Annotated in this window: 103 protein-coding genes and 1 riboswitch (2 of these 104 only partly in view); of the genes, 35 read left to right on the forward strand and 68 right to left on the reverse strand. The window is 38.3% G+C overall.

All coding sequences use genetic code 11. The annotated features are described in order from the left end of the window. The 3 genes from PLANO_RS11050 to PLANO_RS11060 form a co-directional block, all read right to left on the reverse strand. On the reverse strand, window positions 1–34 hold the beginning of the coding sequence (locus PLANO_RS11050; protein WP_197053086.1) for a Zn-dependent hydrolase. Its footprint begins 1,268 nt before the window's first position; only the first 34 of its 1,302 coding nucleotides appear in the window; its start codon is at window positions 32–34; its stop codon lies beyond the left edge, outside the window. A gap of 19 nt (window positions 35–53) precedes the next feature. After that, window positions 54–1,229, reverse strand: coding sequence for an amidohydrolase (locus tag PLANO_RS11055; RefSeq protein ID WP_038704503.1), 1,176 nt, complete (start codon window positions 1,227–1,229; stop codon window positions 54–56). 71 nt (window positions 1,230–1,300) lie between these two features. Beyond that, entirely contained in the window at window positions 1,301–2,497 is a 1,197-nt protein-coding gene (locus tag PLANO_RS11060; protein ID WP_038704504.1) for a hypothetical protein, read from the reverse strand. 334 nt (window positions 2,498–2,831) lie between these two features. On the opposite strand from PLANO_RS11060, the gene PLANO_RS11065 reads away from it, so the two are divergent. After that, window positions 2,832–4,256, forward strand: coding sequence for an NAD-dependent succinate-semialdehyde dehydrogenase (locus PLANO_RS11065; protein WP_038704505.1), 1,425 nt, complete (start codon window positions 2,832–2,834; stop codon window positions 4,254–4,256). A gap of 47 nt (window positions 4,257–4,303) precedes the next feature. Here PLANO_RS11065 and thrB read toward each other — a convergent pair whose 3' ends face one another. Genes thrB through PLANO_RS11080 form a run of 3 tightly spaced genes read right to left on the reverse strand, consistent with a single transcriptional unit; the run spans window position 4,304 to window position 7,556 of the window. Then, window positions 4,304–5,209: a homoserine kinase gene (gene thrB / locus PLANO_RS11070; protein ID WP_038704506.1), complete on the reverse strand. Its 906-nt coding sequence runs from the start codon at window positions 5,207–5,209 to the stop codon at window positions 4,304–4,306. Then, entirely contained in the window at window positions 5,206–6,267 is a 1,062-nt protein-coding gene (gene thrC / locus PLANO_RS11075; RefSeq protein WP_038704507.1) for a threonine synthase, read from the reverse strand. Before thrC ends, thrB begins: the two co-directional genes overlap by 4 nt. Continuing rightward, the gene (locus PLANO_RS11080; protein WP_038704508.1) at window positions 6,264–7,556 is read right to left on the reverse strand and encodes a homoserine dehydrogenase; all 1,293 of its coding nucleotides are present in this window, start codon (window positions 7,554–7,556) and stop codon (window positions 6,264–6,266) included. Before PLANO_RS11080 ends, thrC begins: the two co-directional genes overlap by 4 nt. A 127-nt stretch (window positions 7,557–7,683) precedes the next feature. Between PLANO_RS11080 and PLANO_RS11085 the strand changes: the two genes are divergently transcribed. Then, entirely contained in the window at window positions 7,684–9,048 is a 1,365-nt protein-coding gene (locus tag PLANO_RS11085; RefSeq protein ID WP_038704509.1) for an aspartate kinase, read from the forward strand. 134 nt (window positions 9,049–9,182) lie between these two features. Here PLANO_RS11085 and PLANO_RS11090 read toward each other — a convergent pair whose 3' ends face one another. The 5 genes from PLANO_RS11090 to PLANO_RS11110 form a co-directional block, all read right to left on the reverse strand. Further along, complete coding sequence (locus tag PLANO_RS11090) at window positions 9,183–10,340, reverse strand: aminotransferase class I/II-fold pyridoxal phosphate-dependent enzyme (protein ID WP_038704510.1); 1,158 nt, start codon at window positions 10,338–10,340, stop codon at window positions 9,183–9,185. 80 nt (window positions 10,341–10,420) lie between these two features. Continuing rightward, window positions 10,421–11,710, reverse strand: a complete 1,290-nt coding sequence (locus PLANO_RS11095; protein WP_038704511.1) for a TRAP transporter large permease — start codon at window positions 11,708–11,710, stop codon at window positions 10,421–10,423. Next, on the reverse strand, window positions 11,707–12,201 hold the full coding sequence (locus PLANO_RS11100; protein ID WP_038704512.1) for a TRAP transporter small permease: 495 nt from the start codon (window positions 12,199–12,201) through the stop codon (window positions 11,707–11,709). The genes PLANO_RS11095 and PLANO_RS11100 overlap by 4 nt, the downstream gene beginning before the upstream one ends. Window positions 12,202–12,261: 60 nt before the next feature. After that, the gene (locus PLANO_RS11105) at window positions 12,262–13,287 is read right to left on the reverse strand and encodes a TRAP transporter substrate-binding protein (RefSeq protein WP_038704513.1); all 1,026 of its coding nucleotides are present in this window, start codon (window positions 13,285–13,287) and stop codon (window positions 12,262–12,264) included. Further along, entirely contained in the window at window positions 13,284–13,949 is a 666-nt protein-coding gene (locus tag PLANO_RS11110; protein ID WP_038704514.1) for a GntR family transcriptional regulator, read from the reverse strand. Before PLANO_RS11110 ends, PLANO_RS11105 begins: the two co-directional genes overlap by 4 nt. Before the next feature lie 178 nt (window positions 13,950–14,127). On the opposite strand from PLANO_RS11110, the gene PLANO_RS11115 reads away from it, so the two are divergent. Further along, a complete protein-coding gene (locus PLANO_RS11115) occupies window positions 14,128–15,492 on the forward strand; it encodes an FAD-binding oxidoreductase (protein ID WP_038704515.1) in 1,365 nt (454 codons plus the stop codon). Window positions 15,493–15,538: 46 nt separating this feature from the next. Here PLANO_RS11115 and PLANO_RS11120 read toward each other — a convergent pair whose 3' ends face one another. Beyond that, entirely contained in the window at window positions 15,539–16,189 is a 651-nt protein-coding gene (locus PLANO_RS11120; protein WP_038704516.1) for a LytTR family DNA-binding domain-containing protein, read from the reverse strand. 188 nt (window positions 16,190–16,377) lie between these two features. Between PLANO_RS11120 and aceB the strand changes: the two genes are divergently transcribed. Together aceB and PLANO_RS16105 are read left to right on the forward strand one after the other, a co-directional pair. Continuing rightward, window positions 16,378–17,952 carry a malate synthase A gene (gene aceB, locus PLANO_RS11125; protein ID WP_231554787.1) on the forward strand — a complete coding sequence of 525 codons (1,575 nt, stop codon included), beginning with the start codon at window positions 16,378–16,380 and terminating at the stop codon, window positions 17,950–17,952. Window positions 17,953–17,971: 19 nt separating this feature from the next. Further along, entirely contained in the window at window positions 17,972–18,100 is a 129-nt protein-coding gene (locus tag PLANO_RS16105; RefSeq protein ID WP_197053087.1) for a YhfH family protein, read from the forward strand. A 47-nt stretch (window positions 18,101–18,147) separates the two neighbouring features. On the opposite strand, the gene PLANO_RS11130 is transcribed toward PLANO_RS16105, so the two are convergent. Together PLANO_RS11130 and PLANO_RS11135 are read right to left on the reverse strand one after the other, a co-directional pair. Beyond that, window positions 18,148–18,750, reverse strand: coding sequence for a hypothetical protein (locus tag PLANO_RS11130; protein WP_038704518.1), 603 nt, complete (start codon window positions 18,748–18,750; stop codon window positions 18,148–18,150). 173 nt (window positions 18,751–18,923) lie between these two features. Further along, window positions 18,924–19,217 carry a hypothetical protein gene (locus PLANO_RS11135; protein WP_038704519.1) on the reverse strand — a complete coding sequence of 98 codons (294 nt, stop codon included), beginning with the start codon at window positions 19,215–19,217 and terminating at the stop codon, window positions 18,924–18,926. Window positions 19,218–19,364: 147 nt separating this feature from the next. On the opposite strand from PLANO_RS11135, the gene PLANO_RS11140 reads away from it, so the two are divergent. Further along, on the forward strand, window positions 19,365–20,024 hold the full coding sequence (locus PLANO_RS11140; RefSeq protein ID WP_038704520.1) for an HAD-IB family hydrolase: 660 nt from the start codon (window positions 19,365–19,367) through the stop codon (window positions 20,022–20,024). Between the two features lie 38 nt (window positions 20,025–20,062). Here the strand turns inward: PLANO_RS11140 and pcp are convergent, their stop codons facing one another. Next, entirely contained in the window at window positions 20,063–20,671 is a 609-nt protein-coding gene (gene pcp, locus PLANO_RS11145; protein WP_038704521.1) for a pyroglutamyl-peptidase I, read from the reverse strand. Between the two features lie 185 nt (window positions 20,672–20,856). On the opposite strand from pcp, the gene PLANO_RS11150 reads away from it, so the two are divergent. The 5 genes from PLANO_RS11150 to PLANO_RS16110 all read left to right on the forward strand — a co-directional run bounded on the left by PLANO_RS11150 (window position 20,857) and on the right by PLANO_RS16110 (window position 24,400). Further along, window positions 20,857–21,636, forward strand: a complete 780-nt coding sequence (locus tag PLANO_RS11150; protein WP_038704522.1) for an ABC transporter substrate-binding protein — start codon at window positions 20,857–20,859, stop codon at window positions 21,634–21,636. A 28-nt stretch (window positions 21,637–21,664) separates the two neighbouring features. Next, complete coding sequence (locus PLANO_RS11155; protein ID WP_038704523.1) at window positions 21,665–22,324, forward strand: amino acid ABC transporter permease; 660 nt, start codon at window positions 21,665–21,667, stop codon at window positions 22,322–22,324. Next, window positions 22,317–23,039, forward strand: coding sequence for an amino acid ABC transporter ATP-binding protein (locus tag PLANO_RS11160; RefSeq protein WP_038704524.1), 723 nt, complete (start codon window positions 22,317–22,319; stop codon window positions 23,037–23,039). Before PLANO_RS11155 ends, PLANO_RS11160 begins: the two co-directional genes overlap by 8 nt. Window positions 23,040–23,203: 164 nt before the next feature. After that, the gene (locus tag PLANO_RS11165; RefSeq protein WP_231554717.1) at window positions 23,204–24,046 is read left to right on the forward strand and encodes a hypothetical protein; all 843 of its coding nucleotides are present in this window, start codon (window positions 23,204–23,206) and stop codon (window positions 24,044–24,046) included. Between the two features lie 183 nt (window positions 24,047–24,229). Then, complete coding sequence (locus PLANO_RS16110; RefSeq protein WP_197053088.1) at window positions 24,230–24,400, forward strand: hypothetical protein; 171 nt, start codon at window positions 24,230–24,232, stop codon at window positions 24,398–24,400. Window positions 24,401–24,482: 82 nt separating this feature from the next. Here PLANO_RS16110 and PLANO_RS11170 read toward each other — a convergent pair whose 3' ends face one another. Then, complete coding sequence (locus PLANO_RS11170) at window positions 24,483–25,490, reverse strand: LLM class flavin-dependent oxidoreductase (protein ID WP_038704526.1); 1,008 nt, start codon at window positions 25,488–25,490, stop codon at window positions 24,483–24,485. 222 nt (window positions 25,491–25,712) lie between these two features. Further along, window positions 25,713–25,817, forward strand: a riboswitch (SAM riboswitch). Between the two features lie 74 nt (window positions 25,818–25,891). Between PLANO_RS11170 and PLANO_RS11175 the strand changes: the two genes are divergently transcribed. The 5 genes from PLANO_RS11175 to PLANO_RS11195 all read left to right on the forward strand — a co-directional run bounded on the left by PLANO_RS11175 (window position 25,892) and on the right by PLANO_RS11195 (window position 31,906). Further along, complete coding sequence (locus PLANO_RS11175) at window positions 25,892–27,025, forward strand: methionine biosynthesis PLP-dependent protein (RefSeq protein WP_038704527.1); 1,134 nt, start codon at window positions 25,892–25,894, stop codon at window positions 27,023–27,025. Continuing rightward, a complete protein-coding gene (metC, locus tag PLANO_RS11180; RefSeq protein WP_038704528.1) occupies window positions 27,009–28,181 on the forward strand; it encodes a cystathionine beta-lyase in 1,173 nt (390 codons plus the stop codon). The genes PLANO_RS11175 and metC overlap by 17 nt, the downstream gene beginning before the upstream one ends. A 223-nt stretch (window positions 28,182–28,404) precedes the next feature. After that, window positions 28,405–29,454, forward strand: coding sequence for a Fe(3+) ABC transporter substrate-binding protein (locus PLANO_RS11185; protein ID WP_038704529.1), 1,050 nt, complete (start codon window positions 28,405–28,407; stop codon window positions 29,452–29,454). Between the two features lie 72 nt (window positions 29,455–29,526). Continuing rightward, entirely contained in the window at window positions 29,527–31,158 is a 1,632-nt protein-coding gene (locus tag PLANO_RS11190; protein WP_038704530.1) for an ABC transporter permease, read from the forward strand. Window position 31,159: 1 nt separating this feature from the next. Beyond that, the gene (locus tag PLANO_RS11195) at window positions 31,160–31,906 is read left to right on the forward strand and encodes an ABC transporter ATP-binding protein (RefSeq protein ID WP_038704531.1); all 747 of its coding nucleotides are present in this window, start codon (window positions 31,160–31,162) and stop codon (window positions 31,904–31,906) included. Between the two features lie 99 nt (window positions 31,907–32,005). Here PLANO_RS11195 and PLANO_RS11200 read toward each other — a convergent pair whose 3' ends face one another. The 16 genes from PLANO_RS11200 to PLANO_RS11275 form a co-directional block, all read right to left on the reverse strand. Continuing rightward, window positions 32,006–33,250 (reverse strand): NADP-dependent malic enzyme, encoded by a 1,245-nt coding sequence (locus PLANO_RS11200; protein WP_038704532.1) that lies wholly within the window; start codon window positions 33,248–33,250, stop codon window positions 32,006–32,008. A 128-nt stretch (window positions 33,251–33,378) separates the two neighbouring features. Next, on the reverse strand, window positions 33,379–34,143 hold the full coding sequence (locus tag PLANO_RS11205; RefSeq protein WP_038704533.1) for an SDR family NAD(P)-dependent oxidoreductase: 765 nt from the start codon (window positions 34,141–34,143) through the stop codon (window positions 33,379–33,381). Window positions 34,144–34,153: 10 nt separating this feature from the next. Further along, window positions 34,154–35,083: a 3-hydroxyacyl-CoA dehydrogenase family protein gene (locus PLANO_RS11210; protein ID WP_038704534.1), complete on the reverse strand. Its 930-nt coding sequence runs from the start codon at window positions 35,081–35,083 to the stop codon at window positions 34,154–34,156. An 82-nt stretch (window positions 35,084–35,165) separates the two neighbouring features. Further along, entirely contained in the window at window positions 35,166–36,482 is a 1,317-nt protein-coding gene (locus PLANO_RS11215; RefSeq protein ID WP_038704535.1) for a GntP family permease, read from the reverse strand. Window positions 36,483–36,513: 31 nt separating this feature from the next. Continuing rightward, entirely contained in the window at window positions 36,514–37,791 is a 1,278-nt protein-coding gene (gene hisD, locus PLANO_RS11220) for a histidinol dehydrogenase (protein ID WP_038704536.1), read from the reverse strand. Window positions 37,792–37,873: 82 nt separating this feature from the next. Then, a complete protein-coding gene (locus PLANO_RS11225) occupies window positions 37,874–38,860 on the reverse strand; it encodes a LacI family DNA-binding transcriptional regulator (RefSeq protein ID WP_052124313.1) in 987 nt (328 codons plus the stop codon). Between the two features lie 119 nt (window positions 38,861–38,979). Beyond that, window positions 38,980–39,660 (reverse strand): hypothetical protein, encoded by a 681-nt coding sequence (locus tag PLANO_RS11230; protein ID WP_038704538.1) that lies wholly within the window; start codon window positions 39,658–39,660, stop codon window positions 38,980–38,982. Window positions 39,661–39,732: 72 nt separating this feature from the next. Beyond that, window positions 39,733–40,062 (reverse strand): hypothetical protein, encoded by a 330-nt coding sequence (locus PLANO_RS11235; RefSeq protein WP_038704539.1) that lies wholly within the window; start codon window positions 40,060–40,062, stop codon window positions 39,733–39,735. 114 nt (window positions 40,063–40,176) lie between these two features. Beyond that, a complete protein-coding gene (locus PLANO_RS11240; RefSeq protein ID WP_038704540.1) occupies window positions 40,177–41,463 on the reverse strand; it encodes a nucleotide sugar dehydrogenase in 1,287 nt (428 codons plus the stop codon). Between the two features lie 138 nt (window positions 41,464–41,601). After that, window positions 41,602–42,105: a sugar-transfer associated ATP-grasp domain-containing protein gene (locus tag PLANO_RS11245; RefSeq protein WP_038704541.1), complete on the reverse strand. Its 504-nt coding sequence runs from the start codon at window positions 42,103–42,105 to the stop codon at window positions 41,602–41,604. Between the two features lie 18 nt (window positions 42,106–42,123). After that, complete coding sequence (locus tag PLANO_RS11250) at window positions 42,124–43,059, reverse strand: polysaccharide biosynthesis protein (RefSeq protein ID WP_038704542.1); 936 nt, start codon at window positions 43,057–43,059, stop codon at window positions 42,124–42,126. Window positions 43,060–43,092: 33 nt separating this feature from the next. Continuing rightward, window positions 43,093–43,788, reverse strand: coding sequence for a CpsD/CapB family tyrosine-protein kinase (locus PLANO_RS11255; RefSeq protein WP_038704543.1), 696 nt, complete (start codon window positions 43,786–43,788; stop codon window positions 43,093–43,095). Next, a complete protein-coding gene (locus PLANO_RS11260; protein ID WP_038704544.1) occupies window positions 43,730–44,518 on the reverse strand; it encodes a YveK family protein in 789 nt (262 codons plus the stop codon). Before PLANO_RS11260 ends, PLANO_RS11255 begins: the two co-directional genes overlap by 59 nt. 199 nt (window positions 44,519–44,717) lie before the next feature. Then, the gene (locus PLANO_RS11265; RefSeq protein WP_442956638.1) at window positions 44,718–45,410 is read right to left on the reverse strand and encodes a response regulator transcription factor; all 693 of its coding nucleotides are present in this window, start codon (window positions 45,408–45,410) and stop codon (window positions 44,718–44,720) included. Between the two features lie 18 nt (window positions 45,411–45,428). Further along, entirely contained in the window at window positions 45,429–48,719 is a 3,291-nt protein-coding gene (locus tag PLANO_RS11270; protein WP_038704546.1) for an ATP-binding protein, read from the reverse strand. Between the two features lie 292 nt (window positions 48,720–49,011). Continuing rightward, a complete protein-coding gene (locus PLANO_RS11275) occupies window positions 49,012–50,685 on the reverse strand; it encodes a sensor domain-containing diguanylate cyclase (RefSeq protein ID WP_038704547.1) in 1,674 nt (557 codons plus the stop codon). A gap of 273 nt (window positions 50,686–50,958) precedes the next feature. Between PLANO_RS11275 and PLANO_RS11280 the strand changes: the two genes are divergently transcribed. Further along, window positions 50,959–51,717, forward strand: coding sequence for an NRDE family protein (locus PLANO_RS11280; RefSeq protein WP_038704548.1), 759 nt, complete (start codon window positions 50,959–50,961; stop codon window positions 51,715–51,717). Between the two features lie 40 nt (window positions 51,718–51,757). Here PLANO_RS11280 and PLANO_RS11285 read toward each other — a convergent pair whose 3' ends face one another. After that, entirely contained in the window at window positions 51,758–52,177 is a 420-nt protein-coding gene (locus PLANO_RS11285; protein ID WP_038704549.1) for a GNAT family N-acetyltransferase, read from the reverse strand. A 140-nt stretch (window positions 52,178–52,317) separates the two neighbouring features. Here PLANO_RS11285 and uvsE point away from each other — a divergent pair, with 140 nt between their 5' ends. Then, window positions 52,318–53,190, forward strand: a complete 873-nt coding sequence (gene uvsE / locus PLANO_RS11290) for a UV DNA damage repair endonuclease UvsE (protein WP_038704550.1) — start codon at window positions 52,318–52,320, stop codon at window positions 53,188–53,190. Window positions 53,191–53,221: 31 nt separating this feature from the next. Here the strand turns inward: uvsE and PLANO_RS11295 are convergent, their stop codons facing one another. Then, window positions 53,222–54,553, reverse strand: coding sequence for a sensor histidine kinase (locus tag PLANO_RS11295; protein ID WP_231554718.1), 1,332 nt, complete (start codon window positions 54,551–54,553; stop codon window positions 53,222–53,224). Window positions 54,554–54,559: 6 nt separating this feature from the next. Continuing rightward, on the reverse strand, window positions 54,560–55,042 hold the full coding sequence (locus tag PLANO_RS11300; RefSeq protein ID WP_038704551.1) for a sigma-70 family RNA polymerase sigma factor: 483 nt from the start codon (window positions 55,040–55,042) through the stop codon (window positions 54,560–54,562). 238 nt (window positions 55,043–55,280) lie between these two features. Here PLANO_RS11300 and PLANO_RS11305 point away from each other — a divergent pair, with 238 nt between their 5' ends. Continuing rightward, window positions 55,281–55,751: a competence protein ComK gene (locus PLANO_RS11305; protein WP_038704552.1), complete on the forward strand. Its 471-nt coding sequence runs from the start codon at window positions 55,281–55,283 to the stop codon at window positions 55,749–55,751. A gap of 70 nt (window positions 55,752–55,821) precedes the next feature. Here PLANO_RS11305 and PLANO_RS11310 read toward each other — a convergent pair whose 3' ends face one another. Further along, complete coding sequence (locus tag PLANO_RS11310) at window positions 55,822–56,343, reverse strand: GyrI-like domain-containing protein (RefSeq protein WP_038704553.1); 522 nt, start codon at window positions 56,341–56,343, stop codon at window positions 55,822–55,824. Between the two features lie 240 nt (window positions 56,344–56,583). On the opposite strand from PLANO_RS11310, the gene PLANO_RS11315 reads away from it, so the two are divergent. Together PLANO_RS11315 and PLANO_RS11320 are read left to right on the forward strand one after the other, a co-directional pair. Further along, window positions 56,584–57,402 (forward strand): TetR/AcrR family transcriptional regulator, encoded by an 819-nt coding sequence (locus tag PLANO_RS11315; protein WP_038704554.1) that lies wholly within the window; start codon window positions 56,584–56,586, stop codon window positions 57,400–57,402. Between the two features lie 16 nt (window positions 57,403–57,418). Beyond that, entirely contained in the window at window positions 57,419–60,559 is a 3,141-nt protein-coding gene (locus PLANO_RS11320; protein ID WP_038704555.1) for an efflux RND transporter permease subunit, read from the forward strand. Window positions 60,560–60,927: 368 nt separating this feature from the next. Here PLANO_RS11320 and tagH read toward each other — a convergent pair whose 3' ends face one another. The 3 genes from tagH to PLANO_RS11335 are packed head-to-tail and all read right to left on the reverse strand — an operon-like array spanning window position 60,928 to window position 63,735. Continuing rightward, window positions 60,928–61,746 carry a teichoic acids export ABC transporter ATP-binding subunit TagH gene (tagH, locus tag PLANO_RS11325; RefSeq protein ID WP_038704556.1) on the reverse strand — a complete coding sequence of 273 codons (819 nt, stop codon included), beginning with the start codon at window positions 61,744–61,746 and terminating at the stop codon, window positions 60,928–60,930. A gap of 17 nt (window positions 61,747–61,763) precedes the next feature. Beyond that, complete coding sequence (locus PLANO_RS11330) at window positions 61,764–62,570, reverse strand: ABC transporter permease (RefSeq protein WP_038704557.1); 807 nt, start codon at window positions 62,568–62,570, stop codon at window positions 61,764–61,766. A 49-nt stretch (window positions 62,571–62,619) separates the two neighbouring features. Next, window positions 62,620–63,735, reverse strand: coding sequence for a CDP-glycerol glycerophosphotransferase family protein (locus tag PLANO_RS11335; RefSeq protein WP_081976692.1), 1,116 nt, complete (start codon window positions 63,733–63,735; stop codon window positions 62,620–62,622). Between the two features lie 330 nt (window positions 63,736–64,065). Between PLANO_RS11335 and tagD the strand changes: the two genes are divergently transcribed. From tagD to PLANO_RS11360, 5 genes are all read left to right on the forward strand, one after another. Then, on the forward strand, window positions 64,066–64,458 hold the full coding sequence (tagD, locus tag PLANO_RS11340; protein WP_038704558.1) for a glycerol-3-phosphate cytidylyltransferase: 393 nt from the start codon (window positions 64,066–64,068) through the stop codon (window positions 64,456–64,458). Then, the gene (locus PLANO_RS11345; RefSeq protein ID WP_038704559.1) at window positions 64,455–65,624 is read left to right on the forward strand and encodes a CDP-glycerol glycerophosphotransferase family protein; all 1,170 of its coding nucleotides are present in this window, start codon (window positions 64,455–64,457) and stop codon (window positions 65,622–65,624) included. The genes tagD and PLANO_RS11345 overlap by 4 nt, the downstream gene beginning before the upstream one ends. 248 nt (window positions 65,625–65,872) lie before the next feature. Next, on the forward strand, window positions 65,873–67,069 hold the full coding sequence (locus PLANO_RS11350) for a LysM peptidoglycan-binding domain-containing protein (RefSeq protein WP_038704560.1): 1,197 nt from the start codon (window positions 65,873–65,875) through the stop codon (window positions 67,067–67,069). Window positions 67,070–67,292: 223 nt separating this feature from the next. Continuing rightward, window positions 67,293–68,480, forward strand: coding sequence for a processed acidic surface protein (locus PLANO_RS11355; RefSeq protein WP_038704561.1), 1,188 nt, complete (start codon window positions 67,293–67,295; stop codon window positions 68,478–68,480). Next, window positions 68,480–69,133 (forward strand): class D sortase, encoded by a 654-nt coding sequence (locus tag PLANO_RS11360; protein ID WP_156108905.1) that lies wholly within the window; start codon window positions 68,480–68,482, stop codon window positions 69,131–69,133. The genes PLANO_RS11355 and PLANO_RS11360 overlap by 1 nt, the downstream gene beginning before the upstream one ends. Before the next feature lie 49 nt (window positions 69,134–69,182). Here the strand turns inward: PLANO_RS11360 and PLANO_RS11365 are convergent, their stop codons facing one another. Further along, window positions 69,183–71,849, reverse strand: coding sequence for a CDP-glycerol glycerophosphotransferase family protein (locus tag PLANO_RS11365; RefSeq protein WP_038704562.1), 2,667 nt, complete (start codon window positions 71,847–71,849; stop codon window positions 69,183–69,185). A gap of 205 nt (window positions 71,850–72,054) precedes the next feature. On the opposite strand from PLANO_RS11365, the gene PLANO_RS11370 reads away from it, so the two are divergent. Continuing rightward, complete coding sequence (locus tag PLANO_RS11370; RefSeq protein ID WP_038704563.1) at window positions 72,055–73,110, forward strand: acyltransferase family protein; 1,056 nt, start codon at window positions 72,055–72,057, stop codon at window positions 73,108–73,110. Between the two features lie 113 nt (window positions 73,111–73,223). Here the strand turns inward: PLANO_RS11370 and PLANO_RS11375 are convergent, their stop codons facing one another. Then, window positions 73,224–74,642 (reverse strand): trypsin-like peptidase domain-containing protein, encoded by a 1,419-nt coding sequence (locus tag PLANO_RS11375; protein WP_038704564.1) that lies wholly within the window; start codon window positions 74,640–74,642, stop codon window positions 73,224–73,226. A 269-nt stretch (window positions 74,643–74,911) separates the two neighbouring features. On the opposite strand from PLANO_RS11375, the gene PLANO_RS11380 reads away from it, so the two are divergent. Beyond that, the gene (locus PLANO_RS11380) at window positions 74,912–75,304 is read left to right on the forward strand and encodes a DUF805 domain-containing protein (RefSeq protein ID WP_038704565.1); all 393 of its coding nucleotides are present in this window, start codon (window positions 74,912–74,914) and stop codon (window positions 75,302–75,304) included. Window positions 75,305–75,351: 47 nt separating this feature from the next. On the opposite strand, the gene PLANO_RS11385 is transcribed toward PLANO_RS11380, so the two are convergent. Further along, window positions 75,352–75,720 carry a hypothetical protein gene (locus PLANO_RS11385; protein WP_038704566.1) on the reverse strand — a complete coding sequence of 123 codons (369 nt, stop codon included), beginning with the start codon at window positions 75,718–75,720 and terminating at the stop codon, window positions 75,352–75,354. Window positions 75,721–75,835: 115 nt separating this feature from the next. After that, window positions 75,836–76,966: an IscS subfamily cysteine desulfurase gene (locus tag PLANO_RS11390; RefSeq protein WP_038704567.1), complete on the reverse strand. Its 1,131-nt coding sequence runs from the start codon at window positions 76,964–76,966 to the stop codon at window positions 75,836–75,838. A gap of 100 nt (window positions 76,967–77,066) precedes the next feature. Here PLANO_RS11390 and nadB point away from each other — a divergent pair, with 100 nt between their 5' ends. From nadB to nadA, 3 genes are read left to right on the forward strand one after another with little or no spacing between them, the layout of a single operon-like run. Then, a complete protein-coding gene (gene nadB, locus PLANO_RS11395; RefSeq protein WP_038704568.1) occupies window positions 77,067–78,605 on the forward strand; it encodes an L-aspartate oxidase in 1,539 nt (512 codons plus the stop codon). Then, entirely contained in the window at window positions 78,602–79,456 is an 855-nt protein-coding gene (gene nadC, locus PLANO_RS11400) for a carboxylating nicotinate-nucleotide diphosphorylase (RefSeq protein ID WP_038704569.1), read from the forward strand. The genes nadB and nadC overlap by 4 nt, the downstream gene beginning before the upstream one ends. Beyond that, on the forward strand, window positions 79,453–80,547 hold the full coding sequence (nadA, locus tag PLANO_RS11405) for a quinolinate synthase NadA (protein ID WP_038704570.1): 1,095 nt from the start codon (window positions 79,453–79,455) through the stop codon (window positions 80,545–80,547). The genes nadC and nadA overlap by 4 nt, the downstream gene beginning before the upstream one ends. A 508-nt stretch (window positions 80,548–81,055) precedes the next feature. On the opposite strand, the gene PLANO_RS11415 is transcribed toward nadA, so the two are convergent. The 6 genes from PLANO_RS11415 to PLANO_RS11440 all read right to left on the reverse strand — a co-directional run bounded on the left by PLANO_RS11415 (window position 81,056) and on the right by PLANO_RS11440 (window position 87,962). After that, window positions 81,056–81,607: a divergent PAP2 family protein gene (locus PLANO_RS11415; RefSeq protein ID WP_038704572.1), complete on the reverse strand. Its 552-nt coding sequence runs from the start codon at window positions 81,605–81,607 to the stop codon at window positions 81,056–81,058. 115 nt (window positions 81,608–81,722) lie between these two features. Continuing rightward, window positions 81,723–82,811 carry a threonine aldolase family protein gene (locus tag PLANO_RS11420; protein ID WP_038704573.1) on the reverse strand — a complete coding sequence of 363 codons (1,089 nt, stop codon included), beginning with the start codon at window positions 82,809–82,811 and terminating at the stop codon, window positions 81,723–81,725. A gap of 140 nt (window positions 82,812–82,951) precedes the next feature. Beyond that, the gene (locus PLANO_RS11425; RefSeq protein WP_038704574.1) at window positions 82,952–84,628 is read right to left on the reverse strand and encodes a glycerol-3-phosphate dehydrogenase/oxidase; all 1,677 of its coding nucleotides are present in this window, start codon (window positions 84,626–84,628) and stop codon (window positions 82,952–82,954) included. Between the two features lie 252 nt (window positions 84,629–84,880). Next, window positions 84,881–86,383 (reverse strand): glycerol kinase GlpK, encoded by a 1,503-nt coding sequence (glpK, locus tag PLANO_RS11430; protein ID WP_038704575.1) that lies wholly within the window; start codon window positions 86,381–86,383, stop codon window positions 84,881–84,883. A gap of 20 nt (window positions 86,384–86,403) precedes the next feature. Then, complete coding sequence (locus tag PLANO_RS11435; protein WP_038704576.1) at window positions 86,404–87,234, reverse strand: MIP/aquaporin family protein; 831 nt, start codon at window positions 87,232–87,234, stop codon at window positions 86,404–86,406. Window positions 87,235–87,416: 182 nt separating this feature from the next. Beyond that, window positions 87,417–87,962, reverse strand: a complete 546-nt coding sequence (locus PLANO_RS11440) for a glycerol-3-phosphate responsive antiterminator (protein WP_038704577.1) — start codon at window positions 87,960–87,962, stop codon at window positions 87,417–87,419. 594 nt (window positions 87,963–88,556) lie between these two features. Between PLANO_RS11440 and PLANO_RS11445 the strand changes: the two genes are divergently transcribed. The 4 genes from PLANO_RS11445 to PLANO_RS11460 all read left to right on the forward strand — a co-directional run bounded on the left by PLANO_RS11445 (window position 88,557) and on the right by PLANO_RS11460 (window position 92,665). Next, the gene (locus PLANO_RS11445; RefSeq protein WP_038704578.1) at window positions 88,557–89,267 is read left to right on the forward strand and encodes an MBL fold metallo-hydrolase; all 711 of its coding nucleotides are present in this window, start codon (window positions 88,557–88,559) and stop codon (window positions 89,265–89,267) included. A gap of 122 nt (window positions 89,268–89,389) precedes the next feature. Beyond that, window positions 89,390–90,925, forward strand: a complete 1,536-nt coding sequence (locus tag PLANO_RS11450) for a glucosyltransferase domain-containing protein (protein WP_038704579.1) — start codon at window positions 89,390–89,392, stop codon at window positions 90,923–90,925. A gap of 121 nt (window positions 90,926–91,046) precedes the next feature. Next, entirely contained in the window at window positions 91,047–92,222 is a 1,176-nt protein-coding gene (locus tag PLANO_RS11455) for a DUF2157 domain-containing protein (protein ID WP_038704580.1), read from the forward strand. Further along, on the forward strand, window positions 92,219–92,665 hold the full coding sequence (locus tag PLANO_RS11460; protein ID WP_038704581.1) for a GDYXXLXY domain-containing protein: 447 nt from the start codon (window positions 92,219–92,221) through the stop codon (window positions 92,663–92,665). The genes PLANO_RS11455 and PLANO_RS11460 overlap by 4 nt, the downstream gene beginning before the upstream one ends. Window positions 92,666–92,729: 64 nt before the next feature. On the opposite strand, the gene PLANO_RS11465 is transcribed toward PLANO_RS11460, so the two are convergent. From PLANO_RS11465 to PLANO_RS11555, 19 genes are all read right to left on the reverse strand, one after another. Further along, a complete protein-coding gene (locus PLANO_RS11465; RefSeq protein WP_038704582.1) occupies window positions 92,730–93,440 on the reverse strand; it encodes a CpsD/CapB family tyrosine-protein kinase in 711 nt (236 codons plus the stop codon). Next, window positions 93,434–94,168 (reverse strand): YveK family protein, encoded by a 735-nt coding sequence (locus PLANO_RS11470; protein ID WP_038704583.1) that lies wholly within the window; start codon window positions 94,166–94,168, stop codon window positions 93,434–93,436. Before PLANO_RS11470 ends, PLANO_RS11465 begins: the two co-directional genes overlap by 7 nt. A 188-nt stretch (window positions 94,169–94,356) precedes the next feature. Then, complete coding sequence (locus tag PLANO_RS11475) at window positions 94,357–95,070, reverse strand: sugar transferase (protein ID WP_038704584.1); 714 nt, start codon at window positions 95,068–95,070, stop codon at window positions 94,357–94,359. A 19-nt stretch (window positions 95,071–95,089) separates the two neighbouring features. Beyond that, complete coding sequence (locus tag PLANO_RS11480) at window positions 95,090–96,415, reverse strand: UDP-glucose dehydrogenase family protein (RefSeq protein WP_038704585.1); 1,326 nt, start codon at window positions 96,413–96,415, stop codon at window positions 95,090–95,092. Window positions 96,416–96,430: 15 nt separating this feature from the next. Beyond that, window positions 96,431–97,318 (reverse strand): UTP--glucose-1-phosphate uridylyltransferase GalU, encoded by an 888-nt coding sequence (galU, locus tag PLANO_RS11485; protein ID WP_038704586.1) that lies wholly within the window; start codon window positions 97,316–97,318, stop codon window positions 96,431–96,433. 268 nt (window positions 97,319–97,586) lie between these two features. Further along, window positions 97,587–98,540, reverse strand: coding sequence for a mannose-6-phosphate isomerase, class I (gene manA, locus PLANO_RS11490; protein ID WP_038704587.1), 954 nt, complete (start codon window positions 98,538–98,540; stop codon window positions 97,587–97,589). Between the two features lie 58 nt (window positions 98,541–98,598). After that, the gene (locus tag PLANO_RS11495; RefSeq protein ID WP_038704588.1) at window positions 98,599–99,984 is read right to left on the reverse strand and encodes a sugar phosphate nucleotidyltransferase; all 1,386 of its coding nucleotides are present in this window, start codon (window positions 99,982–99,984) and stop codon (window positions 98,599–98,601) included. 431 nt (window positions 99,985–100,415) lie between these two features. Beyond that, window positions 100,416–101,726, reverse strand: a complete 1,311-nt coding sequence (locus PLANO_RS11500) for a glycosyltransferase family 4 protein (protein ID WP_038704589.1) — start codon at window positions 101,724–101,726, stop codon at window positions 100,416–100,418. A 46-nt stretch (window positions 101,727–101,772) separates the two neighbouring features. Beyond that, complete coding sequence (locus PLANO_RS11505) at window positions 101,773–102,882, reverse strand: glycosyltransferase family 4 protein (RefSeq protein WP_038704590.1); 1,110 nt, start codon at window positions 102,880–102,882, stop codon at window positions 101,773–101,775. Between the two features lie 49 nt (window positions 102,883–102,931). Further along, entirely contained in the window at window positions 102,932–104,308 is a 1,377-nt protein-coding gene (locus PLANO_RS11510; protein WP_038704591.1) for a hypothetical protein, read from the reverse strand. Between the two features lie 64 nt (window positions 104,309–104,372). After that, on the reverse strand, window positions 104,373–105,344 hold the full coding sequence (locus PLANO_RS11515) for a glycosyltransferase family 2 protein (RefSeq protein WP_038704592.1): 972 nt from the start codon (window positions 105,342–105,344) through the stop codon (window positions 104,373–104,375). A gap of 39 nt (window positions 105,345–105,383) precedes the next feature. After that, on the reverse strand, window positions 105,384–106,448 hold the full coding sequence (gene gmd, locus PLANO_RS11520; RefSeq protein WP_038704593.1) for a GDP-mannose 4,6-dehydratase: 1,065 nt from the start codon (window positions 106,446–106,448) through the stop codon (window positions 105,384–105,386). A 19-nt stretch (window positions 106,449–106,467) separates the two neighbouring features. After that, a complete protein-coding gene (fcl, locus tag PLANO_RS11525) occupies window positions 106,468–107,409 on the reverse strand; it encodes a GDP-L-fucose synthase (RefSeq protein WP_038704594.1) in 942 nt (313 codons plus the stop codon). A 251-nt stretch (window positions 107,410–107,660) separates the two neighbouring features. Continuing rightward, window positions 107,661–109,136: an MOP flippase family protein gene (locus PLANO_RS11530; protein ID WP_038704595.1), complete on the reverse strand. Its 1,476-nt coding sequence runs from the start codon at window positions 109,134–109,136 to the stop codon at window positions 107,661–107,663. A gap of 21 nt (window positions 109,137–109,157) precedes the next feature. Further along, complete coding sequence (locus PLANO_RS11535; RefSeq protein ID WP_038704596.1) at window positions 109,158–111,272, reverse strand: protein kinase family protein; 2,115 nt, start codon at window positions 111,270–111,272, stop codon at window positions 109,158–109,160. Between the two features lie 48 nt (window positions 111,273–111,320). Then, window positions 111,321–112,337 (reverse strand): dTDP-glucose 4,6-dehydratase, encoded by a 1,017-nt coding sequence (gene rfbB / locus PLANO_RS11540; protein ID WP_038704597.1) that lies wholly within the window; start codon window positions 112,335–112,337, stop codon window positions 111,321–111,323. 12 nt (window positions 112,338–112,349) lie between these two features. After that, window positions 112,350–113,240, reverse strand: coding sequence for a glucose-1-phosphate thymidylyltransferase RfbA (gene rfbA / locus PLANO_RS11545; protein ID WP_038704598.1), 891 nt, complete (start codon window positions 113,238–113,240; stop codon window positions 112,350–112,352). Continuing rightward, a complete protein-coding gene (locus PLANO_RS11550) occupies window positions 113,237–114,409 on the reverse strand; it encodes a DegT/DnrJ/EryC1/StrS family aminotransferase (protein ID WP_038704599.1) in 1,173 nt (390 codons plus the stop codon). The genes rfbA and PLANO_RS11550 overlap by 4 nt, the downstream gene beginning before the upstream one ends. Window positions 114,410–114,445: 36 nt before the next feature. Further along, window positions 114,446–115,343, reverse strand: the 3' portion of a protein-coding gene (locus PLANO_RS11555) for a lipopolysaccharide biosynthesis protein (RefSeq protein ID WP_038704600.1). The gene runs 581 nt beyond the window's last position; only the last 898 of its 1,479 coding nucleotides appear in the window; the start codon falls outside the window, past its right edge; its stop codon occupies window positions 114,446–114,448.

The following is a 115,343-nucleotide window of genomic DNA, read 5'->3' on the forward strand; positions in this document are numbered from 1 at the left end:
CCTCGTATAAAGGGTTGTCATTCATTTTTGGCATAATATCCTCCTTGTTTTTGTTATTTTGTTAAGAAAGACCATGCATATTGAGCGTAAAGTTCTGCACCTACTGTCATTGAATCTTCATCTACATTAAACTTCCCATGATGATGTGCCCATTGTGTATCTTTCTCAGTGTTACCACTTCCGACTAATGCAAAGCTTCCTGGAACTTCATCTAAATAGAAAGAAAAATCTTCTCCACCCATTGTTGGTTCTTCAACATAAAGAGCGTTTTCACCGAAGGCTTCAATAGCCACTTCTTGCACTAATTTCGCACTCTCTGTTCCATTAATAACGGCTTGTGTTCCGCGAATATATTCGACTTCTGCAGTACCACCATAAATTGCAGCTGTATGATTGGCATAAACTTGCAATTGCTTCTCAATATGATCACGAATCGCTGGATCAAAACATCTTACTGTCCCTTCGATCTCTGCATTTTCAGCAATAATGTTAAAGCGAGTCCCGACAACCATTTTGCCGATTGTCACAACTGCGGACTGCATGGGATCTACTGTTCGAGAGACGACTGATTGTACATTCATGACGAATGAAGATGCAATAATTGCGGCATCGATGCAAGCTTGGGGCATTGCGCCATGTCCGCCCCGCCCTTTAAAATGGACTTTAAAAATATCAGCAGAAGCAAATGCAGGTCCTGGACTACAAGCTACTGCACCCGTTGCAGCTTGAGACCATATATGAATGCCGAAAACATCGTCAACTCCTTCAACAGCACCTTGTTCTACCATTGCTTTAGCACCCGTCGCCACTTCTTCAGCAGGCTGGAAGATAAAACGAACAGTGCCTGGAATATCCTCTTTAACGCTGACCAATGCTTTAGCTGCTGATAATAGCATTGCCGTATGGACGTCGTGTCCACATGCATGCATTTTGCCATGTACTTTTGACTTATACGACAAGTCTGAATTTAGTTCTTCTACAGACAAAGCATCCATATCCGCACGTAGGGCAACCGTTTTTCCTTGTTGTCCACCTTTGAGCTCTCCGATAACTCCCGTTGGTTCTGTCTTGCGTACCTCGATTCCTAGCTTTGTTAAGTAATCATATACAAACTGTGAAGTTTCAAACTCTTCCCATGATAATTCAGGTTCACTATGAAGCTTGCGGCGGATTTGAATCATTTCTGCACTATTTTCTTTTATGGCATTTTTTATTGTTTGGTTGATCATGCTGTATTCACTCCGATTTCTATTAAATCTAACTTAACATTTCCACTAAATTGCTCAATTGTGATTTCTGTTTATAGGAACCCTACAAATATACCGGCTAAAATAACAGAAACAATCGTAACAGTAATAAAGCCTGCTACTAGCATCGGAGGCAACATATGACTTGTTAAAACTTCACGTTCTTCTTCATCTTTAGTTAAGGAATTGATGACTTCCACAGTAATAATATAGTCTGCCGGGAATCCATAAAGAGCGGTCAAAGATACTGCAAATGCCATTTCTTTACTAACTTTAAGAAGTTTTCCGACGATAAGTGAAAAAATATACATACCAGCCACACCGATTACAATACAGCCAATAAGTGGATACATTATTTCTAACATCATACTTGGTGTAGCATTTTTTAAACCATCAAAGATGAACAGTAATAAGCCCATAATCGCGAACCCAAAACCATTTGCTTTTTGTAATGGATGACGCTCAAGGAAACCGATACTACGCGCGATAACACCAAATAGCAGACACAAAACAAATGGGCTGATTCCTACTACTGGAGTCAAAAGAACAGATGTTAAATAAGCAAGATAACCTACCAATGCTAGACGGAAAAACTTAAAGAAATCAGTATTGTATTTATCTGGCATTCTTGCAAACATACGAGGTTCTTTTACTACTTTATCTGCCGTTTCTTGTTGTTCACCAGGCATTTGTTTAGCTGTCAATTCATTATTTCTGAATTTCTCTAGAAGATTTTTACCTTCCTTTTTCAACATAATCGATGTTAATGGATATCCTGCAAACCCTTGTACAACATAAATAACGATAGCAAAGACTGCTAATGTTGGAAGTCCTGCAGCAGCTGCTCCTTCTGACATGATCAAAGCTGATACCAATCCACCAACGAGAGGTGGAATAGCAACTACAACTGTTTCAAAATCGAACAGCAAAGTACCAATGCCGAATAACGCAGCTATGATTCCTAAAATTCCTGATATTGCAATTAGAATTGTCTTCCATTGGCTTTTAAGCTCTTGTAAAGACAGTAAAGTTCCCATGTTTGTAATTAGTAAATAAATAAGCATTACAGCTACAGCTGGCGGTACACCCGCAAGTGTAACAATTTCAGGAGGAAAGAACGTCCAAAATCCAAGTAAGAATAAAACCCCACTGACAAAAATTGAAGGAATCCATGCTTTTGTGCGAATTGAAACTGCTTCGCCGATAAATAATACTAAAATCAAAATAGCTAATGCCAGCATTTGAGACATATTTATTTCCCCCTTTTTTCTTTTTTCAGCAAATAAAAAGACATCCCTAAGGTTATAAGCTGAATTTTTTCTAATATCGAAATAATAGCACAATTTAATTCATAAATACATGGAATAAAAAGACTATTCCGAAATAATATTAAATTTATTTATATACATTTTATTGAAACCCTTCTATAACGATATATATTGCATATTACAATATAATTCTAGCCCCTCCTAATTGTGTACATTCTGTGAACACGATTATCCGTGATCCTGGACAAACGTTTACACAATAACAATAAGAGGTATTTATGAGGATAAGTGTAAATTAAAAGGAGGATTCCGAAAAATGAATGGTAGACATTATATTAATGGCGACTGGACGGATACAGGAGATGGACAGATTGACGTAATAAATCCCGCAACTGGTAAAGTCGTCGGTTCTGTACCTAACGGAGGCGAACAAGAAGCCACAGCCGCCATCGAAGCTGCAGCTGCAGCTTTTCCAGAATGGTCAAAAACAACAGCATACTACCGTGCAGATCTATTAATGAAATGGCATGATTTATTACTTGAACATAAAGAAGAAATTGGTGAGATTTTGACAAAAGAAATGGGCAAACCTCTCGCTGAAGCAATTGGTGAAGTAGAGTATTCCGCTTCATTCGTGTCATGGTTTGCTGAAGAAGGCAAGCGCATGTACGGTCGCACAATTCCAGCCACGAAGGAAGGCAAACGGATACAGATTAATAAACAGCCAGTTGGAGTTGTAGTATCCATCACACCTTGGAATTTCCCGGCTGCTATGATGGCGAGGAAAATGGCGCCTGCACTTGCTGCTGGATGCACATTCGTAGCGAAACCAGCGAAGATGACTCCTCTTACGGCAGTGAAGATGTATGAACTGGCAATAGAAGCCGGGTTCCCTAAAGGCGTCATCAATTTAGTAACTGGAAGTGCTAGTAAAATTGGAAAAGTATTTACTAGTCATCCTGATGTTCGTAAACTTACTTTTACCGGGTCTACTGAGATTGGTAAAGAGTTGATGAAACAAGCATCTGAAACCATGTTAAATTTGTCTCTTGAATTAGGTGGACACGCCCCAATTATCGTTTTAGAAGATGCAGATATCGAGTTGGCCATTGAAGGCGTCATTGCATCGAAATTCCGTAATGCTGGGCAAACATGTGTATGTGGTAACCGAATTTATGTCCAGCAAAGCATTGCAGAAGAGTTTTCTAGAAAACTTGGTGAAGCTGCAAGCAAGTTAAAAGTCGGCAATGGCTTAGAAGAAGGCGTAAAAATTGGTCCATTGGTCGATAAAGACGGCTATGACAAAGTAGAAAAACATGTTCAAGATGCTGTTGACAGAGGTGCCAAAGTAATCGTCGGTGGAGATGGACGCATTGAAAACAATGCCTACTTCTATAACCCTACCGTTTTAACGAATGCTACATCGGATATGCTAGTTATGAATGAGGAAACGTTTGGTCCTGTTGCGCCTATAATGACGTTTGAAAAGGATGAAGAAGCAATTGAATTGGCGAATAATACACGCTTTGGATTAGCCGCTTACTTTTTCACTGAAAGCATGTCGCGTGGTACGTATCTCGCTGAAAACTTAGATTACGGCATTGTCGGATGGAACGACGGTGCACCATCTACTGCCCAAGCTCCCTTTGGTGGCATGAAAGAAAGTGGCGTTGGACGTGAAGGTGGACAAGAAGGATTAGATGCCTTCCTCGAAACCAAATATATTTCGATCAAAGTTTAACGCATACAAAAAAGAAGTTGCTCTGGAATCCAGAGCAACTTCTTTTTTTATAGCACTGTTTCACATATCTTAATTCCTTTAGAGGATGGTTTTGTAATTAGGCTTTCATAAAGCGGGAATTTTTCCGCTAAGTGTGCAGCTATTATTTTTTCTTGTCCTTTTTCTACAGCGATAAATAATGATGGTCCCGCTCCGCTAATAGCCATGCCATAAACTTCAAGCTCTGAGCAGGTTTTTTGAATCTGTTCGAAATCTTGAAACTTACTTTTACGATAAGGTTCATGATAAACATCCTTTTGCATCATACGTCCAGCAGTTTCCCAATCTCCCTTTACTAAAGCGGCGGCTAAAACATTTCCTGATGCACCACCTCGTGTTGCCGTTTTATGCAACAAGCTTTCAGGCAGTAAATTTCGTGAGTCTGAAGTTAAAAACTCAGTAGGCGGAACCAAAATGACTACACCAATTTCAACTTCTGGTACGTGGATAACTTCTAAATTTTCCTCATCAAAATACGAAATCGTCAATCCACCAAGAAGTGATGCTGAAACGTTATCTGGATGTCCTTCCATTTCAGTCCCGATTTTCAGTTTTTCTTTCATCGAAAGCTGCAAACCAATTAATCGGTCCGCAATTTCTATACCTGCAGCAATGGCTGATGCACTGCTACCGAGTCCTCTACTTAATGGAATTTCTGTATCGATGATCAATTTTGCAGTTGGTAATGTCCGCTTGTATTGGTCCGCAACTGCTTGGGCTGTTGCAACGATTAAATTGTCAGTGCCCGTTGCAAGCTGCTTGTATCCTGAATCTTTGTATTCAACATGCCACGTAGACGAGGGAGAGACATGAACAAACATATGAAGGTCTAAAGCCAGACCAATCGAATCAAATCCAGGACCAAGATTTGCAGTAGAAGCTGGAACCGTCACTGAAAATTCTTTCCAACTCATACGTTCACTCCTTTTTTTAAATCCTCCCAAAATTGTTCCATGTCTTCAGGAACGAGTAGCGCTTTGTGCTGATTAACTGAGATCGCAGTTTCTGGATCTTTTAGTCCATTACCCGTTAATACTGCAACTACTTTCGATCCTTTTTCCAGAAGACCATTTTCAACTTGCTTTTTAATGCCCGCAATCGACGCACATGAAGCCGGCTCTGCAAAAACCCCTTCAGTTGAAGCTAACATTTGATAAGCTTCAAGAATTTCTTCATCAGTAGCCGCTAAAATTGTGCCGTTTGATTCATCTAAAGCATTGAGAGCTAACTGCCAACTTGCTGGATTGCCGATACGGATAGCTGTAGCGACAGTTTCTGGGTTTTCCACGACTTTATTGTGGACGATTGGTGCTGCACCAGCTGCCTGAATGCCGAGAAGTACTGGTCTTTTTTCACCAGTACGCTCTGCGTATTCTGTGAAACCTTTCCAAGATGCTGAGATATTGCCAGCATTGCCCACTGGTAAGGCAAAGACGTCTGGCACTTGCCCTAATTGATTGATGACTTCAAAGGCGATTGTTTTTTGCCCTTCTAAACGGTATGGATTTACGGAGTTAACTAATGCGATTCCCGCTTCTTGACCGACTTCTCTTACCATTTGAAGAGCTTCATCAAAATTCCCTTTAATCTCAAGAATTTCTGCTCCGTACATCTTAGCTTGTGCTAATTTCCCGAGTGCAATACGACCTTCTGGAATCACCACAATAGTGCGCATACCTGCTCTGGCACCGTAAGCTGCAGCTGATGCGGAAGTATTTCCTGTTGATGCACAGATCAATACTGTTTTACCTTCTTCTTTTGCTTTAGCAACCGCCATTACCATACCGCGGTCTTTAAATGAACCTGTTGGATTTGCACCTTCTAATTTCACGTAAAGCTCAATGCCCCATTCTTTTGATAGCTTCTCCAAATGTACGAGCGGCGTATTACCCTCTTGTAAAGTTAGTGAAGGGGTATTATCTGTAACCGGTAACCACTCTTTATGTTCTTCAATTAGTCCTTGCCATCTCATGCTGTTTCCTCCCCTTCTACGCGGTAATGGCTAATGACGCTTGCCGTTCCTTCTACATCTTTTAACACATCTAAATGTTGCTGACGTGAAATTTGATGTGTTAATAACACTAGTTCTGCTTTGCCTTGTTCACCTGCTGGCGATTGAATTACTGATTGAATACTTGCCCCATGTTTACTGTATATTGATGTCATTTTTGATAGCACACCAACTTCATCATTTACGAGCAAGCGGTGACAATATTTCGCAAAGCATTTTGCTTCTGGTTTGATGACACGTTCGTGCTGTGCAGCATGGGCACGTTTACCGTTAACACCTAATTGTAAATTACGGCAAGCTGCAATAATGTCAGACACGACAGACGTTGCGGTCGGTAAAGACCCCGCTCCTGGCCCATATAACATCGTTTCTCCTACAGCATCTCCGTATATGTATACTGCGTTAAATTCATTGTTTACTGACGCCAGTGGATGTGAGTTGGCTAGGAAGATTGGTTCTACGGAAACTTCGATGCCATCTTCGTCTTTTGTCGAAGATCCAACCATTTTCATCGTATAGCCAAATTTATTTGCTAGCTCTAAATCTCCGTCGCGAATTTCCTTCATGCCTCTAACAAGAACATCATCTAAATGAACTTCCGTTGAAAATGCCAGCGAAGATAAAATAACCATTTTGCGTGCAGCATCGAGACCATCTACGTCTGCTGACGGATCAGCTTCTGCATAACCCAATGCAGTAGCTTCAGCCAAAGCATCTTCATATGTCATATTTTCTTTTTTCATTTTTGTCAAAATAAAGTTTGTTGTGCCGTTAACGATTCCCATTAAACTAGAAATACGATCCGAAGCTAATCCATCTTCTAATGTACGGATGATCGGTACACCACCTGCTACACTTGCTTCATAAAACAGGTCGCATTTTTCAGCATCTGCTAGCTTTAATAGATCGTGACCAAATTCTGCCATGATGTCTTTATTGGCTGTGACCACTTGCTTGCCTGCTTTGAGTGCTTTTTCAATAGCTGTTTTCGCGCCATTTACACCACCCATAACTTCAACGATGATATCGAGAGAAGAATCATTTAAGATTTCTTCTATATCTGTAGTAAAAACACTCGGATCTAAGCTAGAAAGCCGATCTTTTGTTGTATCTCTGACCAGTACTTTCTTGATTGAAACTTGGGCACCTAATTTATGACGCAGATCCTGCTGATGCTGCTGAATGATTGTAGCAACTCCGCTGCCCACCGTTCCAAGACCTAATAATCCGATTGATATTTCGTTTTTCATTGACGATTCCTCCTAGGGTGTGTACACTGTGAAAAAACAACTGTTTTTGTCATAGAGACATTATAGTATTATATTTAAGTTAAAACAACCCTTTTACAGACTATTAAAAAAGATGGGACTTGATTGGATGAAAGTAAGCAAATTTGGCGGAACTTCAGTAGCTTGTGCTCAACAAATAAAAAAAGTGGCCGCGATTGTTAAAGCTGAGCCATCTCGTAAAATTGTCGTTGTCTCTGCACCTGGCAAACGATTTGCTGGAGACGTCAAGGTAACAGATTTGCTGATCAATTTATCAGCTGCTGCACTTCGTGATGAACCAACAGATATTCCTCTTGCTAAAGTTGTGGAAAGATACGCACAAATCACAAGCGAATTAGGGTTAGATAACGAAATTACAACGATCATCGAAACAGACCTCTTAAATCGTCTTCAAGCAGATAAAAGCTCTCCGCCTCTTTTTGCGGATTTGATCAAAGCTAGCGGTGAAGATAACTCTGCGAAACTGATTGCTGCTTACTTAACGTCAATCGGAATGCCTGCGGATTATGTTAATCCGTTCGATGCAGGTTTATTTGTTAATGACTTGCCAGAGCGTGCACAAGCTCTTCCAGAAGCTTACGAGCGACTAGCTGATTTGAAAAATAAAAATACCATAACGGTGTTCCCTGGCTTTTTCGGATATACAAAAGGCGGAACATTACGGACATTCGAACGTGGCGGCTCCGATATTACTGGATCGATTCTTGCAGCTGCAGTAAAAGCCGAGCTTTATGAAAACTTTACCGACGTTGACTGTGTCTTTGCGGCGAACCCGCAAGTAGTTGAGAATCCTGTGGAAATTCAGGAAATGACTTACCGAGAAATGCGAGAACTTTCATATGCAGGATTTGCTGTCTTGCATGACGAAGCACTTATGCCTGTTTTTAAAGCTGCTGTTCCTTTATGCATCCGTAATACAAATAACCCTTCTGCACCGGGTACAATGATTGTCGCAGAGCGTGACCATTCACTCCGCCCAGTAACAGGGATATCAGCTGATAGTGGTTTCTCGACTTTATATGTTAGTAAATACTTAATGAACCGTGAAATTGGTTTTGGTCGCAAACTGCTTCAAATTTTAGAAGATGAAAATATTTCATACGAGCACATCCCATCTGGAATTGATAATTTATCCGTTATTTTACGTAGTCACCAATTAACAAAGGACAAAGAACAACGCATTATTGACCGTGTAAAATCTGAACTATGCGCTGATGACGTCCATATCCGAAGCGATTTTTCGATGATTGTTTTAGTTGGAGAAGGCATGAACAACCAAAAGGGGTTAACAGCACGCGCAGCCAACGCATTTGCACGAACAGGCGTTAATATCGAGATGATTAACCAGGGATCTTCTGAAGTAAGTTTAGTGTTCGGCATACTAAAAGAAGACGAACAAAAAATTCTAAATGAATTGTATAAAGAGTTTTTTGAGCCTGCTTTGGTTCATTGAATCTTTGAAAATTATAAAACAAAGCCCTTAGCCGAATTTGGCAAGGGCTTTGTTTTATTTATATCCTGTTTTCGACCAGAAGAATTGTTACAGCTAAACCAATTTTTCAATTCTGCTTTACGTTGATTCCCCTATTACTCCAAAGTCTGGATAAACTGTTCTAATCGGTTCATTCCCTCTTCAAGAACAGCCATGCTGTAAGCATAAGAAATGCGCACAAATCCTTCGCCGTATTTTGTGAATGCAGAGCCTGGCACGGCAGCTACTCCACCTTCTTTTAGTAGCCGCATCGCAAAATCATAAGAAGGCATGCCAAATTTTTCAACCGAAGGAAAAATGTAAAACGCACCTTTTGGCAAAATTACATCGATTCCCATATCCGTTAATCGTTTATAAACAAAATCTCTTCGTTTGATGTATTCGATGTTCATTACAGCGGGAACATGGCGCTGATTTTTCATCGCTTCAAGCGCCGCATATTGACTCGGCACAGCCGCACAAATTGCGTTGTATTGATGTACCTTTAACACATGTTGCATATACATTTCCGGTCCTAATACAAAACCAATTCGCCAACCCGTCATCGAATGAGATTTTGATAAACCATGAACGAGGAATGTTCGGTCCCGTAATGTGTCAAAGCGCGCAAAAGTCGAATGCTTTTCTCCATACGAATTTTCGCTATAAATTTCATCGGTAACAATAAATACTTTATGCCTTTCGAGAACAGCTGCAACTTTTTCAAGTTGTGCTGATTCCATTGTGACCCCAGTTGGATTCGAAGGGAAATTCATCAATACCGCTTTCGTACGTTCTGTGATTAAACTCTCAAGACGCTGTGGATCTGGTTGAAATCCAGTATCCGAAGTATCCAAATAAACTACCTTGCCTCCGCACAATTGAATAATTGGTTCATATCCGGGATACGCAGGTGCAGGCAAAATAACTTCATCTCCCTCTTCCAAAATCGATCGAAAAAGAGAATCTAATCCTTCACTAGCACCATTTGTCACAATGATTTCTGTTTGTGGATTAAATGGTAATGCATATGTGTCTTGGAAAAAAAGAGCGATTTCTGCTCGCAATTCAAGTAACCCTGCGTTATGCGTATAGCTTGTTTGATTGTTCTCGATTGCTGTAATGGCCGCTTTTTTTACCGCTTCAGGAGTCGGAAAATCAGGCTGTCCGATTGTTAAGTTAATCGCGTCGGGATAATCAATCAATTGATTTGAAAACTGACGAATACCTGAAATTTGAATAGACTCGATACGGCTATTAATCGATATGCTCATAGGTGACAACCTCTCTATTAACTAAATCGAACTAAAGAAAAGAAGCTCTTCTTTAGTTCGATTTATCGTATAAATTTTCGTTATTCGTAAAGTCCCGGCAACCATAAAGATAAAGCCGGAATAAACGTGATAATTAACAAACAAACAATCATTGAAAGCAAGAACGGTATGACTGCGAAGGCAATTTTTTCAAACCGAACGCCTCCTACACTCGATGCAACAAATAAGTTTACACCAAGCGGTGGTGTAACAAATCCAATTGCCAAATTGGCTACAAGAATAACACCAAAATGCACAGGGTCTACGCCGACCGTTACAACAATCGGTAGCAAAATCGGCGTTAACACAACTAAGGCCGAAATTGTATCGATGAACATCCCAACTACAAGGAGCAATAAGTTAATTGCAAGTAAAATAACAAGCGGATTGCTTGATAATGCAGTCAAATAATCAGAGATTTCTCCGGGAATTTGTTCAATTGTCATAAAGTAAGCAAAAGATACCGACAGTCCAATTATGATCATCGTAGTAGAGTTAATGACAATGGCTTGTCTAAAGCTTTCGTAAAGACCTTGCCAAGTTAATTCTTTGTAAACGAATTTGCCAATAATTATAGCATACACGACTGCAACAACGGCTGCTTCTGTAGGAGAAAAAATCCCGCCATATATTCCCCCGAGAATTATAACCGGGATCAGTAACGCCCATTTGGCATCCCAAAAAGTTACTAATACATCTTTGAATTTAAAAGTTGAGTCTTTTCCTGGCTCGGGTTTGTACCCGCGTTTTTTTGAAATGATGTAAGCCGTTAACAATAAGCCAGATCCAATGATTATGCCTGGAATGATTCCCGCTAAAAACATGCTTCCGACTGATACTCCACCTATTACTCCGTAAAGTACAAATGGAATACTCGGTGGAATAATAACACCTATCGATCCTGCAGCTGCAGCAACAGCTGAAGCAAAACCACCATCATATTTTCTGGCAACCATGGCAGGAATCATAAAGCCCCCGATAGCTGCTACAGTTGCAGGACCTGATCCCGAAATAGCCGCAAAAAACATACAAGCGACAATAGTTACCATTCCTAAACCACCTGTCATCCATCCAACTAATGATGCTGCAAATGCGAGCAACCGCTTAGACACACCACCTTTGCCCATTAATATTCCAGCAAGCATAAAGAACGGTATTGCTAGTAACGGAAATGAATCGAGAGAAGTAAAAGCTTTTTGAGTAATGATGCTGAGCGGCAAAGTTGTACCAAAATAAATCGCTGTTAAAGCTGAAACACCTAAAGCAATGGCAATCGGTACACCGATTAATAAACAAACGAATAAAGTTCCAAATAAGAGGGCTATTGTCATGCCGGAAGGTCCCCTCCCTTATGCATTTCATAATCGCCTTGCCAAACTTTAACCAATTGTTGGATTAGTCGAATACACATGCCAGCACCACCTATTGGAATCGCTAAAAATGGAATCCACATTGGTAGCTGCATCGCGGGTGTAACTTGGCCATTCGTGATACTGCTCAATACTAAGTCTGTTCCAAAATAAGCTAAAAACAACGCCATTCCAAACCAAATTACGAGCGTGATTGTTTCTAAAATTTTTCTTGGCAATCCTTTAAAACGTGTAATAAAAGCTTCTACGCGAATATGCTCTCGCAATTTCACCGCATAACTTGCTCCTATCCATACTTGAAAGATATGTATATAACGCGCCATTTCTTCTGTCCAACTTGGTGCATTCGAAAATACATATCGGCCAATAACTTGGCCAAAAATTAAAGCGACCATCAGTACTAATGTAAAAACTAGAAAAGCCTCTTCTGCTTTCTCAAATTTCTTAATCATGCATGCACTTCCTTTCATAAAACGAAAAATCAAGGAATTTCTCCCTTGATTTTTCAACTATTATTCATTTGCTGCTAATGCTTGGTCGATCAATTCTTTCCCAATTTGATCTTCGTATTTTGTGTAAACCGATTTTGCCGCTTCACGGAATTCGTCGCGTTGCTCATCTGTTAAATCGTTTACTTGCATACCTTCATCTTTAATTTTGTCAAGGAACTCTCCATCTTGTTGCTGAGCCAATTCACGTTGTTCTGTACGGAATTCCTCTGCTGCTGCTGTCATAATTTCTTGTAAATCTTCTGGTAGATCGTTGTAAACATCATCATTAATAAGTAAAGCCGTTGCTGCGTAAACATGACCTGTTAACGTTAAGTAATCTTGTACTTCGTAAAATTTATTTGTGTAGTAAAGAGAAACCGGGCAATCCATTGCATCGTAAGTTCCTTGCTGTAAAGCCGTATAAAGTTCACCAAAAGCAAATGGAGATGCATTTGCACCAAATGCATTAAATGTATCTGTGTGTAATGGGCTTTCTAAGGTCCTCATTTTCAAACCTGCCATATCTTCTGGAGATTCGATAGGTCCCTCGTTATTCGAAACGTGGCGGAATCCATTTTCACCAAAAACCAATCCTTTTAAATCATTGTTTTTAAGATCCGCCATTAATTCCTGGCCAAGCTCTCCATCCAACGCTTTGTATGCTGCTTCGTTGTTATTAAACAAGAATGGCAAGTCAAATACTTGGAACTTTTCATTAAACGAAGCCATTGCTGCAACAGCGGGAATCGTCATTTCGATGTTACCCAGCTGTACGGCTTCAATCGCTTCTCGGTCAGAGCCGTATAATTGGCCATTCGGGTATAATTCAACGATCAAGCGTCCATCTGATTCTGACTCTAGTCTTTCTTTAAACGCTACTGCTGCAACATGAGAAGATTGTTCCTCTGGTACTAAATGGGCAAGTCGCAACGTGTATGTATCTTCCCCGGCTTCCCCATCTTCTGTTGTTGTCGTTCCACTGTCCGGTCTACCGCATGCAGATAAGATGAATATACCAATAAGTAATAATCCGAGTAATTTTTTCATAGTTCCTCCTGTGTACTGTATTTTAATAGCCGACTTTCAATATTGTCTAAGTGAATGTTTAGCTGCTGTTTGGCTTTTTCTACATCCCCTTGCTTTATTGCTTCGAGAATTGATAAATGTTCTTCATATGCTTTTTTTGAACTATCGGCTGCAGTATCAGATAGCAATAAAAAAGCTCTGCTACCTCCGCTATTAACATTATTTATCATTTCTTTTAAACGGTTATTGCGGTGGTTTTGATACAATAACGAATGAAATTCTTGGTCTAAATCCATAAATTCCACTACTTTTTTTTCTTCTACCGCCTGCAATTGTCGTTTAATATTATTTGTTAACCTATCGATAGCCGGTCGTTGTTTATCATCTGTGAGATTTTCGAGTCCTTTAATTTCGAGTAGTCGGCGAAGTTCCATAATCTCAACGATATCTTGAGATGTAAAAGCCGCTACTATTGCGGGTTTAGGTTTTCTTAACTCGATCAAGGCATCAATCGCCAATCGTTTTAACGCTTCTCGTAAAGGAGTCCTGCTGATGCCAAGTTCATGCGCTAATTTTTCCTCTGGCAACTCTTGTCCAGGCTTTAGCTCTCCCGTAATAATCATTTTTTTGATATATTCGTAGGCTCGATCTGCCAACGTAGCTTGTTTCGTAATCTTTTCCATAATTCCTCCCTTCTTAATAATTAATCTACAGGTTGTATACTGTATACAGAAAGTATAGAATAGACAGAACTATTTGTATAGAGAAAATCGAAATTTTCTAATAACTTCCCCCTTTTTTATTAGTACCAATAAAACGGATAGCTACTACACTTTTTTTACGTGAAGGAGATGCAATTTTATGGAGAGCACATGGATTGACCAATTACAAAACACATTAAAAATAGATCAATATTCAACAAGTGTTAGCGAGTTGTATCGACATAGCCACGATGAATCGGATCATCCCGCTGTAGAACCTAAAATTGTGTGCTTTCCAGAATCCAAAGAAGATGTGCTAGCAATTATGAAAATTGCTCGTGAAGCATCGATTCCTGTTACACCGTTTGGCAGCGGCTCTGGTTTAGAAGGACAAGCGATTCCAATGAAAGGCGGTATTTCACTAAACTTCGAGCGCATGAATCAGGTCGTGAAATTCTCACCCGAAGATTTACTGGTAACCGTACAACCAGGCATCACTCGCCTTCAATTAAATAGCATTGTTAATCGACATGGCTTGCAGTTCCCAGTAGACCCAGGTGCAGATGCTACAATTGGCGGCATGACCGCTACTAATGCTAGTGGAACGACCGCAGTTCGTTACGGTGTGATGCGAGACCAGATTATTGATTTGGAAATCGTTTTAGCAGACGGTACCCTCCTACATACAGGAACAAAAGCAAAAAAATCATCTTCAGGCTATCATTTGACTGGATTGTTTACTGGATCAGAAGGAACGCTTGGCATCATTACAGAAATCACGTTAAAACTTCACGGTATTCCAGAGCATACGATTGCTGCTAGCTGTACGTTTGAAACACCTCATCAATGTGCTGATGCAGCTCATATGATTCTACTTAGCGGCATCCCTGTACAACGCATGGAATTTGTTGACGCATATAGCATTGCCAAAGTGAACGATTACGGTAATTATGGACTTCCTGAAAAACACTCATTATTTTTTGAGTTTGCTGGCATGAAAATTGCAGCAGAAGAAGAAGCCACATTAGCACACGAATTGTTAGTGGATATGAATTGTGAAAACTGGCGGATTGCGGCAGATTCTGAAGAGCGCGCATCCATTTGGAAAGCACGTCACGAAATGGCTTACGCTTACCGGCATCAAGCAGGAATGACCATCACAGGAGGAGATGTATGTGTTCCAATTTCTAAATTGCCAGAACTAATCGATTATGCTCGTGAACTGATTGCTGAAAGTGGATTAGAAGGCGGTGTTTTAGGTCATATTGGTGACGGCAATTTTCATACTTCAATTGCATACGATGCCAAAGACCCTAAACAGCAACTTGCCGCTGAAAAAATAAACGAAAAATTAGCTTATCGTGCCATTAGACTCGAAGGCACTTGCACAGGTGAGCACGGTGTGGGACTTGGCAAAATGAAGTATCAAGATGCAGAACACGGATCTGCAGTTGCTATTATGAAAAATATGAAACAAATGTTGGATCCAAATAATTTACTAAATCCAGGAAAAATATTCATATAAAAGCCAGCTGGGACTATTCTCTCCTAGCTGGCTTTTATGCGAGTAATTAGAATCCGAGACGTTCCCTGACGCTAGCCGCATAGTTTTGACTAACCGGTAAAATTGAGCCATCTTTAAGCATCAATTGATAATTCGATGCAATGTCTCGAGAAATTTCTTCTATATAGTCGATGTTGACGATATAAGATCGATGAATCGGTAAAAAATTATCAGGTAATTGATGCTTTAAATTTTTCAATGTATGTATTGCACAATACGTTTCATCTTCTGAATAAAACCATGTTTTCTTTTGACTGCTTTCGATATGAGAAACTTTATTGACAGCAACAGGACGCCAAGTATCTTCATACTTACCCGTTAGAAATCGGATCGTTTTATTTTTACGAACTAAATAATCTGGCGGCAAAATAACAACGAGTACACCTTTTTTCTCACCTAACTTGACTGGGTAGCCAATGCCATAATAAGGCGTTCCGAAAATAGACTCTTCAACAAACATTTCCATTCGTTGTCCTTCTTTTTTCGCACGTGCCGCGATACTGCCAGGAAGTACTGATTGACCTTCTCGAATCTGCAAATCATGAACTCCGGCTTTATAGTAGATATAACGATCTTCTACCGCAATTGCAATCGACGCTTCTTTCGGAATCCAGTCCCCAATTATAAAACCCATTTGTTCCAACATCGTGTTCTCCATCCCCGACTCCCCTTTCTAATGTGCTTATCGCCAAATAGTCGCTTTTATCGCTAATTATTCCTTTTTGTCCTGTTTAGAAGACAGTTAGAATTTTCTGTTATATATTAATATACATCAAAACATACTGTATTAATACAGATGATTAATTTTTTTCAGAAAGGGATGATTTTTTGTTAACAAAAACGACGATGACGATAAAGGGTCAAGAAATTCCAGGAATGGAAACGATTTTAACGCCTGAAGCATTAGCGTTTATCGAGAAGCTACATATTAATTTTGATAAACAACGCGTCAAACTTTTAGAAAAACGTCAAGTACGTCAACAAGAAATTGATGCCGGAAAAAAATTAGATTTTTTGCCAGAAACGAAACATATTCGCAATAACAACTGGACGATCGCTCCGCTTCCAGAAGATATGAAAGATCGCCGCGTTGAAATTACAGGTCCGACAAACCGTAAAATGCTCATTAATGCCTTAAACTCTGGAGCTAAAATGTTTATGGCAGATTTAGAAGACGCTACTTCACCTAACTGGTTTAATGTCATTGACGGCCAAATCAACTTACGCGATGCGGTTCGACGTCAAATTGATTTTGAAGCTCCTGAAACTGGTAAAAAATATGCGTTAAATGAGCAAACGGCTGTATTAATGGTTCGCCCTCGTGGATGGCATTTGCTTGAAAAAAACATTCTTATCGATGGAAAGGCAATTTCGGGTAGTTTAGTCGATTTCGGATTGTATTTTTTCCACAATGCGAAAGAATTGATTGAACGCGGGACAGGTCCTTATTTCTATCTTCCAAAAATGGAAAGTCATTTAGAAGCACGCCTTTGGAATGATGTATTCGTTTTCGCACAAAATGAATTAGGAATTCCTCAAGGATCGATACGCGCAACCGTATTAATTGAAACTATTATGGCTGCTTTTGAAATGGATGAAATTTTATACGAATTACGCGAACATTCAGCTGGTCTAAACTGCGGTCGTTGGGATTATATTTTTAGTGTCATCAAGCGAATGAGAAATTTACCAGAATATCTTTTTCCAAATCGTTCACAAGTGACTATGACTGTTCCATTTATGCGTGCTTACACACAATTGTGTATTAAAACTTGTCATAGAAGGAATGCACCAGCACTCGGCGGAATGGCTGCACAAATTCCTGTTAAAGGAGATGATGAAGCCAATGCAGCTGCTTTCCAAAAAGTAGCTGAAGACAAGCGACGTGAAGCCATGGACGGTCACGATGGAACATGGGTGGCGCATCCCGGAATGGTTGCGATTGCGATGGAGCAGTTTGACGAACATATGCTTACGCCAAACCAAATCGATAAGAAGCGTGAGGACGTTCAAGTTACGGCTGAACAGTTAGTTGAAGTACCAACCGGTACCATTACAGAGGACGGATTACGTTCGAATATTTCAGTTGGCATTCAATACATCGCTTCTTGGTTGTCTGGTAATGGCGCAGCTCCGATTAATAACTTGATGGAAGATGCTGCGACAGCTGAAATTTCCCGCTCTCAAGTATGGCAATGGGTTCGACATCCTAAAGGAGTTTTAGAAGATGGACGAAATATCGACATTCCTTTATTCCACGAGGTGATCGAAGAAGAAACAGCTAACATCAAACAAACAGTTGGAGACACACGATATTCATCCGGTAATTTTGAGGAAGCGCGTGAGTTGTTTACAAATCTTACGTTACAAAGTGAATTTGCTGAATTTTTGACACTGCCAGGTTATGAAAAACTAAACTAAACTATTGGAGGAGATCAAAATGAAAAACACTCAAACTTTCAAAAAACGGACGAAAAAAGAATGCCGGGAATGTGGCTGCGAAATCAAAGAACGCCGTGAATCCATTATTTACGAATGCGAACGTTGCATTGCCAATGTAGAAGAATAATGAAAAAAGAGGAAAACCAATAAATATGGTTTTCCTCTTCTTCGTTACTATCTTATTTTCTCTAATAGTCTTTCTTGGTCATCAACTTGATATTTGCCAATTTCCCCTGCTGTCGGAACGATGGCCTCGCCTTTAAAATCAAAGGTTTCGGTTTCGTCTATGTCGTTTTCATACATAACTTGGAAAGTGAATGTATACAAGGTTTTCTCTACTTCATTTTGGTTGATTTCAATATTGGCTGTTTTTAGTTTGTATTCTTGATCTGAAAAACTATACAAAAATGCATCTGTCTTGCTAAAAGTTTCATACGCGTTGTCAGTAAAATAAGGAGCGTAAGTATCACTCATATAATCCATTAATGCTTTATATTCTGGTGAATTCAACCAAGCATTATATTGTTCCTCATCCATATCACCCGTTTGACTGTCCATTGCGGTATTCCATAATTCGCGGTACTCTTCATCTGGACCGTTAAATTGTTTTTCAATCACAGCTTGAATCGCTGATTTGTCTTTTTCAACAGAATCTGTAATTTTTTCAGTTTCTACTTCTTTGGCTTCACCATTTTCTGAACAACCCGCAATTAGTAAAAAAGAAATGAGCATTAGCACAATCCCCATAAGTTTTTTACTCCTTATGAACTTCCCCATACATATTCCCCCTTTAGTCTGTAGAAAGTAATTAACAATTATACGAATCAAATCTCAAAAAGTTCCAATTATTCCATAAAAATTACTTTTGCTTTGTAGAATGAAAGATATTCCTTTAAAAACAAAAATATCCCTTAACATCACAGTCATGACGTTAAGGGAAAGCTTTATCTTTACTCTTGATTGGATGATTTAAACCGGTACCTTGTATCCTCTTCAAGTTTATTGAAAACTTCAATGTAACGAGTACCACCTTGCTCGCGCGCGTTTGGCGTATCCTCGCCTTCAAGAATTTCTTCTAGCGGTCGTGCTTCGGGTTCAATGATTACTGAATCATAGTCGTCCATTAACCCTTGAAGTTCATTATAGTTTTCGATGTCTTTGTCTTTTCTCACTTCTTCAAATAGTCGATCTGATTCGTCTTGTGTTAGTTCTACGTATCCGACTGTGATCTGCTTTTTCTCCATTTTGTAACCTCCTGTAACTTAGCCGTTATTTCTTATTCCATACCCTGAAAATCAAAATACATAAACCTACAACTGTCGCTTACTGGAAGATAGCTCTAGTTTCCGCTATGATAAAAGCTATAGAAAAAAGAACTGGAGTTGATTTTTTTGCGCGTAGCGATATTCGATTTTGACGGAACATTGTATTCAAAAGAAACTTTCCAGTTAATGATGAACCATTTAAAAAACCATCCTGAACACAGCTCACGCTACCGGCAATTTTACCGGGCTATTATGCCGCCTTATATCGGGCATCGGCTCAAAATTTATCCTGAATGGAAAATGCGTGAACGTTCCGTCCAAGCTTACTTGTCTTCATTAGAAACTTTTACAAAGACTGAACTCGAACAATTTTTCAGTGAAATTGCAGATCAAATGCACGGGGATATGAATCCAACGGTCGTAGAGCGATTAAAAGAACACGTAGCTAATAACGATTACGTTATGCTCGTCTCCGGTGCCTTTACGCCACTGCTTCATGCCGTTACAAAGCAATTACCAATTAAGACCATTATCGGGACAGAAGTACTCTACATTAATAATATTTTAGATCATAAAACTCCTTTGTCACATGTTCAAGGTCAGCTGAAAACAAAAAAAATCAAAGAAGCATTACAAGGCTGGGATATTGACTGGGCTAACAGTTATGCATACGGAGACAGCCCTTCAGACTTACCTGTTCTTGAACTTGTTGGCCACCCTGTAGCTGTACAACCAAAGCCAAAACTACGAACAGTTGCCGAGCGGCGCAATTGGGAAATTATTTAACCATCAAAAAAACGGATCGCAAATTGCGATCCGTTTTTTTATGCTTCTTCTAACACTTCAATACATAGTTGAATACCTTTAACAAGATCCTCATATGACCAGCTTGGAATCCGGCCGTGCTGGATCGCTAATTCATGTGACGCCGGAATATGGATAAAGCCCGTCTTCAAAGTGGGTTTTTTATGCTTGGCATAATGCAATCCTTCATACATAACGTTATTACATAAATAGGCACCCGCTGTATTTGATATTTCTGCTGGCAAGCCATTAGCTAGTAGATGATCCACCATTTTACGTACCGGCAAGGTCGACATATAAGCTGCTTCTCCTTCTTTGCGGATTGGCTCATCAACAGGTTTATTGCCTTCGTTATCAACATCTCCATCTTTGACATTTAAGGCGATTCGTTCTGGAGTAATTTTATATCGTCCCGCTGCGAGTCCAAGTGAAATAACAGCATCTGGATTTTCTTCTTCGATAAATTGGAGTAAAAACTCTCCAGACACATTAAAGTCTACAGGCATAATTTTGCCGACCACTTGGTAATTACCGATTGTTTTTCCATCTAATGCTTCAACTATTTTCATCGTTGGATTCACTGTATAATCTAAAAATGGTTCAAAGCCCGTTAACAGTAATTTTTTCACTAGTATCGCCTCCTACTCACTATTATACGCAATCCCTCTTTCCTTTCCTAACACTCTATTGTGTATTCATGTAAATATCAGAAAATATAAACTTTTAGTTTATCGGAAAAAAACTTCCCAAACTCATTTCTATGTGTTAAAATTCATTAAAATGAATAAACATACAAAAATCAGGGGGAATATACATGATTAAGAAATTATCATTTATCACGTTATTTGCATCATCTGCGTTAGTACTGGGAGCTTGCGGAAGTTCTAGCGAAAAAGAATCAGGCTCTTCAGAGAAAAAAGAAACATTAGAAATGGGAACATCTGCAGAATTTGCTCCATTCGAATCACGTAACCCTGAAGGCGATATTGTAGGCTTCGATATTGACCTTGCCAACCACATTGCAGACGAACTAGGATACGAATTAGAAATTACAGATATGAAATTCGATGGCTTGATCGGTGCTTTGCAAAATGATCGTGTCGATATGGTTATTGCCGGTATGTCTGCAACTGATTCCCGTAAAGAAAACGTTGATTTCTCTACAGAATATAATCATTCGGGCGAAATGTTTGTGACAGCTAATGGATCTGAGCTATCAAGTCTTGAATCATTAGAAGGCAAAACAGTTGGTGTTCAGCTTGGAACAATACAAGAAGAAGGTGCGAAGAGCATCATCGCTGATGAGGGCATCAATTTTGAATTAAAAGCTTTAGACGATTCAGGCGCATTAATCCAAGAAATTTTGTCAGGCCGTATCGATGCTGCCTATATGGACAAGCAAGTTGCACTTGGTTATATCGAAGCGCAAGACCTTGGTGCATTTGATGACCCGACAACCGCTTCACCTGGTATGGCTGTGGCATTTCCTAAAGGCAGCGAGCTTGTAGAAGATGTCAATGCTATTCTCGCTGAAATGGAAGAAAGCGGCGCATTGGATGAATTAAAAGAAAAATGGTTGTCTGAAGAAGAGTAAATTTACTAGCAGAAAAGAGATGTAATCTATGAATCTTGATTTTTCACAAATAGTTCCTTATATCCCTTTCATGTTGGAAGGGATATGGGTTACGTTAAAATTCGTGTTTTTCGCGATTATACTTGGATCGATTCTCGGAACTTTATTGGCGTTATTTAAAATTGGTAGCATCAAACCGTTACGGTGGTTTGCTGATGCTTATACATCTATATTTCGTGGAACGCCGTTGATTTTACAATTAATGATTATTTACTACTCGATCCCTCAGTTGACAGGGTTTGATATTTCACCATTCTTGTCAGCAATATTGGCATTTGGTCTTAATTCGTCTGCTTATATCTCGGAAATTATCCGGGCCGGAATTCAAGCAGTTGATAAAGGGCAAGTAGAAGCAGCACAAGCTCTAGGTGTTCCTTATAGCGCTATGATGAAAGACATCATTTTGCCTCAGGCTTTGAAAAACATTCTCCCTGCACTTATGAATGAATTTATCACTTTGACGAAAGAATCTGCGATTGTTTCAACCATTGGCTATCTTGATCTGATGAGACGTGCACAAGTAGTCGGTGCTGATTTGTTCCGAAACTTTGAGCCTTTATTATTTGTCGGTGTCATATATTGGTGTCTTGTAATGGGCTTAACGATGATTGGACGAGTGTTTGAACGGAGGTTGAAACAAAGTGATTGATGTACAAAATTTATACAAAAAGTTTGGCACGAACGAAGTACTTAGTGATATTTCAGCTACTGTTAAAAAAGGTGAAGTCGTTTCGATTATCGGTCCCTCTGGTTCCGGTAAATCTACTTTCTTGCGTTGCTTAAATTTGTTGGAAGTTCCGACTTCTGGTTCTATTGAAATTAACGGCAAAAGCTTAACTGCTTCTAAAAAAACAATTCACAAAATCCGTCAAGAAATTGGGATGGTGTTTCAGCACTTTCATTTATTCCCTCATTTAACGGTGCTGGAGAATCTAACATACGCCCCGATTAAAGCAAAAGGGATGAAAAAAGCAGAAGCAGAAATGAAAGCTCGACTTTTACTTGAACGCGTCGGCTTATCGGAAAAAGAAAAAGCATATCCAAATAGCTTGTCTGGTGGTCAGAAACAGCGTGTAGCAATTGCTCGTGCGTTGGCAATGGAACCGGAACTCATGCTGTTTGATGAACCGACATCCGCTCTTGATCCTGAAATGGTGAAAGAAGTGCTCGACGTAATGAAAGATTTAGCGCAATCGGGTATGACAATGGTTGTAGTAACACATGAGATGGGCTTTGCTCGTGAAGTTGCGGACCGCGTTTTATTTTTAGATCACGGTGTACTAGTCGAAGAAGGGCAACCGATTGAATTTTTCAGTAACCCCAAAACCACACGTGCAAAAGATTTTCTGGATAAAGTGCTGTAACAGGTGTCCTCTGGGGCACCTGCTTTTTTTGTTCATTCGATGCTCAAATGTTGAACGAATCTTCTACCTTACACATGTTATAATCAGTTCTGGTAATCTTGCAGAAAACAGAGGTGGAAAACGTGTTTAGAAAAATAGTGATTTTAATAGGAGTAGTATTTTTCATGTCGCTGTTCATTTTTACAGCCGTCATGTTTTTAAAAAACGAAGTGGAACTTTACTCAAAAGACAATGTAATTTTAACACTTGATAAACCAACGTTCATTACGCTAAATGAACCTGATGTAAGTAAGAACGGGTCCGACACTAGACAACTTTATGAAATGACATTTCTCGGCTTGAATGTTGGAACTTATACACTTGTTGACCGTTCACTTTCTAACGGGACTTCGATTATTTTTGAAGAAATCGATAATACTAGTTGGATTCCTTACACATTTTCAATGAATATTAACGGTCTTGCAGATTCAGATTTTAAATCGTGGAACCCCGAACCAATAGTCCGACTCGATGAAGCAGTTTATGGTTCTGACCCGACTACTAATCCTTATGGCACCTTCACCACTCCAAACGGCGAAATGCTCATTGGGAATGTGTATGTATCACGAAATCTTCAACTTGGTAATGGCAATTGGGTTCAGGAATTGCGTCATGAAATTACCGATCTTACGCTTGAAGAAGGTGTCTTATCGAAAAACCTTTGGCTCCCTCCTAAACACATAAGCCAAACTTGGTTAATGGCTTCATCAGCGCCTTTATTTGATAATGAAGAAATAGAAGATGATTGGATTGACTTTTCACTAAAAAATCGTCTATCTCAGTCCAACTGGCTTACACCTGAAGGTCCTTTAGTTAAACTCGAATTGACTGATGATCCTCGCACTCAGCTCGCTTACTCATACATTGATAAGCGAACAGCTGACTTAACTTCTTTAGAATGGTATGAAACATCACCTAGCTTATTTTTTGAATCCATGGTGTTAAATGCAGAAACAAACCAACAATAAAACCGATGCTTTAAAAGTCTATGAACAATGACTTTTAAAGCATCTCTTTTATTGATATTAATCAACGTTAGTAAAGCCATTCCTTCGCTATTAAACAAAATATTCTGTATAATAGAGATGAAGGGTAATTCTTGTTTTAGTTGTCCCATGATTGGTGATTATTAAATGAGGAGGTTGGTCATAATGGAACACAAAGTACTTGATCCACGTGAAGTTGAACTTCGTCTAGATGAAGATTTTAATGCGATTCTGAATATGATTGGCGAAGGAGCACCTGTATTTTCATTTGATGAAAAAGAAAAAATATTTAGAGCACAACAACGTGATGAAAAGATAGCTAAAGAACTTCACTAATAAAGCTAAGTCGCTTTTCCAAAATAGGGAAAAGCGATTTTTTATGCAAAAAAAACTCCTGCTCTGAGAACAGGAGTTTCATTTATTTCATCATTTCCGCCAAATAATTGTATGATTGGAGCCGCTCTTCATGATAGAAGATCGGTGAATGGACAATCACTTCATGGGCACGTGTTTTTAAGATAAAGTTTTTCAACTTTTGCTTAACAAGGTCAGGTGTTCCGACAATCATCGATTCAGAATTTAATTTATCTCGGAAAATGGCAATTTCACGGTCTGACCAAACATCTTCTAATTTATCAATTGGTGGTTGGAATGTTGTTGGTTCCCCTCTCATTAATGAGAACATTTGTTGTTGCGAAGAAGTCGCTAACCATTCCGCGCGTTCTTGTGTTTCGGCAACAATTACATTCACACCTAGCATTGCATATGGTTCGGCCAACGCTTTTGACGGTTTAAAGTTTTGATGATAAAGCTGTAAGGCTTGCATCATATAATCTGGTGCAAAATGACTTGCAAATGAAAACGGCAACCCTTTTAATGCAGCAAGCTGTGCACTAAACCCGCTCGATCCAAGAAGCCACAGTGGCACGTTCATATTTGTTCCCGGGAAAGCGCGCACGCGGCCCACTGGATTTTCTGAAAAGTAATTTTCTAATTCTGCTACTTGTTGCGGAAAATCTTCGCCATTGCTTTGCAAACTACGGCGCAATGCATGAGCGGTCGCTTGGTCACTTCCTGGCGCACGCCCTAAGCCTAAGTCGATGCGTCCTGGATAAATGGTTTCCAGCGTACCAAACTGTTCAGCAATCACCAATGGTGCGTGATTTGGAAGCATAACGCCACCTGAACCTACACGAATCGAGTTGGTTGCTCCTGCAATGTGACCGATCAGTACAGAAGTAGCCGAACTACCAATTCCCGGCATGTTGTGATGTTCAGCTAACCAAAAACGATTAAAACCTAGTGACTCCACGTGTTGAGCCAAATCCACACTATTTTTGAATGCTTGTGCCGTTTCAGCACCTTCATTGATTGGTGCTAAATCGAGGACAGACAATGGAATATTTTCGAATTTCTTAATTTGCATAATAACCTTCACTCCTATTCCTCTCCATTGTAGCGATGTTTAATGAATACATCCTTTTTTTTGCTCAGACTTTGAAAAATGGTAGCTGCATTATCGCTTCTAATCTGCTTGCCTCTTTTTTCTTTTTATTCAAACTAATTAAAATTCTTTCTTGCTTTCCTCTATCAAATGATTTATGATAAGGAACATCGAAACAGTAACACCACCAATTTAATAAGATATTTCTTATCTAGAGAGACGGAGGGATTTGGCCCTATGAAGTCTCAGCAACCAGTCTGACGAAGACTACGGTGCTAAATCCAATAGGCTTTGCCTAGCAGATGAGAAGAATGTGTTTCCTGATAGGGGCTTTCTTCTTTTATGAAGAAAGCCCCTATTTTATTGCGGAGAGGATGAGCAAAATGACAAAGCAGAGTTTAGAAACTTTATTGGTTCAATTGGGTAATCGCAGTGATGACACAACTGGAGCAGTAAACCCACCTATATACTTATCCACCGCTTATGCGCATCAAGGACTGGGTCAATCAACTGGTTTTGATTACACTCGGACTAAAAATCCGACACGTTCTGTTTTAGAAGAAGGGTTTGCTAAACTTGAAGGGGCTGATGCTGCCTATGCTTGTAGTTCTGGAATGGCGGCTATTCAATTGGTTTTATCTTTGTTCCGTCCAGGTGATGAATTATTAGTACCGGAAGATATTTACGGTGGTACATATCGTTTATTGGATCATTTTTCAGCGACTTATAATATCCATCCAATCTACGCTGAATTTAAAAACGTACAAGATACAGAGAATAAAATAACGGCAAATACACGAGCTCTTTTTATCGAAACGCCTACAAATCCGCTTATGCAGGAAATCGACCTTATCGCTTTTGCTGCGTTAGCTAAAAAGCATAAACTTCTATTAATAGTAGATAATACGTTTTTAACCCCTTTTTTCCAACAACCAATTCAACTTGGAGCAGACATTGTAATTCACAGCGCTACAAAATATATCGGGGGTCATAATGACGTATTGGCTGGACTTGTTGTCGCTAAAGGAGACAAAATTTGCGACAAACTCGCTACATTTCATAACTCTGTTGGTGCTGTTCTCTCCCCTTTCGACTCTTGGCTATTGGTTCGAGGATTAAAGACATTACCCTTACGCATGAGACAGCACGAAGCGAATGCCAAAGCAATTGCAGAATTCTTATCTCGTCAGCCGCAAGTTTCAGACGTATTATATCCAGGTAAGGGCGGTATGCTATCTTTCCGGTTGCAGGAAGAATTTTGGATTGGACCATTCTTAGAAAGGATCAAGCTCATCACGTTTGCTGAAAGTCTTGGCGGCGTCGAAAGCTTTATCACTTACCCTGCCACTCAAACTCATGCAGATATTCCTTTTGAAGAACGTACAAAACGTGGCGTATGCAATCGTTTATTGCGCTTCTCTGTTGGCGTTGAACTAGTAGATGATTTAATCGCTGACCTAACACAAGCATTTTCAAAATTGAAAGAGGAGGTTGTTGAATATGACCGATCGTATTGAAACCAAGTTTATTCACTCTACCGGAGTTGATCCAATCACTGGGGCCGTTAACGTACCGATCTATTTGTCTTCTACATTTCATCAGAAAAGCTTAGACTCATTTGGACCTTTTGATTATAGCCGCTCAGGTAACCCTACACGTCTCGCACTTGAAGAAACGATCGCAGAACTCGAAGGCGGCACGCGTGGTTTTGCCTTTTCCTCAGGGATGGCTGCTATCTCTTCTGCGTTTATGCTCCTATCTTCCGGTGATCATGTCCTAGTTTCCGAAGACGTATATGGTGGAACTTATCGTTTTATCACTGAAGTTTTAGATAAATTCAAGATTGAGTATACATTTGTTAATATGACCGATTTAAATGCTATGGCCAATGCTATAAAACCTAATACAAAAGTTATTTATTTAGAAACACCTTCAAACCCTGTAATGAACATTACAGATATCGAAATTGCTGCAAAATTAGCAAAAGCCAATGGTTGCTTAACATTTGTCGACAATACATTTATGACACCCCTTTATCAAAACCCTTTAGAACTCGGTGCCGATATTGTTTTGCATAGCGCAACTAAATTTTTATCTGGTCATAGTGACATTATTGCCGGACTGGCCGTTACAAATGACGAAGATCTCGGCAATCGGTTAGGTTTTATCCAAAACACCTTTGGTTCTGTTTTAGGTGTTCAAGATTCTTATTTGCTAATTCAAGGCATTAAAACTTTAGGGGCGCGCTTAACTCAATCGACCGAATCAGCTCGACTAATTGCTGAATTTTTACACAGCCATCCATTAATCGAAGAAGTTTATTATCCTGGATTTTCATTCCATCCGGGTAATCCGATTCACGAACGTCAGGCGAAAAGCGCAGGAGCCGTCTTCTCCTTCCGCTTAGCTGATAAAAAATCGGCTCGTATTTTTGTTGAACACTTAAGAATCCCAATATTTGCGGTCAGTTTAGGTGCAGTTGAATCAATATTATCGTACCCGTCAACCATGTCCCACGGTTCTATGCCTCGAGAAGAACGTGAAAAACGCGGAATCACTGACGGCTTATTACGCTATTCAGTCGGCCTTGAACATTCCGACGACTTGATACAAGATTTAACTCAAGCGCTTGTGCAAGTCGCACGCCGTAAAGGTTTAAGTATCGCTAATTAAATAACTCCCTTACTAAATTGAAGACATCTTCTACCAACTCGGTAAAAGATGTTTTTTGTTTTTGAATCATTCAAATTTCATATTTTACTTTTTTAGACACAACTCTAAAAAAAATCACATCCTTAGCTGATAATGATTGACATTCTCAATTAGCTCTTTATAATTGAGGTTGAGAATGATTTTCATTTACCTTCTCAACTACATATTAAAGGGAGAGACATCCATGAAGAAATCTTTATACCTTATCATAGCGTTATTGCTTCTTGTTTTAACTGCATGCGGAACCGACGATGCAGCTGAACAAAAAGAAGAAACAGATAGCAATGAAGTTAACCTATATACAGCAAGACATTATGACGTAGACGACGAACTATATAAAAAATTCGAAGAAGAAACAGGTATTAAAGTTAACTTGATCAAAGGCGATGCAGACGAATTACTTGAACGCATCAAGCGTGAAGGCGACGCTACTGAAGCAGATTTATTCTTAACTGCTGATGCTGGTCGTTTATACCGTGCTAAAGAAGATGACTTATTGCAAGCTGTAACAAGTGACTTACTAGAAGAGCAAATTCCTGAAAACTATCGTGATACAGACCAAATGTGGTACGGTTTAACTAAACGTGCTCGGGTGCTTGTTTATAACCAAGACACAGTAACACCTGAAGAGTTATCAACTTACGAAGCATTAACTGAAGACGAGTGGAATGGTCGTGTATTAATCCGTAGCTCTGAAAACATCTACAACCAATCTTTACTTGCTTCATTTATCGAAATTGATGGTGAAGAAAAAGCAAAAAAATGGGCTGCAGGATTAGTTAACAACTTCGCACGTGATCCTGAAGGTGGAGATCGTGACCAAGCAAAAGCGATTGCTGCTGGCATCGGTGATGTTGCAATCATGAACAGCTACTATTTCGGTCAAATGTTAAACTCTGAAGACGCTGCTGAAGTTGAAGTTGCAGAAGGTCTTGGAATTTACTTCCCGAACCAAGAAACTACTGGAACTCACGTTAACATTAGTGGGGCAGGTGTCATTAAAACTGCTAAAAACAAAGAAAATGCAATAAAATTACTTGAATTCCTTTCTGCACCTGAAGCTCAAGGGACTTTTGCAGAAGCTAACTATGAATACCCAGTAAACTCAAGCGTAGAACCTTCTGAGCTACTAACATCATGGGGTGAATTCAAAGAACAAGATATCCCTCTTTCTTCACTAGGAGATAATAATGCCAAGTCGATTTTAATCTTTAACGAAGTAGGCTGGAAATAATCTAAAAGCTATTCCCTTGCCGTATCCTATAACGGCAAGGGATTTCTGACGATTGGAAAGGTGATTAATGCTATGCAACGGAGACTCGCTAACATAAATATTTGGACAGTGGCAGCCATTATTATTATTGCTGCACTGTTTTTGCCAAACATGACCATTGTGACAGGTTTATTCACCCCTTCTAACGAAAATTGGGAGCATATGAAAGAATTCGTCCTTTGGTCGTTTGTTAAAAACTCTATGATCCTCGTTGTGGCTACAGCAGGTTCAACGATTTTCATCGGTCTGAGTTTAGCTTGGCTAATTGCCCAGTATCAGTTTCCTTTCCGAAAGTTTTTGAAATGGGCTCTGATTTTGCCTCTTTCTATCCCTCCTTTCATTGGAGCGTACACTTATCATGGAATCTTCAATTATACCGGGGTGATCCAGTCAACACTTCGCGAAAATTTTAACATGGAACTCAATCCGGCATACTTTGACATCATGAATTTACCGGGTGCCATTTTTATCTACACAGTTTTCTTGTATCCATACGTTTACACCATTACGCAAGTTTTCCTTTCTCAACAATCTGCTTCCTTAATCGAAAGTACGCGTCTTCTCGGAAAAGGTCCTTGGCGAACATTCTTCCAAGTAGTTGTTCCGATATCACGCATTTCGATTATTGCAGGCGCCAGCTTAGTCATACTAGAAGTATTAAACGATTATGGCGTCGTAAAATATTACGGCATTCAAACATTTACTACTGCGATCTTTCAAAGCTGGTTTGGTTTAGGAGATATTGAAACATCGATTAAACTCGCAGCCTCTTTAATGGGATTTGTAATTATCATTTTGCTAATAGAAAAAATTCTTCGTGGAAAACGCCAATATAGCTATTCTTCCACCAAAGTACGTCCGTTGCCGCTCATTCGTTTAACTGGATGGAAAGCATTTGCAGCGGCCGGTTATGGATTTACAATATTAGCATTAGGTTTTTTCATCCCAATCATTCAGTTAATCGACTGGACAATTTTAACTTTCGGAACCATTCCTTTAGATGAATTTATGTCTTATATAAAAAATTCAGTGTTTGTGGCAGGAATTAGCGCCGCTACCATAATCGTCTTTTCACTGATTGTCGGTAACTTTGCACGACTTGTGCATGGCAGGCTTGCTAAATTGTTGCCAAAATTGACTGTTCTCGGTTACTCTATTCCTGGAGCTGTTATTGCAGTTGCCGTTGTAACTGCTTTTGTGGCATTAGATAATTTTTTAGCACCGCTTTATCAATTAGTGGGCACCAAATCGACGCTTGTACTTAGTGTTAGTCTTGTATTGCTTGTAACTGCTTATATCATTCGATTTTTTGCCATTGGCTATAGCTCGATCGAGACCGGTTACGATAAAATCGGAACTGATTTCCAAGATGCTTCTCGCCTATTAGGAGCGGGACTTACAAGAACATTCTTTAAAGTAGATATGCCGATGATGAAAGGCGCCATCATTAGCGGATTTATTCTAGTCTTTATCGATGTATTAAAAGAAATTCCATTAACTTTAATTTTAAGACCATTTAATTTTGATACACTTTCTACGAAAGCTTTCCAATATGCCAGCGACGAAAAAATCATGGAGGCTTCGCAAGCTTCCTTGTTGATCGTTGGTATTAGTGCTCTGGCAATTGTGGTCTTCTACAAGTTTTTGGAAAAGGAGTTGGATTAATATGTTCGTAACCATTGAAAATCTTTGTTTTTCTTATCCAAATACAAAAGCTGTTGCACTCGATAATTTCTCCTTGCAAATTGAAAAGGGTGAAGTTATCTCTATTCTTGGCCGAAGCGGAAGTGGAAAAAGCACGGTCCTTCGTCTTCTTGCCGGACTTGAAAATCCTTCAGTTGGTAAAGTAACGATTCAAGATCAAGTTCTCTGTGATGATAATACATTTATACAGCCCGAAAAGCGTGGCATCGGTATGGTGTTTCAAGATTATGCACTTTTCCCTCATATGACGGTTGCTGATAACATCTTATTCGGATTGTTTCGTATGAAAAAGTCTGCCAAACAGAAACGTCTCCATGAAGTTTTGGAGCTTGTGGAATTGCAAGGATATGAAAATCGTTATCCTCACCAATTGAGTGGTGGACAGCAACAGCGTGTAGCGATTGCTAGAGCGCTTGCTCCAAACCCTCATCTTCTCCTGCTTGATGAACCATTCAGTAATTTGGATGCAGAACTACAGGAAAAGATACGCAAAGAATTGCGTGATATTCTTAAAAAAGCCAATATCACTTCCATCTTTGTTACACACGATGAAAAAGATGCACATATTTTGGCTGACCGTATCGTAAAAATTAAAAATGGGCAAACTGACTTTATTGGTCGTCCATGTGATTTACTCGATGTATACCGTCAAGAAGGTCACAGTGAACCCTTTCCCGCTGTAGAAGAAAAAGAATTAGTTCATAGCTAAAAATAGCCAACACACCTTCTTAATAGAATGGTCTGTTGGCTATTTTTTTCGTAATAAACTCCACACAAAAACCATCCGAGAAAGCGGATGGTTTTTCTCTTAATTTTGATTTTCTCCAACTGCCGATAAACTAGCTGTTTTTTGCTTTAAGTCATCGATTGCAATGGTTTTCCGAGCTACTCCTGTTTCAATAGCTGCTTTAGCAACTGCCGCAGCAACTGCTGAAGCTACACGTAAATCAAATGGTTTTGGAATCACATAATCTTCATGCAGCTCATCTGTTTCTAATAAGCCTGCAATTGCTTCAACAGCAGCAATTTTCATTGCATCGTTAATATCGGTAGCTAGTACATCTAACGCCCCTCTAAAGAGCCCAGGAAATGCTAAAACATTGTTAACTTGATTTGGAAAGTCAGAACGTCCTGTCCCAACAACTCGTGCTCCAGCTTGTTTTGCCAGGTGCGGTAGAATTTCAGGGTTCGGATTCGCCATAGCAAAGATGATCGCATCGCTATTCATCGTTCGCACCATATCTTCAGTTAATGCCCCTTCTGCTGATACGCCGATAAAAACATCCGCACCTTGTATCACGTCCGCGAGTAAGCCTTCTTTCCGTTCGTAATTACTCATTTCAGCCACTTCTGCTTTAAATGGATTCATGCCATTCTTACGACCTTTATAGATGGCTCCTTTTGTATCACACATAATGAGATGAGCAAAGCCAAACTTACTTAGTAGTTTGACGATTGCAATTCCTGCAGCCCCTGCTCCGTTTACGACAATTTTTGTTTCCTGCACGTCTTTTCCAACCAATTTCAATGCATTAATCAAGCCTGCAAGTGTCACAATAGCCGTGCCATGTTGATCGTCATGAAATACTGGAATACCCATTTCTTTCTTTAACCGTTCTTCTACGATAAAACAAGTCGGAGCTGAGATATCCTCAAGGTTGACTCCGCCAAATCCTGGTTCAAGTAATTTCACAGTTTGAATGATGGTTTCAGCGTCTGTTGTGTCTAAACAAATCGGGAAAGCATCTACTCCTGCAAACTCTTTAAACAAAATTGCTTTTCCTTCCATGACGGGTAAAGATGCTAGAGGACCTATATTACCAAGACCTAGAACTGCAGTGCCATCTGTTACAACAGCAACCATATTGCTTTTCATCGTGTATTCATGAACTTTCGATGGATCAGCTGCAATTTCTCTGCACGGTTCTGCTACTCCTGGAGAATAAGCAAGACTCAAGTCCTTTTCATTTTCTACCGCTACTTTTGAACGGATTTCTAATTTCCCTTGATGCGCTCTATGCAATTGTAGCGAATCATTTTTTAGATTGGACATTTGCCTCATCTCCCTTTTGTTTATAATAGTTCATTATAAAGAGTATTCAGATAATAGAAAGAGTTTTCAATCAATTTAAGTAATATTCAGACTTTAGGCGGATGGAGCATTAAAGTCTTATATACATGTTAAATAGCCGTCCAACCCCCATCAACTTTAATCGTTTCGCCTGTGACAAAATTAGCTAAGTTCGACGCTAAATATAAGACAGCTCCTGAAATATCTTCGGGCTGTGACAAGCCATCAAGCAAAATTCTATTGTTGATATCGTTTTTAAATTCCTCATCCTCGAACATCCTAGCCGTCAGTTCTGTTTCGATGAAAGTCGGTGCCACTGCATTCACGCGAATGCCTTGCTTTGCCCATTCAACTGCTAGTGCTTTTGTTAGCTGCACTAAACCGCCCTTACTTGAACAATAGGCTGCACGCTTAACATAGCCAACAAAAGCCATTTGAGAAGCTATGTTAATGATACGCCCACTTTTTTGTTGCAGCATATATTTGGCCGCAGCTTGACTGGCAAAAAATGCGGATTTCAAATTTAAATCGAGTACAGCGTCCCAGTCTTCTTCTGTTACTTCTATAGCGGGTTTAGCGATATTGACACCAGCATTGTTGATCAATACGTCTATCGTGCCAAACTCTGAAGCCGCTTTGTCGATCAAGTTGCGGACTTCTGCGATATTGCTTAAGTCACCTGCAACCGCAATGCAGTTAGGATTATGCACTTTGAGTTCAGTTAGAACGGATTCGAGCACCGTTTTATTCCTACCGGATATCACTACATTGGCTTTTAATTTGGCAAACGTTAAAGCGATGTCTTTACCAATGCCTTTGCTACCTCCCGTAACGACTACAGTTTTGTTTGCTAGTTCTGAAAAATATGCGCTCATCTTGTCCCTCCTATTTCAAATCTTTTTTCAAGAAATAAATTAAGGTTTGCTCTCGTTCTTCGTTTATCTCCGATGAAACTTTAGCATCCCACGAATAATAGCCTTCACCAGCTTTATCGCCAAGTTTGTTTTCATCTGCAAGTTGAGTCAAGATTTTACCTGAGCGTTGATCTGTTGCTAAATCTTCAAATAAATAATTGGAGATTGCAGAGAAGACATCCAGTCCACCCATATCAGCCGACATTAATGGCCCTGTCACAGGTAACCGGCGACCTATACTATATGTCACTGCCGCATCAATATCTTCTTTCGAAGCTGCTCCAGCATCTAATAACGCCTGTGCTTCACGGAATAATGCATATTGCAGACGGTTACCAATAAATCCGGGAATTTCTTTATGTAGTATTATTGCCTTCTTATTCATTTTTTGTAATACTGCCATTGCTCGTTCGACCGTCTCTTCATCTGTGTGCTGACCTTTAACTACCTCCACTAATGGAATAAGATGCGCGGGATTCCAAAAATGCGTGATAACGAACCGCTCAGGATGGTTCATATCCTCTGCTAACAAACTAGGTTTAAACCCTGAAGTGTTACTAGCAATGACAACCTGGTCATCTACTAAACTTTCTAATTTAGCGTATAATTCTTGCTTTAATTCTAATACCTCAGGCACTACTTCAATGATAAAAGTAGCCTCTAAAATGGCCTCTTCTAAAGAAGTAGTGAATTTAATGCGATCTCTAATTTCTTTAGCTTGTTCATTCGTAAACAATTCATTTTTCGCCATGACATTAAGTTTATTATTCAAACCTTTATCCGCATTTTCTAAGTCTTGCTCATTAATGCCATAAACATTTACAGTTTGATTCGCCCATGCTGCTGATAAGGCAATCGAATGTCCCATCGTTCCTGCTCCAAGAATTGAAATTTTCTCCATCGTATACACTCCTTTAGTTTTATCTAGATAACAAAAATTGCCCAACAAACTTTTATAACAATGTTTGCTGGGCAATTATATCTTATAGTCCTAGTGAGAATAATACAACTGCAAGAACTGCTCCTATTAAAGGAACCACTACAGTCAAAGCACCAAACGCTGGGTATGCATCTTTATGCGTTTCACCAGCAATTGAGCGGATTGTTGTTACGACATAACCGCCTTGAGGCATTGAATCTAATGACCCTGAAGAAATAGAAACTGTTCTGTGTAATGCTTCGGGATCGACGCCCATGTCTAAATAATGAGGCGCCAGAAGTGGCAATGCAATTGCTTGTCCTCCAGAAGAAGAGCCAGTCAAGCCTGCAATAATAGCTACTGCTAAGGCACCGCCAATTAATGGACTACCTGGAATGCCCGTCATAACATCTACCGCTACTTCAAAAGAAGGAGTTGCTTTGACAACGCCACCAAATCCAACTACTGCTGCCGTGTTGGCAATGGCAATAACAGCACCTAATGCACCTTCACTAAAAGCATGACCAATATCTCGGAAATATTTTCTATTAATAAAGTAAGTAGTTGCAATTCCTCCGGTTAATGCAATGATTAATGCTGAAGTTCCAAGTGAGTTGTGGAAAAGAAACGAAATTCCTAATACTACAAGCAATGGAACCATACTAAGTAGTGGATCTGGCAACTCTGTACGTGCTTCTGCAGATGGATCAGTTTTACGGGAAACAAAACGTTCTCCTTTTGCCATGGCTTTGGAAATCATTTTCTTTAACCACCAATAACCAAAAATCATCATGAACAGTGCAACTAGAATACTAACTTCCCAACCTGCATATGGAGAAGTTCCTAAAAATTCAATTGGAATCCAGTTTTGAATTTCTGGCGAACCAGCTGAAGTCATCGTAAATGTAGTAGAACCAAATGCAAGTGCTGCTGGTATAAAACGGCGCGGCAAATCTGCTTGTCTAAACAAGCTGAGTGCCATCGGATATACGGAAAAAGCTACGACGAACAAACTAACGCCACCATAAGTCAAGACCGCACACGCTAGAACAACAGCTAACGCAGCTCGTTTCATCCCAATTTTTCCAACAATCCATTTAGAAACACTATCAGCTGCACCACTGTCTTCCATTACTTTACCGAATATCGCTCCCGTTAAAAACATCAAATACCAAGATGCGATAAACCCTGTAAAGCCAGTCATATAATTTGTTAAAAAGTTAGCTGCACCCTCCTCAGCGAGCTGAGGAAACAACGGCAGTCCATTCAATAGTGCGACAAATAATGCTGTTAATGGTGCTGCAATCAGTAAGTTCATACCACGCATTGTTAAAATGATTAATAAAATTAAACCGCCAAACATTCCAATCATGCCAAGCATATAAACAACCTCCCATACCCCTCAGATTAACTTATTTTTTACCGTATCTTCTTACTCTGAGAAGCGCTTGTTCAGCGTGCCCTGCGAAGTTTTCAAGTTGGCATAATCGTGCTGCATACTCACCAATATAAGCACTCGCTTCTGGTGTCACTTTTTGATAAGTAACGGTTTTAATAAACTTCCCAACCCATAATCCGCCAGTATAACGAGCTGCACCTTTTGTCGGTAATGTGTGGTTAGTACCAATTACTTTATCTCCGTACGCTACATTCGTTTCTGGTCCAAGGAATAAGCAACCATAGTTCGTCATGTTTTCAAGGAAATAATCCGGATTTTCCGTTAAGATCTCAACATGTTCAAATGCTAAGCGATCTGCTTCAATACGTGCTTCTTCGATTGAATCGACCAATAAAATCTGTCCATAATCATCCCATGAAACACGTGCCACGTCTGCCGTTACTAATGTTTCTAATTGACGTTCAATTTCTTTAACAGTCTCATTCGCCAACTCTTCTGAAGTCGTGATTAATGCGCCTGGTGAAGTTGGTCCATGCTCACCTTGTCCTAGTAAATCTGTCGCTACCATTTCAGCATCAGCCGTATGATCTGCAACAACTAAAGTTTCTGTTGGTCCAGCAAATAAATCGATCCCAACACGTCCGTACAATTGACGTTTAGCTTCAGCTACAAATGCGTTGCCAGGTCCAACAATCATGTCGACTGATTCGATTGTTTCAGTTCCAATTGCCATCGCCGCCATCGCCTGAATTCCGCCAAGCAAATAAATTTCATCTGCTCCAGCAAGTGACATTGCTGCAATTGTCGCATTTGGAATTTCACCATTTATCGGTGGAGTACATGCGATGACACGTTTAACGCCTGCCACTTTAGCCGTCATAACACTCATATGAGCCGAGGCAACCATTGGGTAACGTCCACCTGGGATATAACAACCTACACTATTAACTGGTATATTTTTATGTCCAAGAATAACCCCAGGAATGTTTTCAACTTCTACATCACTTAAAGAGGCTAATTGAGCTTCTGCAAATTCACGAATATTTTTCTGAGCAAACTTAATATCTTCAATCACATCATTTGGTACTTTGGAAACGATTTCATCAATCTCCTCTTGCGATAAACGGAATGATGCCGGTTCCCATTTGTCGAATTTCGCTGATAGCTCACGGACAGCCTCGTCTCCACGTGTTTCAACAGACTGTAAAGCTTCTGCTACAATTTTTGAAACCTGTGAGTCGTTAGCGCTTACTTCTTCTTGTGATTTACCTGCTTTTAAAATTTTCACCATATAAAATTCCCCCTATTTGAATACGTATGCAAAATGAATCTATTTAGATAATATGGGAATTTTCAGTGAATGTCAATACCTTCTATGTTGTTTTCCGTTCGATCAACACCCCATCTATTTCAACAGACTCTACTAACCCTGTATACTCGCCTATTTCAGCTAATAAATAATTTACCGTTTCTTCTACCATTTTTTCGATTGGCTGTTCCCATGTCGTCAGTTCATAAGCTGGCCAAGAAGACATACTGATGTTATCGAAACCTATCACTTTCACTTGTTCGGGTACTTGAACTTTTTGTTTTCGTAATGCATCTAATACACCTAAAGCCATAATGTCATTCGCCACAAAAAAAGCTGATGGTAAGTTTCCTTGCTCACCAATCAGTTGAGCTGTTTCGTAGCCACCTTCATATGTATAATCTGATGCATATTTTGTATAGTTGACTTTATGTTCTTCGAGTATTTCGCTAAACCCTTGCTCGCGCTCTATACTGGTAGATGTATCTTCATTGCCGGAAATATACACCGCATCCTTCATACCATTCTCAATCAAATAATGTGCGATTGCGCGTCCAGCATTTAAGTTATTGCAACAGACCGAATAAAAATTAGAACGGCTTAGTTTGCGGTTGAAAAATACGAGTGGAATTTGAGTTTCTTTAAAAATTTCTGCCACATTTAATGACATAGTAGCATCCGTAATAACAACTCCCGCTACGTTATAATTCAGCAAAGTTTCAATATCTTCAGTTTGGATTTCATCGCTATTTGTATGGACAAACAAAACGCTATAGCCATGCTGTTTAAATGAGTTTGTAAATTGAGTTAATACTTGAGGATAAAAAGGATTTTGAACACCTTTCATAACCAATCCAATAATTTTTGTTTGATTTGTGATTAGACTTCTCGCAAATTCATTTGGACGATAGCCCAACTCTTTTGCCGCAGCCAAAACTTTTTGACGTGTTTTTTCAGAAACTTTTGCTCCTTCAAAATACACTCTAGATACAGATGATTGTGAAACACCTGCGAGCTTTGCGACATCTTTTGCATTAATAGTAGACTTCATATTATTCAACCCTTTTCTACAATTCTTTAACTCTAGCTTACATGATATTGACCAAGCTAGCACTCGTAGTTTTCTATCAAAAAAAGCCCACCCATTTCGGCAGGCTCAAATCCTATTCGTTACTCCATTTCAATACTTTCTAATACAGAGGTCACGACAAATTCATCTTGCCCTTCTTCTTGCATTCGAAACTCGCGCTTAACTTCACCATATCCTTCCACGAAGTAAGTTTTGTTCAATATATTTTCAGCTTCCTCATTTTCAAGGACAATCACATTCTCAAAATTTTCAAAAGGCGTTTCAACATTCGCATTATTTCCAGTGACTGTCCACTCATCTATTACCATTCCGACTTCTAATGGAAATCTTAAATAGGTTCGAATTGGTTCTAACGCCTTTAATTCTTCTGAACTCGCAGTAAATTCTTCATAAAACTCGGCTTGCTGTTTCACTATTTCCACTGCATTGTCACTGATTCGATAGACTTTCAATGTCACTGTTCCACCGTTGTCTTCATAGGTGGCGATATGTTGATCATCCAGATAAACGGTTCGCAGTGTAAAGCTTGCATATTCATTGCCTTCGCCAAGGAATGTAGCTGTCGAAGCATCTGGCATAAAAAACTCAAACGGGTCTTCTGTTGCAGATTCTTCTTCACTAGTTGATTCTCCCACTGGGTCTTTCTCGTTTTCTTCTGTGACCTGGTTATCAAGCTCTGGTAGATTTTGTTCGTATGAACTATTGGTTCCGCAAGCTGTTAGCAATAATAAAAATATACAGACGAAAGTTATTTTAGGCATATGGATCTTCTCCCTCAAAAAAAAGAATGAAGTAATCTCTCATATTTTCGCCTTTCTTAATCTTCGTACAGTCTAAAGATGGAATGAATCGTCATATAAAGGCTTCATGTGCAAATCATATTCTTTTTTTACATCTTCAATATCGTAAATGGTACCCCCTTGATCGGAACTATTCATTTGTTCAATTTGTTCATGAACTAAGTCGGCAAAATACTTTCCACAAGCAATATTATTTGGGTATTTAGATTTCACTTTTTCTACCAGTTCTTCGTCTAATGTTTGATTGAATGCATGGTACATCGCAGCATTTACAATTGTCAGCGATTTCTTTGAAGCGTAAGATATCATGTAATAATTACCGTAACGATCCTTTAACAAATCTTTCTTCGGTATAATTTCCATAACTTCGTCCTCCTTTAGTCCAATACTCTTTCATACCCGCCCTCTCTTCCTAGAAAACAGTTTCAATAATCCACAAAAAAAAACCTTCCTAATGCAAAGGTTTTTAACTTGAAACTATAAACGCCATAATTGAATTTTTTCTGGCTTTGTAGTTACTTCTAACACACCTTTAATATCAATGACTATTCCTTGCTGTTCGATCAACAAGCCTTCAAACAGCTTCCAACTAGTATCTTTGTAAGGTTTATGCGGAACAGCTAAAACAACTGCATGTGCCGGTTGCAGCTCTTGATGAGACGACAATTCTGTAGAATAATAACTATAAACATCTTCTGTAGAAGCATATGGGTCAGCTATTTGAACTTTGATACCGTGCAGTCTCAACTCTTTAACAATATCTACAACTTTAGAATTCCGTAAGTCTGGAACATCTTCTTTAAAAGAAATTCCTAATATTGTTACAAGCCCTTTAGCTAAATCGATATTTTTTTGCATCATTTTCTTAATTAATACTTTAGCTACAAATTGACCCATGCGATCATTTAATTTGCGGCCCTGTAAAATCACTTCAGATTGATGACCTAAAGCTTTCACTTGATCTGTCAAATAAAATGAAGCAAGTTCGATTTCTTTTCCACCGACAAGACTTGGGGCAACTTTTACAAAGTCGCGTTTACTTCCGGCTGTAGCAAGTACTTCCTGGGTATCGATTTTTAAACGCTCACATATTAATGCCAGTTCGTTCATCAAAGCTATATTTACGTCTCGTTGAATATTTTCTATTAATTTTGCTGTTTCAGCGACACGAATCGAAGGCGCCTTGTAAATTCCACCATTCACTACACTGCCATATACATGTGATAAGAACTCTGTCACTTCTGAACTTTGACTTGCAATCACTTTTTTCACTGTGTAAAAATTATTCTTTTTGTCGCCAGCCAATGTTCTTGGCGGAGAATAGCCGACAAAAAACTCTTTGCCATTTTCATACCCCGAATATTTTTCCAACAAAGGGATACAGACTTCTTCTGTCATTCCAGGTGCCACAATTGTTTCGTAAACCACTACCGCTCCTTTTTTCATGTGGTTTCCTACGAATTTACTCGCTTCTTTTAAAGCGGAGATATCCGGTATCTGATTTTCATCAATAGCTGATGGCACAGCTATAATGATAAAACCTGCTCTTTTCAAATCTAAAGGGTCCATTGTAAAGTTGATTGATGAATTAGCCAATTCTTCACGACTTATTTCATTTGTTTTATCTACCCCTAATAACAGAGCCTGTATTCTGGCTTTACTTATGTCATAGCCTGTAACTGGATATTTCTGATTAAAAGCAACCGCTACGGGCAATCCGACATAACCCAATCCAACTATTGCTATTTTTAGATTGTGTAACATAATGACAGATTCCCCCCTTCTTCTACTCTCTTTACCTTTTCGGATTGCCCATTCAATAATTCAAATTTCTATTTAAACATCTTTAGGCAACTAAAGTAGACATCAAATGGATTTCAAGCAAAATTACGCCTCGCCACTTTACAATAAGTTTTCTTTCTCCTTTAACCAAGTAATTAAAATAGCCTTGCCTTTTGAATCGAGAGCCAATTTCCATGAAATCACATCGTCTACTTTATTTTGAATATGCAGGTTAATCGCATAAGATTTGAGTTTATCAAAATGAGGGATTTGACTTCCCTCAAAAACAAAACGCGTTTGAGGATGCTTGTCGATTTTTTGAAGAGTTTTTAAATTATACGCATATGGCTTTAAATTCCCCTCTTGATCTAAGCCGCACGAAACTTCTCCAAGTTGCTCTTCAAATCCATTAGTACTATCTATTAAGCCTAGCTCTAGACTTCCCGATAATAATGCTACCGTGTTATTTTCGCAATAAGTGACCAAATGGATAATATTCAACGAATATGGGTAAATTTTATTTAAATAGGGATGTTGTTCTATCATATCGTCATTTTGGAATGGCACATTTCCCCCAAAAACTTCGTCGAAAATATTTTCACTATGATATTTCTCTTCTCCCATTTTTTCCACCCTTCCGTTTTAATGCTTAATGATTGATATCATAAGTTCTTGTACTTCATCCTCAGAGGCTGATTTCAGCTGTTTTAATAGACGTGCCATTTCTATTTGACTAAGCTCTTTCTGCTTTGGAAGTTCTGTGTAAACAAATTTATTTTTGTTGTTAGTTAAGCTTCCTTTATCAAACGCAATCGTAGTACCGCCAACTTGAAGAATTTTATGAACTGCGATGATCACTTCTGTTTGCTGCTCAAATACTGTATAAAATTTTGATGCTAAATGGTCCGTATAAAAATTTTTAGGTAGTCGGATAATAATGTATTTTGTCAAACCAGTTTTGGCTATACTCTCGACAGTAATTTCAACTAATTTTTTGGCAGTTCCTTTCAGATCGATTGGCTGTTCTGCCTGTTCAGAGGAAACGAGAATAAATACACCTACATGATATCGACTCGCCGCTTCTGCTATATTATTTGCACCTATCGCATGGTCATATACGGCTTCTACAAATTGTTCTTCCGTAAAATCAATTTGATGATTGCCCGCTGTATGATAGATAACATCTGGCATATATCTTTCAACAACTTCGAAAACTTTTTTCTTATCTTGTATATTAATGATAATAGGGATAATTTCTATTAGATCTCCTAATTGCTTTTTCAGCTCATATTCAACTGTATAAATTGATTGAGGACCATGCCCAACTAGCAAGATACGCTCAGGCGAAAGTTTCAGCAATTGACGACTAATTTCTGATCCGATTATTCCACCTGCTCCAGTAATCATTACGACTTTTCCTGTAAGATGTTTTATCCTCGACAAGCTTTTCTGCTCAAGTTTTTTTTCGAAACTTTCAAATCCTTCCAATACATAAGAACGTACTTGCCGAAATGAAATAAGAAAAGTCTTCTGAGAACGATGAAAAACTCTGCGTATATATCGTTTGTCGATCCTCATACGTTTTCTTCCTTTCCTTTCAAATCGGTTTAATTACTCACTATAGTTATGGTAATAATAGTTTTCACTAGTTAGTGGATAATTATTTAAAACCACGCCTAAAATAAAGGATTTTGCGGTTGCTAAAGAATCTCGTGCTTTTTCAACACTAACTTTTTCCGATTTTCCTGTATTGACTACCAATACCGTTCCATCACATCTGTTCGCTAAAATTTTAGCATCTGTAACGGATAGTATTGGAGGAGAATCAAAGAGTACATAATCATAAACTTCCCGCATTTCTGCCATTAACTCATCCAATATTCCCGATTCCAATAATTCAGCTGGATTAGGTGGAATTTGTCCACTCATAAGCAAATCCAAATTAGGAATCCCACTTGCTTTAACTGATTGCTTCAAGTTTCCTTTTCCTAAGAGTAAATTGGACAGCCCTGTATTATTGCTTAATTGAAAAGTTCTATATAATGTAGGACGGCGCATATCAGCGTCAATCAACAGGACTCTTTTTCCTGTTTCTGCAAAAACGATGGCCATATTCGCAGCAGTTGTAGACTTTCCTTCTTCTTTAGAAGCCGAGGTAAACAAAATGATTTTCGACCCTAACTCAGGAATTGAAAAGTTAATATTTGTTCGAATTGTTCGGTATTGTTCTGCTGCAATTGAATGTGGGTTAGTACGAACTACCAGTTTTCTTGGCATTAATCTTTTTGTCTTGTTCGCTGTCCGCATACATATCCTTCTCCAATCTGTCTGTTAAATTTGATGGCTTCTCCATTTTCATATTGCTATCTACAGGACTCACAATTCCTAAAATTTGCAGTCCTGCCATTTCTTCAATATCTTCTTCAGAACGCACAGTCGTGTTTAGTTGATCCAAAATCAACGTAATGGCTACTCCGAATACCAAGCCCACAACTGCACCTAATGCCATATTGAAAACCGGATCAGGACGAATAGGCTTTGGACTTGCAGTCATCTCAGCTGTAGCCAATATACTGACATTATCAACTTTCATCATTTGTTGTATTTCTTTTTGAAAAACCTGCGCAATTGTATTCGCAACAAGTACAGCCTGGTTCATCGATGAGTCCTCGACAGATACAGTTACGACTTGTGAACTATCAACATTGTTAACTGTAATTCGTTCTGTTAAGGATTGAGCACTCTCTTCAAGTTTTAACTCTTCAATTACAGTATTTAAAATAGCAGGGCTTTTAATAATGACGTTATAGGTACCGATTAATTGAAGATTAGTATTAATATCAAGACTGTTCACTTCTTGACTACTTGTAGTGTTTTGATTTACTAAAATTTGAGTGGTCGCTTTATAAACCGGCTTCATAATCGTATAGCTCGCTACCGCAGCAAACACAACAAACGCGAGAGTAATAAAAATGATTAAAGCTTTTCTCTTGTGCATCGCTTTCAGGAATTTATTTAGATTAAATGTACTCTCCATAACTAAATCCTCCTAAGATTCATCCTTTGTAACTAGTATATTAGAAGTCAAAGGTTAAATACACGTTAAATAGTCTTAAAATTCAAATAAAATAATTTATTTTAGTTTTAATTAAAATAAAGTAGTTCTTTAGAATTACTTTATAAATGAAAAAGGCAGTAATATATAAAAAAACACTCGGATTTTAAGCCGAATGCTTTTACTCCCATATAAATTTATAGCCAAATCCTCGAACCGTTTGAATAAATTCTGGATGGGTCGGATCTTTTTCTATTTTCTTTCGTAATTTGCTAATATGCACTTTAACTGTTTGCATATCACCTTCAGAATAATAGCCCCATACTTGGTCATATAATTGTTCTGCCGTCCATACTCGATTTGGCGTCTGAGCCAAGAGCAATAATAATTGAAATTCTTTATGATAAAGCTTTACTTGAGTTCCTTCCAGATACAATTCGCGTGAATCTACATGTATGTGAAGGTCTTTATACTTCAAAATGGTCAGTTGATCTTCTAGACTATTTCTCCACCCATTTCGTCGAAGTATTGCGCGTATACGAGCCTCCAACTCATTGAAATCAAAAGGCTTTGTAATATAGTCATCGCCTCCAGCTTCTAACCCTCGAATCTTGTAGACCAATTCTTTTCGGTAACTAACAAATAGGATGGGCAAAGTAGTTTTGAGCCTAATTCTCCTACATACTTCTAGACCGTCTATTCCGGGCATTTCGACATCAAGCAAAATAAGGTCAGGCTTTTCTTTTTTTAATAATTCTAAAGCCTGATAGCCATCTTCTGCTTGGATAACTTCATAATCTTTTTTCAGAAGAAACAGTCGCATTAGTTCACGAATGCCTTCATCATCTTCTACAATCATAATAGTAGCACTCATCACTCTTCCCCCTTTGCTTTACTGAAAAGTTAATGGCAAAACAATAATAAAGACACTTCCTTGTTCTTCTATACTCTCTGCCCATATTTGTCCTTTATGCGCCAAAATAATTTCTTTAGCAATTGCTAATCCGAGTCCACTTCCTTTATAGCTAGTAGAACTATTGATTTTGTAAAAACGTTCAAAGATATGTGGTAAAGCATCTTTTCTAATTCCAGAACCATTGTCTGCAATGCGAATGATAAGTTCTCCATCACAATCATCATCTAAAATTGCTTTATCATTATTGTTGGCAAGAATTTCAGTCGTTAGTGTAATTTCCCCTTCTTCTGAGGAAGTGTGTTTAACAGAGTTCCAAAGAATATTAGAAATTACTTGATCCAAACGATCTAAGTCTATTGTGATCAATGGCTGATTAACATGGTCTTTGTTTTGGGTGCCTAAATACTCAAAAGCACGTCCGCTTTGCGTGACATCAGATGCCATCGATTCTGCTAGTCTTGTTATCCAGCTTTCCAAACTTCTTTCCCCAAAACGCAACGTCATATGTCCCGATTTGTATTCAGTCAATTCAACAAGGTCTTCTGTGAGACGCTCCAAAAGTAATAATTTTTTATGAATCATATCTAAGTAGCGTGGATTGTTTTCTTCGATTAAACTTTCTTTAACTGCTTGAATATAGCTATGGATTAACGTTATGGGTGTTCCCAACTCATGTGAAATGGCAGATAACATTTCATTTCTTGATTTTTCGATTTCTTGAATTTCATCATTTACCGTCAACAAGTTTAAGTTGGTAATTTCAAGTTCCATTGTACGTTCTTTCACGTTACGCTCAAGAAAATAATTTAGATTAGTGATTTCTTGCGTCAAACTGCTCGTATTCGCTAAGGTCCCAACGCGCAGTAAAAACTCTTCTTTATCGCAAGGCTTTAGCAAATAATCATTTGCACCAGCAAGAAACGCTCTCTTTTTCTCTTGTAAACTGTCCACGTTTGACATCATTAAAATTGGCAACTCCGTCAATGTATAGTTTGTACGAAGTCGTCTACACAACTCTTCACCCGTGCTATCGGTTAAGCAACCGTCCATCACAATTAAATCTATTGATTTATGTGATAATAATTTTATTGCAGATTGCCCGTTTTCTGCCCCAATCGCTTTATAACCTTGTGATCTTAATTGACGCAGTAAGACAATTCGATTGATTTCTTGTGAGTCAATTACAAGAATATGCATCTTTTTCTGCGATGAACGCTGTTTCAAAATTGAATCGGCTAACTGTGAGACAGTCATCTCTTTAGTGATCGACTCATAACGATCTTTAAGTTGGATAGAGTCAGTCTTGTTATCCAATGGAATAGTAAAGCTAAATTGCGAGCCCTTTCCTGGTTGCGACTCTATTTTTATCTTAACACCGTCAAATTCCACTATGTTTTTCATACTATTCAAATCCATCCCATGCTTTTTTGATGAATTATCTTTTGAACTATTCCATTCAAATAGGGCGGGAATATCCTCTTTTTTTATCCCTTCACCCGTGTCTTTCACTATAATTTCTAGCTTGTCCTCTACAACTTGCGCCGATACGACAATCTCTCCCACGTGCGTATGACGAATAGAGGTGTCGATTAAGTTATACAATATTTGCTGCAAACGATCGGAATCAGCAAATACTTTAGGTAAAGATGACGGTAACGTGTGATAAAGCATTACTCGATCTGTTTGAATAAGAGGTCGACAAAGCGCTAGAACTTCTGTGCACAGCTCGTCAATAGCAATAGCCTCTTCTCGTACAGGTGAAAAATCTTCTGTATCATTGGAGAAATCGAGAATGTCATTAACTATATGCGCCATGTCTTTACCAGTTGCCACCAAGGCGTTCAATTGATTCATCATAGCAGGAGTTACTTTTTCATTGTTTGACGATCGAAGCGTTTCCGCAATCCCAATCATGCCATATAAAGGTGTTCGCAAACCAGTAGAGGTATGCGTCAGTAATTCATCTTTCCGTTTATTGTCATTTTTCAATGCATCTATTTTCATTAATTGGCGTTTTCTCGCCTGAAACTCTAGCTGCTCTTTCTCTTGTTGGTTTACTTTTTCTTTAGACCGCAATGCTATTGCAGTAAGTAATAAAACAATCCAACTGCAAAAACAAAGTACATATTGAACTATTTCTATATAAGGAAGAATGGCTGTTACAGTCAAAAAAGAAAGTAAAAGTAAGATGATTGAAATTGATAACGCCACAGCATACGAACGAATATAAGAAACTCTTTCTCCCCTAATAGACAGAACGATACTTAATGACAATAGCACGGATAAACAGGCAGTTGCGAATAAAGCGGCACTCGCTACTGCATAGTTAAAATAAGAGAGAACAAACAACACTGATGTAAATACCAATACGATCCGTGCAATTTTCGAAAGCCAAGGTAATTTGAATTCACTTGATAAAAGTTCTTTTGTAATCAACAAAAACAACAGGCTTACTGTTCCAAAAGTGACTAAGATTGTTTGACCATACCACCATTGTAAATTCGGCCAAATATAAGAAATACTCCACCCTTGCCATGTAGAAGTTACGATAAGTATTGAAAAAGCCAAGAAAAGTAAATATAGAAAACTGACTTGCCGAGAAGTTCTATACCATTTTATACACCATAAACAAAAAACAAGGCATATACCGCCGATCAATCCAATTAATGTCATAATTTGATTTGATTTTGTACTGAATGCCGTCTGTTCCCATATCTTCAAAGGAAGATGCATGCCTGCTTGTGATTCTACTCTCATAAAAAAAGTGTGTTCGCCTGAATTAGGTACAACAAGTTCAAATACAGGTGGATGCTCCGAATAAACACCTTTAGAATCAGTTTGTCCGCCTTCTACCCTACTAGCAGAATACTTTCCTGAAGACTCTGGAGAGTAGAGTATCGCTTTATCGATAAACACATTTGCAAGTTCAAGTAACCACTCTTTATTTTCAGAGCTATCTTCAACAGTAAACCTTATCCAATAGACGTCTGAAGAAAATCCTTCATTTGGAACTCCGCCTTCATTTTGAACAAAATTCCAACTAGAAGGCGGATTTAATAGATCTTCAACTGTATACGTGCCCTCCCTATCCACAAGAATTTGCAAATTCTCTGAAAGAGATACCTTGCTGGTACGATTATTTAATTGTACAGTCTCATTTTCACTATATGCGCTAACTGATTCTTCAATTTCGAGAAAAAAGAAAAAAATCCAAAAAACACAGCATAGTCCAATAATTATGGTATTTTTCGGATATAATCTCTTCATTTACTCACCTCAAATAGTTTAAAACATAATAATTCCATGACTTGCTACATTTTTTCTTGATTATCGCTAAAGAAATCAGCATTTTATTACTAAAATAGTTTCATTTAAGGTACATATGATTACAAAAACGACCATTATTTGTATTTTAAGTAGGATTTATGGTTTAAAAAAATCATACCATTTTTCATATTAAAAGAAAACTTATTTCGTTTCTGAAAATTCAAACCATACCTAATACCTAATGAAAATAATATTTATATATTTCACATAAAAAAGCATAAACCCCATAGGTTCATGCTGGACTTACGTGAAACGAATTTTTTTCTTGCCTTTTTGCATGATACATAGCTAAATCTGCACGCCTCATTAGAGTTGATATGGAAACCTTCTCCTGAGGAGCAATGGCAATCCCCATGCTGATTGAAATTTCGAAAGACAACTCTTGTACATTAATAGGCATTTTCATCGCTCGATAAATAACATCAGTTACTTCTGTTATTTGTTCTTCGCTATCCACATTTGTCAAAAGTATGATAAATTCATCTCCGCCTAAACGTGAAGCTATATTTTCACCATGCATACAACTGTTTAAACGATGTCCAAATTCCTGAATAACCGCATCTCCAATTTCATGCCCCCACTGATCATTGATTTGTTTAAAGTCATCAATATCTAGAATAAGCACTGCCAATCTTGTACGACTTTCTTCGTCCATCTCTAATTTACCAGTGGCATATTCCTGGAAGTAACGGCGGTTTGGCAATTCTGTCAAACTATCATAATAAGCAAAATGCTTAAGTTGGTTTTCATAATCTTTTTGAATCGAAATGTCTCTTGCTACAATTACCATATGATTAAACTTCTTATCTTCTCCTAATACGGGTTTGCCAGCTAATTCTGTCCATATCCAACCTTTTTCTTTATGCAATAGACGGAGTTGCTCTCGAAAAGTTGTGCTATTTTTTGCGGCATGATCAAAACTGTCAGCAACTCGTTGTTTGTCTTCGGCATGTATACGAAAATAAGATTTCTTTTGCATAATTGAATCTGCACTAAAACCAAATATATTTTCGGAAGATGGTGACACATATAAAAATTGTCTATGTTGATCCATCAATACAATAACATCGTGAACGTTTTCAGCAATGATCCGAAAATTCTCTTCTCCAACTTCATAAAGGCCAGAGATTTCGTCTACTTCAGTCATATCTTTAGCAATCATATAAAACCCATTAATTACTCCTTTAACATTTATCGGAATAAACTTAACTAAACATGAAATTTGAAGTGCTGATTTATTAAGAATTTGAAGACGTTCGTCTTTAATTTCTCCTAATTTCGCCAGTTCAAAAAAGCCTTTTGCCCGTTCTTGGTCTTCTGCACTAAATAAACGAACAAAATTTTCTCCAATTAACTCTTCCATCAAGAACCCGTTCAATTTAATACTCGCAGAATTCCCACCTGTAATACGTCCATTAAAGTCTAATGTAAAAATGGCATCCGCGTTGCTATCAAATAAAGACTGGTAACGCGCACTACTTTCTTCTAAACGGTCGCGTGCTCTTTCACTTTCTAACTTTGCTATTTTTTCACTCGTGATGTTTTTTACTAAACTAACAATATGAGTACATTTTCCAGAACGATCAAAAAGAGGAGTCATTAAAGTTTCCGAATACAACAACTCACATTCGGTTGAATAAAAAGAATCTTCATAGCTCATACTTTGACTTGTTAAAAATACTTCCTCATATTTTTCATGCAGAAATTCTGCTTGCTCTTTAGGATGTGCTTCTTGAAATGTTTTACCAAGTGCATCAGGTGTTAACGAAGTTTTATCGATTACTGCTTCGTTAAAAAAATCGTATGTGAAAGAACCAACTTCATCAATTTTTATAACGAATACCATTTCTTTAATTCCATCCATTAATATGCGCACATATGATAACGAAGTTACTTCTTTCTCCATACTTGGGCCTCCTAAATACTTCAAAATTTCTAATTCCTTAGAATTATCTTTTAATAGTATAACAGAATATAATCTTATCAGAACCTTTAGTCCTTATATAATTCTTTTAAATTCATAAAAAGCAGTTTAATTGTATTATAAAATAAATAAAATATGCGGATTTATATCAAAAAATCTATATTATGCGACATATTTATTTGTTTATAAGACAAGTTGAACTTTCTGTCATTGGTCACGCTGATTGTCTATAATAAAGTAAAAAGGGGAAAAATTATGTGCTTAATAAACCTGCAATTCCGAAATCACCCTCGCTATAAATTAATCATCGCTGCTAATCGGGATGAATTTTATAGTCGTCCCGCTGCACCTGCTCAGTTTTGGAACGATGAACCATCCATACTCGCTGGCCGGGATTTGACACAAATGGGAACGTGGCTAGGTGTGACAAAGCAGGGGCGCATTGCCGCTTTAACAAATTTTAGAGATCCGACAAATTTAGAGGCAGGCTCGTTATCTAGAGGAGCTGTCGTGAAAGATTTTTTAGCTTCTACAAGTTCACCAGAAGATTACTTACAGTCGATTAATCCTGAGCAATATGCTGGATTTAACCTGATTGTCGGAGATGCTGAAAAATTAGTTTATTACAACAATATTCAAAATGAATTTTATACAATCCCTCCTGGTACGCATGGTCTCAGCAACCATTTTTTGAATACCCCATGGCCAAAGGTAACAAGAGGAAAAGAAAACCTTGCTTCCTATATGGCACAAACAGAAGAAGCGGATTTAGAAGAACTTTTTGGAATTTTATCAAATGCTGATCATGCACAAGACTCCCACCTTCCGAACACAGGTGTTGGCTTGGATTTAGAACGGATGTTGTCTCCTATTTTTATTAAGACTCCCGATTACGGAACACGTTCTGCGACGATTGTTTTAATTTCACACGATAATATACTAACCTTCGCCGAAAGAAATTTTGAAAAAGGGCTGTTTAAAGAAGACATCGTATATGATTTTAAAATCAAATGACAAAAAATAAGAGCAACCCAATCATTTGATTGGGTTGCTCTTATTTCAACTCTTTGTACATATAATAATGCGTATATCCTTTCGGAAAATCTTCTAATTTACCCATCTCCATAAATCCCAATCGCTTATAAAATTCTGGTGCTTGAAAGCTGAAGGTCTCTAATCGAATAAAACGACATTCTTTCTTAATTGCCAATGCTTCAGCTTCCTGGATTAATTGCTGTCCTTTTCCTAATCCACGTAACGATTCATCTACCCATAAAATATCAATAAAAAAGCATTCCCAATCGATATGACCGACAAGTCCAGCAAGTATCGTTCCTTCGTCATTTTTTATCATGAGGTTAACTTTTTCTTCTTCTGTGTAATCCACTAGACTTTTATTGTGCTTTATTAATTGATACTTTAGGAAATATGTCTCTTCTTCTTGATATCCTGTATGTATTGTTAAGTTGGTCATTTTAATCACCTCTTTATTATAATTGGCGTTTCTATTTGTAAGTATACCTTGCTTGCCTCGTAATATTCTATGTAATAACTGGATTTTTGGAATGTACGACGGGAAGAAAGGGTATACGTAAAAGAAGGAGTTGAAATTGCATGAAACTTGGTTATGCTTGCATGAACACAGAATTAAAAACCGTATTTAAAACATTGCGCGTAGCGACTGCAGAAGCAGAAGGTACTGACAAGATAAAGGAACTCACATTAAAAAATTTAAAAACTACACTTGACGTAGTTCATTGGAATTTGGAACACGCTATTTACTTTTACCGTGCTTCTAGTTCGATCGTTCCACTTTCTACACATCCGATTAACGACTGGATATGGTGGGAAGACCCCGATGTGTTGGCAATCACAGAAGAGATTAAAGCGTTTGTCGAAAAGCATAATATGCGAATTTCTGTTCACCCTGGTCAATACACAGTCATCAATTCACCCAAACCTGAAGTTGTCCTAAAATCAATTGAAGATTTAGAGTATCACGATAAACTCATCCAACTACTTGGTGGTACCGACATTATTCTTCATACAGGCGGCGCATATGGTGATAAAGACACAGCAAAACAACGATTTGCCGATGTTTACTTAGAACTTTCACCAAGCATACGACAGCGATTACGTTTAGAAAATGACGATAAAACATATACGATTCGAGACGTTTTGGATGTCCATCGTCTTTGTAACGTACCCATTTGCTTTGATATTCATCATCATAATTGCAATAACGATGGTGAATCTATAGATTACGCTGAAATTCTTAAAACCTGGGAAGGCTATGGCAAACCCAAAGTCCATATTAGTACCGGAAAAGAAGGCTTTACAGATCTACGTCATCATAACTTAGTATCTGAAACTGACTTCCAAGAATTATTGCTTCTATTAAACGGCATCGATGTCGACATTATGTTCGAAGCCAAATTAAAAGAACAATCTGTTCTTCCTTTTGTTCATCAACTAGCAAACAAATAAAAGCAGCGCCCTCTCTTAAGGGTGCTGCTTTTTAACTTCTGTGAGAAGGGAATTCCAAAATAAATTCGGTTCCTCTGTCTTTTTCTGAATCCACAAGAATTTGACCGTTCATCTGACTAACAATGCTATACGTGACCATCATGCCGAGTCCTGTTCCTTTAACTTTACTCGAGAAATAAGGCTCTCCCAAACGTCGTACTTCTTCTTTTGTCATGCCTATTCCTTTATCAATAACGTGTACACTTACTTTTGTAGAAGTCGATTTAACAGCAATAGCCAACTTCCCGCCACGTGGCATCGCTTCAATGCCATTACGAATGATGTTAACTAATGCTTGTTGGAATTTATGACGATCCATTAAAATAGCTGTTGTTTCATCCATTTCTGTAATATGCATTTCTACATCTTTTACCTTTGCGTATGGCATCATAATTTTTATCACATGAAGAACTTCATTAGAAACAGCAAAGGCTTCTAGTTGTCCATAGGTAGGCTTCGCATAAACAAGGTAATCATCGATTAAATCTTCCGCAGACTCAATTTCTGTTAAAACCATATCGTGGAACTCGATTTGCTTGTCGCGACTATAGTCGTATTCTTTCATCAATTGAACAAAGCCTTTAATACTTTGAAGCGGATTTCGCAATTCATGAGAAACTGCTGCTGCAAAATGACTAACCGTTTCCATTTTTTCATGCTTCAACAGGGAATTGTACATATATTCTTGGCGCTGTATATGTTCAATCAGCAAAGCCGTTAAAGCAATAACCCCTCCTTGATTGAGCATCAACATGATCCATATTCCAATAATGTCATGAACCGGATCTCCAAAAATGAAGTAACCCGCAAACATATTAAATAACAGTGAGATAATCGAAATACTAAAAACCAAACTAACTTTCTTTAGTCGATTAATGCGCATATACATTGGACGCAAAAACGGAACACAAACTGCGACTAGAAATTGATTGAGTATGGCAATATACATTCCATCTCCACCAATAAGTATGCGGCTAATAGCTGCCACTAAAAATAAAATAGCTGATACAAGTGGTCCTCCGTAAAGCGCTCCCAAAATCATAGGTACTTGACGGAGGTCAAAAATATAATCCTCTGAAACTACTTGATAAGGAAATACCATGCAAAGGACGATTGAAATTGAAAATAGTAAAGTTAAAATAAGTCGATGACTAACAAAGAAGTTTCGTTGGCCCGTTGTCGTCAACATCTGATATACAATAATCGGGAATATGATGAAGAAGATATTATTAATCATGCCTGTCATCATTGCTTCCAAATTTACCATCTCCACTTCTGTCCATTCGTAATTATTAGTATACATTTCCCGTTTGTTCTCTACCATCGTTATTTACTTCTTATAAGGATGAGGTGTTCTAGCTCTCAATTTGTTTACCAATCGCTCACGCCTTTTTTTCATTCCTGCTATCGAAATATTTTCAGTATGAGCTAGTTCGGTCAAACTATACCCTTTCACATAAAAAGCATCTAAAAGCCATTTTTCATGATCATTTAATGCACTCACTTCCACCCAATCCGGTAAACTATTTTCACTGTCTACTATAATGTCTTCTTGTATATCTGGACTAAGCAGATTTGTTTGTTCATTTCGTTTTGTATCTCGCTTTAATTCATCTAGCATTGCTCCTTGAATACTACGATATGCAAAAGGAGTAAAATTTCCTTTTGCATCATCGAAACGTTGCCAAGCCTGCCATAAGGCAATATTGCCAATTTGACGAAACGTATCAAAGTCACGGTAAATATGAAGCTTACGAATAATCGCTGAAATCATGGGAGCATATTGGTTTGCTACTTCTTCAAAGTTTTTCAATTTCTTATCCTTCTGAACGTTCGTTGATTCCCGGGTATGTACAGAATAAAAGATGGAACTGTTACAAGCTAATTGGTCATTTCCTTGTTTACGCTGCCATACCTTTCGTTTCTCTTTACTAAACAGATCGTTTTCACCATTAAATCGTCAGAACAATGCATATTTTCTAAAAATAGATTGTCACGTAAAGTCGAAGGTGGTAAAATTTTCATGTGTTTAGAAAGGGGAGCTTTAGAAAGTGGAGAATTATGATGACAATTTACTTGATCGATCGGTGTTATTTGTAGAAAATTATTTTGAAAAAGATAAAAAATCTGAAATCACGACCAAAGATGGTGTATTTTATTCTCGTCATTCTGTTCTGACATTAATCGATAAAACGTGTATGATGTTCGCATCCACTTATGAAGGTCGTGTAAAAGCAACACGACATAACCTGAAGCAACATAAGAAAACAACACTGCTCATCTCAGAAGATGGATTGGCTGCTTATCCCACAAAGTCTCCAGACCATCCAGACTGTGTATGGATCTTCAATCATCATTACCGCCTCGAAACGATCGCTCCGAACAGGACCCGCATCTTCTTTGATGAGTTCAAGGTCTCGACAGAAGTCAACGTTTCAATTGGCATCTTGCAAAAACAGCGAAGCCGTATGTACGAAATGATTTATTATTATTCTAACGTCCGTGAAAAGCACAAATCTTAACTGAAATCGCAAAGACACCTCTCTCTGTACTGGTTCTAGCCCAATACAGAGAGAGGTGTCTTTTCATTTTTTACGCCGCGTCGTCCCCTAGCAATAAAAATGCAATTCGAATAGCCCAATTGTTTAAATCTTTTTCTGTCTCAAAGTCATTCACGTAAAACTCAAAGCGCCCGTTCCAAATTTCCGCTTCTCCTTCCCAGCGTTTATCGATATCCAACCCTTCCTCCATAGTCCACTGCTCTAAAGCTTCGAGGGACTTCTCCAAATTCTCAGGATGACCCTTATGCATAGCGGTTGCGTATGAACCTCCTGGTATATAACCAACCACTACACGTCTGTCGCCAGCGATCATGCGTTTAACTGGTACACCCACTTCCATTTTGTACTTGCCTTCTGAATCCCCCATACACCAATAGCGAAAAAATGGTGCACCTGCTGGTTTAATATTTTGTGATTTCAACCACTCAAACAATTCTCCTACAAGCCCATTAACTTCTTCCCATTCTGACAAGCCTGCTAACACGGAAATTCCGACGTAAGGTTGCTCTGTCCGCTCTTCAACTAATGGCTCACTAATGTATTTCTGTAGCATCCGACCCTCTCCTCTATAAACGATTAAAGGTACTTTCTTCTCTTCTATACCCACCATAATAGGCTTTTCAATCGCTCGTAGCGAAATTTAGAGTGAATACAGTTCACAAAGCACAAAAATCACTAAATAACTTACTTGAAAACGAAGACTTTCAAATTGACTTTATACCTATTTCTCTATAATCTAAGAAAGTTGACCGATGAGTCACTTAAAGTGACCGAGCGGTTTAAGGAGGATTTAATGAACAAACGATCAGAGTTAATGAAACAAGCCGTACAGTTATTTTCTTTAAAAGGTTTTCACCAAACCTCGGTTCAAGAAATAGCAGAAGCCACAGGAATTTCGAAAGGTGCTTTTTATAAACATTTCGAATCAAAGGAAATTCTTTTTATCGAGATTTTAAAACAACATCATCAAGAGATTATGACAGAGATCTCTAATGCACAGTCGACTATCGATGATGACAATAAAGACATCTTCAGAAAAAAACTAGCCATCGAAATTGAGCGAACACTTTCCAATCATGAGTTTTTCATGATGGTATTCAAAGATTTTACACTCACTGAAAGTGAAACGTTAAAAGAAGTTTTCATGGAACTTAGACAGTCGACAATTATGCTACATAAAACAATTTTATTAGACACTTATGGAGTAGAGATCGAGCCGTTTTTACCGGATTTGGTCGCAATTCTCGAAGGCTTGATGCAACAATACATTTTTGTTCTAGTATTTGAAGAAAAACAAGTATCTACCTCGAAACTTGTCAATTTCATCACGGCTACGATTGATGCTGTTGTTCAAAATTTAGAGATGATGGAACCCGTCTTAAATGAGGCTCGTTCGCCAATCGCAACAATCGAAGAAGGCTTTCAGCAAATTGCTTATAAGATTAAAGCTACCGATACTAATCAAGAAAAACTATTGGCGTCCCTTAATTTATTGAAAGAGCAAGTCCAACAAGACAACCCTCAAGAGTTTTTAATCGAAGCTTTATTGATTTATTTAAAGCAGTTTTCGTTTATTAAAAACGAAGTCATCTATTTAGAAAATTTCATCTAAAAAAGGAGCAAATAACTTGAAACAAATTATTGATTTTTCTTTAAATAACAAATTTGCGATTTGGATTTTGACGGTTATGATCGTTGCAGCTGGTTTATATGCAGGCTTAACGATGAAACAAGAATCCATTCCAAGCATCACCCTCCCTGCTGTTACAGTTGTTACTGTCTATCCGGGCGCAGCACCTGACGAAATTATGGAAGAAGTCACAGTTCCTATGGAGCAACGAATTCAAAGCATGAACGGTGTAGAGCTGGTAACATCCACTTCGATGGCCAACGCTTCAACTATTCAAGTCCAATACGATTTTGAAGTAGATATGGACCAAGCAACTCGTGATTTGGAAGATGCTTTATCAAAAGTCACGATTCCTGAGGAAGCAAACGATCCTCAAGTATCTCGTCTTAGCTTAGATGCATTTCCTGTTCTCGCGTTAAGCATAAGTAATTCGGACAGTTCACTAGAAGAACTAACCGCAACTGTAGAAAATGATGTATTGCCCGCTTTAGAAGGCGTACCCGGATTGTCTGAAGCTCAAGTTTCCGGACAACGCGTACAAAAAGTTACCATAACTTTTGACCAGCAAGCATTAGCACAGTACGGCTTAACAGAAGACACTATCCAACAACTGATTAAAGGGTCGAATTTAACATTCCCGCTTGGATTGACGAATTTCGATGGTGAATTAAAAAATCTAGTTATTGATGGAGATATCACATCTATTGACGATTTGAAAAACTTACAAATCCCAGCTGTTCCTCAATCTGCAGCTACAGCTCCACCTGAAGCACCTACTGAAACACCAGCCGGATCTCAAGTACAACCACCTGCTGCTGCACCTACTGAAATCCCGACTGTTGCGTTAAGTGATTTGGCTGACATTCAACTTGTCAGTGAAGCAGAGTCAATTTCACGAACAAATGGCGAAGAAGCAATCAGTATTTCAATCATCAAGTCACCTGATGCGAATACTGTAGAAGTAGTAAATGATGTTCAAGAAATTATTTCGGAGATGGAAGAGGAATATGGTTTAACCGCTTCTTCTTCATTTGACCAAGGAGAGCCAATCGAAAAATCGGTTGAAACAATGCTCAGCAAAGCCTTATTCGGTATTTTATTTGCGGTAGTCATCATTTTGCTATTCCTTCGTAGCTTTAAGACGACATTGATTTCGATTATCTCTATTCCATTGTCATTATTAATGGCGATTTTCCTATTAAATCAACTGGATATTACATTAAATATCATGACACTTGGCGCATTAACGGTTGCCATTGGTCGCGTAATTGATGATTCGATTGTTGTTATCGAAAATATCTATCGTCGCATGGCCCTACCCGGAGAGAAATTACGTGGCAAAGAATTGATCCGCGAAGCGACGCGTGAAATGTTCTTACCTATCTTTTCATCTACTGTGGTCACGATTGCCGTATTTTTACCACTTGCGCTTGTTAGTGGACAAATCGGCGAATTGTTCTTACCGTTTGCATTAGCAGTTGTTTTTGCGCTATCAGCTTCTTTATTAGTCGCTGTGACAATTGTTCCTATGATGGCACATTTAATGTACCGCAAACAATTGCAAAGCATGGGAACCGCTAAAAACACGCAAAAAGAACACAAGCCAGGAAAAATGGCCGCAAGCTACAAGAGAATTTTAGAGTGGTCATTAAACCATAAAATCGTCACGTTTGGTGGTGCTACTGTTGTTCTTGTTGCAAGTTTATTCTTGGTGCCGGTTATAGGCGTCAGCTTCTTGCCTGAAGAAGAACAAAAAATGGTTATGGCTACGTATAGTCCAGAACCTGGACAAACCCTAGAAGACGTAGAAGCTATCGCGCTAGATGCAGAATCTGCCATTGATGAACGTGATGGCGTGACATCTTATCAATATTCGCTTGGTGGAGACAACCCAATGTCTGCAATGGGTGGTGCTGGAAACAATTCGGCCTTGTTCTACATTGAATACGATGACGATTTTGAAGCTTTCAGTGATGAAAGCACAAAGTTAATCGAAGACTTGAACAACTCAACAGAATTTGGTGAATGGGCAAGTATGGACTTTGCAGCTACAGGCGGAAATGGCTTAGAGTTGTTCGTATATGGCGATAATGTAGAAGATATTCAATCTGCAATCACTCAAATTCAGCCATTCATGGAAGACAACGACGGTCTAGAAAATACAAAATCTAGCTTGACCGACGCTTATGACCAATTCACATTAGTCGCAAATCAACAAAGTTTGAGTGAAAATGGCTTGACTGCTGCACAAATCGGTATGGCTTTAAGTAGTGTAGGCGAAGCACCTGTTTTAACTACAGTTACTAACGAAGACAAAGACATTAATGTTTATATTGAAACCGAAAAAACCGAATATGCTGGAATTGATGATGTGACCGATGTAGAAATTCCAACAGCTCTTGGAACTTCCGTTAAAGTTGGCGATGTGATGACCGTAGAAGAAGGTAAATCGCCTGATACGATCAATCGCAGAGATGGTCAAATGTTTGCTTCTTTAACTGCAGATGTACTTGGCAACAACGCCGCTGACATTACTGCAGAAATTGATGAGCAAATTGCTGAAATTGATTTGCCAGCTGGTGTTGCAACAGATCACGGTGGTGTCACGGAGCAAATTAACGAATCGTTCACACAACTTGGTTTGGCTATGCTCGCAGCCATCGCCATTGTCTACTTTGTACTAGTTGTTACATTCGGTGGCGCATTAGCACCATTCTCTATCTTGTTCTCTCTACCATTCACAGTAATTGGTGTTCTCGTAGCACTGTGGATTACGGGAGAAGCATTAAGTGTTAACGCATTGATCGGTGTCTTGATGCTGATCGGTATTGTTGTAACAAACGCGATCGTTTTAATTGACCGAGTTATTCATATGGAAAAATCTGGACTTAGCACGCGCGAAGCACTTCTTGAAGGTGGCGTGACTCGTTTACGACCTATCCTAATGACCGCTTTAGCTACAATCGGAGCATTGATTCCTCTTGCCATTGGTATAGAAGGTGGCGGTGGTGGCTTAATCTCTCAAGGCCTCGGCATTACTGTTATCGGCGGGCTAATCAGTTCAACATTGCTGACATTGGTCATCGTACCGATCGTTTACGAAGTCGTAGCAAAATTCCGCAAGAAAAGAATAGATTAACCTAAAACAGGCAGCCCGAGTGTGAGCTGCCTGTTTTTTGTGCCTATTTTAGCTGACCGCACCTTGTTTACGTATAACCGCACCTTAACTGGTCGAGACCGCACCTCGCAGCGTGCTAACCGCACCTCAAACAGCAAAGACCGCACCTCAACAAGCGATAACCGCACCTTTCAAATAAATGCGAGCTCAAATGATAAGCTTTTTTCAAACAAGGCTAGTCTTTTTAGTCGACATGCCTTATTTCCCCGAGATTGTGTTGCTATTGTTTTCACATTATCGGTTATTTATTTGCAGACTTTTGTCTACTGTAATTCAAAAAATAACATTTCATTGTTTTTTAATACACATATAAAAAACCTGCGAAAATCCTAAAGGACTTCTACAGGTTTTTGATTTTTCTTGGATTGGCGATTGAGTGCGCTTGTTCTGTATTTCTTTTTTTCCGTTTTTGATAATGCCTTGTACTCTTCTAAGAAAGTTTCGTATTTGGTAATAACTTCTTTAGTTGGACCGTATTCTTTAACCACTCCAAATTCCAACCATAAAATTTGATCACAAAACTTTTTCATTTGTGAAATTGAGTGACTAACAAAGAACATTGTCTTTCCTTTTTGCTTAAACTCCATCATTTTATCTAAACTTTTCTCAGAAAAAGCTTTGTCACCTACGGATAACGCTTCATCTACGATTAAAATATCCGGATTCACACGTACCGAAATAGAAAAACCTAAACGTGATTTCATCCCACTTGAGTAAGTCTTTACAGGCTGATCGATAAATTTCTCCAGCTCTGCAAACTCGATAATTTCATCTTCCATCGCGGATATCTCTTTTTGAGAAAATCCGAGCATTAATAATTTTAGTTCGATATTTTCGCGACCTGACAATTTACCGTCAAGACCCGCATTTACTGCGATCAAAGCTACATCCCCGTTGCTTGACACGTGACCATTTGTCGAAGGAATAACGCCTGCGATGATATTCGCTAAGGTCGATTTACCAGATCCATTAATGCCAACGAGCCCGACAATCGAGCCTTCCTCAACTGTGAACGAGACATTTTGCAAGGCATAAAAGTTTTCCCCGTAATCTTTATATGGAACTAGCAGATCGAGCAGTCGTTCAGATTTTTTCTTATATAGTTTATAGCGTTTTGAGACATTTTTAACTTCTACTGAATTAACCAAATTTTTCACATCCAATTTTATAAAAAGTCAATAAACTGACTTCTGAATTTCACGTGAAGATAAGAACCGACAAGGAATGTTAATGCGACGACCCCAACAAAGTATAGGGTATAGGTTGGATTTTCAAGAAAGTACCACCCCTCACCAAGTAACGAATACCGATATCCTTCTATGACGTAATAGAAAGGATTGAGTTTTAAGAACACTTGCCAAGATTCTGGCAGCAATGTTGGCGGCCATAAAATTGGTGATAAATACAGCAGCATACGCATAACTGATTGCAGCAACATTTGCACGTCTCTAACAATAGTCGCCAACGTAGATGTGATTAGCGAAAGACTGAACAAGAATATGAGCAATCCAAGCATATAAATAGGCAATTGTAAGTAATAAATTGAAATAGGAAAACCTATAAACTGCAACACTAACATGCCGATAGCTAATAGGATCAAATGCGGATATAGCTGTGCAAAAATGGTGTAATTCGGAATCACGCTCATTGGGAAATTCATCTTGGCGAGCATCCTAATCTTGGTATAAATCGACTTGGAAGCTTTCATCACACTGCCGTTGATAAAGAACCATACGAGAATTCCGGCAAACATCCATTGGAAATATGGAATATCTCCAACGTCCGCTCGCTGCCTAATTCCAAAGCCGAAAACAAACCAATAGATCATAATTTGAATAGCCGGGTTAATAATCTCCCATGCTGCCCCCAAATAATTCCCTCTAGTTAAGCTTCGTAATTCATAAATAGACAGCCTATTAATTAAATAAGAGAACTTAACTTGTTCTTTAATTACTTTTATAGCTGATTTCATAGGAATCCTCACTTACTCACTTTTTATCTTAATGATTGCTTTATTTCAATTATTTTAAAAAAGCGTTCACGACACGCTCAGTCGCCCTTCCATCTTCAAGAGATGAAAAGCGCTGTTTAAACTCCATGAAAGCTTGATTTGATTGGACATCACTATCTTTCAAATCTAGAATTGCCTGAAACAATTCACTTTCAGTTTGGACAATAGGACCTGGTGCGTCTTTTTCAATATCGATATAAAAACCACGCAATTGATCTCGATAGTTTTCTAAATCGTACATAAAGAAAATCACTGGACGATTTAAAATGGCATAATCGAAAAACACTGAAGAATAATCTGTAATTAACAGATCAGATGCTAAGTACAAATCACGAATGTCTGGGTAACGCGACACATCGTAAACGATTCCTTCATACGCTGAAAAATCAAAGTTCTCAGCAACTAAATAATGCATGCGGGACAAGAGCACCCAGTCTTCACCGAATTCCTTTTCCCAGTTTTTCAAATCAAATTGAAAATCAAACTTGTATTTACCCTTTTGATAAAATTCATTATCTCTCCACGTAGGAGCATATAACATGATTTTTTTATGTTCGGCAATCCCTAGTTCTTTTTTCAAATTACTGACTAAAGCTGGAGAGGTATTGGTTAAAACATCATTCCGAGGATAGCCCGACTCAATAATAGCACCATTATAATGAAAAGCACGTTTAAAAACTTCTGATGAATACGTATTAGGAGAAATCAAATAATCCCACTTCTCCGATTCCAATACGAAATTCTTTTTATAGGAATCTGTTTGGGTATTGGGCATATGAACTTCTTCGATATCAAGTCCTAGCTTTTTCAACGGCGTCCCGTGCCAAGTTTGCAAGTATACCGTCTCTTTAGGCTTGGGCATCCATAAAGGTAACCTTACGTTGTTTACCCAGTATTCCGCTCTTGGGAACATCCAAAACCATTTTATCGTGAATCTTTGGATGTATGGCACATTGAATTCTTCGAAAAGCTTAATCGCACTTTTATCTATGCTCCACAAAAGTTTATAGTCTGGACAATGCTCTTTCATATACTCGTATATTGCACGCGGATTGTCGCTAAATTGTTTTGCATGAAAACTTTCAAATACAACTAGCTTTTTCTTTTTCGGAAGTCTTCCCAGCACTACAAAAACTGCTCGAAAAGCTCTTCTTGTATAGCTACTATCTTTTAAACTTCTTATTTTTTGGATGAAACTCAAATTTTTCACCTAACTTCTTTCTAGTTAAATGGAATGGACAAAATTTATTAAAACAATTAGCATCCAGTCTCTTTTTATTTTATACTATAAGCGTTTCTATGGAACTTATATATGCAACTTTTCTTCTACAAAAGCGTCTAATCACTCATACTTCTCCCATATTTTCAATAGCTATTACACATGATAACATATAAGATGGTAACATAGCATATTGTGAAAAAATCGAAAATAAGCATTTTTGGAGTGAATACATATATGAAGAAAGTAATAACTTACGGAACCTTTGACTTAATCCACCATGGTCATATAAATATTTTGAAACGAGCAAAAGAAAACGGCGATTATTTAATCGTCGGCTTATCTACGGATGAATTTAATGCGATTAAAGGCAAAGCTGCCTATCACTCCTACGAAGAGCGCAAGCTCATACTCGAAGCTATTAAATACGTTGATGAAGTGATTCCTGAAAGTAATTGGGGCCAAAAAGAGTCGGACATTACTAACAACAAGGTTGACTTATTTGTGATGGGATCTGACTGGGACGGCAAATTTGACGAACTAAAGGACTATTGTGAGGTTCTTTATTTGCCACGAACAGAAGGCATTTCAACTACCAAAATCAAGACAGATCTTTTAAACAGCAAATGATTAAAGAGTTTGGAATTTCCATCTACCTCTTCTTGTTTAAAGTCCTGTTCGCCCTGTTCAAACTTTTCCCACTCAAAAACAAAACGGTCTTTCTTTCTTCTTTTGGTGATAATGCATTTTTTATTGCAAACGAGTTATCAAAATCACAGCAGCACCAAATGATTTTTATTAACCAATCCAAATGCAAAATCGATTTTTCAGCCATACCCACCAACAATAAAAAAATTTATAGCTTTGAAACATCCAATATTTTAGATACTTTCTTATCTATCTATCATTTGGCTACGTCAAAATATGTGTTTGTTGATAATTATGCCGGCGTTCTTTCCGTCATTAAATTTCGACAAGAAGTGAAATGTATACAATTATGGCACGCAGCTGGAGCTATTAAAAAATTCGGCTGGAGTGATCCTGAAACTTCCGCAAGAAGTGAACGTGCAAAGCTAAGATTTCAGCAAGTGTACGATCGTTTTCAATATATTCCTGTTGGCTCTCAACAAATGGCAGATATCTTCTCTGAATCGTTCCATGTTGATCAAAGTCATTTTATCTATACAGGTGTTCCACAGACAGATTTTTATTTCGATTCTGCAGCTAAGCAAAAAGCTCATGAAACTTTGCAAAGCTTATATCCCGCCATTACCGGAAAAAAAGTTGTTTTATATGCTCCTACTTTTCGTAAAAATTCGTTGAATAGCATGGAGTTACAGTTAAATGTAGAAGAGCTTCTAGAAAGATTGGACGAGCAGTATGTATTACTGATTCGACTACACCCTTCTGTACAAGAAGTCACAAACTTCACTGAGCATTCACGTGTTCTAATGGTAAATGACTACCCACACCTTAGTGAACTGCTCATTGTTAGCGATATTTTAGTTACAGATTATTCATCAATTCCAGTAGAATTTTCATTACTTGAGAAAAAAATGATTTTCTTCACCTATGATCTTGTCGAGTATGGGAAAACACAGGGGATATGGGCGGAAAATAGTTTGTACTTTCCCGGTCCAATTGTAAAGACAACTAGCGAAGTTATTGATCAGATTTTAGATCCTTCGGTTGATCACGAAAAGATCGATCAATTCCGCAAACATTGGAACACCTATTCGACAGGAAAAAGCACTTCTCAACTAATCACAGTCATTTATGATCCAAGCGATTTGTAAGTCAAAACCAGCAATCCAGTTTAATGGATTGCTGGTTTTCTTGTTTTCTTATTTTCTACGAATACACAGCTAGTTCTTTAGGATATAAATATCTTTTGAAATATCGGATTATTCAGTCAATAATAAGGCAAATCAACTAGTAATGTGGTATATTAGAAGTAGAATCTTTATATTGTCCCAACATACTGCCTACTCTCCTATACATACGCTGAATCAGCTTCAGCGAACTAAATAAAGGGGTGAGAAAGGTGCTTTCTTTTAAATGGGTAAAAGTCACAGCTGCGTTGCTATTAATCCTATTTACCGTCTTCTCTTTCTCTAGTCAGTCTCAAGCTGCAAGTTCCACATATATATCAAAAGGCAATACGACGAGCAAAGTAGTCGCACTCACTTTTGATGATGGTTCAGATGGCACAAATATTAACAAAATCTTAGATGTGTTGTCAGCCAATAAAGTCGATGCAACATTCTTTCTAACAGGATCTGGCGCAAAAAACCATCCATCTTGGATCAAGAATATTTCAACTAAAGGTCACCAAATTGGGAACCATTCATATTCACATCCTGATTTTACAAAACTGTCGGCTGCAAAAATTAAAAGTGAACTTGCCACAACAGAAACTACGCTTAAAGACATCACAGGTAAATCAACTAAACCCATTTTCAGAGCTCCATTTGGTGCGTCTAATGCAGCTGTTTTAAAAGCTGTTGGTGATGCAGGGTATACCCATACCATTCAATGGAATATTGACACGGTTGATTGGAAAGGTGTTTCTTCTTCACAAATTACCAACAAAGTTATGAATAATATTGTGCCTGGATCCATTGTGTTAATGCACACAGGTGCTGGCGCGTCTGGAACACCAGGAGCTTTGCCAGGTATGATTAGCAAACTAAAAGCCAAAGGATACACATTTGTCACTGTATCCGAATTATTAAATTTACCTTCCACTCCTGTCAGCGGCACCAACTATACAGTCAAATCTGGGGACACCCTTTACAGCATTGCCAAAAAATTCAATGTAACGGTTCCAGCCTTGGCCAAAGCCAATAACATCACCAATTATAATTTGATTCGTGTTGGTCAAGTACTAACAATTCCAGGGAAAGCTACACCCCCTCCTGCTACTGCAGTGAAATATACAGTTAAAGCCGGAGACACTCTTTACAGTATTGCGAGAAAATACAATGTTACTGTTTCAGATTTAGCTAAAGCCAATAGCATCACCAATTTCAATTTAATCCAAGTCGGACAAGTTTTGACCATCCCTGGAAAAGCTGCGCCCCCTCCTGCTACAACAGTGAAATACACAGTTAAAGCCGGAGACACTCTTTACAGTATTGCGAGAAAATACAACACCACTGTTGCTAAAATAGCTGCAGCCAATAGTATCACGAATGTTAATGCCATTCGTGTTGGACAAGTGCTGGTTATTCCACAATAGTGTTCAACTAGTCCTTAATAAATTACGACAAAAAGAAGCTGGAAGCTATTTCCCAGCTTTTTTTTGATTTTTGCGGTAATTATAGTTTCACCTTAAAATGTTACGCGTTTTAGAAATTACTTTGAATTTCAATTTATATGATTATTTATACCTATTCTATATATTTAAGTCCAAACCTATAATAGTATAGATATTCCATTTTTTATAAAACAGGAGGAAGAAAATGAAGCGTTTAGTTGTGTTTTTAGTAGTTTTAGGGTTTGTACTCGGTACATTGCCACTATCTGCATTTGCGATCAAGTCCGATGAAGCTGAGTTTAATGCATTTTTAGTAAAAATCAATTGGGATAAGCAAGATTATCTAGACTATTTAGATAGTAAAGACTGGTCTTTAGATGAATTTGATTCGATTGATGAGTTAGGTACACCTTTGACTGAAAAAGGCATTCAGCTTTTAACAGAAAAACTGGAGCTGACTCGCACAGAATTAAATGAATTACTATATGAATACGGTGACCTTGAGTATGGCGAAGATGTTCTTGACGGCATCTATTTAATCTTCATTGAAGATGTAGAATACTTTAGTGAGTTTTACATGGACGATTACACTGGTACGCCGATTGATGATTCAAACCTACAGCAATTGATGGATGACTTTGGTTTTTCATCGGAACAGGAATTAGAAGAATTTTTACAAGGTTATTCTGATTCTCTAGAAAACTACGACTATATCGAAGAATTAGAGGATTCTCTTCTTTTTTATACTGAAATGGATGATTACGAGTTAGATTTTAACGGCCTTTTCACTAGTCTTGGATTGACTGAAGAAGAAGTGGAAAGATTGATTGCTCATTTAGAAACATTGAATTACGAAGATCCTGCATTTGAAGAAAAACTTACACAATTAAGCAATCGCATGATGGCCATTGGTGATTTTGAGACAGCTGACGAATTAACAGCAGAGCAAATTGCTGAGATGATGGATATTTATAGCAACATGATTAATTTGTTTGAACTAAAAACTACGTACTTTTTTGTAAAAGATGGTGTGAAAAGCCCAGTTTCATTAGCAACGTTAATGACGCTTGAATCTACAGAAGGTGCGGACTTATTAATTGAAATTTACAACTTGAAAGATGTATTTTTAGCCGACATTTTATTGACTGCTGATATGTTTGGGTCAGACTTAATTGTTGATACAGGTAAGGATTTAAGTGCTGTAGAAACAATTATTTCAGCACCTACCGTATTGCAAAAACCAACTGCGTCTCCACCTAGTACGACGAAAACACTAAAAGGTGGAAAATTACCAGTTACTGCTTCTAATTTTGTACCCTCTTTACTGTTTGGACTTGCTTTACTTTTAAGTGGGATTGTTTTATTCCGTCGCTTGAGAGCTGAACAAATTTAATGATGAACGACAAACACAAAAAAAGAAGAAGCAAGAAATCGCTTCTTCTTTTTCTATCTATTGGCCTGGTTTTTTCCGGTTTATGGTTTAGCACTACAAGTACTGCAACTTTTGTAAAAGCTTATATGCTTTATAAAACAGGCAATGTTGAAGCAAAAGATTTTAGCAGCAAGCCTAAGTCTCCACAAATTGAAATTGCTGAGAAGCCTTCAAAAAAAGAAACACTGAACCTCGAGTATCCCCAAAAACCTGAAGTTGGCGACCTGATGGGAGAACTACTAATTCCTAAGCTTGAAGCTAGCTTGCCGATTATTCACGGTACAGATGAGGATGAATTAGAAAAAGGCGTGGGACATTTTGCGCAAAGTGTACTGCCCGGTGAAAATGACAATTCAGTATTGTCTGGCCATCGTGATACCGTTTTTCGTGAACTTGGCGAAATTGGAAAAGGCGATATTTTCATAGTCAAAACCTATGCAGGTACCTTCACTTACAAAGTACGCCAAGTTCGTATCGTCGATCAAGACGACCGAACCGTTATCGTTCCTAAGCCAAAAGCTACCTTGACAGTTTCTACGTGCTATCCATTCGATTACATTGGATACGCTCCCGAGCGCTATATTTTAGTAGCTGATTTGATTTCAAGTAAATAAAAGAGCGGTGAATTTAAATTTCACCGCTCTTTTTCTAATTTATTTTCCATTACGAATTTCTTTTAGCCTCTATTAGCTTTTGTACTTCATCGTATATACGTTGGCTATTGTTTTGATCTTGATGTTTAATAATACCCGTTATTTCATATTCGAAATTCGCAAAGTTGCTCTTAATTCGGTCTTCAATAATGGTAACAAGCTCTTCCTCGTAAGACCCAATCCCACCGATAAATGTTTCTTCAATCGGTCGCAAAATACCTTTACGGAAAAATTGCTCTACATCAAAATGGTAATAAACGACCGGTTTATTGAGTAATGTAAAGTCAAAGCTGACACTGCTATAGTCTGTTATTAACAAAGCATGGTCAATAAGCAATTGTTGAACTGTTTGCGAACCTAACGGGATAAATTTGATATGCTCATGCATATTCTCAATTTCACTTTGGAAATAATCTTGAGCACGGTAATGTGGATAAAAATTAATATTCACATCATATTCTTCAAGAAGTCTAAGTAGTTTTTCATTTTGGATTAAATTTGAATACGCTAAAAAATACTCACTCTTTAAAAATTGTTCGTCAGTATTAATCCAATCACGCCATGTGGGCATCAGTAAAATATCTTTAGGTGGATCGACTTGGATTAGATTATCAAAACGTGCCAAACCAGTTGCAACTACTTCATGATCATCGTAGCCCATCTCATCCATTACAATCACTTTCTTTTCAGGCTCTGAGCTAACAATAAATAAATCAAATGGCATATCGTAATTTTTTTTATGATATTCCACATTTTTGCGTCCCAATACTCCATGTTGAAGGAATATCTTGATGGTTTCTTCATATCCAAAAAATCCTTTAGCCGGTTTATAAGGTAAGATGTTTTCTAAGTCATGTGTACCCAGTAAAACTTTCGCTTTAAAAGCAATTTCAAAATGCTTAGCGGACCCAAAAATCAATATATTTGGAAGATGCTTAATCTGTTCATAATCTGAACTGTCTTCTTCAATTACATAATAAGCTTCAAGAGATGTATGCTCCTGTAACCATTTAAAAAAGACGATGCCATTATCTTGAGCGGTATTCGTACGTTCCCCCATCAACCAGACATTTTCATCTTTTACTTCAGTATCTCGTGGAATTTCCACATCTTTTCTCACAGTAAATGATTCCACTTTCACATTATTGAAAGGTGTTGTGGTAATCATGAAATGATGTTCATTGCCTTTATCATCTAATTGTTTAGTATAGCTATAATAATTGTCTTTCTTGTATTGCGCTTTAGTATATCTAATTTTTTCTTTACGAATAATCTCTTGTGAGCTATTTTCTATAACTACAAACAAATCGAGAACTGTTTTATCTTTACTTTTCAGACCGATTAAATCCAAACTCTTGAGATCAACTGAAAACTCTCCAGATATAGGAACTTGAAGCGACTCTTGAGACATACGATCTTCTATCATTAAATACGCTTTAGAACCTATAAAATCTTCGATTGATCCAATCATGCCTTTTATCTGAAAATCTTTTACTTCACTAATAGATTTCTTAAGCTTAGCTGACGTCATTGCTAATCCAAGCGATAAATCTTTTCGACGATAAAACTTCAGTTTAACCAACTGCGAGTTTGATACAATCTTGTACCGTGTCGTGGTAGTTTGCAACGTATATTTGTCTAGATTAAACTTATATACTTTAGGCTCACTACTATGCTCAACAAGAAAAAAACGCTTTACAAATAAATTATCCATCAAAACGTTCATTGGCAGAGTGGTTTGAAAAAGTCTGTTGTTTCTTTCCAATGGATAGGTTTCGAGTAGACCACTTTTTGGTTCATCTACTTGAAGAGAATATTCCACATCTATTCCTCTATTTCCTAGAGAAAACAATAGAAGAAACTCATAATCTTGTTTTTCTTCAATAACAATAGAATCAACTTCCATTGAATGTGGTTGTAATTCCAAATACATAAAAGATTCTCTTCGTAGAACTTTAAATTGATGATAATAAGTGTTGAAAGACTCAGTAAAATCATTATTCAGATTTAATGAGTATAATTTATTATCCATGTAAAGAAACAACCTCCATAAACCAGCTGCCATTTCGGAAAGATCGTCGAAAACAAAGTTGTTACTTTCAGCATCTCGTCTACCTGTTAGCACACGGAATTGATAGTTATTAAAAGCATAAAGTTCAACATTTTTAACATCTTTGTTCATTGCAGTCGAAAACTCTATAGACATGGTAAGAGCGCCATATTGTACAGATTTCACTGCCCCTTTGATCGAACTATCCGTAAAGTAAAAGTCAGCAAACCGATTGTTGACAATGATGTTTCTTTTTACTTTAGTCGATAAAAGTTTATTAGCGATTAATATTGATTCTTGAAAATCTCCCGCTCTATACATGTCGTGTTCTGTAATCCATATTTTTTTATTATTAATCGTTAATTGTATATTTGAACTCGATGTAACCAGCGAAAGTAATTTTTTCGGAAGTGCTACAATCAACCTATTTTTATGCACAAACTCGCAAGTGAGCGGAAAAATTTCTTCGTTAATAAAAAATTCCGCTTTCGCATTTTTTTTGGCGGTTAAGAAGTTCGACAATTCAAACTGAAAAACTAAATTTTGTTCATCAAAATAGTATTTTTCTACTTCTACTCTTTTTACTAATCTTCTTTTCACCTTATTTGTAAATCTTTTTAAAATCATAGCTCTTTATCTCCTAGACAATTTTATTATGGCAATATCTTATATTATCATCCTTCTAATTTCTGTCAATTGATTTAAAGATAGACAGTCGGCAAAAGAATATTTATACTGTACTAATGTGAACAGGTACATCCATGTCCTTGTTTTATCAAGTATAGAAATAACCTGGCTATTTTCAAACCAGGGAATCAATTGGAGCAATCAAGTGAAAAATTTAAATGAAATCAATATTATAAGAGCCCTTATGTGTCTCGCTATTGTTGTTACTCATTCAATCTCAAATTATTTAAAAAATATAGAAGTTGATCAAGTTGCCTACGACCAATATATCTTGTGGATACGGTTTGCATTGCTTTGCTCTACACCTATATTTATTTTATTATCCGAAACTCTTCTTTCAAAAAACTACCCAAATGGATTAAAAAAGGGGTTTTTCATTAAACGAATTCAATATATATTAATCCCATATTTATTGATTGGTTTAATCGTTAGTTACCGTGGTTCAAGTAAAGACTTAACATCTTTTATTGAAGTAGCTTTCCAAAAAGTAATATATGGTCAATGGTACGGATTTTTTGTCATAGTCATTTTCCAATTTTATATTTTGCACTGGTTAATCGGAAAATACTTAGCACGTGTTAACCCTCTTGGACCGATTTTGGTATCGTTTGCTATTTCTTTTGCTCATGTATATTGTTTTGTACATGTTGCTACCTATGAAAATTTTATTTTAACAAATTATCCATTATGGTATAAAACCCATATCTTTATGTGGCTGTTTTATTTTATTGTCGCATTTTATATCGGTCAATACTATGAACAACTTGTCACATTTTTAACCGCTAAAATATGGATACCGATTTTGACAACAATTACGAGCTTTGGAATAATCGTATACAATTATATAGAATTAGATTACACAAGAATTTCAAGTGAACGATACGATATGTTGCTGTATTCTGTAAGTGTCTTCTTTCTATTAGTGACATTAATTCGTAAATTTAATTTTAATAACCAGACACTGGTTATTATTAGTAATTTCTCGTTTTTCATCTATTTAACACATATGATTTTCTTGCCTTACTTTGTAAAACTTGCAATGACTTTTGGTGAAAATTTCTTCGTATATGTAATAATTATGACATTCCTGACAATTTCATCTTGTATTGGCGTAGCATTCTTATTTTATCAAAATCGTCTTACACGCCACATTACAGGAAAAATCAGATACTTGGAGCCAATATCTCTAAAACAAAAATAAGAACATTTCAATAAGGACACCCGCCCAGTCCATTACAAACAATGATTGTTTTCACGGTTATAAAAAAACCGCCTATCGGCTTAGCTGATAGGCGGTTTTTTGGTACATAGACTCTACTCTTTATTCACAATATCCGAAACATAGTAGAAACCATATTCATCCATAACAATGGTATAAGTTTTGCTGCGTTCTTGAACAGACCAGTTACCTGCTCCATCTTTGAAATCAAAAGCTTCTTCTGTTTGAACAACTGCATAATCTTCAAATATCTCTACATCTGAGATATCTAACTTCGTAAAGTTGAATTCCATTCCTTTACCTGAGATATCTACAATGTACTCACTGATTCCATTGTAGATATCACTTTGATAAACAAGCAAATTTTGAACATAGAAAAAGTCTTCTTCTTTCAATGCTAGCTCGTAATAATAACGGAAATCTCCGATAAATTCACTTAAGTTCGCTTCGTTAAAATTCATTTCTAAATCGATATCGTATTCATAGTCTTCATCTTCATAGCTATTAAAATCTTCATATACATTAAATACTGCAGCAACTTGTTCCGCTGACATAGGGTTTGTTACCCATTTTGATAACTGTCCATGCATTGAATACAAGGGAATAGAAAAGCCGATTGAATCTCCTTCTTCCATGACCAAGGAGTTGATTCCAATCACTTTGCCAGTGGTTGCATCAACCAACGGTCCACCGCTACTTCCCGGCGCAATTTTAGCGTCGATTTGATAAATATCTTCATACGTAAACTCTTGGTAGAAATCACGGTCAATTCCTGTTAGATAACCGATTGACGCAGTATTTTCCATGCCGGCTGGACTGCCGAGCGCAATAACTTCTGTTCCAACATCCGTAGTGCCCATTTCTGCTTCTAATGGTGTAAACCCTTCAAATGCCTCTACATGAATCAATGCAATATCTGATTCACCAGAAATCCCAACCACTGTCCCCGGATGGTCTTGTCCGTTAATATTACGAACGACAACATCTGTATATCCTGCCACAACATGAGCGTTCGTTACGACCATTCCTGTGTCAGAAAACAAAAATCCGGATCCTTGGCCACCTTCTGATAATACGGTATAAACTTTTTGCTGTGCTTCTTTAATAATGGCTGTTTTTTCTTTTTTCTTTGGTTCTATTTTTTCCTCTTGTTCAGAAGGCGGTACAATGTTTTCAACCTTGGTAACAGTTCCCACTGTTTGTTCCTCCGCTGGAACCGTTTCTTCTGGTTCTTCAATTTCCTCAATTTCCTCAACTTCTTCAATTTCTTCAGGTTCCTTCGTTACTTCTGGTTCCTCTGGCTTAGTCTCTACTTGTTCAGGAGGCTCGGCATTATCGCTCATTAATTGAGCAGATCCTATTCCGACTCCGAGCAAAGTTAGCACTAAAATAATGACATACGTCAGGTTACGCTTTTTGTGCTTTTTATTTCTAGTCTGTATGAGTAAATGCCCACAATCTTTACAGTATTTTGAGCCCTCTACATTTTCAGTTCCACAGTTATTGCATTTCATAGTTGTACCCCCTTGATGATCTAGCATAAAGTTCTTCATTTTCTTCCATTATAAACCTTATAACGTAAAACAACTACTCGAGGTTGCAAGATGTAATGAAGTCTTCGTATTTGTAATAAATCTATCTATTCAGAACATATTTTTACCATCAAAATCATAATTATATTCTAAAATATAAATAAAATGTAAAATTTTTATATTTTATCTACTTTAATATCCCATATAGTGATATAATCGATTCAGTAAAATACTATATTTTAGGAGATGGAATCTCGAAAGAATTTTTAGATGTTTTCAAAAAGAGCTTAGATTTTAAAAGTAGATCGCGTCGTAAAGAATATTGGATGTTTATCTTATTTACCAGTATTATCTCAGTTGTTTTATCTATCATCGAAATTGTATTAGGCTTAGAAATTGCAACAGACATCGGTCTTTTAAGTACTATATTTACACTCATTATTTTAATTCCAAGTTTATCAGTGACCATTCGCCGCTTACACGATATTGGTCGTACAGGATGGTGGGTACTACTTAGTTTTATCCCGATTCTAGGCTGGATTGTTTTATTCATATTTACATTATTAGATAGCGAAGCTGGATCAAATAAATACGGATCAAATCCAAAAGAATTTGGACATTACTTTAAGCCTGTCAGTAACTAATAATAAAAATACACCGCAGTTGTCGAAAAGACGAGTGCGGTGTATTTTTATTTCACATCAATTTCCTGTATTTTTTTTTGAATGATTACTAGCTGTTCGAATTGAGCTGTTAAGCTTATTGCTTCTACTTCTCTCGAGATGGTAGTTGCATCCTGTAGTAAATTAGTTAAAGTCGACTGATACTGATCATACTGTTCGAAACTTAGCGTGTTTTCGCGATCTAACTGTGCATTTAGTATGCGTATTTCTTTATCTAGCTCAGTTAATTGATTTTCATATGGAGTTCCGATTTCTTTCCATTCATAATTTGGTGCAGGAGCTTCTTGTATTCGATAAGCTTGAGTGCCGGGTTGTGTTGTTAAAAGAAATCCAATGGTTAGAATAGGAATAGATATTTTCAAAAACATAGTTTTCAACTATTATTCCTCCTTCAAAATGAATGGCGTTACATTCAGCTTATCTTATCAACCAAATGCCGTAACCCTCTCTTTGAAGTTTTTAGAAATTCTTAACAGTCGCTTTACAATCTATTTATTGCACCATAGTTGATAACATTGAGGTCCGAAGCACTTGTAGAAATGCATCGATCTCCTGTTTTGTTGTATTTTTAGATATTGATATTCGAATAAACTTTCGTGCTGCATCCTGTGCAATCCCGATAGCACGCATCGCAGACATCGCTTCACCAGCCCCAATCTTGCAGGCGGTTCCGGTTGAAATAGCAATCTGGTGGCGATTACACTCGAGCATCATCCACTGGCCCTCTACATGAGGCAGCAACACTCCTTGAATAAACGGTGATTTTTCAGCATCATTTCCTATGAGCAAAACACCTTCTGGTAATTGTTCTCTAAAATAAGATTGTAAGTTTTCAGCGTGCTGTGAGCCTTTCTCCTGTTCAGAAATGGCTTCTTTTGTCGCAATTGTTGCCGCTACAATGGCTGGAACGTCTACCGTACCAGCACGAAAGCCTTGTTGATGAGTAGTTCCTTCATAAGTTGACTCCCAGTGGATACTTGGATCAACCCATACAATGCCGACTCCTTTTGGTCCCCCAACTTTGTGTCCTGAACAAACAGCACTTGTAACTCCTAAACTAGCTAAATCTAAAGGAATTTTACCTAAAGCTTGGACAATATCACAATGAAAAGGAACCCTATTCATTTTGGCAATCGCCACACATTTTGCAACTGGCTGAATCGCACCCATTTCTGAATTGACTAACTGAATGACAACTAAAGCCGTTTGATCTGTCACCATTTTCTTATATTCTTCAAAATCAAGAACTCCGTCCCTATTAACAGGCACATACCGAATTCGGTATCCTTCTTTTTCTAACTCATGCAATGTTGTAAGTACAGATGCATGTTCTAGTTGAGTAGTGACGATTTCTCGGTTCCCACCTTTTCTTCCACGTAACAAAGACCTGATGGCCAATTGGTTGCCTTCTGAGGCATTTCCAGTAAAGTAAATTCCTTCTCCTCGCACACGGAGCATATCCCCCCATGTTCGCTGACACGACTCATATAGCCCCAAGGCATCTGTACCTTTGTCATGCAAACTTTGTGTATTCCCAAAATACTTTCTAGCTATTGTTGCGTAAGCATCAATCGCACTTTCTCGCATAGGAGATGTAGCGGCATAATCCAAATAAATCGTCATATTTCCATCATTTCCTTCACATACTGTATTTTAATCTTGTAATCACTTTAGCTTTATGTCATTAATAGTGTCAAGACACTTGTAAAGTTGGTGTAAACTAATGTTTGATGTTTGTATAATTGGAGGCGGAATTGCTGGATTAATGTTGGCTCACTCTCTTCCCTCTTCTTTGTCTATCGCCGTACTCACAAAAGAAGATCTATTTTCAAGTAACACTGCTCTAGCACAAGGAGGAATTGCAGCAAGTATTGGTCCTGGAGATAATCCAATAGACCATGCAATCGATACATTTTCTGCTAGCGCTGGTCATGCAGATGCTCGTCGCGTAGAAATTTTAACAAAACAAGGATTGTCTATCGTCGAAAGCTTATTGTCTCGAGGATTACCATTTGATGCCAACGAAAATGGACTACCGCTCTTAGGTCGAGAAGCGGCACATTCAACTAAGCGAATTCTTCATGCGGGCGGCGATCAAACAGGGAAAATGTTTTTGCAGTATTTTTTAGCTATGACGGAAGACCGCGTCAAACGTCTGCCTTATCATTCTGTTCTTGAACTCGTTATAAAAGAAGGAGAATGCGTGGGAGTATGTGTAGAAGATAGCCAAGGCAATCGTTCGATCATTCAAGCACACCATATCGTATTGGCGACAGGTGGGATTGGCCAATTGTATAGCCAAACTTCCAATTCGTTAGTCGCTACAGGAGATGGCTTGTCCTTAGCCTTTCATGCTGGTGCTGTTTTAGAAGATTTGGAATTTGTTCAGTTCCATCCTACGGTCTTGACGCTCCACGGTAAATCTCACGGATTAATTTCTGAAGCTGTACGCGGTGAAGGTGCTTTACTTGTCGATGCTGATGGACAACGTATTATGACAGATTTTCACCCATTAATGGAACTAGCGCCTCGAGACATTGTTGCTCGTGTTATCGAAAGGCATTGGCAACAAAAAGGTCCAGTCTTTCTAGACGCTCGACAAATTCTGCAATTCAAATCAAAATATCCTTCGATCTTCAAAAATTGCAATAACTTACATATCAATCCAGAAAAAGATTTGATTCCTGTTAGACCTGGCGCTCATTTTCATATGGGTGGCGTTCAGACTGACGAGTGGGGAGCAACATCTATCCCTCGCCTTTATGCTATTGGCGAAGTGGCTTCAACTGGTGTCCACGGTGCAAATCGACTCGCAAGCAATTCCTTACTTGAAGGTTTGGTGTTCGCCAAACGTTTAGCGAGTAAATTACTAGATACCGGGTTTAATTTTAAAGAGTTGGAAATTCAGTTGACTCAAGTGACAGAGGAATTCACTTTGCCTGCGGATCTGCAACTTCGAATGACACAGCAAGTAGGAATTTTACGAGACAAAGACAAACTTCAAAAATTCAGTGCCGATTTCCCCCTTTGCGGATTTGATTTGCAGCGTTATTCTAGTCAGCACATTAAAGATATTCACCGGTACACTGCTAGCTGCTTGATTGCTAAAGCTGCGTTATTGAGAAATGAAAGCCGTGGTGCGCATTTTAGAAGCGACGTGTCAGAGACTTCCGCATTGTGGGCCGGTAAAACAGTTGAGTTGTCTTTAGCAGGTGCCGCATTTGGAGAACGCATATTACAACAAAAGGAGATTGTGTTATGAATCGCTTAAAGGCTCAAGAAGCTATTAAGAATTTTTTATTAGAGGATATTGGAGATCGTGACTTGTCATCTATATTATTTAGTCCCGAAGATTGGGGTGAAGCAGTGGTTCGTTTAAAACAAGATGGAGTCGTCGCAGGTCTCGAATGCTTTCTATGGGGATACAATTTACTAGACCCTGCAGTGACAGTAGAATTTTTAAAAAGGGATGGAGATTGGGTAGAGTCTGGCGAAGCTATTGTCCGCATAAAGGGTCCTGTCGCATCGTTATTAGCAGGAGAACGAGTACTCTTAAATCTTGTCCAACGGATGAGCGCTATCGCAACATTGACTGCAAAATGTGTGGAAATCTTAAATTCTTCCCATACACGTATTGTTGATACCCGAAAAACCACTCCTGGACTGCGGATGTTTGAAAAATATGCGGTACGAACCGGTGGCGGATTTAATCACCGAAATGGCTTGTATGATGCCGTCATGCTAAAAGACAACCATATCGCCGCTGCTGGGTCTATTCGCCAAGCCGTCAATGGAGTGCGCGACCAGTTGGGACATATAACAATGATCGAAGTTGAAATTGAAAACTTAGCTCAATTACAAGAAGCCATCGAGGCACGCCCTGACATCATTATGTTTGACAATCAAACTCCAGAAACCTTAACTGAATGGGCAAAGCTTGTGCCCGAATCGATTCGTACTGAAGCTTCAGGTGGCATTGGATTAGAAAATTTGGCTGCATATCGTCATACAGGTGTCGACGTCATTTCTATAGGCGCATTAACTCACAGTGTTCACAATCTTGATATCAGCATGAATCTATCCATTTCACATAAGGAGGCACTTTATCAATGACCTTATTCCTAAAAGAATTACAGCAAGCAGAAGCCATGCCTGGCGCTTACTTACAAGCGACAACTGAAGAGCTGCATAAACGCGCAAAACATGCTCGCGCGAAACTCGGGAATCGCTTATACATACTCGGTCACCATTACCAAAAAGACGAAGTTATCCAGTATGCAGATGTGACAGGAGACTCACTCCAATTGTCTCAAATTGCTGGGCAACAAACAGCAGACTATATTATTTTCTGCGGCGTTCATTTCATGGCAGAAACTGCAGATATTTTAACTACTTCTGAGCAAGCAGTTATCTTGCCCGATATGCGTGCAGGTTGCTCTATGGCAGACATGGCCAATATCGATCAAACAGAACGTGCTTGGTCACAGTTGCAAGAACTTTTCGGTGATACAATTGTGCCATTAACGTACGTCAATTCCACAGCAGCTATTAAAGCATTTGTCGGACGCAACGGCGGAGCAACTGTCACTTCTTCTAACGCCGAGCCAATGGTGCGCTGGGCGTTAACACAAAAGCAGCGCATGCTGTTTTTACCAGATCAACACCTGGGCCGCAACACCGCCGTAAAACTAGGCATTCCGCTCGAACAAATGGCCATTTGGGATCCAATCAAACAAAAGCTCGAAGCACAATGTCCAATAGAAGACGTGCAAGTAATTTTATGGAAAGGCCATTGTTCTGTGCATATGAATTTTTTACCGAAGCATATTGACGACTTAAGACAAAATGATCCTGATCGCACTATTTTAGTGCATCCAGAATGTACGCATGAAGTGGTTAGCCAATCAGATTTTGCCGGATCTACAAAATACATTATTGATATGATTGGAGCGGCTGAGCCTGGTTCCAAATGGGCGATCGGAACCGAGATGAATTTGGTAAACCGACTTATTGCAGATTATCCCAATCTCGATATCGTCTCATTAAACCCTTATATGTGCCCTTGTCTAACAATGAACCGGATTGATTTGCCACATTTAACGTGGGCTCTTGAAGAATTGGTAGCGGGACGTGTGATAAACCGCATTCAAGTCGATGCGAAAACAGCAAGCGACGCGAAATTGGCTTTAGATAAAATGATGTGATTTAAGAAAGGCATTGCGCCTTTCTTTTTTTATTTGGGGGAGGTGCGGTGAGGAGTTTGTCGGGGGAGGTGCGCTCTTTGCTTCCCGAGGTGCGGTCTTCGCCTCCCGAGGTGCGGTCTTCGCCTCCCGAGGTGCGGTCTTCGCCTCCCGAGGTGCGGTCTTCGCCGGGCGAGGTGCGGTCTTCGCCGGGCGAGGTGCGGTCTTCGCCTCCCGAGGTGCGGTCTTCGCTTCCCGAGGTGCGGTCTTCGCTTCCCGAGGTGCGGGCTTCGCCTCCCGAGGTGCGGGCTTTGCTTCCCGAGGTGCGGTCTTCGCCTCCCGAGGTGCGCTCTTTGCCTCCCGAGGTGCGGTCTTCGCTTCCCGAGGTGCGGTCTTTGCTTCCCGAGGTGCGCTCTTCGCTTCCCGAGGTGCGGTCTTCGCCTCCCGAGGTGCGCTCTTTGCTTCCTGAGGTGCGGTTACACCAATTCCCCCCACAAAAAAGCCACTCCTCTAAAGGAATGGCTTGGTTTATTTAATGCGAACGGGTCATTCGACGACCTTGTCCATCATAAGCTAGTTGACTTTTAGAACGCTTTTCTTTTTCTTTAATTTCACGGTAGCGGTTTTCAATAGCAGCTGATACCAATCCTATAACCGTTCCGAAAGCTGCTCCTGCAGCTACTTCAACAGGTTGATGGCCAAGCAATTCTTTCAAATCTTTTTCGCGTTCCACAAATTCAAAGCTTGGGAACTCTCCAGAAAATTTCACGAAGCTGTCTTCAAGTTCATTGACTAGTCGTGCGATTTCACCAGTATGGCGACGTATACCTTGTGCGTCGTACATAACGATGACACCAAACACAATCGCAAGTGCCGTTTCGGTATGGCGTGCGCCTTTATTAGCAGCTACGTATGCCGCTAGTGCTGACACACCCGCGGAGTGAGAACTTGGCATGCCTCCTGTTGTAAAGGCTTGTCTCCAGTCCCAGTTACCGGATACGGTTTTATGTGTCACGATTTTCAACGCTTGCGCCACGCCAATTGCTCCTAAAGAAGTAATCATTCCTCTGTTCATTTTTCTCATCTGCTCATCCCCCAGTTATCAGTTTGACAACTTGTTGCTGTCATTCAATATACTTCTTTACCCATTCTGCAAAAAAATATGTTTATTCGAATAAAAAAGGAAGTCCTTTCGCACCTTACCTTAAGGTTTTCAACTTTTCTTCCAACCATTCAAAAAAAACTTTCACTTTTTGTTGAGGTATTTTTTGGTATTGATCGCCAATGCTAATTTCAAACGAACAGCCTTGCTTTTCTTTACGCAAATAGCCAGAAACACCTAAATTCATTATTTCTTGAGCTTGTGTTAGTATCGGTGCAATTTTTTCAGGTGTTTCATTAAAATGCACATGGAACATATTAGTGACAGGTACTTCAGGTATAGTGAAAATCCCTTCACACGCATTAAAATGCAAAGCCAGTTCTTTCGCTTGGGTATAATAATCTCCCATGCGATTTTTGCGCTGCGCAAAATACGTTTCCGCACTCAAAATATAGGGATACAAAGAAATCAAATCGCCGCCATGACGTTTTTTCCAAATTTTCGACTGGGCGATAAAATCACGCTCACCAGCTAAAATAGCCCCTGCGATACCGCCAATTCCTTTATACATCGACAAATACACCGAATCAAATAACTGACATAGTTCCTTAATGGTTTTTTCGTAATAAGGAAGACATTCTAAAATGCGTGCTCCATCTAGATGCAATTTGATATCTTTTTCTCGGCAATAACTTGAAATGGCTTCGAGTGTTTCATAACTGGGCAACTGGCCACCAATTTCACGCTGTGGCAACTCCAGCAAAACGCACGCAACTTCTTCACTCATTGAAGTAACGTCTTCTAACTCGATGACACGATCTTTATCTGCCAATAAAATCGATTGAATGCCGTGTAATTTCTTCAATCCATCTTCTTCGTGAATTTCCAAATGGCTTAACGGATGATAGGCCACTTTTTTGCAGTTTTTTTCATCACACCAAATTCGTAAAGCAATTTGTTGCGCCATCGTACCACTTGGAAAAAAAACGGCATCTTCTTTGCCTAAAAAGTCAGCCATTTGTTTTTGAAAATCTTCGATCACAGAACCTTGTCCGTATTTATCACTACTGACTTTACCATCAATTGATTCGAAGGCATCTTTTAAGACAGCTACATTTCTTGGTCCATGCCCTGCCAATTGTTGAGTTGTTTGTTCATAGCTATCCAATAATTTACTTCGGCTCATTATATTGCTCCTCTAATAATCAGACTATTTCAATTAACTATACCACGAATTTATATAGTATCAGTCTATTTAGAAGAGCTATTTAAACTTAAAAATCCCACCCAAAGTCATTTATAGACAATGGGCAGGATTGGTTTTAATTAGTTTGAGCTTAGTGAAGATATTTTAACTGGATGCGTTGCTTCATAAAGCAAACCTTCTAGTTCAGTGCGGTATTCTTCTGTTTGTTCTTCGCTCCACACAAGCGTTTTGCTCATATAAGCAATGACACTTTCCTTATGTGCATGTACCCAGTGAATATCAAAGAACAACGCACCCGTACGACGGATAAAGAAGTCGATTGGTTTGTATGCTGATTCGTATTCCATTGAATAACGCAACATCGCGTAAACGATTGGATCAAGTCCAGCTTCTGCTGCTTCGTCTATTCCTTTTGTATAGAAATGGAGAACTGTGTCAACATTAGCACCATAGCGACTTACCAGCATATTCATCGCGTCAGCTGTTAGCCCCATACCACTTGCTTGTCGAACACGGTCTTCTCTAAACGTTTTAAAGCCTTTCGAACCGCCTACTTCACCACCTGAAATTGGTAAGCGTTTTGTTGAGCTCTTCGGATATTTTTTGCCGCCTTCTTTTTGCAGTTGCTCGGCTACTATGTTGATAATGCTTTCGCCCATTTTACGGTAACCTGTCAATTTACCACCCGCAATTGAAATCAATCCTGAATCGGAAATGAAAATTTCGTCTTTACGTGAAATTTCAGAAGGGTCTTTTCCTTCTTCATGGATTAACGGACGCAAGCCAGCCCAGCTTGATTCAACATCTTCTTTAGTAATGCCTACTTCTGGGAACATAAAGTCAACCGCTTTTAACACATAATCACGATCTTCTTCTGTCATCGTTGGATGTGCGATATCTTGTTTGTATACCGTATCTGTAGTCCCAACATACACTTTTCCTTGACGCGGTATAGCAAACGCCATTCGACCATCTGGCATATCAAAATAAATTGCTTGTTTCATCGGGAAACGACGGCCATCAAAAACCAAGTGAATCCCTTTTGTTAACTGCAAAGTTTTACCGAATTTCGAATGGTCTTTATCACGCAATGTATCTACCCATGGTCCAGCCGCGTTAACAATTTTCTTCGCAAATAGTTCGTGGATTGTGCCATCGATTTGATCTTCTACACGAACACCCACTGCTTTGCCATTATCATATATAAAGCTTTTCACTTTTGCGTAGTTCATTGCCATAGCGCCTTTTTCGATTGCTTTTTTCATAACTTCCATTGTTAAACGCGCATCATCCGTTTTGTACTCAACGTAATAACCGCCACCTTTAATGCCTTTTTTCTTCAATAAAGGCTCACGGCGCAATGTTTCTTCTTTGCTTAACATTTTCCGACGTTCTGATTTTTTAACGCCTGCTAAAAAGTCATAGACGCGCAAACCAACGTTTGTGCTGAGCGGTCCGAATGTCCCACCTTTGTAAAACGGTAATAGCATCCATTCAGGAGTTGTTACATGCGGTCCATTTTCATAAACGATTTCACGTTCTTTTCCTACTTCTGCAACCATTTTCACTTCAAATTGCTTTAAGTAACGCAAGCCACCGTGAACCAGTTTCGTTGAACGGCTACTTGTACCTGCTGCGAAATCTTGCATTTCGACTACCGCGATGTTCATACCGCGAACCGTAGCGTCTAATGCAATACCAGCACCTGTAATGCCTCCACCAATTACTAAAACGTCCAATTGATTTTGTTTCATTTGGTTATAACGTTCGTTTCTGTTTAAACTTGAAAATTTCATAAACTCATCTACTCCTTCTTTTTTGTTTGAGATTTAGCCATCTGTCTACTTTGCTCCATAAAAACTGCATTTGCATAAAATTTCTTAAGTAGAAATCGGTTTCAGTAGGCTAAAAAATGGCTCTTTCTAACTTGTATACCCATTTTTCCAAATAAAAAGAGAGATCCAGGCACAGTTACAGAATTTTTTTCTGTGGAACTGGCTTGGTCTCTCGAAGTCTCCGGCCGTATATCTCTCGTATTAACTTGTATGTTAGTTTTCTGGTTTAAATAATCGTGTTGCTGCTACCGCTTGTTTCCAGCCATCATAAAGTTTTTCGCCGTCTTCTGTCGACATATCACGTGTAAATGTTTTGTCGATCTTCCATTGCTGAGCGATTTCTTCTTTGTCTTTCCAGAATCCAACTGCTAGTCCAGCTAAGTAAGCTGCACCAAGTGCTGTTGTTTCCTGAACGACTGGACGTTCTACCGGTACATCTAGGATATCACTTTGGAACTGCATTAACAAATCATTTGCAACCGCTCCGCCATCAACACGTAAAGTCTTCAATTCAATTCCTGCATCTTCAATCATAACCTCGACAACATCTTTTGTCTGGTATGCAAGCGACTCAAGTGTTGCACGAATGAAATGAGCTTTCGTTGTACCGCGTGTTAGACCGAAAACAGCACCACGTGCGTCTGTATCCCAGTAAGGCGTCCCAAGACCAACAAATGCCGGCACCATGTATACGCCGTCTGTTGATTCGACTTCCATTGCATAGTTTTCACTTTCAGGAGCATTTTTAATAATCTTCAAGCCGTCACGCAACCATTGAATGGCTGAACCAGCGACGAAAATACTACCTTCAAGTGCGTATTCTACTTTGCCGTCAACGCCCCAAGCCAAAGTCGTTAACAAGCCATGGTCAGATTTAACACCTTCTTCACCTGTGTTCATCAACATAAAGCAACCAGTTCCATAAGTGTTTTTCGCCATACCTTTTTCAAAGCAAGCTTGACCGAATAACGCAGCTTGCTGGTCACCTGCAATACCCGCAATTGGTACTTCGTGACCGAAGAAATGATAATCAACGGTATTTGCATAAACTTCAGATGATTGATGTACTTCTGGCAACATGCTCTTCGGTACAGTTAAAATATCTAATAATTCCTGATCCCATTCTAAATCATAAATGTTGTACATCAATGTACGCGATGCGTTACTGTAATCCGTTACATGCGCTTTGCCGCCTGACAATTTGTAAACCAACCATGTATCGATCGTTCCGAACATCAAGTCGCCATTGTCTGCTTTTTCGCGTGCACCTTCAACGTTATCTAGAATCCATTTCACTTTTGTTCCAGAGAAGTAAGCATCCACTAACAAACCTGTTTTATCACGGAAAACATCATTCAAGCCTTGTTTTTTCAATTCATTACAAATGCCATCTGTTTGACGTGATTGCCAAACAATCGCTTTGTAAATCGGCTTGCCTGTGTGACGATCCCAAACAACGGTAGTTTCACGTTGGTTTGTAATCCCAATACCTGCAACTTGATCTGGGCTAATATCTGATTTGCGGAAAGCTTCTGCCATACACGCTAAAACCGATGTCCAGATTTCATTTGCATCATGTTCTACCCAGCCTGGCTTTGGAAAAAATTGTTCAAATTCCTGCTGGCCAGATTCCACGATTTCGCCTTTGTGATTAAACAATACTGCACGTGAACTTGTCGTACCTTGGTCGATAGATAAAATATAATCTTTACTCAAAATGAACTCCTCCTAATGAATTATGAGATTTTTTCTTCAATTGTATCAGCTGTTGTGTGACCATTTTTCAATTCTACGCTTGTCGCTCCCAATAATACTAGTAATAAGACCACACTCATCACCCAGAATGGTAAATCATATGCGCCAGTGAACATTGCTTTATAAAATAATGCGCCGTAAATACCACCGAAAATAGGACCAACAACTGGTACCCACGCATAAGACCAATCTGAACTTCCCTTACCTGGTATTGGTAACAATGCGTGTGCAATACGCGGACCTAGGTCACGCGCTGGGTTGATTGCGTATCCAGTAGTGCCACCAAGTGACATCCCGATCGCGACGATCAACAAACCTACGATTAATGGGTTTAAACCTTCAGTAAAATCATTAGCACCAATGAACAATAAGCCCATCACTAATACGGCTGTTCCAAGAATTTCACTAACTAGGTTGGAGAAAGGACGACGAATTGCTGGTCCAGTTGCAAACACTGCAAGTTTTGCGCCCTTGTCTTCAGTCCGTCTCCAATGTGGTAAATAGTTTAAGAAGACAATGACTCCACCAAGAATAGCTCCTAGAATCTGTGCTGCGATATACATTGGCACTTTAGCCCAAGGAAAATCACCAACAGAAGCAAGACCCAAAGTGACTGCTGGATTAATATGTGCTCCTGAAAAACTACCTACTGCGTAAACTGCCATCGTAACTGCTAGACCCCATGCAAGCGTAATCAAAACCCAACCGCCATTTTCTGCTTTAGAGTCCTTTAATACTGCACCTGCAACTACCCCACCACCAAAAATAATCAAAATCATCGTACCAATTACTTCTGCTAAAAACTCCGTCATCGTTTTGCACCCCTTTTTTTTTCGTTTAAGGACCGTCTCGAAAAAACGGAAAAAGACCCGCACTGAACTAGCCACTCTTTTGTTAAAAGCGCTCTTTTCAGTGCAGGTCTCCATTTCTCCAACACAGTTCTTAACTTGTAAGTCTAAGTTATCAGTTAATGAAAACGCTGTCAACATTTATTTCAAAATTCCCACAGTTCTGCCTGTGATGTTGAAATTGCTTTAGCTCCTCCGTCATAAGCAAGTTGAATATCTTCTTTCGTCCGGATCAATCCACCCGCAATAACAGGTATGCCCGTTTTATCGAAAACTTCTTTAATGACAGACGGTATAATTCCTGGCAGTATCTCAATATAATCAGGTTTGACTTGGTTGATCAACTTAATATTATGTTCCAATGCTTGACTGTCCAGAAGAAACAATCGCTGAATTGTCAGCAAATTATTTTTTTTAGCTAACGAAATAACATTGCTTCGCGTCGAAACAATTCCGTCTGGTTTAACTTCTCTTACTAAATATTCAAATCCATAAGCATCTGCTTTTAACCCTTGAATTAAATCGACATGCAGAATTACTTTCTTATCAGCTTTTTTCGCAACTTGTACCAATTGCTTTAACTGCGATAAGCGAGTTTCTAAAAAGATAATAAATTCATGATCGCTACTTAGTAAACGTTCAAATTCTTTCATATTGCGTAAAACAGGTAAAACACCAGTTAGCTCATACACTGATTTTCCTCCTTTCGTTATTTCACATGCTCTGCCCAAACAGCTTCCCATTCAATAACTTCGTATTCTCTCGAAACTAACGCTTTACATTCCTCAATTGACTCTACTCGATAAATGACCATTCCACCAGAACCGTCTGTAAACTTTCCATTTGCTACTACTTTCCACTATTGTGCACTTCTTCTAAAAATGAAAGATGCTGCGCCCGGAAATCTCACTACGAAGTAGTTTATGACTCCATCCCCTTCTATCTATTATAGTGAGCCTGATTGAAAATGTCTGTTGTTCTGAATTTCATTTAAAGTATTGTTTTAGATTCCAAATTTTGGACATACTGTCCGATTTAGCTCAAATACTGTCGGAATTGACGAAATACTGTCCAAACAAGATGGTTTACTGTCCAAATCACGCAAATACTGTCCGCACCCCATTTCTTCAGCGGAAAGTGCGATTTTTCACTTTCCCGGTCTTTGGCATATAAGATTTTGAACTTAAACTGAAATAAATCTAGACATATTTCCTAATTCACACCAAATACTATCCAAACAGTATAAACTAAAACGAATAAAACACCTTATAAGGAGGATCTCTATCATGCGCATGACAAAAAAAGGACCTGTTTATCAATTAACGTTCTTCCCACTAGTACTTCCAATCAGTTGTTACATTATCGACGAAGAAACCGAATTGACATTAATAGATACCGCACTTAGTTTTAATGCCAAACAGATTTTGTTGGCTATTCGCGTTATGGACAAACCATTAACTCAAATCGTCATCACACACGCCCATATGGACCATCTCGGTGCTCTTGACGCCATTAAGCAAGAATGGCCGGACGCTGTCGTCGGCATGTCTTCACGGGACGCACGTTTGCTCAAAGGGGACAGTAGTGCTCTACCCGGCGAACCGGATTCACCAATTAAAGGTGGAGTGCCCAAAAATATTGAAACGCAACCTGAGCGTATGCTCGATGAAGGCGACTTGATTGGTTCACTCAGAGTGATCACTACGCCCGGACATACGCCCGGTTCAATTTCGCTATTTGATACCCGCAATCGTTATCTCATTGTAGGTGATGCACTCCATACACATGGTGGCATTGCCGTATCTGGAACATTCAAAACACTTTTCCCGTTTTCAGCTTGGGTAACGTGGAATAAAAAAATAGCACTCACTAGTGCGAAAAAAATTAAAAACCTAAATCCTGAAATGTTAGCAGTCGGACATGGGAAAATCATTATGCATCCTATGAAAGCTCTCGAAGTGGCGATTTTAGAAAGCGAAAAAAAGAACGATCAATAAAACCTTCTATTATTCTACAAAAAAATACTCTTTGTTCACTAGTCAAAGTTTGCTATGATTAGAATTGGAAATTACGTACCAAATCCAGTTAGAATCTGTAATAGATTAGGAGACATCAAAACATGCCTGAAGAGTTTCTAGTAACATTAAAATCGGCGATAAAACCACAATGGAAAACAGCTTTTCTAACTGCTTTTATTACCGGGATTTTATGTCATATGTTTGTTTTTACGAATATGCTTCCCAATCACGACAGTTTGATAAATATACATAGTCCCCAACTAAAAGGCGATTCAGGGCGTTTTTTCCTGTCTCCTTTTAGTGGCATCAGTTCTTATTTCGACTTGCCTTGGATTAACGGGCTACTCGCTATTTTTTACTTAGCTTTAATAGCCGTCATCCTTACTGAGTTGTTTCAATTTAAAAAAACATTGTCCGTTGTGGCAGTTAGCTGCTTAGTAGTCACATTCCCAACGATCGCTTCCACTTTTTCTTATATGTTTACTGCAGATGGCTATATGTTTGGTTCTTTATTGACTATTGCGGCTTTACTCATCACCCGAAAATACAAATATGGCTTTATCCCGGCTTCTATCCTCTTCTATATAGGCGTCGGAATATACCAAGCTAATTTCCCACTTCTTTTAGCATTCATCCTAACTTTCTTAATTACTGAAATCATAGGTAGGAAAATCACCAGTTTTCAAATAAGATCTTATCTTTTGCGCTTTTTTGCATTGGTTAGTATTGGGATGACTTTATACGTAATGAATTTCAAACTTTACCAAACTTTGTTCGCTGGGGATATTACCAGCTATCAAGGTTTAGACTCAGTTGGACAAAGTAATGCTTCTATTTTCGAGCAAATCAAGCAAATTCACGAAGCCTTTTCAATTTTTTTCTTCCGTGGATTTATAACAGATCTTCCGGCGAATCTATTTGAATGGTTGAATCTAGCGGTCTTTTTATTAATCGCTTTTGGCTTTACTTTATTGTTAATTCAAAATCGCAAATTTATATCAAAAATAAATGCTTTTCTTGCTGTGTTGATGCTTCTGCTTATGCCACTAACTTCTTATATTTTGTACTTTATGTCAGCAGACTTGAATTACCATATGTTGATGGTTCTCGCTCTTGTTAGCTTTTATATATTACCTGTTGTTTTTTATGAACATCTTTCCGTTCCAACTTTTTCAGCAAAAATCTTTTCATGGCTGAGCGTTTTAATCGTATTTATAACGATCTTCAACTTTGCTCTTATTTCAAATATTGCTTACTTGAATATGGAGTTAAAGTATGAAAAATCAACCGCATTTGTCAATCGAGTAATCAGTCGCATCGAGCAAACTGATAATCTTACTCCCACATCAAAACTAGCAATCATCGGCCGTTACAGACTGGATTCAACTTTGAGTACAAGTAACATTCCAGAAAGCATTCCGAAAATGACCGGTCCTTTAGGAGATAGCATTGTTTTGTATCCGTACCACTATAATCATATAATGCAAAATCATTTTGGCGTAACGTACAAATTCGCTTCTGAACAAGAGTACAAAGATATTACTGCTTCAAAGGAATACGCAAATATGGAGTCTTGGCCCGCTAAAAATGCCATTCGTGTTATAAATGATATCCTCGTAGTGAAGTTACAAAACTAGAAAACCACTAAACTTGGGGCAAAACTCCACAGTTTGGTGGTTTTTTTAACTGATACCATTTCCCTATATATTATAGTAATTTTCAGCTATAATAAGAGTAACAAAATAAGGAGGAGTGAACATGGAAACGGAGAGAAAACTGAAACAATGGCAACAGGCTAGTCTGATTGACCAAGACACAGTCGAACGGATCATGACGTTTGAAAAACATCAGCCTGCTCCTAAAAAACTACCGTTGCTTTTGATGATTGGTTTGATATTCTTCGCGCTTGCTGTGTTTAGTTTTATCGCAGCCAATTGGCAGTTGATACCAGATATCGCAAAAGTCTTGCTAATGCTGGCATTAATGTGGCTGTTTTACACGGTCGCTTATTTTTCTGAGAAGAAAAATTTCGGCTATCCACTTTTGTTCAGAGTTATCGGTCTCGCAATGTTTGGGGCAACTCTGCTGACAGCTGCTCAGACTTTCCATTTCCCACTGGCAAACTCCGTCTTACCTTGGGCAATGTTTTTAGCAGCACTAGCCCATTATTTTTACTGGCGACACCTCATTTATTCACTTGTCGGATTTTTCTTTGGGGGATCCGTTTTAATGTCGTTCTTGCCTAATATCGGCTGGCTAGAATGGGGTATTTTTATCGCCATTACGTTTAGTTGGTTTTATTTCAGTAAAAATTTGGCACCTATTGCTCTTAGTTGGCTATTACTATTTGCTTCCGGCTTTATGCTTTGGGGACTAGTAGATTATGATAGCGCTCTTTGGCCGATTTGGACCTTGTTCGCTCTCATCTTGCTCTTACTCATTGTTTCCGAAAATAAACAGCAAATGATGCGACCACTTTATTTAATTACTGCAGGAATTTTGCTTATCGTGTATTTAGCAATTCGCGGCCAAACATTTATCAATATCATAGATGAAAGCCATTGGGCTGAAGCCATCGCTCTAGCCATTGTTGCAGGTGGCGTGCTCCTCTTAAGCTATTTCAAATTCCGTTCTCTCATGTGGCTAGCAGTTCCTGGTGTCATTGGTTTGTTATTATTTGATGATACGGCAATAGGACTTGCAGTTGTTGCTGAGCTAAGTGGACTTGCTTATTTGATAATCGCGCAGCGGCACAATGAAAAGCTTGGATTAGGCTTTGTCTATTTTATCATCGTCCAATTTGTGATTTATATTATTTACGCTTGGGAACGTCTCGATATGTCTCTCTTCTTCCTCATCGGAGCTATACTGCTGTTTCTGTTATCAGGAGCAGCTTGGTGGATTAATCGTAGGAAAGAAGGTGCGAAACCATGAAAGCCTGGCTCTTCCCGATTATTCAATCTGTATTTATTGTGTTATTACTCGTCAGTTATTACGCAGCCTCCTGGTTCGGCGAACAATATGTTCTAAGAGCAGAACCTTTCGATCCGTTCGATCCTTTTTACGGGGAGTATGTAATGTTACAATACCCAGACTTAAAGTCGTCTACCAACACCGACGACAATTCTATTTACTTTACGTTGAAAACTGCTGAAGATGGCTTCGCTGTTCTTGACCGCGTTGAAGCTGATCCTTTTTTTGGAGCTATTGAAGGCTATGTGTACGATAGTCGCGTTACAGCACCTCAATTAGAGCAGTTTTATGTAGAGCAAGGCTTGGGACCTCAACTTGAACAAGCGCGTGACCTACAAGTCATAATAGACGTTTCAAGCTGGGGAACTATACGCCCAATATCACTTGAGGAACGAAAAGAATAAAACCACAAAAAAAGTTCAATCAGAAAACTGATTGAACTTTTTTCTATCCGTTTCTACAATTTAGTTAGTTAGTAGTAGTTTGGGTGTAATACTGAGCGTAATCGAAATCTTTTTGAACTTGAACATTGTTAAGGACTGTTCCAAGTAATCGTGATTTTGACGCTGCAGTAATGGCTGCTTTTGCTTTCAGCGCATGTGCCCTTTCTGTTTTTCCTGAATTCAAAACTAAAATAGTTCCTTCGCATTTGTTCGCTAAAATCACACTGTCCGTCACCGAAAGAACGGGTGGTGTATCAAAAATCAACAAATCATACGTATCCAGAGCATCTTCAAACAGGAGATCCATATTTGATGAACTCAATAACTCTGCAGGATTTGGAGGAATTGGCCCAGATGGTAAGAGGTCCAAATTTTCAATGCCACTAGTTTGAATCGCCATCTTTAAGGAAACACGACGAATCAACACATTTGATAAACCTTTTGAATTGCTAATTTTAAAAGTTTGATGCATTGTCGGCTTTCTCATATCTGCATCAATTAGTAAAACACGTTTACCTTCTTGAGCAAAAACAATCGCTAAGTTTGAAGATGTCGTTGATTTACCTTCCGAATGCGATGCAGACGTTACGACTAGTGAACGAATATCTCTATTTGGAGCAGTGAAATGAATATTCGTTCGCAAAGTTCGAAACTGCTCCGAGACTCGTGATTTTGGATTAGTAAAGGCAACTAACTTCCGACCATGTGCTTCTGGCTTGTTTTTTTTCTTTACCATTCTTGTTCCTCCCTGCGTTTAAAAGCAATCGGTTCGTTAACCGGAATGTCTTCTTCATCATTCATTGGCGAGATCGCTCCAAGAACAGGTAGTCCCAAAATATCCGTTACATCTTCTTCTACTCTAATTGTCGTATCTAAATAGCGGAGGATCATCGCAATGGTCGCGCCTATGACAAACCCAACAATTGCACTTAACAAAATATTAAGCGGAGGATTTGGCGACACAGGTGTCTGATTCTCTAGGACAACAGCCGGTGATAAAATGGACACATTATCAATATTCATCAGATCCATAATTTCTATTTCGAAAACTTCAGCTACTTTGTTCGCAATTCCCACTGCTATCGCAGGGTCTGGATCTGTTACGAATATATTGAGCAACTGCGAATTTTCCGCAACATCCACATTAACTTTCTCTTTGATTTCTTGATAAGACATATCCAATTCCAACTGACTAATTACTTGATTTAGTATGATTGGGCTTTTAATAATCTCACTATATGTACCGACTAACTGCAAATCGATATCAATACTTTGCGAGTCGACTATCGTCTCACTTTGCTTTTGACTAATAAGTAATTGTGTGGATGTTTGATAAATGGGTGTAATGAAGTAATACGATATCAAGGCTGTAATCATCATAATTAAAATAGTGATGGTCAATATTAAGCGCAGCTTATTTTTTAAGATGCCGTATACTTCACGCAAGCTGATGGTTTCAATCATTTCGCCAAACCTCCTTTCAATCATTTTTTTAGGGCTGAAATACCTACTCTTACTTTTATTTTTAAACCCAGCTATAGGACATCAAGGTAGTTCCTCGATGTCCCTCAGTCCGAAGTTATGAGCATGATTTAACAGCATTAACTACTAGATTTTTTATTCACTTAGAACATCTACTTAACTAATTAACATCAATACGCATCTTTTGATCCGAACAGCACTAGGATGGTCTTGCAGATTAATTTGATATCTAATGCCGTCGTGCGCTTACGGATGTATTCTAAATCCATTTCGACCCACTCCTTGAAGCTTATATTGCTTCTGCCATTGACTTGCCAAAAACAAGTCAATCCTGGAGTTACGCTAATACGCTGTTTCTCATAATTCGTGTATTGTGCGACTTCGTCCGGTAAAGCCGGTCGTGGACCTACGATTGTCATATCTCCACTTAACACATTTACCAACTGAGGAAGTTCATCGATACTTGTTTTTCTAATAAATTTCCCGATTTTAGTAATTCTCGGATCGGATTTGATTTTGAATACAGGTCCCGATGCCTCATTCTGTTGCTGCAAAGCAGCTTTTAAATCTTCCGCGTTACAGACCATAGATCTAAATTTGTACATATCAAAGGTTTTGCCGTGCTTACCTACTCTTTTTTGTTTAAAGAACACTGGACCCTTAGGATCTTCCAGTTTGATTAACAGACTGATAATCAGAAATACGGGAATCAACATAATCAGCCCTACCAATGAACCGGCAATATCTAGAAAGCGTTTTGTATACAAATAACCATTGCTGGTATTTGTTTTTACGCTTTCAAATACCATTTCGCTGTATCTTGTTTTTATATTCATCTTTTCTTTTTCAGGAGCGGATACTGACATTTGAATCACCACTTTCATCATATATTCCTGTTACTTATCAGATGGGAGTTACTTCAATCTGTTTGGCTGCAACTGGTCTGCCTATCGAACGATATTCTATACCGTGCATCTCCATATCTTTTACTAAGAAGCAATTGCGCCCATCAATAACAAGCGGAGTTTTCATTTTATTAAATACAGTTAGTTCTACATTTTTGATTTCATCCCAATCCGTTAAGATTAATGCAGCATCGCTATTTTCGATTGCCTCTGCTATTGATCCAGCATATTGAATGAGTGGGTTGAGAATAGATTTTGCATTGTCCATTGCAATTGGATCATACGCGACTACGTCTGCTCCTTGATTAATCAGTTCTTCTGTCACTAAAATAGAAGCTGATTCGCGTAAATCGTCTGTATTAGGTTTAAACGCTAGTCCCAACACAGCAACTTTTTTACCTAAAAGGTTAGGAATGCAGTCATTTAGTTTTCGAATAATAATCCCTTGCTGCTTTTTGTTGACGTTAATGACGCCTTTCAGCAATTCAAACTCATATTCAACATTTCCCGCAATCTGAATGAGCGCTTTCGTATCTTTTGGAAAACACGAACCGCCATATCCAATTCCCGCTTTTAGAAATTGACTGCCAATTCGCTGATCCAATCCCATACCCGTTGAAACATTTTCTATGTTCGCTCCTAAAAGTTCGCAAATATTGGAGATTTCGTTGATAAAACTAATTTTTGTAGCTAAAAATGCGTTGGATGCATATTTGATCATCTCCGCACTTTTAATGTCAGTTTTAAAAATCGGGACGTTAAAGGGTTGATTGATTTCTTCAAGAATATTAAACGCATGTTCACTGTTTGTACCTATAACGATCCGATCACCATGAAAAGAATCATGAATAGCAGATCCCTCTTTTAGAAATTCAGGATTTGATACAACATCGACTTTCAAGTCGCTTGGTAATTGAGATTGAAAGATGTCGTTAATCATGTCGTTTGTGCCAACAGGAACGGTACTTTTCGTTACGACAATAACATCTCGCTCTATACATTCAACTATGTTTTCTGCTGCTTGAATAACAAAAGACAATTCAGCTGAGCCATCTTTGTTTTCCGGAGTTCCTACAGCAATGTAAATTACGTCTGCTTGCCGGAGCGCTAGTCGATGATCACTTGTAAAACTCAAGCGCTCTGCTTTAATATTTTTTGTCATCAATTCACTTAAACCAGGTTCATAAATTGGTGATATTCCTTTTTGCATTTTTGCTATTTTATCTTTATTGAGATCAATGCAGATGACATCATGTCCAATTTCAGACAAACTCACACCGGTTACCAACCCAACATATCCAGTTCCGATTACAGCTATTTTCATAACGATGCCCCCAGACTAAATTAATGGTGTGGCTGATTTTTCAGCCATCAATTCCTTAATGATGTTCTCTACATCCTGTCCGAACTCGGGGCTATCTAACGCGAATTCAATCGTCGTCCGTAGGAACCCAAGCATTTCACCTACGTCGTATCGTTTGCCTTCAAAATCATAAGCATAAACACTTTGGACTTCGTTAAGCTTTTGAATGGCATCGGTCAGTTGAATTTCTCCTCCTGCACCTGCACTTTGATTTCCTAAAAAATCAAAAATTTCAGGCTGTAAAATGTAACGGCCCATAATCGCCAAATTTGAAGGAGCCGTTCCAGGCTTTGGTTTTTCTACAAAATTACTAACTTCATAACACCGTCCATCTACTGCGCTTGGTTCAATAATGCCGTATCGATGTGTTTCGTGATCAGGAACTTGTTGAACTCCGATAATAGATGATTGCATTTTGTCGTATTGATCAATCAATTGTTTTAAGCAAGGTTTTTCTGATTTTACAATGTCATCCCCTAATAGCACCGCAAAAGGTTCATTACCGATAAACTTACGTGCACTCCACACCGCATGTCCCAAGCCTTTTGGCTCTTTTTGACGAATATAATGAATTTCTACATTTGAGGTATGTTGAACTTTTTCTAAAAGTTCGAACTTACCTTTTTTAAATAAATTGTCCTCTAACTCAAAATTCTTATCAAAATGATCTTCAATGGCCCGCTTTCCTTTACCCGTAACGATAATGATATCTTCTATGCCAGACGCAATCGCTTCTTCTACAATGTATTGAATCGTTGGTTTGTCAACAATTGGCAACATTTCTTTCGGCATTGCTTTTGTCACCGGAAGAAATCGAGTACCTAAACCAGCTGCTGGGATAATCGCCTTTGTGATTTTTTTCATTTTCGTACCCACCCACCTTTCGATTTGCATAAAACAACAATTCAAACTTTAGAATGGGTACTAAACACGCATTAAAGTAATTACTCTCATGCGTAAAGCCGTTAAATATTGCCCCATTGTACCATCGATAGTCCTTGAATTGTAGTTTTTATATTATAAATTTTCTGAAATCATTAGTTATATAGTTTTATATACCTACATAAAGTGGAATCTGTAGATTAAAATCCGCTATTCTAATTTTTAAATATTCTGATAATTTGAAGCGTATTTAAGTATGCGACACAATCATTTCCAGATCCCCATCAATAAAATAATCTCCTATTGTGGCTGGAACAATAAAGTTATCTCCTTTTTTTACAGTTGAAACACTTTCTTTTGTGACTATTTGACCCATCCCATTAATGACACTAACTAATAAAAATCCAGTTGTTAATGGAACTTCAGTTCTTCCGCCAAGCTTCCAGTGGTAAACCGTAAAATATTCTCCCTCTATCAAACGAGTAGATTCCAAATTATTCAGATGCTCTTTTAAGTTATCTTGCATCACTTGTTTATGAGGACATGTCATCACAGCCAACGCTTGCTCTAAATGCAATTCGCGCTTCTTACCCTCATGGTCAACTCGGTCGTAGTCGTATAGCCTAAATGTAATATCAGAACTTTGTTGAGTTTCTAAAATTACAATTCCTTTTCCGATTGAATGCAGTGTGCCGCTTGGGACGTAAACAAAATCCCCTTTTTTCACTTTGAGACTTTGGAACAATTTTCCCCACTCACCTTGGCCAGCTAACCGCTGAAATTCTTCTCTTGATTGCGCCTGATGACCGATAATGATTTCTGCATCTTCTTCACAATCTAAAATATACCAACACTCGGTTTTCCCACTTGGTTTATGAATAGATTCATCAGCGTAATGATCATCTGGATGCACTTGGACGGATAATTGATCATGAGCATCAAGAATTTTCACAAGTAGTGGAAATTCACTCTTTGTTTCTTCAGCACCAAATAATTGAGGATAATTTTGCCATACTTCCGATAAACTTTTACCTTCTAATTCACCATTCATAATAATAGAAGGTCCATTTTCATGAGCAGATATAACCCAAGCTTCTCCAGTTGTCTTCGATGGAATGTCGTAATCAAAAAGCGCTTGCAGCTTATCACCACCCCATATTCGTTCTTGGAAAATAGGTCTTAAAAAAACAGGTTCTTTATACATGAGATTTCCTCCCATCATAGAAAGTTCAGTTAGTGTTCCAACACCAATCTTTGTTACATCATCCGAAACGAGCAGTCTGTTTTACTTTGCAAATTTCTTCAATTTCTTCCCATTCATTTGAAGTGCGGAAGATATCTTCTTCGATCAACTCACTACCCGTCTGCACTTCAATAATTTCCATATTAGTCGTAGCCTTTAATGTATGTTTGGCACCTAGCGGGATATGAATCACATCTCCTGTTCGCACGTGGCTCAATTGGTCATTAAAAACAAAAATGCCTTCACCTTTAACAATGGTCCACACTTCGCTGCGCTTATAATGCACTTGGTAACTAAGGTTTTTACCAGCAGTTATACCTAAGCGCTTTATTAGCACTTCATTGCCTTCAGCGTATCTTGTGTATTCCAACACACGATACCATCCCCATCTTCGCTCTTCATACATTGGTCGACTATTAAAACCTTCGACATACTCTTTTACTTTTGTACTAGCATCTTTATCTGTTACTAAAATTCCATCTGGACTGGCCGCCACCACTACATTGTTTAAGCCGAGCAAAGTAATCGGAATATCAAGTTCGTTTACGATATGAGAATTTTCTACGCCCTTCCCGATTATCCCTTTACCAGTTACTTGAACCGCCATTTCATCTGTCAGCGTATTCCAAGTACCTAAATCCTTCCAGTAACCATCATAAGGCAACGAGACAATATGATCCGCGCGTTCGACCACTTCATAATCAAAACTATTTTTAGGAAGTTTATGATAATTTCTCAGCAATTGAGAATATTCAATAGGCATTCCTCTAGATTTAAGTAGATCGATAATATAGCCTAATTTGAAAGCAAAAACACCACAGTTCCAAAGCGCATTTTGTTTGATCAGTTCGTCCGCTTGTTCTTCTGTCGGTTTTTCTTTAAAGTAGTCAACCGTTAAATATCCATCATCTGCTTTATCTTCCGGAATAATATAACCATATTTTGCAGAAGGATAAGTCGGTTTTACTCCCATTAATGCTAGGTCGGCTCCCGAAGTCAATAAAGCTTCCTCTAAATCTTGGACACGGTTGAAGAAACGGTTCTCAACATAAGGATCTACCGGCAGCATCCCAACAACTTCATCTACTGAACATTTCTGTACAGAATAAAGGTAAACCGCGGCAAGAGCAATTGCGGGAAATGTATCTCTTCTTTCTGGTTCAGTGACTACATGCACTTCTTGTCCTAATTGCGTTTTGATCATATCTACCTGGGAACTACTTGTTGCAATAATGGAATTTTCAGCCATTCCCGTTTCTTCGATTTGTTTCCACACGCGTTGAACCATCGAAACTTTGTTGCCATCCTCATCACTTAATACTTTAAGAAACTGTTTAGATCGTGCGTCATTTGAAAGTGGCCATAGACGTTTGCCTGACCCCCCTGACAATAATACTAATCTCATATTACGTCCCCCTCTTCGGTAAACACTCTAATCAGAGCGATAATTAAACTGGTTACTAAGACCTATTACTTTTTCCGTTTAGATGACTTTTAGGTAATATTCACCCTTATTTCAAACTAAATAATCACTAGTTCTGGTTAAATAGAAATGGTATGACCTCATTATATATATAAATACCTAATATTTCAATCTAATTTTCTAATTTGTTAGAAATATCAGATATATTTACCTATTATGTGTCCCGAACATTGATAAATCAAGGATTCACAAGTTATTTTATTTTTCATGTTTTTTAGAAATTTAAACCATTTAAGTTTTTATCTATCGTTTAACTGGATTAACCACTTTTAAACAATGCATAGATTTATAAATTTCCACACAAAAAACCAGATTTACGAAATGATGCAATTTCGTAAATCTGGTTTTACAGTCTATTTATTTTTATGAATAACTCTTTCATATTGTTTAACCCGCTGAACTGAACCTGGTTGAGAACGATCTGCCACTCTCTGCAATACTTGACGATATTTATTGATAGAGGTATCTCGCGTCAGGTTTTTTTCTAAATATGCGCGACCTTTTAATCCCATTGTTTTTAAATCACCTGCATCTAAACTATACAAATATTGAATCGCCTGGATGACACCTTGGTAATCTTGAGGCTCGACGACAATACCCGCTCCACTTTCGAAAATTAAGCGCTGTACTTCGCTTCCTTCTTCGAGAACACCAAGAACTGGCTTACCCGCGGCCATAACACCATAAATTTTACTTGGCACTGATACACCTTTTATCCCCTTTTGGTTAACAACCAAATGAACGTCGGCTGCATTTAAGGAATACTTAAGAAATTCTTTCGGTTGGTAAGGTAAAAACTTTACGTTTTCCAACTTGTTTTCTATCGCATATGTTTGTATCCGTTGTTTAACAGCGCCTTCCCCGATAAACAAGAAGACAATATCCGACTGGTCCACAAATTCTTTCGACACTTGGATTAGGTTTTCTAAATCATAATATAATCCGAGATTGCCGGAATACATGACGATAAACTTATCTTGTAACCCGTGTGTTTCTAAAAATCCACGGATCTCAGGCTCATTGTTTTCAAGCGGTACAATCGCTTCCTCGTCTGTCCAATTACTAATGATGGTATGATCTGGTACTTTCCCACCTTCAAAACGACCTTTTAAGGTTTCTGCCATATCTTCTCCAACGACCAACACTTGATCGGCATAACTGCAATTTATTTTATCAATCACCTTTGCAATTTTAAAAACAGCTTGATTATTCGTATATGCCACTGCTTGTGCTTGTTCTGGATTAAAGTCATGAATGCTATAAACATGTCGCGACCGCTTAAGTAGCTTGCCGATAGTCCCGATCAATCCACCTAATACGGGTGGCTGAGAAATCGTAAAAATAACATCTGTTCCTTTCTCCTTCAACAAAGCAATGTTTGCGAATAAGAAATAAGAAGAGATGTATTTAATCCGACTGATTTTCGAGTTCTTATTAACTTCAGGAAGTTTGATCCGAACCACTTTGATATTTTCGACATACGCTTCTTCAAAAAGCTTTTTACTATCATGATTTTCTCCAGCATATCCCGGTTGTGCCGCAATAACTGTAATGATGAAATCGCGCTGTAGATACTTGGTCAGTTCGGTCATCAATTGACTTGTTGCGGCAAGATCTGGATAAAAATAATTAATAACAAAGGTAATTTTTCTTTTGCGTAGCATAAGACCCTCCCTTTCCTAAAAAGCACGCAACAAACTCGTTGCCTACTTAAAGTTCATCAAAAATAGACACCAACCGATCGGTGTATTTATCTTCCGTATAATACTCTTCAAACGTATCCCGACTCATTCTCCCGAGGCGCATACGCTCAGCGTCATCCATCACTAAATCTTTTATTGCTGTTTTGACTCCCTCTACAGTTGGTTCGATCACCACACCACAGTCTTTAATCAATTCTGCAATAATTCCTCGATCTGAAGAGATAATTGGCAAACCTGCTGCCATTCCTTCGATTATAGACATCGGTTGACCTTCTACTTTATACTTTGTAGGCAAAGCCATCATATCGGATTCAAGGAAAAAGCGTTTTTTCTCTTCCCCTTGTTTTAGCCCATGATATTGAATCAGATGATCCACATCATTTTCCGCGATATAATGTTTGATTTGTTGAAATTCATCTTCGTTTTGAATCCCACCAACCAAGTCTAACCGGAGATTATGCCCTTCTTGAATTAGCGCAGTGGTCGCTTTAATCAATTCAATATAACCTTTTTCAAACATGAGATTACTCAAATACAAAAGAGATATAGGTCCCTTTTTCTTATTTTGACCCACTTCATTTTTCAATATAAAGTCAGCAGGAATCCCGTTGGATACTACTTCTATCCGTTTGACATAGCCACGATAGTTTGATGTCAACTTCTCTCCTAACACAATTCCAACATCGATTTTTCGCAACGAATGGATGATGAATTTTTGCGCAATTCCTGAAGTAGCATCAATAGTTCCTCCTAAGTTGTTGCCATGTAAATGACTCACTACTTTGCCACGTCCTAGTACTTTACAAGCTTGAATCATTACACAATCTCGCAATAAACCCATTTTCGTTTGTGAAATGGAAATATACAAAATCGGATTTTTCATACGTAACGCTAAATAGCCAGAGTATAGAATAGCTAGCGAATCTTGAAGCAATTTGTCAAAAGAAAGCGCACCAGGATGTTCGAAATCTTTTTTGCTTAAGTTGATTTTTTTCACATTGTATTGTTGGTGAAGCTTTTCTGAATTGTACAAAGATTGAAGAGCGATACTTTCTCCTAATATCGGAGGGGGCAAAGGCCCAACAAAGATTAAATCCCTTTTTTTAGTCCTAGTCATACAAAAGCACCTCTCTTATAAATGACATCAACTTACCGAGCGGCAAACCTTAATGAGGATCTGCAGAATTTAATTCACGTTTATCCACCAAGTCTCTTTCGAACGATGAAATGACGAGATAAATGATGATGAATACCGGAAATATGATAATCAATGGCTTTATGTAATAAATAAAGCCATACCAGAACACTCGCGCAACGGTCAACACAATCCAGTAATACCCGAGCGCAAGCCCAAACTTGCCAAAAAGTTTCCTCAATATAAGTGCTGGCGTGAAAATAACGAAATATGTAACAAACGGCGCCAAAACTAGTCCGATCACTCTAAAATTCAAGTAAAATTCCCCGTATACAAACAAACCGTAGTTTGTGTGAATGAGCGAAGCTACTAAATGACCTGCTTCTGGACTTTCTGCTTCAAATCCTAGAAAAGAAGGAATCAATTGTGGAATATAGTCGGCAAACGTATAAAAATTACCATAAGTATGTGTCACTTCTATAGCAGCTGCAGTCGAATAAACAAGATCTTGCACTGTTGGATAATTGACGAGAATCGAAACAGAATCTAGGATCGCCTGGCCATCAAAAATTAGACCCGAATGCCTTACCAAGCCTAGATAAGAAAAAAGCAATAATCCTCCTGCAATCAATGCAGCTTTTTTAAGTGAAAAGCTCGACTTAATGACATCTAGTTTCTTAGTAGCTGTTAATAGTAGATACAAGATTAGAAGTAATCCCAAAATATCGACTCGGGCATAATGAGACAATAACCAAAATGGAACGAAAAAAATCGCAAACTTTCGCAATCCACTTTCCTTAACACCCATTAACACAAAGAAATACGAAATAACAACAACAGAATTCCAAGCATTTCCGGGCAATAAACTCGGGGAAAGTTCGTTATACGCCCCCCCTGGTAAATCCGGCAAATAGATAATCGCCGAGACTACAGCTAATGCGCTAAAAAACCAAGTGGCCAATAAACTATGAACTGTTCCGGAGTAATATGCCAAAATCTTAGCATCGTAATTACCGTAGGTTTTATTGGATACCCACAATAAAATCGACCAAGCATAATAGAAAAACATTGCACCAAATGCCAATGTATAAAAATGGCGCTCAATAAGATGTGTGCGATCATTAAACAGTGGTTGAACTTCTCCAATCGGTGCATACCCTAATATGCTAACTATGGGTAAAAACAAAAGCACAAGTGAAAAAGAAGAAAATCCAATCTTAAAAATATAAATGTCCATTAATAACTTGAAGGAAAATATAATTAAAATAAATAAGTTCCATGGATCATCAGCATTGAAAACCTGACCTATGTGAAGCAGGTAATAGATCACTGAAATCCCAGTTATTAAATTGACGATGATAAACAGGACTTTTTCAAATCGATCGTCGGCTTCAATGCGCTTATCCATAATCTCATTCCTTTATTTATAATTCCCTTATTTAACAATCCATTATCCTCTCTTTAACAACAAGTTAGGAGGGTACATCCGCAGAAAACAACTGGGATTTTTTACCGTTCTTTTTGGATTGCTTATAGAGATAACTTAAAATCTTTACATGCAAAAACGTCGAAAAATAATGAAATAGAAAATTCACAGAAATTCGGTCACCTTTAAATCCTTCTAGCAATATTCCTCTTGATAACTTCAAGGTATCTTTGTTTTGACCAATAATTCCAGTTCGAAATACAACTTTCCATATGGTTAACGTAAAACGATGAAGAGTTGATTTACGTTGTTGCTGTGCTAAATTTTTGTACTTTTTAAAAATACTTATATGCCCATTAAGCACCGAAGTTTTATTAGTGGTGATACGTTCTCCACTATGATGATAAAACAACACCATGTTTTCTTTTACAAAATCAAATTTTGTTATTTGTGCCAGTCTTATATACAAATCCCAATCTTGGCAACTGGGTAAACTGGCATCAAAGCCGTCTATTCGATCTAATACTTCTTTTTTAACCAATACAGATGAAGTCGTATCGATGTAATTAAACTCAAGCAGCTTTGACAAAATATCTCCACGATATTCTGGTATTATTTTGCGTGTAGGCTGATTGTTTTCATTTACTACCTGTACACCTGTGTAAACCACTCCAACATCTGGCTCTTCACTAAATTTCGCTAATTGCTTTTCAATTTTTTGAGGCAGCCACTGATCATCCGAATCTAAGAATCCGATGAATTTTCCAGTCGCTCTTTTTAAACCGGTATTCCTTGCTTCCGAACCGCCTTTATTAATAGTATGTTTTAGATAGATAATCCGGTCATCTGTCATTTTTGCAACAACATTCGCTGTATCATCTGTTGAACAATCGTCTATTATAATAATCTCTAAATTTCGGTGACTTTGTTTCTCTAAACTTTTTATAGCCTTTTTCAGCAATTCCGAACGATTAAACGTTGGAATAATAACGCTGACTTTATCATTAAAAATCACCATTGCATTTTATCCCTCCACTCAATAAGGAACCCACTCAGTTTAATATTCGCTAATCGCACTCTTTTCATGTTTCAATAAATTGCAGTCATGCGTCACCATAATTTCTACAAGTTCTTCAAAAGTTGTCGCTCTCGGATTCCACCCAAGTAAATTTTTAGCTTTTGAAGGATCACCCATTAATTGCTCAACTTCTGCTAAACGGAAATAATCTGGATTTACTTCAACTACCACTTCACCTGTTTTTAAATTAATACCTTTTTCGTCAATTCCTTCACCTTGCCACTCAACTTCGATTCCCGCATGTTTAAAAGCCAGTGTCGCAAATTCACGAACCGTGTGCATTTCTCCCGTTGCGATAACAAAGTCTTCTGGCGTATCGTGTTGCAAAATAAGCCACATGCATTCTACATAGTCTTTGGCATAACCCCAGTCTCTTTTAGCATCAAGGTTCCCAAGTAATAGTTTGTCTTGCTTGCCATTAGAGATACGTGCAGCGGCCATCGTAATTTTACGCGTCACAAAAGTTTCTCCACGACGTTCAGATTCGTGGTTAAACAAGATGCCGTTTACCGCAAACATGTCATACGACTCGCGGTAGTTTTTCGTGATCCAATAACCGTATAATTTCGCAACCCCATAAGGTGAGCGTGGGTAGAATGGTGTCGTTTCTCGCTGTGGAACTTCTTGTACTTTCCCGTAAAGTTCCGAAGTAGAAGCTTGATAAATGCGCGTCGTTTTTTCTAAGCCAAGAATGCGAACAGCTTCTAAAATACGCAAGGTTCCAATTCCATCAACATCTGCTGTATATTCAGGTGTTTCAAAAGATACTTTCACATGAGACATTGCCGCTAAGTTATAAATTTCATCTGGTTTAATTTCGCTAATTAGACGAATAATATTAGACGTATCCGTCATATCCCCATAATGAATATAAAAGTTTTCACTCGACTTTAACTCTTCAATATATAAGTGCTCAATGCGCCCTGTATTGAAACTCGAACTTCTTCGAATAATGCCATGTACCTCGTAACCTTTTTCTAACAAAAAATCCGATAGAAATGAACCGTCTTGACCGTTAACTCCCGTAATCAATGCCTTTTTCATAATGATCCCCCTCATTTGGTTATAATTTCACTATCTCTGTTTGTTCTAAAAACCAGTTATAAGCCATTTCAAGTCCATCATCCAATGGAATTTTCGCTTCCCATCCGAGACTTTTTAATCGACTGACGTCCACTAACTTACGCGGTGCCCCATCAGGTTTGGACGTATTAAAGACAATATCTCCTGTATAGCCGACCGTTTTCCCAACTTTTTCGGCTAGCTCTTTAATCGAAATATCTCTCCCCACACCAACGTTAACTAAATCGTTACCACTGTAGGTATTCATTAAATAAATTGCTGCATCGGCCAAATCATCCGAGTAAAGAAATTCGCGCTTCGGCGTCCCAGTTCCCCAAACTTCTACAGTTTCAACTTGAGCAACTTTGGCTTCATGAAATTTCCGTATTAATGCAGGTAACACATGAGAACTGGTTAAGTCAAAATTATCATTTTGCCCATATAAATTAGTTGGCATGATTGATATAAAGTTCGTGCCATATTGTCGATTATATGATTGGCACATTTTAATACCTGCTATTTTAGCAATGGCATATGGCTCGTTTGTCGGCTCAAGTTCTCCTGTCAACAAGGAATCTTCTCGCATAGGCTGTTCGGCAAGTCTCGGATAAATGCATGTGCTTCCCAGAAACAGTAGTTTCTTCACACCATTTCGATAAGCTGCATCAATGACATTTGTTTGAATCATCAAATTATCCCGGATAAATTCTGCTGGATAATCATTATTCGCAACAATTCCTCCAACTTTCGCCGCTGCCAAAAACACATAATTCGGGCGTTGATCTTGAAAAAAAGAATCAACTTGATTGGAATTGGTTAGATCCAATTCTTTACTGGTTCGAAACACTAGATTGTGATAGCCATTCGCCTGTAGATTTCGCACAATCGCCGAACCAACAAGCCCTCGATGTCCTGCTACGTATATTTTTGACGCTAAATCCATAAATACCCCACCTTTTTAAGCTATTCCCATACACAAACTGGAAATTAACTAAGATTTTCATGATTTAAAAACTTATATCAACGAAAACACTCTTATACCCAAGACTATATACTTATTTTTTTCACTTTTTTTATTATTCTACCATACAATAGTCTAAATATTACAGATTATTTAGACTATTTAATGTTTTAAACAAAACTTTTCTATCTATTCGCAGATGAAATATATATGTGATTTCTCGCACATCCTAATTACACTTGTTTCATTATCGTTTTCTTTCGAAAAAACCCTTTAACCTCATCTACTAATTCACGTTGATTTACTAGCATCAATGTCCCGTAAATCAGCATTCCAACAATCGTGTCAGTGATTATAATGCCTACCGCTCCAATTTCTGTTAACTGAGAATTAAGCAAATACAACAATGCCATCATAATAAATGAGTGTACTACCGGCTTAGCGATCGATAAATTTAATTCGCGTAGGCTGTCTCCTATAATATGACGAATTCTTACAAAATAACTGACGTAGAATAGTAGCATTCTAAGCAAACCAACAGCCATTGCAACAACAACAATTTCACCAGACAAACCTGCTAAAAAGACGACAACTGGAATGATTCCTAGTTGAAATAGTTGCCAGTAAAAGCTCCACCTTACTTTGCCAACAGCGATAAACAAGCTACCGCTTGGGTTTCCTAAAGCTTTAAATAACGCGTATAAACAAAGGAGTTGGATAATCAGAACGCTTTTCTCCCACTCTGTTCCCAGTAAAATCGGTACTGCATATGGCGATAGAACAATAACTCCCGCCAATAATGGAGCATTAAAACTTGTTAACATATTCGTAATTAACAAATAGGTTTTCCTCAATTTTCCTTTATCTAATTGGAGCTTTGAAAACACAGGAAAGGCCACTCGATTAATCATCGAATTCAACTTTTGTACCGGCTGCATAATAAGGTTCATGGCCATGCTGTAATAACCAAGTGCAACTGGCCCTAACATTGCACCTACCACTACTTGATCAATTTTTGTTGTAAAATAATTGATACTCGTCGAACCTAAACGATACATCCCAAAGCTGACAAATCCTTTGATTGAATGCCATGAAAAAACTAATTGCGGTCGGGTCTCTGTATCCCGGTAGCCAGCTATCACCCATGGAACACTTCTAACTAACGACATGGCAATATGACCATAAACGAGTGACCATGCACCAAGGCTTGTATATACAGCTAAGTAAACCGTTAGCAAAACGCCAATTGAAGTCGCTAAAATTTCATTTTTAGTGATTTGTGCAAATTCCAGTTTTTTTGTAGCGAGCGTTTGAAACTGCAGGCCAAATGGTAAAATGATAAAGCTAATTCCAACAACCTGGATCATGGCTGTTAAGCTCGGTTCGCTAAACAACAGCGCGATAACTGGAGCTAGTAAGAATAAGACAATAAACAAAATGAAACCAACCATAATCGAAAACCAGTACAAACTAGATAATTCAAGTTTGTTAATTTTTTCTTTCTGTATAATAGCGTCTGTTATCCCCATTTCTAAGAACAGTTGTGAAAATTGAATAACAATTTGCACCATAGCAATCAAACCAAATACTTTTGGACCCAACACTTTGCCTAAAATTAGCAGCTGAGCGATCTGAAGAACACTCGTCACGAGCATTGAAATTGATGTGAGCTTGACACTACTTACAGCTTTATTTTTTAAAGACGCCATAGGGCACTCCTCTAATCCAGTTTAATATAGAATCTTTTTCCACATATTCCGTCGCTGCTTTGGAAATATTCCATAAGGACGGTCTTCTGCAAAATCTTCCGGGAATCCATTAAGGTCAAACGAATCACTTACGCTTGGTGGGAGTTTCTCGTATCGATACAAAAATTCAAAGTCAATCAACCTCAAGCCTTCAGATGTTAACAGGATATTCCCCGGATGGAAGTCGATTAGCGCATAGCCTTTATTGTAGAAAAACTCATTAATGCTAAAAATTTCTTGCTTATGTTTCCGCTTTAAAATTTGTTTTTTTATATGCCAGCTTTCAGTTAATGGATTTGTTTTTAAATAAGGAACGATAATGTAATTTTCTCCACTACTTATTAACTTTGGTATAAACTCACATTCTTTGCTCAATTCGCCGTAGACGAATTTTTCACGTTCCAAAAACCGTTCTTTGCCCGCTTTATATGTTTTCTTTACAGCTTTTTGTCCTTTATATTCAATAACTTCTACTTTGGCACGGCGTTTTTTCTCGGAAACGTCAGCAATCACTTTTTCTTTAGTTTGATAAGCCTCGTCCCAAGCGGTGACAAGGTCTCTAACTTCTTTTAATAGATCTGGAGCTACAGCAGCAATATAATCCAACGCTTCAATTTCATCGTCTGCGCTATGGAGCGGGTTGGCACGCTGATCTTTTGATAAAGCAAAATTAATTTCTGAACGTAATTGTTCTTTCAACAAATAATGTTGGTTTGACACATGCGGATACTTTTTCTTCATTTTTGCAGGTAACGGTTTTGGGTGATAATCATACATGACCAGTAAGGTGGATGGCTTCCCGCCACTTACTGGCCATGGTCCTTGCCCCCAATTTCCACCCCTCAAATTTTGTGCCGCGTTTCTTTTTTGTTCTTCATCGAGTGTGATTGCTCGAATAAGGCAAAGTCCATTGCGCTCAAACCAATCAATGATCTTATCAGTCAGTTGTCGCTCTTCTGCCCATTCTCTTACGACAAACACCATTAACTCGCCGTCTTTATCGAAATTATGCTCACTCGATTTAATAATTGACTCGAGCCAATTACCACTTACCCCGATCAATTTACGGATTGTATCTGTCGAGGGCGCCCAGCCTTTTTCTTCAAGAAAATGATGGAAGTATTCCAAACTGACTTCGTCAAGCTTGTGTCCAGTTTCATTTGCTAAGCGTTGTAAAATTCCAGGGTAATCATGATCTTGCGGAATTTGTTTGACTATACCTCCGGATTTCGCTGGAATTCCTGACTTTTCCCCTTTATGATAAACTGCATGATACATCAAACTTAGTAAATGATGGTCGTTCGACGGTACGTAATACTTATTGTTCCAAAGCTGACGTTGATCCAGAATAGTTTCTGCAATATATGGTGGATAGTAAGCAATGTTTTTAAAATTACTTCCCATTAAACCTCCAACACTGTAAATATCAAATGGCAAAATGCCCACTTTTTCGTTTAGTAAATCTCTAACCTTTTCAATATGTTCGTCAGCAATCAATAAATCAACATCTTCGTCTAGCTCTAAAAACGGCAATTCATCAAACCAACGCAAAATCACATAATCAAGCTGACGCTGGTTCAGAATGTCAAAGAAACTTTCGAGTCCAAGCTCTGGGGATAAATACTGACGTGCTTGCTTTTCTTTTTGATGATTCCGCTGGAAGATGATGCTAGTTTGCGTACCTCCTAAATGATCGGTAAATTTTTCAAAGCGGAAATCCCATTTTTTCTTTCTGGCTAATTTATACGCCCAAAGAGGCAAAAAGCTTGCACGGTCTATTATTTTCTCCGGGATAAACACAATAATATCTGCAGAAGAATGAAAAGCATTTTTCAAATCCAGAAAATCAGCATGATTAATAATCAGCACTTCTGCATTATTTTTATACGTCAGTGTTTTTTCATTAGTATAATAAAGATCTAAGTCTTGTTCTTTTACAGTTTTTTGGGTGCAAATTCCTAAATAGTTTTCATATCCTTTATCGGCTAGCTGTTTTTTCAAATAGCTCGTTTCAGTCTTGTATTCTAGTATTTTCACTGATTTTTTTGTCGGATAAGCAGTCACGATTAATTCACTAATTGTCGGCTGATTTGCCATTACCCCATTCCCCCTTGTTCACTGGCAGCTTAGGCTAGGCACAGGTTGTTACTTGCGCACATATTGCCTATCAAAATACTGTTGGTATTCGCCGCTAATAATTTGTTCCCACCACTCTTTATTTTCTAAAAACCAGTCGACTGTCTGCGCGATTCCTGTATCGAAATCATAAACAGGTCGCCAACCTAATCGCTCCATTTTCGTCGGGTCTATTGCATATCGTTTGTCATGACCAAGACGATCTTCAACAAATTCGATCAAGTCTTCCGATTTTCCTAAAGCGTGGATAATTGTCTTTACAACAGCGAGATTTGTTTGCTCATTATGTCCGCCAATATTATAAACTTCACCGTTTTCTCCACTATGCATCACCAAATCGATTGCTGAACAATGATCTTGCACATGTAACCAATCTCGAACATTTTTGCCATCCCCATAAACAGGCACTTTTTGGTCATTCAATACGCGTGAAATTGTTAACGGAATTAATTTTTCAGGAAAATGGAATGGACCATAATTATTGGAACATCGCGTAATATTGACCGGTAAGCCGTAAGTTTCGTAATAGGCTTTAACTAACAAATCCGAAGATGCTTTACTAGCACTGTATGGGCTACTTGGCTGAAGCAGTGTTTCTTCTGTAAAAAAAGTAGTTGGATCAAAATCTAATTCTCCATATACTTCATCTGTAGAAACGTGAACAAATTTTTTAATGTTTGCCAGTTTTGCAACTTCAAGCAAGACTTGTGTTCCAAGTACGTTCGTTTGAACAAAAATTCCGGGATCTGCAATAGATCGGTCAACATGACTTTCAGCCGCAAAATGAACGATGTAGCTAAAATCAACTTTCTCAAACAATGCTCTTACAGCCTGGCGATCAGCGATATCGATATGAACAAAGCTATAATTGTCATTGTTTTCAATCGCTCGATGTTTCGTTAAATCACCTGCATAAGTTAATAAATCTAAGTTATAAATATGATAGTTTGGATAGTTAGCGGCCATGTATTGGACAAAGTTACCTCCGATAAATCCCGCTCCGCCGGTGACGAGTATATTTTCCATAGGTGCGCTCCTTTACGATTTATTCGGGGAAAGTGATCTTTCACAAGCAATGTCCAACAAGTACTTGCCATATTCGGTTTTCTTCAATGACTGCGCCAAGTCAATCAAATCTGATTGACTAATATAGCCTTTTCGGTATGCTATTTCTTCAAGGCAAGCTACATATAAACCTTGTCTCTTTTGAATCGCTTCTACAAAATTTGATGCTTCTAGCAGCGCCTCATGTGTTCCTGTATCGAGCCACGCAAGCCCACGGCCCATGATATTCACATGTAATTCTCCGCGTTTTAAATATTCGTTGATAATGGAAGTGATTTCTTTTTCCCCACGCTCTGAAGGTGTTACTTGTTTAGCAATTTCTACCACTTGATTGTCGAAGAAATACAGTCCCGGAATCGCATAGGAAGATTTCGGTTTTTCCGGCTTTTCTTCTATAGAAACAATATTTAAATCATCATCGACTTCAACCACTCCGTAAGCTCTTGGATCTGCCACGTGACACCCAAAAATAATGCTGCCTTTTGTGAGTTCTGCCGACTCAGTCAAACGACTACCAAAATCTGAGCCGTAAAAAACATTGTCACCAAGAACAAGAGCAACTGATGAATCTCCGATAAAACTCTCTCCTATGGTAAAAGCTTCGGCCAATCCATTTGGTTCTTCTTGAATCGCATATTCCAACTTGATACCCAGCTTTTGTCCATTTCCGAGCAAACTTAAAAATCCAGAAATGTCTCTTGGCGTTGAAATAATCAGTACTTCTTTTACACCCGCAAGCATTAACACAGATAATGGATAATAGATCATTGGCTTGTCATACACAGGCAGCATTTGCTTTGAAATTGATTTTGTCAACGGGTAAAGACGTGTTCCCGTTCCACCAGCTAATATAATCCCTTTCATCCTAGCTCCCTCATTTCTTGTAACTGAAATAAATTGATATGCTTTACATAAAGGTCTTCGATAATATCACAAATTTCATGAACAGATTCGATTGGTAATTCACCGTAATAAGGCATTGCTAACACTTGTTGAACAGCTTTTCGAGCTACCGGTAAGTTTTCAGGTTGCGCTGATGCTAAATCGCTATACCATTCAAAATCACTGCAAAGTGGATAAAAATATTTTCTTGCGAATACGTTATGCTTTTGAAGTTCCTGATGAACCATATCTCTCGAAAGACCAAACTTTTCTTCATCAATTTCAATCACAAAGTATTGGTAGCTGCTAGACTCTCCTTCAAGTGTTGTTAATACGCGAATTCCTTCAATAACGGCTAAGTTTTCTTCATAAACATGTTTTACCTTATGACGCTTATCTCGTTCATCTTCCACTACTTTAAGTACTTCCAATCCGACTCCTGCTTGAATTTCATTCATTTTGGCATTTAATCCGGACAATGCGACCTCTTCAGTGTTTACTATTCCGAAATTCCGTAATAACCCTAATTGTTTATCTAATGCTTCGTCGTGATAAGTTAACGCTCCACCTTCGACTGTATTGAATAGCTTTGTTGCATGAAAACTAAACATCGTCATATCACCAAAACTACTAATTGGGGTACCGTTTACTTTTGCACCAAAAGCATGAGCTGCATCATAAACGACTTTCAACTTATATTTGTCAGCAATTGCTTGAATTTTTTCAACTTCACACGGATTACCAAATACATGAACACCCAAAATTGCGCTCGTTTTGTCAGTAATTAAAGCTTCGATTTTATTAGCGTCCATATTAAATGTGACTGGATCTATATCACAAAATACAGGTGTTAAATTGTTCCAATCTAACGCTTGTACAGTGGCTGGAAATGTAAATGGCGTTGTAATTACTTCACCTGTTAGCTTTAAAGCTTTCAGTCCAAGCAATAATGCCAATGTGCCGTTAGAAAACATCGACATATGATCTACTTCCAGATAGGCTTTTAGTTTCTCACTCAATTCGTCATGTTGCGCGCCAAAGTTTGTTAGTTGTTTACTTTTCCAAACTGCATTCATTCTGTCTGTAACCGCATCAATATTCGGCAATAAAGGTCTTGTTACATAAATGGGTTGTTCGAAAGCTTTTGCCATTCTATTCCCTCCCGTATTAAGCATCTTTTCTAGTCGCTACCCCGCCTTAGCGGGAATTATCTTTTTTATTGCGGGTATTATTAAATCGTAGACAGTATCAAATTCTTTAATTTTCAGCAGTTTAGAAACCGCAATGTATAGAATTGCCCCAATTCCGATCTGTAGAATTAACGTTCCGAGAGCGGAAAAAGGAAGAAGCTTTTCGATGCCATAAACTATAGCTCCCATTCCTAAAGAAATGGCGTAAATTGGTAACAAATCACGAATTTGCTCTTTAACGCCATACGATATTTCTCGTCCCGAAAAATAAATATTGATAAACAAAGACAAATGCGAATCTAAAACCATCGTGGCCACTAATATGGTAATGCTCCAATCCATCCAGATGACAAGTACAATCAGGATTGTCGGAATGATTGTTTTAATAATTTCCAAGTACAGAAATAAGTCCGACCGTCCTTTTACTTGCAAAATATTTAAGTTTAATGCATGAATCGGATACAGCATGCTAGCAATACACAGTAGTTGGAAATAAGGTACCATTGGCAACCACTTCGCCCCAAAAATCAAATAGATTAATGGTTCTGCAACAGCCGCCAATCCAACCATAAGTGGAAAGATTAAAAATCCTGAAAGTTTAATGACTTTCTTGAAACTTTGTTTTAAACGCTCTTCTTGATCTTGAATTTCACTTAGTACAGGATAAGTTACTCGTTGTATTGTCGCTGTTAAAGACTGCGTGGCTACATCACTAAATTTTGATGCATTTGTGAAGTACCCAAGAGCTCCAGCTGAATACTGCTTCCCAATAATCAAGAAGTAAATATTGTTATAAGTTGTATCAATCAACCCCGACACAAGCAGCTTCCAACCAAATCCAAACAAACGCTTAAACGAGAGAATACTAAAAGTAAGAGATGGTAGCCATCTTCTA

Source organism: Planococcus sp. PAMC 21323, from assembly GCF_000785555.1.
GTDB lineage: Bacteria > Bacillota > Bacilli > Bacillales_A > Planococcaceae > Planococcus.

Excerpts from the sequence above, each read along its gene's own strand:
- PLANO_RS11055 (WP_038704503.1), bottom strand. The coding sequence starts at position 1,229 with ATGATCAACCAAACAATAAAAAATGCCATAAAAGAAAATAGTGCAGAA.
- PLANO_RS11060 (WP_038704504.1), bottom strand. The coding sequence starts at position 2,497 with ATGTCTCAAATGCTGGCATTAGCTATTTTGATTTTAGTATTATTTATC.
- PLANO_RS11065 (WP_038704505.1), top strand. The coding sequence starts at position 2,832 with ATGAATGGTAGACATTATATTAATGGCGACTGGACGGATACAGGAGAT.
- thrB (WP_038704506.1), bottom strand. The coding sequence starts at position 5,209 with ATGAGTTGGAAAGAATTTTCAGTGACGGTTCCAGCTTCTACTGCAAAT.
- thrC (WP_038704507.1), bottom strand. The coding sequence starts at position 6,267 with ATGAGATGGCAAGGACTAATTGAAGAACATAAAGAGTGGTTACCGGTT.
- PLANO_RS11080 (WP_038704508.1), bottom strand. The coding sequence starts at position 7,556 with ATGAAAAACGAAATATCAATCGGATTATTAGGTCTTGGAACGGTGGGC.
- PLANO_RS11085 (WP_038704509.1), top strand. The coding sequence starts at position 7,684 with ATGAAAGTAAGCAAATTTGGCGGAACTTCAGTAGCTTGTGCTCAACAA.
- PLANO_RS11090 (WP_038704510.1), bottom strand. The coding sequence starts at position 10,340 with ATGAGCATATCGATTAATAGCCGTATCGAGTCTATTCAAATTTCAGGT.
- PLANO_RS11095 (WP_038704511.1), bottom strand. The coding sequence starts at position 11,710 with ATGACAATAGCCCTCTTATTTGGAACTTTATTCGTTTGTTTATTAATC.
- PLANO_RS11100 (WP_038704512.1), bottom strand. The coding sequence starts at position 12,201 with ATGATTAAGAAATTTGAGAAAGCAGAAGAGGCTTTTCTAGTTTTTACA.
- PLANO_RS11105 (WP_038704513.1), bottom strand. The coding sequence starts at position 13,287 with ATGAAAAAATTACTCGGATTATTACTTATTGGTATATTCATCTTATCT.
- PLANO_RS11110 (WP_038704514.1), bottom strand. The coding sequence starts at position 13,949 with ATGGAAAAGATTACGAAACAAGCTACGTTGGCAGATCGAGCCTACGAA.
- PLANO_RS11115 (WP_038704515.1), top strand. The coding sequence starts at position 14,128 with ATGGAGAGCACATGGATTGACCAATTACAAAACACATTAAAAATAGAT.
- PLANO_RS11120 (WP_038704516.1), bottom strand. The coding sequence starts at position 16,189 with ATGGAGAACACGATGTTGGAACAAATGGGTTTTATAATTGGGGACTGG.
- aceB (WP_231554787.1), top strand. The coding sequence starts at position 16,378 with ATGACGATAAAGGGTCAAGAAATTCCAGGAATGGAAACGATTTTAACG.
- PLANO_RS16105 (WP_197053087.1), top strand. The coding sequence starts at position 17,972 with ATGAAAAACACTCAAACTTTCAAAAAACGGACGAAAAAAGAATGCCGG.
- PLANO_RS11130 (WP_038704518.1), bottom strand. The coding sequence starts at position 18,750 with ATGGGGAAGTTCATAAGGAGTAAAAAACTTATGGGGATTGTGCTAATG.
- PLANO_RS11135 (WP_038704519.1), bottom strand. The coding sequence starts at position 19,217 with ATGGAGAAAAAGCAGATCACAGTCGGATACGTAGAACTAACACAAGAC.
- PLANO_RS11150 (WP_038704522.1), top strand. The coding sequence starts at position 20,857 with ATGATTAAGAAATTATCATTTATCACGTTATTTGCATCATCTGCGTTA.
- PLANO_RS11155 (WP_038704523.1), top strand. The coding sequence starts at position 21,665 with ATGAATCTTGATTTTTCACAAATAGTTCCTTATATCCCTTTCATGTTG.
- PLANO_RS11165 (WP_231554717.1), top strand. The coding sequence starts at position 23,204 with ATGTCGCTGTTCATTTTTACAGCCGTCATGTTTTTAAAAAACGAAGTG.
- PLANO_RS16110 (WP_197053088.1), top strand. The coding sequence starts at position 24,230 with ATGGAACACAAAGTACTTGATCCACGTGAAGTTGAACTTCGTCTAGAT.
- PLANO_RS11170 (WP_038704526.1), bottom strand. The coding sequence starts at position 25,490 with ATGCAAATTAAGAAATTCGAAAATATTCCATTGTCTGTCCTCGATTTA.
- PLANO_RS11175 (WP_038704527.1), top strand. The coding sequence starts at position 25,892 with ATGACAAAGCAGAGTTTAGAAACTTTATTGGTTCAATTGGGTAATCGC.
- metC (WP_038704528.1), top strand. The coding sequence starts at position 27,009 with ATGACCGATCGTATTGAAACCAAGTTTATTCACTCTACCGGAGTTGAT.
- PLANO_RS11185 (WP_038704529.1), top strand. The coding sequence starts at position 28,405 with ATGAAGAAATCTTTATACCTTATCATAGCGTTATTGCTTCTTGTTTTA.
- PLANO_RS11190 (WP_038704530.1), top strand. The coding sequence starts at position 29,527 with ATGCAACGGAGACTCGCTAACATAAATATTTGGACAGTGGCAGCCATT.
- PLANO_RS11195 (WP_038704531.1), top strand. The coding sequence starts at position 31,160 with ATGTTCGTAACCATTGAAAATCTTTGTTTTTCTTATCCAAATACAAAA.
- PLANO_RS11200 (WP_038704532.1), bottom strand. The coding sequence starts at position 33,250 with ATGTCCAATCTAAAAAATGATTCGCTACAATTGCATAGAGCGCATCAA.
- PLANO_RS11205 (WP_038704533.1), bottom strand. The coding sequence starts at position 34,143 with ATGAGCGCATATTTTTCAGAACTAGCAAACAAAACTGTAGTCGTTACG.
- PLANO_RS11210 (WP_038704534.1), bottom strand. The coding sequence starts at position 35,083 with ATGGAGAAAATTTCAATTCTTGGAGCAGGAACGATGGGACATTCGATT.
- PLANO_RS11215 (WP_038704535.1), bottom strand. The coding sequence starts at position 36,482 with ATGCTTGGCATGATTGGAATGTTTGGCGGTTTAATTTTATTAATCATT.
- hisD (WP_038704536.1), bottom strand. The coding sequence starts at position 37,791 with ATGGTGAAAATTTTAAAAGCAGGTAAATCACAAGAAGAAGTAAGCGCT.
- PLANO_RS11225 (WP_052124313.1), bottom strand. The coding sequence starts at position 38,860 with ATGAAGTCTACTATTAATGCAAAAGATGTCGCAAAGCTCGCAGGTGTT.
- PLANO_RS11230 (WP_038704538.1), bottom strand. The coding sequence starts at position 39,660 with ATGCCTAAAATAACTTTCGTCTGTATATTTTTATTATTGCTAACAGCT.
- PLANO_RS11235 (WP_038704539.1), bottom strand. The coding sequence starts at position 40,062 with ATGGAAATTATACCGAAGAAAGATTTGTTAAAGGATCGTTACGGTAAT.
- PLANO_RS11240 (WP_038704540.1), bottom strand. The coding sequence starts at position 41,463 with ATGTTACACAATCTAAAAATAGCAATAGTTGGATTGGGTTATGTCGGA.
- PLANO_RS11245 (WP_038704541.1), bottom strand. The coding sequence starts at position 42,105 with ATGGGAGAAGAGAAATATCATAGTGAAAATATTTTCGACGAAGTTTTT.
- PLANO_RS11250 (WP_038704542.1), bottom strand. The coding sequence starts at position 43,059 with ATGAGGATCGACAAACGATATATACGCAGAGTTTTTCATCGTTCTCAG.
- PLANO_RS11255 (WP_038704543.1), bottom strand. The coding sequence starts at position 43,788 with ATGCGGACAGCGAACAAGACAAAAAGATTAATGCCAAGAAAACTGGTA.
- PLANO_RS11260 (WP_038704544.1), bottom strand. The coding sequence starts at position 44,518 with ATGGAGAGTACATTTAATCTAAATAAATTCCTGAAAGCGATGCACAAG.
- PLANO_RS11265 (WP_442956638.1), bottom strand. The coding sequence starts at position 45,410 with ATGAGTGCTACTATTATGATTGTAGAAGATGATGAAGGCATTCGTGAA.
- PLANO_RS11270 (WP_038704546.1), bottom strand. The coding sequence starts at position 48,719 with ATGAAGAGATTATATCCGAAAAATACCATAATTATTGGACTATGCTGT.
- PLANO_RS11275 (WP_038704547.1), bottom strand. The coding sequence starts at position 50,685 with ATGGAGAAAGAAGTAACTTCGTTATCATATGTGCGCATATTAATGGAT.
- PLANO_RS11280 (WP_038704548.1), top strand. The coding sequence starts at position 50,959 with ATGTGCTTAATAAACCTGCAATTCCGAAATCACCCTCGCTATAAATTA.
- PLANO_RS11285 (WP_038704549.1), bottom strand. The coding sequence starts at position 52,177 with ATGACCAACTTAACAATACATACAGGATATCAAGAAGAAGAGACATAT.
- uvsE (WP_038704550.1), top strand. The coding sequence starts at position 52,318 with ATGAAACTTGGTTATGCTTGCATGAACACAGAATTAAAAACCGTATTT.
- PLANO_RS11295 (WP_231554718.1), bottom strand. The coding sequence starts at position 54,553 with ATGGTAGAGAACAAACGGGAAATGTATACTAATAATTACGAATGGACA.
- PLANO_RS11310 (WP_038704553.1), bottom strand. The coding sequence starts at position 56,343 with ATGCTACAGAAATACATTAGTGAGCCATTAGTTGAAGAGCGGACAGAG.
- PLANO_RS11315 (WP_038704554.1), top strand. The coding sequence starts at position 56,584 with ATGAACAAACGATCAGAGTTAATGAAACAAGCCGTACAGTTATTTTCT.
- PLANO_RS11330 (WP_038704557.1), bottom strand. The coding sequence starts at position 62,570 with ATGAAATCAGCTATAAAAGTAATTAAAGAACAAGTTAAGTTCTCTTAT.
- tagD (WP_038704558.1), top strand. The coding sequence starts at position 64,066 with ATGAAGAAAGTAATAACTTACGGAACCTTTGACTTAATCCACCATGGT.
- PLANO_RS11345 (WP_038704559.1), top strand. The coding sequence starts at position 64,455 with ATGATTAAAGAGTTTGGAATTTCCATCTACCTCTTCTTGTTTAAAGTC.
- PLANO_RS11355 (WP_038704561.1), top strand. The coding sequence starts at position 67,293 with ATGAAGCGTTTAGTTGTGTTTTTAGTAGTTTTAGGGTTTGTACTCGGT.
- PLANO_RS11360 (WP_156108905.1), top strand. The coding sequence starts at position 68,480 with ATGATGAACGACAAACACAAAAAAAGAAGAAGCAAGAAATCGCTTCTT.
- PLANO_RS11365 (WP_038704562.1), bottom strand. The coding sequence starts at position 71,849 with ATGATTTTAAAAAGATTTACAAATAAGGTGAAAAGAAGATTAGTAAAA.
- PLANO_RS11375 (WP_038704564.1), bottom strand. The coding sequence starts at position 74,642 with ATGAAATGCAATAACTGTGGAACTGAAAATGTAGAGGGCTCAAAATAC.
- PLANO_RS11390 (WP_038704567.1), bottom strand. The coding sequence starts at position 76,966 with ATGACGATTTATTTGGATTATGCCGCTACATCTCCTATGCGAGAAAGT.
- nadB (WP_038704568.1), top strand. The coding sequence starts at position 77,067 with ATGTTTGATGTTTGTATAATTGGAGGCGGAATTGCTGGATTAATGTTG.
- nadC (WP_038704569.1), top strand. The coding sequence starts at position 78,602 with ATGAATCGCTTAAAGGCTCAAGAAGCTATTAAGAATTTTTTATTAGAG.
- nadA (WP_038704570.1), top strand. The coding sequence starts at position 79,453 with ATGACCTTATTCCTAAAAGAATTACAGCAAGCAGAAGCCATGCCTGGC.
- PLANO_RS11415 (WP_038704572.1), bottom strand. The coding sequence starts at position 81,607 with ATGAGAAAAATGAACAGAGGAATGATTACTTCTTTAGGAGCAATTGGC.
- PLANO_RS11420 (WP_038704573.1), bottom strand. The coding sequence starts at position 82,811 with ATGAGCCGAAGTAAATTATTGGATAGCTATGAACAAACAACTCAACAA.
- PLANO_RS11425 (WP_038704574.1), bottom strand. The coding sequence starts at position 84,628 with ATGAAATTTTCAAGTTTAAACAGAAACGAACGTTATAACCAAATGAAA.
- PLANO_RS11435 (WP_038704576.1), bottom strand. The coding sequence starts at position 87,234 with ATGACGGAGTTTTTAGCAGAAGTAATTGGTACGATGATTTTGATTATT.
- PLANO_RS11445 (WP_038704578.1), top strand. The coding sequence starts at position 88,557 with ATGCGCATGACAAAAAAAGGACCTGTTTATCAATTAACGTTCTTCCCA.
- PLANO_RS11450 (WP_038704579.1), top strand. The coding sequence starts at position 89,390 with ATGCCTGAAGAGTTTCTAGTAACATTAAAATCGGCGATAAAACCACAA.
- PLANO_RS11455 (WP_038704580.1), top strand. The coding sequence starts at position 91,047 with ATGGAAACGGAGAGAAAACTGAAACAATGGCAACAGGCTAGTCTGATT.
- PLANO_RS11460 (WP_038704581.1), top strand. The coding sequence starts at position 92,219 with ATGAAAGCCTGGCTCTTCCCGATTATTCAATCTGTATTTATTGTGTTA.
- PLANO_RS11465 (WP_038704582.1), bottom strand. The coding sequence starts at position 93,440 with ATGGTAAAGAAAAAAAACAAGCCAGAAGCACATGGTCGGAAGTTAGTT.
- PLANO_RS11470 (WP_038704583.1), bottom strand. The coding sequence starts at position 94,168 with ATGATTGAAACCATCAGCTTGCGTGAAGTATACGGCATCTTAAAAAAT.
- PLANO_RS11475 (WP_038704584.1), bottom strand. The coding sequence starts at position 95,070 with ATGAAAGTGGTGATTCAAATGTCAGTATCCGCTCCTGAAAAAGAAAAG.
- PLANO_RS11480 (WP_038704585.1), bottom strand. The coding sequence starts at position 96,415 with ATGAAAATAGCTGTAATCGGAACTGGATATGTTGGGTTGGTAACCGGT.
- galU (WP_038704586.1), bottom strand. The coding sequence starts at position 97,318 with ATGAAAAAAATCACAAAGGCGATTATCCCAGCAGCTGGTTTAGGTACT.
- manA (WP_038704587.1), bottom strand. The coding sequence starts at position 98,540 with ATGTATAAAGAACCTGTTTTTTTAAGACCTATTTTCCAAGAACGAATA.
- PLANO_RS11495 (WP_038704588.1), bottom strand. The coding sequence starts at position 99,984 with ATGAGATTAGTATTATTGTCAGGGGGGTCAGGCAAACGTCTATGGCCA.
- PLANO_RS11500 (WP_038704589.1), bottom strand. The coding sequence starts at position 101,726 with ATGCTACGCAAAAGAAAAATTACCTTTGTTATTAATTATTTTTATCCA.
- PLANO_RS11505 (WP_038704590.1), bottom strand. The coding sequence starts at position 102,882 with ATGACTAGGACTAAAAAAAGGGATTTAATCTTTGTTGGGCCTTTGCCC.
- PLANO_RS11510 (WP_038704591.1), bottom strand. The coding sequence starts at position 104,308 with ATGGATAAGCGCATTGAAGCCGACGATCGATTTGAAAAAGTCCTGTTT.
- PLANO_RS11515 (WP_038704592.1), bottom strand. The coding sequence starts at position 105,344 with ATGGTGATTTTTAATGATAAAGTCAGCGTTATTATTCCAACGTTTAAT.
- gmd (WP_038704593.1), bottom strand. The coding sequence starts at position 106,448 with ATGAAAAAGGCATTGATTACGGGAGTTAACGGTCAAGACGGTTCATTT.
- fcl (WP_038704594.1), bottom strand. The coding sequence starts at position 107,409 with ATGGATTTAGCGTCAAAAATATACGTAGCAGGACATCGAGGGCTTGTT.
- PLANO_RS11530 (WP_038704595.1), bottom strand. The coding sequence starts at position 109,136 with ATGGCGTCTTTAAAAAATAAAGCTGTAAGTAGTGTCAAGCTCACATCA.
- PLANO_RS11535 (WP_038704596.1), bottom strand. The coding sequence starts at position 111,272 with ATGGCAAATCAGCCGACAATTAGTGAATTAATCGTGACTGCTTATCCG.
- rfbB (WP_038704597.1), bottom strand. The coding sequence starts at position 112,337 with ATGGAAAATATACTCGTCACCGGCGGAGCGGGATTTATCGGAGGTAAC.
- rfbA (WP_038704598.1), bottom strand. The coding sequence starts at position 113,240 with ATGAAAGGGATTATATTAGCTGGTGGAACGGGAACACGTCTTTACCCG.
- PLANO_RS11550 (WP_038704599.1), bottom strand. The coding sequence starts at position 114,409 with ATGGCAAAAGCTTTCGAACAACCCATTTATGTAACAAGACCTTTATTG.